The sequence below is a fragment of the Cupriavidus necator A5-1 genome (genome assembly GCF_000744095.1).
Classification (GTDB): domain Bacteria; phylum Pseudomonadota; class Gammaproteobacteria; order Burkholderiales; family Burkholderiaceae; genus Cupriavidus; species Cupriavidus necator_A.
In genome coordinates this window covers 1,988,977-2,104,319 of the sequence record NZ_JQLI01000008.1, presented here as the reverse complement: position 1 = coordinate 2,104,319, position 115,343 = coordinate 1,988,977, and the positions used below count along the sequence as shown (strand labels likewise).

94 protein-coding genes and 4 pseudogenes (2 of these 98 only partly in view) are annotated in these 115,343 nt (G+C 64.3%); 55 read left to right on the top strand and 43 right to left on the bottom strand.

Going from position 1 to position 115,343, the window contains the following annotated elements:
- Positions 1-130, bottom strand: partial view of a hypothetical protein gene (locus tag K307_RS33855; protein WP_042885387.1) — the 5' portion only. Its footprint begins 95 nt before the window's first position; only the first 130 of its 225 coding nucleotides appear in the window; the start codon lies at positions 128-130; its stop codon lies off the left edge, out of view.
- A 255-nt stretch (positions 131-385) separates the two neighbouring features.
- Here K307_RS33855 and K307_RS33850 point away from each other — a divergent pair, with 255 nt between their 5' ends.
- The 4 genes from K307_RS33850 to K307_RS33835 all read left to right on the top strand — a co-directional run bounded on the left by K307_RS33850 (position 386) and on the right by K307_RS33835 (position 7,206).
- Positions 386-1,399: a zinc-dependent alcohol dehydrogenase family protein gene (locus tag K307_RS33850; protein WP_042885386.1), complete on the top strand. Its 1,014-nt coding sequence runs from the start codon at positions 386-388 to the stop codon at positions 1,397-1,399.
- Between the two features lie 769 nt (positions 1,400-2,168).
- On the top strand, positions 2,169-5,453 hold the full coding sequence (locus K307_RS33845; protein ID WP_042885385.1) for an ATP-binding protein: 3,285 nt from the start codon (positions 2,169-2,171) through the stop codon (positions 5,451-5,453).
- Positions 5,454-5,573: 120 nt separating this feature from the next.
- Positions 5,574-6,959: an FAD-binding oxidoreductase gene (locus K307_RS33840; protein WP_042885384.1), complete on the top strand. Its 1,386-nt coding sequence runs from the start codon at positions 5,574-5,576 to the stop codon at positions 6,957-6,959.
- 79 nt (positions 6,960-7,038) lie between these two features.
- On the top strand, positions 7,039-7,206 hold the full coding sequence (locus K307_RS33835; protein WP_155301315.1) for a hypothetical protein: 168 nt from the start codon (positions 7,039-7,041) through the stop codon (positions 7,204-7,206).
- Between the two features lie 64 nt (positions 7,207-7,270).
- On the opposite strand, the gene K307_RS33830 is transcribed toward K307_RS33835, so the two are convergent.
- On the bottom strand, positions 7,271-8,212 hold the full coding sequence (locus tag K307_RS33830) for a hypothetical protein (protein ID WP_042885382.1): 942 nt from the start codon (positions 8,210-8,212) through the stop codon (positions 7,271-7,273).
- Positions 8,213-8,560: 348 nt separating this feature from the next.
- On the opposite strand from K307_RS33830, the pseudogene K307_RS46720 reads away from it, so the two are divergent.
- Positions 8,561-10,588 (top strand): annotated as a pseudogene (locus tag K307_RS46720) (AAA family ATPase); the annotation flags it as partial.
- Between the two features lie 439 nt (positions 10,589-11,027).
- Here K307_RS46720 and ltrA read toward each other — a convergent pair.
- Positions 11,028-12,335: a group II intron reverse transcriptase/maturase gene (gene ltrA / locus K307_RS33810; protein ID WP_042876603.1), complete on the bottom strand. Its 1,308-nt coding sequence runs from the start codon at positions 12,333-12,335 to the stop codon at positions 11,028-11,030.
- A 498-nt stretch (positions 12,336-12,833) separates the two neighbouring features.
- On the opposite strand from ltrA, the gene K307_RS33805 reads away from it, so the two are divergent.
- On the top strand, positions 12,834-14,549 hold the full coding sequence (locus K307_RS33805; protein WP_230626222.1) for an ATP-binding protein: 1,716 nt from the start codon (positions 12,834-12,836) through the stop codon (positions 14,547-14,549).
- Positions 14,550-15,009: 460 nt separating this feature from the next.
- Positions 15,010-15,228 (top strand): hypothetical protein, encoded by a 219-nt coding sequence (locus tag K307_RS33800; protein WP_042885378.1) that lies wholly within the window; start codon positions 15,010-15,012, stop codon positions 15,226-15,228.
- A 358-nt stretch (positions 15,229-15,586) separates the two neighbouring features.
- Here K307_RS33800 and K307_RS33795 read toward each other — a convergent pair whose 3' ends face one another.
- The 4 genes and pseudogenes from K307_RS33795 to K307_RS33780 form a co-directional block, all read right to left on the bottom strand.
- Positions 15,587-16,663: a lipocalin-like domain-containing protein gene (locus K307_RS33795; protein WP_042885377.1), complete on the bottom strand. Its 1,077-nt coding sequence runs from the start codon at positions 16,661-16,663 to the stop codon at positions 15,587-15,589.
- Positions 16,660-19,185, bottom strand: a complete 2,526-nt coding sequence (locus K307_RS33790; RefSeq protein WP_042885376.1) for an FtsX-like permease family protein — start codon at positions 19,183-19,185, stop codon at positions 16,660-16,662. Before K307_RS33790 ends, K307_RS33795 begins: the two co-directional genes overlap by 4 nt.
- A 5-nt stretch (positions 19,186-19,190) precedes the next feature.
- Positions 19,191-19,886, bottom strand: a complete 696-nt coding sequence (locus tag K307_RS33785; protein WP_042885375.1) for an ABC transporter ATP-binding protein — start codon at positions 19,884-19,886, stop codon at positions 19,191-19,193.
- A gap of 183 nt (positions 19,887-20,069) precedes the next feature.
- Positions 20,070-20,382, bottom strand: a pseudogene (locus K307_RS33780) (KfrA protein); the annotation flags it as partial.
- Between the two features lie 392 nt (positions 20,383-20,774).
- On the opposite strand from K307_RS33780, the gene K307_RS33775 reads away from it, so the two are divergent.
- The gene (locus K307_RS33775; RefSeq protein WP_042885371.1) at positions 20,775-21,050 is read left to right on the top strand and encodes a hypothetical protein; all 276 of its coding nucleotides are present in this window, start codon (positions 20,775-20,777) and stop codon (positions 21,048-21,050) included.
- Positions 21,051-21,430: 380 nt separating this feature from the next.
- On the opposite strand, the pseudogene K307_RS51230 reads toward K307_RS33775, so the two are convergent.
- The 3 genes and pseudogenes from K307_RS51230 to K307_RS33765 form a co-directional block, all read right to left on the bottom strand.
- A pseudogene (locus K307_RS51230) lies at positions 21,431-21,786 on the bottom strand (transposase); the annotation flags it as partial.
- Between the two features lie 76 nt (positions 21,787-21,862).
- Positions 21,863-22,300 (bottom strand): universal stress protein, encoded by a 438-nt coding sequence (locus K307_RS33770; protein ID WP_042885369.1) that lies wholly within the window; start codon positions 22,298-22,300, stop codon positions 21,863-21,865.
- Positions 22,301-22,601: 301 nt separating this feature from the next.
- Positions 22,602-24,344 (bottom strand): IS1634 family transposase, encoded by a 1,743-nt coding sequence (locus K307_RS33765; RefSeq protein WP_042885366.1) that lies wholly within the window; start codon positions 24,342-24,344, stop codon positions 22,602-22,604.
- A gap of 334 nt (positions 24,345-24,678) precedes the next feature.
- On the opposite strand from K307_RS33765, the gene K307_RS33760 reads away from it, so the two are divergent.
- A complete protein-coding gene (locus K307_RS33760; RefSeq protein ID WP_042885365.1) occupies positions 24,679-25,011 on the top strand; it encodes a DUF883 family protein in 333 nt (110 codons plus the stop codon).
- A 526-nt stretch (positions 25,012-25,537) separates the two neighbouring features.
- On the opposite strand, the gene K307_RS33755 is transcribed toward K307_RS33760, so the two are convergent.
- Together K307_RS33755 and K307_RS33750 are read right to left on the bottom strand one after the other, a co-directional pair.
- Positions 25,538-25,930, bottom strand: a complete 393-nt coding sequence (locus tag K307_RS33755) for a hypothetical protein (protein WP_042885363.1) — start codon at positions 25,928-25,930, stop codon at positions 25,538-25,540.
- A gap of 159 nt (positions 25,931-26,089) precedes the next feature.
- On the bottom strand, positions 26,090-29,524 hold the full coding sequence (locus K307_RS33750; protein WP_042885361.1) for an adenylate/guanylate cyclase domain-containing protein: 3,435 nt from the start codon (positions 29,522-29,524) through the stop codon (positions 26,090-26,092).
- A 530-nt stretch (positions 29,525-30,054) separates the two neighbouring features.
- On the opposite strand from K307_RS33750, the gene K307_RS33745 reads away from it, so the two are divergent.
- The 5 genes from K307_RS33745 to K307_RS33725 all read left to right on the top strand — a co-directional run bounded on the left by K307_RS33745 (position 30,055) and on the right by K307_RS33725 (position 34,581).
- On the top strand, positions 30,055-30,816 hold the full coding sequence (locus K307_RS33745; RefSeq protein WP_042885359.1) for an isochorismatase family protein: 762 nt from the start codon (positions 30,055-30,057) through the stop codon (positions 30,814-30,816).
- A gap of 393 nt (positions 30,817-31,209) precedes the next feature.
- A complete protein-coding gene (locus K307_RS33740; RefSeq protein WP_042885358.1) occupies positions 31,210-32,436 on the top strand; it encodes a molybdopterin-dependent oxidoreductase in 1,227 nt (408 codons plus the stop codon).
- A 9-nt stretch (positions 32,437-32,445) separates the two neighbouring features.
- Positions 32,446-32,724, top strand: coding sequence for a hypothetical protein (locus K307_RS33735; RefSeq protein ID WP_042885356.1), 279 nt, complete (start codon positions 32,446-32,448; stop codon positions 32,722-32,724).
- A gap of 510 nt (positions 32,725-33,234) precedes the next feature.
- Positions 33,235-34,044, top strand: a complete 810-nt coding sequence (locus tag K307_RS33730) for a DUF2092 domain-containing protein (RefSeq protein ID WP_042885354.1) — start codon at positions 33,235-33,237, stop codon at positions 34,042-34,044.
- A gap of 12 nt (positions 34,045-34,056) precedes the next feature.
- Positions 34,057-34,581, top strand: a complete 525-nt coding sequence (locus K307_RS33725) for a hypothetical protein (protein WP_042885352.1) — start codon at positions 34,057-34,059, stop codon at positions 34,579-34,581.
- 97 nt (positions 34,582-34,678) lie between these two features.
- Here K307_RS33725 and K307_RS33720 read toward each other — a convergent pair whose 3' ends face one another.
- Genes K307_RS33720 through K307_RS33710 form a run of 3 tightly spaced genes read right to left on the bottom strand, consistent with a single transcriptional unit; the run spans position 34,679 to position 37,097 of the window.
- Positions 34,679-35,377: an EthD family reductase gene (locus K307_RS33720; RefSeq protein ID WP_042885351.1), complete on the bottom strand. Its 699-nt coding sequence runs from the start codon at positions 35,375-35,377 to the stop codon at positions 34,679-34,681.
- A 26-nt stretch (positions 35,378-35,403) separates the two neighbouring features.
- Positions 35,404-36,342 carry a dihydroorotate dehydrogenase gene (locus K307_RS33715; RefSeq protein WP_042885349.1) on the bottom strand — a complete coding sequence of 313 codons (939 nt, stop codon included), beginning with the start codon at positions 36,340-36,342 and terminating at the stop codon, positions 35,404-35,406.
- Positions 36,336-37,097 (bottom strand): dihydroorotate dehydrogenase electron transfer subunit, encoded by a 762-nt coding sequence (locus K307_RS33710; RefSeq protein ID WP_230626220.1) that lies wholly within the window; start codon positions 37,095-37,097, stop codon positions 36,336-36,338. Before K307_RS33710 ends, K307_RS33715 begins: the two co-directional genes overlap by 7 nt.
- Before the next feature lie 339 nt (positions 37,098-37,436).
- Here K307_RS33710 and K307_RS33705 point away from each other — a divergent pair, with 339 nt between their 5' ends.
- Positions 37,437-38,087 (top strand): TetR/AcrR family transcriptional regulator, encoded by a 651-nt coding sequence (locus K307_RS33705; RefSeq protein ID WP_051975275.1) that lies wholly within the window; start codon positions 37,437-37,439, stop codon positions 38,085-38,087.
- Here the strand turns inward: K307_RS33705 and K307_RS33700 are convergent.
- The 10 genes from K307_RS33700 to K307_RS33655 form a co-directional block, all read right to left on the bottom strand.
- On the bottom strand, positions 38,084-39,178 hold the full coding sequence (locus K307_RS33700) for a porin (RefSeq protein ID WP_080745299.1): 1,095 nt from the start codon (positions 39,176-39,178) through the stop codon (positions 38,084-38,086). The genes K307_RS33705 and K307_RS33700 overlap by 4 nt on opposite strands.
- A gap of 105 nt (positions 39,179-39,283) precedes the next feature.
- Positions 39,284-40,198: a dioxygenase gene (locus K307_RS33695; RefSeq protein ID WP_042885342.1), complete on the bottom strand. Its 915-nt coding sequence runs from the start codon at positions 40,196-40,198 to the stop codon at positions 39,284-39,286.
- Between the two features lie 148 nt (positions 40,199-40,346).
- Positions 40,347-41,396, bottom strand: a complete 1,050-nt coding sequence (locus tag K307_RS33690) for an asparaginase (RefSeq protein WP_051975273.1) — start codon at positions 41,394-41,396, stop codon at positions 40,347-40,349.
- Positions 41,393-41,767: a non-heme iron oxygenase ferredoxin subunit gene (locus K307_RS33685; protein ID WP_051975272.1), complete on the bottom strand. Its 375-nt coding sequence runs from the start codon at positions 41,765-41,767 to the stop codon at positions 41,393-41,395. The genes K307_RS33690 and K307_RS33685 overlap by 4 nt, the downstream gene beginning before the upstream one ends.
- A gap of 21 nt (positions 41,768-41,788) precedes the next feature.
- Positions 41,789-42,355 (bottom strand): nuclear transport factor 2 family protein, encoded by a 567-nt coding sequence (locus K307_RS33680; RefSeq protein ID WP_042885340.1) that lies wholly within the window; start codon positions 42,353-42,355, stop codon positions 41,789-41,791.
- A complete protein-coding gene (locus tag K307_RS33675) occupies positions 42,352-43,587 on the bottom strand; it encodes an NAD(P)/FAD-dependent oxidoreductase (protein WP_042885339.1) in 1,236 nt (411 codons plus the stop codon). Before K307_RS33675 ends, K307_RS33680 begins: the two co-directional genes overlap by 4 nt.
- Positions 43,584-43,964, bottom strand: a complete 381-nt coding sequence (locus tag K307_RS33670; protein ID WP_042885338.1) for a cupin domain-containing protein — start codon at positions 43,962-43,964, stop codon at positions 43,584-43,586. Before K307_RS33670 ends, K307_RS33675 begins: the two co-directional genes overlap by 4 nt.
- Positions 43,961-44,377 (bottom strand): cupin domain-containing protein, encoded by a 417-nt coding sequence (locus tag K307_RS33665; RefSeq protein WP_042885337.1) that lies wholly within the window; start codon positions 44,375-44,377, stop codon positions 43,961-43,963. The genes K307_RS33670 and K307_RS33665 overlap by 4 nt, the downstream gene beginning before the upstream one ends.
- A gap of 25 nt (positions 44,378-44,402) precedes the next feature.
- The gene (locus K307_RS33660; RefSeq protein WP_042885336.1) at positions 44,403-44,789 is read right to left on the bottom strand and encodes a hypothetical protein; all 387 of its coding nucleotides are present in this window, start codon (positions 44,787-44,789) and stop codon (positions 44,403-44,405) included.
- A gap of 32 nt (positions 44,790-44,821) precedes the next feature.
- Positions 44,822-46,090, bottom strand: coding sequence for an aromatic ring-hydroxylating oxygenase subunit alpha (locus K307_RS33655; protein ID WP_042885335.1), 1,269 nt, complete (start codon positions 46,088-46,090; stop codon positions 44,822-44,824).
- A gap of 252 nt (positions 46,091-46,342) precedes the next feature.
- Here K307_RS33655 and K307_RS33650 point away from each other — a divergent pair, with 252 nt between their 5' ends.
- The 5 genes from K307_RS33650 (at position 46,343) to K307_RS33630 (ending at position 52,205) form a co-directional block, all read left to right on the top strand.
- Complete coding sequence (locus K307_RS33650; protein WP_042885333.1) at positions 46,343-46,996, top strand: TetR/AcrR family transcriptional regulator; 654 nt, start codon at positions 46,343-46,345, stop codon at positions 46,994-46,996.
- 456 nt (positions 46,997-47,452) lie between these two features.
- Entirely contained in the window at positions 47,453-48,775 is a 1,323-nt protein-coding gene (locus K307_RS33645; RefSeq protein ID WP_042885332.1) for an MFS transporter, read from the top strand.
- A gap of 70 nt (positions 48,776-48,845) precedes the next feature.
- Positions 48,846-49,571, top strand: coding sequence for an AroM family protein (locus tag K307_RS33640; RefSeq protein WP_042885330.1), 726 nt, complete (start codon positions 48,846-48,848; stop codon positions 49,569-49,571).
- A gap of 173 nt (positions 49,572-49,744) precedes the next feature.
- Positions 49,745-51,172: an amidase gene (locus tag K307_RS33635; RefSeq protein WP_042885329.1), complete on the top strand. Its 1,428-nt coding sequence runs from the start codon at positions 49,745-49,747 to the stop codon at positions 51,170-51,172.
- Between the two features lie 109 nt (positions 51,173-51,281).
- A complete protein-coding gene (locus tag K307_RS33630; RefSeq protein WP_230626218.1) occupies positions 51,282-52,205 on the top strand; it encodes a Bug family tripartite tricarboxylate transporter substrate binding protein in 924 nt (307 codons plus the stop codon).
- 48 nt (positions 52,206-52,253) lie between these two features.
- Here K307_RS33630 and K307_RS33625 read toward each other — a convergent pair whose 3' ends face one another.
- A complete protein-coding gene (locus K307_RS33625; protein WP_042885328.1) occupies positions 52,254-53,015 on the bottom strand; it encodes an NADPH-dependent F420 reductase in 762 nt (253 codons plus the stop codon).
- Positions 53,016-53,230: 215 nt separating this feature from the next.
- On the opposite strand from K307_RS33625, the gene K307_RS33620 reads away from it, so the two are divergent.
- The gene (locus K307_RS33620) at positions 53,231-55,552 is read left to right on the top strand and encodes a TonB-dependent receptor (protein WP_042885327.1); all 2,322 of its coding nucleotides are present in this window, start codon (positions 53,231-53,233) and stop codon (positions 55,550-55,552) included.
- A 36-nt stretch (positions 55,553-55,588) separates the two neighbouring features.
- Entirely contained in the window at positions 55,589-56,653 is a 1,065-nt protein-coding gene (locus K307_RS33615) for a beta-propeller fold lactonase family protein (RefSeq protein WP_042885326.1), read from the top strand.
- 11 nt (positions 56,654-56,664) lie between these two features.
- On the opposite strand, the gene K307_RS33610 is transcribed toward K307_RS33615, so the two are convergent.
- Positions 56,665-57,345: an ankyrin repeat domain-containing protein gene (locus K307_RS33610; protein WP_042885324.1), complete on the bottom strand. Its 681-nt coding sequence runs from the start codon at positions 57,343-57,345 to the stop codon at positions 56,665-56,667.
- A 353-nt stretch (positions 57,346-57,698) separates the two neighbouring features.
- Between K307_RS33610 and K307_RS33605 the strand changes: the two genes are divergently transcribed.
- From K307_RS33605 to K307_RS33575, 7 genes are all read left to right on the top strand, one after another.
- The gene (locus tag K307_RS33605; RefSeq protein WP_042885323.1) at positions 57,699-59,429 is read left to right on the top strand and encodes a pyrroloquinoline quinone-dependent dehydrogenase; all 1,731 of its coding nucleotides are present in this window, start codon (positions 57,699-57,701) and stop codon (positions 59,427-59,429) included.
- Positions 59,430-59,451: 22 nt separating this feature from the next.
- Entirely contained in the window at positions 59,452-60,078 is a 627-nt protein-coding gene (locus K307_RS33600) for a c-type cytochrome (RefSeq protein WP_042885322.1), read from the top strand.
- A 458-nt stretch (positions 60,079-60,536) separates the two neighbouring features.
- The gene (locus K307_RS33595) at positions 60,537-61,001 is read left to right on the top strand and encodes a tripartite tricarboxylate transporter TctB family protein (RefSeq protein ID WP_042885320.1); all 465 of its coding nucleotides are present in this window, start codon (positions 60,537-60,539) and stop codon (positions 60,999-61,001) included.
- Positions 61,002-61,014: 13 nt separating this feature from the next.
- Positions 61,015-62,517: a tripartite tricarboxylate transporter permease gene (locus K307_RS33590; RefSeq protein ID WP_042885318.1), complete on the top strand. Its 1,503-nt coding sequence runs from the start codon at positions 61,015-61,017 to the stop codon at positions 62,515-62,517.
- A gap of 196 nt (positions 62,518-62,713) precedes the next feature.
- Positions 62,714-63,046: a transcriptional regulator gene (locus K307_RS33585; RefSeq protein WP_051975477.1), complete on the top strand. Its 333-nt coding sequence runs from the start codon at positions 62,714-62,716 to the stop codon at positions 63,044-63,046.
- Positions 63,047-63,449: 403 nt separating this feature from the next.
- Positions 63,450-64,616, top strand: a complete 1,167-nt coding sequence (locus K307_RS33580; RefSeq protein WP_230626216.1) for a Bug family tripartite tricarboxylate transporter substrate binding protein — start codon at positions 63,450-63,452, stop codon at positions 64,614-64,616.
- Between the two features lie 118 nt (positions 64,617-64,734).
- Positions 64,735-66,756: an acetoacetate--CoA ligase gene (locus tag K307_RS33575; protein WP_042885315.1), complete on the top strand. Its 2,022-nt coding sequence runs from the start codon at positions 64,735-64,737 to the stop codon at positions 66,754-66,756.
- Between the two features lie 116 nt (positions 66,757-66,872).
- On the opposite strand, the gene K307_RS33570 is transcribed toward K307_RS33575, so the two are convergent.
- Together K307_RS33570 and K307_RS33565 are read right to left on the bottom strand one after the other, a co-directional pair.
- Positions 66,873-67,964 carry a 3-keto-5-aminohexanoate cleavage protein gene (locus tag K307_RS33570; RefSeq protein ID WP_051975271.1) on the bottom strand — a complete coding sequence of 364 codons (1,092 nt, stop codon included), beginning with the start codon at positions 67,962-67,964 and terminating at the stop codon, positions 66,873-66,875.
- A 24-nt stretch (positions 67,965-67,988) separates the two neighbouring features.
- A complete protein-coding gene (locus tag K307_RS33565) occupies positions 67,989-68,888 on the bottom strand; it encodes a TauD/TfdA dioxygenase family protein (protein ID WP_042887714.1) in 900 nt (299 codons plus the stop codon).
- A 196-nt stretch (positions 68,889-69,084) separates the two neighbouring features.
- Between K307_RS33565 and K307_RS33560 the strand changes: the two genes are divergently transcribed.
- From K307_RS33560 to K307_RS33540, 5 genes are all read left to right on the top strand, one after another.
- Positions 69,085-70,053, top strand: a complete 969-nt coding sequence (locus tag K307_RS33560; RefSeq protein ID WP_042885313.1) for a tripartite tricarboxylate transporter substrate binding protein — start codon at positions 69,085-69,087, stop codon at positions 70,051-70,053.
- Entirely contained in the window at positions 70,050-71,348 is a 1,299-nt protein-coding gene (locus K307_RS33555) for a 3-isopropylmalate dehydratase large subunit (RefSeq protein WP_080745298.1), read from the top strand. The genes K307_RS33560 and K307_RS33555 overlap by 4 nt, the downstream gene beginning before the upstream one ends.
- Entirely contained in the window at positions 71,345-71,875 is a 531-nt protein-coding gene (locus K307_RS33550; protein ID WP_042885309.1) for a 3-isopropylmalate dehydratase, read from the top strand. Before K307_RS33555 ends, K307_RS33550 begins: the two co-directional genes overlap by 4 nt.
- Positions 71,872-72,726 carry an isocitrate lyase/PEP mutase family protein gene (locus tag K307_RS33545; RefSeq protein ID WP_042885307.1) on the top strand — a complete coding sequence of 285 codons (855 nt, stop codon included), beginning with the start codon at positions 71,872-71,874 and terminating at the stop codon, positions 72,724-72,726. The genes K307_RS33550 and K307_RS33545 overlap by 4 nt, the downstream gene beginning before the upstream one ends.
- A gap of 98 nt (positions 72,727-72,824) precedes the next feature.
- Complete coding sequence (locus K307_RS33540; RefSeq protein ID WP_042885305.1) at positions 72,825-73,613, top strand: GntR family transcriptional regulator; 789 nt, start codon at positions 72,825-72,827, stop codon at positions 73,611-73,613.
- Between the two features lie 186 nt (positions 73,614-73,799).
- Here K307_RS33540 and K307_RS33535 read toward each other — a convergent pair whose 3' ends face one another.
- Complete coding sequence (locus K307_RS33535; RefSeq protein ID WP_042885303.1) at positions 73,800-74,681, bottom strand: LysR family transcriptional regulator; 882 nt, start codon at positions 74,679-74,681, stop codon at positions 73,800-73,802.
- Positions 74,682-74,782: 101 nt separating this feature from the next.
- Between K307_RS33535 and K307_RS33530 the strand changes: the two genes are divergently transcribed.
- From K307_RS33530 to K307_RS33520, 3 genes are read left to right on the top strand one after another with little or no spacing between them, the layout of a single operon-like run.
- Positions 74,783-76,219, top strand: coding sequence for an amidase (locus K307_RS33530; RefSeq protein ID WP_042885301.1), 1,437 nt, complete (start codon positions 74,783-74,785; stop codon positions 76,217-76,219).
- Positions 76,216-77,208, top strand: a complete 993-nt coding sequence (locus tag K307_RS33525) for a tripartite tricarboxylate transporter substrate-binding protein (RefSeq protein WP_051975270.1) — start codon at positions 76,216-76,218, stop codon at positions 77,206-77,208. Before K307_RS33530 ends, K307_RS33525 begins: the two co-directional genes overlap by 4 nt.
- A 47-nt stretch (positions 77,209-77,255) precedes the next feature.
- A complete protein-coding gene (locus K307_RS33520) occupies positions 77,256-78,053 on the top strand; it encodes a class II aldolase/adducin family protein (RefSeq protein WP_051975269.1) in 798 nt (265 codons plus the stop codon).
- Between the two features lie 30 nt (positions 78,054-78,083).
- Here K307_RS33520 and K307_RS33515 read toward each other — a convergent pair whose 3' ends face one another.
- The 5 genes from K307_RS33515 to betC form a co-directional block, all read right to left on the bottom strand.
- Positions 78,084-78,770, bottom strand: coding sequence for a GntR family transcriptional regulator (locus tag K307_RS33515; RefSeq protein WP_080745296.1), 687 nt, complete (start codon positions 78,768-78,770; stop codon positions 78,084-78,086).
- A gap of 163 nt (positions 78,771-78,933) precedes the next feature.
- On the bottom strand, positions 78,934-79,905 hold the full coding sequence (locus K307_RS33510; RefSeq protein ID WP_042885297.1) for a Bug family tripartite tricarboxylate transporter substrate binding protein: 972 nt from the start codon (positions 79,903-79,905) through the stop codon (positions 78,934-78,936).
- Positions 79,906-79,943: 38 nt separating this feature from the next.
- Positions 79,944-80,819 carry a 3-hydroxyisobutyrate dehydrogenase gene (mmsB, locus tag K307_RS33505; protein ID WP_042885295.1) on the bottom strand — a complete coding sequence of 292 codons (876 nt, stop codon included), beginning with the start codon at positions 80,817-80,819 and terminating at the stop codon, positions 79,944-79,946.
- Positions 80,820-80,843: 24 nt separating this feature from the next.
- Positions 80,844-82,343 carry an aldehyde dehydrogenase family protein gene (locus K307_RS33500; protein WP_042885293.1) on the bottom strand — a complete coding sequence of 500 codons (1,500 nt, stop codon included), beginning with the start codon at positions 82,341-82,343 and terminating at the stop codon, positions 80,844-80,846.
- Positions 82,344-82,356: 13 nt separating this feature from the next.
- Positions 82,357-83,880 carry a choline-sulfatase gene (betC, locus tag K307_RS33495; protein WP_042885291.1) on the bottom strand — a complete coding sequence of 508 codons (1,524 nt, stop codon included), beginning with the start codon at positions 83,878-83,880 and terminating at the stop codon, positions 82,357-82,359.
- Positions 83,881-83,962: 82 nt separating this feature from the next.
- Here betC and K307_RS33490 point away from each other — a divergent pair, with 82 nt between their 5' ends.
- Entirely contained in the window at positions 83,963-85,186 is a 1,224-nt protein-coding gene (locus tag K307_RS33490; protein ID WP_042885288.1) for a CaiB/BaiF CoA transferase family protein, read from the top strand.
- Positions 85,183-85,914, top strand: coding sequence for an enoyl-CoA hydratase/isomerase family protein (locus tag K307_RS33485; protein WP_042885286.1), 732 nt, complete (start codon positions 85,183-85,185; stop codon positions 85,912-85,914). The genes K307_RS33490 and K307_RS33485 overlap by 4 nt, the downstream gene beginning before the upstream one ends.
- A gap of 31 nt (positions 85,915-85,945) precedes the next feature.
- Here the strand turns inward: K307_RS33485 and K307_RS33480 are convergent, their stop codons facing one another.
- On the bottom strand, positions 85,946-86,746 hold the full coding sequence (locus K307_RS33480) for an IclR family transcriptional regulator (protein WP_042885284.1): 801 nt from the start codon (positions 86,744-86,746) through the stop codon (positions 85,946-85,948).
- A gap of 178 nt (positions 86,747-86,924) precedes the next feature.
- Here K307_RS33480 and K307_RS33475 point away from each other — a divergent pair, with 178 nt between their 5' ends.
- From K307_RS33475 to K307_RS33455, 5 genes are read left to right on the top strand one after another with little or no spacing between them, the layout of a single operon-like run.
- Positions 86,925-87,698 (top strand): ABC transporter substrate-binding protein, encoded by a 774-nt coding sequence (locus K307_RS33475; RefSeq protein ID WP_042885282.1) that lies wholly within the window; start codon positions 86,925-86,927, stop codon positions 87,696-87,698.
- A gap of 5 nt (positions 87,699-87,703) precedes the next feature.
- On the top strand, positions 87,704-88,375 hold the full coding sequence (locus K307_RS33470) for an amino acid ABC transporter permease (protein WP_042885281.1): 672 nt from the start codon (positions 87,704-87,706) through the stop codon (positions 88,373-88,375).
- The gene (locus K307_RS33465; protein ID WP_013956778.1) at positions 88,372-89,130 is read left to right on the top strand and encodes an amino acid ABC transporter ATP-binding protein; all 759 of its coding nucleotides are present in this window, start codon (positions 88,372-88,374) and stop codon (positions 89,128-89,130) included. Before K307_RS33470 ends, K307_RS33465 begins: the two co-directional genes overlap by 4 nt.
- Positions 89,127-90,440 carry an NAD(P)/FAD-dependent oxidoreductase gene (locus K307_RS33460; protein WP_042885279.1) on the top strand — a complete coding sequence of 438 codons (1,314 nt, stop codon included), beginning with the start codon at positions 89,127-89,129 and terminating at the stop codon, positions 90,438-90,440. The genes K307_RS33465 and K307_RS33460 overlap by 4 nt, the downstream gene beginning before the upstream one ends.
- Positions 90,441-90,473: 33 nt before the next feature.
- On the top strand, positions 90,474-91,694 hold the full coding sequence (locus K307_RS33455; RefSeq protein ID WP_051975268.1) for an NAD(P)/FAD-dependent oxidoreductase: 1,221 nt from the start codon (positions 90,474-90,476) through the stop codon (positions 91,692-91,694).
- 81 nt (positions 91,695-91,775) lie between these two features.
- Here K307_RS33455 and K307_RS33450 read toward each other — a convergent pair whose 3' ends face one another.
- Positions 91,776-92,048 carry a hypothetical protein gene (locus tag K307_RS33450; protein ID WP_042885278.1) on the bottom strand — a complete coding sequence of 91 codons (273 nt, stop codon included), beginning with the start codon at positions 92,046-92,048 and terminating at the stop codon, positions 91,776-91,778.
- A 166-nt stretch (positions 92,049-92,214) separates the two neighbouring features.
- Complete coding sequence (oxlT, locus tag K307_RS33445; RefSeq protein WP_042885276.1) at positions 92,215-93,537, bottom strand: oxalate/formate MFS antiporter; 1,323 nt, start codon at positions 93,535-93,537, stop codon at positions 92,215-92,217.
- 1,246 nt (positions 93,538-94,783) lie between these two features.
- Here oxlT and K307_RS33440 point away from each other — a divergent pair.
- Positions 94,784-95,686, top strand: a complete 903-nt coding sequence (locus K307_RS33440) for an acyltransferase (protein WP_042887708.1) — start codon at positions 94,784-94,786, stop codon at positions 95,684-95,686.
- A gap of 47 nt (positions 95,687-95,733) precedes the next feature.
- Here the strand turns inward: K307_RS33440 and K307_RS33435 are convergent, their stop codons facing one another.
- From K307_RS33435 to K307_RS33425, 3 genes are all read right to left on the bottom strand, one after another.
- Positions 95,734-97,578: an NAD(P)/FAD-dependent oxidoreductase gene (locus K307_RS33435; RefSeq protein ID WP_042885275.1), complete on the bottom strand. Its 1,845-nt coding sequence runs from the start codon at positions 97,576-97,578 to the stop codon at positions 95,734-95,736.
- Positions 97,579-97,603: 25 nt separating this feature from the next.
- The gene (locus tag K307_RS33430) at positions 97,604-98,854 is read right to left on the bottom strand and encodes a cytochrome c (RefSeq protein ID WP_042887706.1); all 1,251 of its coding nucleotides are present in this window, start codon (positions 98,852-98,854) and stop codon (positions 97,604-97,606) included.
- 142 nt (positions 98,855-98,996) lie between these two features.
- Positions 98,997-99,236, bottom strand: coding sequence for a DUF2970 domain-containing protein (locus K307_RS33425; RefSeq protein WP_051975267.1), 240 nt, complete (start codon positions 99,234-99,236; stop codon positions 98,997-98,999).
- Positions 99,237-99,393: 157 nt separating this feature from the next.
- On the opposite strand from K307_RS33425, the gene K307_RS33420 reads away from it, so the two are divergent.
- Entirely contained in the window at positions 99,394-100,812 is a 1,419-nt protein-coding gene (locus K307_RS33420) for a PLP-dependent aminotransferase family protein (RefSeq protein WP_042885274.1), read from the top strand.
- Here the strand turns inward: K307_RS33420 and K307_RS33415 are convergent.
- Positions 100,809-102,266: a glycine betaine ABC transporter substrate-binding protein gene (locus K307_RS33415; protein WP_230626382.1), complete on the bottom strand. Its 1,458-nt coding sequence runs from the start codon at positions 102,264-102,266 to the stop codon at positions 100,809-100,811. The two genes, K307_RS33420 and K307_RS33415, sit on opposite strands and share 4 nt — an antisense overlap.
- 236 nt (positions 102,267-102,502) lie before the next feature.
- Between K307_RS33415 and K307_RS33410 the strand changes: the two genes are divergently transcribed.
- The 4 genes and pseudogenes from K307_RS33410 to K307_RS33390 all read left to right on the top strand — a co-directional run bounded on the left by K307_RS33410 (position 102,503) and on the right by K307_RS33390 (position 107,877).
- Complete coding sequence (locus K307_RS33410; RefSeq protein WP_042885273.1) at positions 102,503-103,513, top strand: LysR family transcriptional regulator; 1,011 nt, start codon at positions 102,503-102,505, stop codon at positions 103,511-103,513.
- Positions 103,506-104,975 carry an FAD-dependent oxidoreductase gene (locus K307_RS33405; protein WP_042885271.1) on the top strand — a complete coding sequence of 490 codons (1,470 nt, stop codon included), beginning with the start codon at positions 103,506-103,508 and terminating at the stop codon, positions 104,973-104,975. Before K307_RS33410 ends, K307_RS33405 begins: the two co-directional genes overlap by 8 nt.
- A gap of 32 nt (positions 104,976-105,007) precedes the next feature.
- Positions 105,008-106,137 (top strand): annotated as a pseudogene (locus tag K307_RS51225) (CMD domain protein).
- 351 nt (positions 106,138-106,488) lie between these two features.
- Positions 106,489-107,877, top strand: a complete 1,389-nt coding sequence (locus tag K307_RS33390) for a hypothetical protein (RefSeq protein ID WP_042885268.1) — start codon at positions 106,489-106,491, stop codon at positions 107,875-107,877.
- 82 nt (positions 107,878-107,959) lie between these two features.
- Here K307_RS33390 and K307_RS33385 read toward each other — a convergent pair whose 3' ends face one another.
- Complete coding sequence (locus K307_RS33385) at positions 107,960-108,982, bottom strand: LysR family transcriptional regulator (protein ID WP_230626213.1); 1,023 nt, start codon at positions 108,980-108,982, stop codon at positions 107,960-107,962.
- Between the two features lie 120 nt (positions 108,983-109,102).
- On the opposite strand from K307_RS33385, the gene K307_RS33380 reads away from it, so the two are divergent.
- The 5 genes from K307_RS33380 to K307_RS33360 form a co-directional block, all read left to right on the top strand.
- The gene (locus tag K307_RS33380) at positions 109,103-110,527 is read left to right on the top strand and encodes an amidohydrolase (protein WP_042885266.1); all 1,425 of its coding nucleotides are present in this window, start codon (positions 109,103-109,105) and stop codon (positions 110,525-110,527) included.
- 51 nt (positions 110,528-110,578) lie between these two features.
- Positions 110,579-111,538 (top strand): Bug family tripartite tricarboxylate transporter substrate binding protein, encoded by a 960-nt coding sequence (locus tag K307_RS33375; RefSeq protein WP_042885265.1) that lies wholly within the window; start codon positions 110,579-110,581, stop codon positions 111,536-111,538.
- A 334-nt stretch (positions 111,539-111,872) separates the two neighbouring features.
- Positions 111,873-112,991, top strand: a complete 1,119-nt coding sequence (locus K307_RS33370) for a porin (RefSeq protein ID WP_042885264.1) — start codon at positions 111,873-111,875, stop codon at positions 112,989-112,991.
- A 59-nt stretch (positions 112,992-113,050) separates the two neighbouring features.
- Positions 113,051-114,673: an ATP-dependent acyl-CoA ligase gene (locus K307_RS33365; RefSeq protein ID WP_230626381.1), complete on the top strand. Its 1,623-nt coding sequence runs from the start codon at positions 113,051-113,053 to the stop codon at positions 114,671-114,673.
- A 79-nt stretch (positions 114,674-114,752) separates the two neighbouring features.
- Positions 114,753-115,343, top strand: partial view of a thiolase family protein gene (locus K307_RS33360; RefSeq protein WP_042885263.1) — the 5' portion only. 579 nt of this gene lie beyond the right edge of the window; only the first 591 of its 1,170 coding nucleotides appear in the window; its start codon is at positions 114,753-114,755; its stop codon lies beyond the right edge, outside the window.

The following is a 115,343-nucleotide window of genomic DNA, read 5'->3' as shown; positions in this document are numbered from 1 at the left end:
CCGCGCTCGCGTAGGACAAGCGCCCGGCAAGCCAGCAGAATCCGTCAGCGACAGCCCGGCCCAGGCGGCGACGGAAGCTGGCGCCACCTCCGGCGCACAGCATGGCGAGGCATTTTCTCACGTGGAACATGGTTGCAGTCTCCTTGGTTTGCGGCGTGCTCGACGCTGCTCGCTGACAGCACTCACCGTCGGCGCGACGCTTTCCACCATCATTACGAAAAATAATTCTTGTCGACACTCTTTATTTGCCGAAGTGACGCCCCGGTTGCCTGAACTTCCGCTCCATGCCGGACCGCTGCGCAACCAGTGCACTTATAGTCGACATTAATAATTTGGCAATGCTAAACTCGTTCCGCAGTGTTTTGTCGCCGACTAAGGGAATGCTATGACTGCAGCAAAAGCCGTTTACCTCGACCCACCGGCCGGTTTCGAGCGCATCGTCACCGGGGAAGCCACGGCCGCCCCCCCGGGACCGGGCGAGATCACCGTCCGCATACGTGCCAGTTCGCTCAACTATCATGACTACGCCGTCGTTTCCGGCCGTCGGGGCTTGACGGAAAGGCGCATTCCGATGGCGGACGGCGCCGGGGAAGTCACCGCCGTTGGCGCGGGCGTGAAGGCATTCGCGGTCGGTGACCATGTTGTCAGCACGTTCTTCCCGACGTGGCATGACGGAGAGCCGAGGTTGTGCGATTTCGCTACTGTCCCCGGGGATGGCGTCGACGGTTTTGCGCGGGAAACCGTGACGTTGCCTGAGGCCTGCTTCACGCACGCTCCGCACGGCTACAGCCACGCCGAGGCCGCGACGCTGACCACGGCCGGGCTGACAGCCTGGCGGGCATTGTTTGTCGATGGCGCCTTGAAGCCCGGAGGGACCGTGCTGGTCCTCGGCACCGGCGGCGTATCGGTCTTTGCCCTGCAATTTGCCAAAGCGGCCGGCGCGCGGGTGATCGCCACCTCATCCTCAGACGAGAAGCTTGGCAGGCTCCAGAAGCTTGGCGCAGATTGCCTGATCAACTATCACAAGACGACGCAGTGGGGCGAGACCGTACGCGAGATGACAGATGGCGCTGGCGTCGACCATGTTATCGAGGTTGGCGGCGCCGCGACCCTCGACCAATCGATGACGGCAGCCCGTGTCGGCGGACATATCGCCGTGATCGGCTCGCTGGGGAACCCGACCGGGCCGGTCACCGTCACCCAGCTGCTGCGCAAGCATCTGCGCCTGACCGGCCTGCTGGTGGGGAGCCGCCGACACCAGCTTGACATGGTGCGTGCCCTGAATGCCACTGGCATCCGCCCGGTCGTTGATCGGCACTTCCCGCTGGAAGCGATCGCTGACGCCTTTCGCTACCAGGAATTGAATGAGCACATCGGCAAGATCGTACTGGATATCTGACCAGCGGCTCCGAACCTCCGCGAAAGCGGAGTTTTCGGTTGTCAGGATGGCTTACTCAGGTGGCGATTGCTCCCTCCACTGGGCTCTCGATTCTTGCAAGCATGCCGCCTGGCGCAACGTTTTGGCCTCGTCCCGAGCGAGGTCTGCCCCATCGGCCCGGCGGAGGTGGCGCAAAAGCATTCATGCGTATCTAAACGGCAAGATGGGTCGTTGCTGCACATGCGACATCGCACTATTAGCGATTAATTGCATTTCTTCAATGACGTTCCGCGTCAGCAGATGTGGGGGCGGCGCCAGGCCGCAACTGCCCGGCCGCTAGGTCGGCCTGTAGCTCTTCGTGCGGACATTTTAACTTTGCCGGTGGGCTTCCCCTGCGCCACCCTGATCCCGAATCAGCCGCTTCCGGCCAGCATAACCGCCCTATCCAACACCCCGAAAAGCCTTCCCCCGCGCAAAAAGCACAGCCGTGCCGACATTTCTAAATAGCCAGCTGGTGTCAGGCACTCGCCGATGCCGGGCGCGCCATGCAGTTTCAATACCACCACACCGTGCCCCTACCTGGGAGCTCCGCGCTTTCGATGCAGATTGACGCGAGCGGTGCAAAAAAAGTCCAAACCAATCAAAAATTCAAGTTACGCTGAATTGTTGCCGCGATTCCGCAAGGCTTTGTTGCGCAATGCTTTTTACCGAGAGCGCGAGTATGTCAGACAGGCATCGCTGCGGTTGATCGCCGTGGTGCGCCACTTCCGGCTCAAACACGGAGATGCGGATGGGCTCCAGCACAGTTTCTCAGCATGCTCCTGAAGCTCGCTACTCTGTCCGGTTGTTCGGCGAGTTCCATCTCGACGGTGCTGACGCGCACATGCCCGATGCGAACTCCCCCCGATTACAGGCGCTGCTTGCCTACCTGATTCTGCGTCGGGGCGCGCCGCAGTCGCGCCAGCAACTTGCATTCCTGTTCTGGCCCGATTCCGGGCAAGCCCAGGCGCGCAATGCTCTGCGTCAACTCCTGTTTCAGCTGCGCAAGGCTTGGCCGCAGGCAGCCCGGCTCGTCCACGCCGATGCGCAAATGGTGCGATGGCTGCCCGATTCGGCGCTCGATCTCGATGTGGCCCAGTTTCAAACCGCCCTCGCCACCGCAGAGCAAGCTGCCAAGAACGGCGACGCCGCCGCCGAAGAGGAAATGCTGACGCATGCCGCGGAGTTGTATCGCGGCGACTTGTTAGCGAGTTGCCTCGATGAGTGGATAGGCCCGGAGCGCGATCATCTGCGCGAACAGTGCATCGCGGCGCTCGCCCGTCTCAGCGAGTTGAGTGAGCACAGACGCGACTACGCAGAGGCACTGAAGCACACGCAGCAATTGCAGCGGCTCGATCCATGCCGCGAACCTACCTATATGACGTTGATGCGTCTGCATGCGCTGAACCGCGATCAAGCGTCCGCGTTGCGCGCCTATCGATCCTGTGTTGAAACGTTCGAGCGCGAGTTAGGCGTCGTGCCGAGCAGCGCTCTGCGAGAGGCCTATGCGCGTCTCGCTGCCGAGGCTGCGCCAACGCAACTCCAACGCCCGCGGGACGCAACGCTGCCCCTGATTGGACGTCATCGTGAATGGCGACAGCTCCTCGAAGTGTGGCAGCGCACGCAACTTGGCGACAAGCAATTCACCCTGATCTCGGGCGAAGCCGGCATTGGCAAATCGCGCCTGGCACAGGAGTTGCTCGTATATATCGCCGGGCAGGGAATCACCGCCGCGCACTCGCGCGCCTACGCCGCCGAGGGACGGCTTGTGCTCGCGCCGGTCACCGACTGGCTGCGAAGCCCTGCGCTGCGCGAAGCGATAAGCCGGCTCGACAGACTATGGCTGACCGAAGTCGCCCGTCTGCTGCCTGAACTGCTAACGCAGCAACCCGGCTTGTCACCGCCCTCTCCGTTCACCGAATACTGGCAGCGCCAGCGCTTCTTCGAGGCGCTGGCACGAGCTTTCCTGGCGAAAGGCGGGCCGCTGTTGTTGTTGCTTGACGATCTGCAATGGTGCGACGCGGAGACGCTCGAATGGCTACGCTATCTGATGCGCTTCGACGGGGGCGCAAAGCTCCTGGTGGTCGCTACGGCGCGTCATGAAGAAATCATGCCATTGCACACCGTGAACCGGCTGCTTGACGCCTTGCGCCGCGACGACCAACTCATCGAGATATCACTGGGCGCCCTGGATGCCGCCGAAACCGCGAAGATCGCGGCCCAGATCATAGACCGACCGCTGGCCGATACGGAGGCCACACGGTTATTCCAGGAGAGCGAGGGCAATCCTTTGTTCACGGTCGAGATGATGCGCGCCCGCTCGGACATCGCGACGGCCGATGGAGCGCAGAGTGGGACAAGTTCGAAGTTGCCACCCAAGGTATATTCGATCATCTCGAACCGGCTGGCGCAACTCTCGCCCGCCGCAAGGGACATCGTCGGGCTAGCCGCGATCGTTGGACGCGCCTTCAACGCCGACGTGCTCGCCCAGGCGAGCGACTTGAGCGAGGACGCTCTCGCAAGCGCCTTGGACGAACTCTGGCAACGGCGCATTGTGCGCCAGCCCGACAGCGGGGGCATGGCCTTTGACTTCAGCCATGACAAGATCAGGGACGTGGCATACGCCGAGGTGAGCCCCCTGCTGCGCCGCCGCTTGCATCAGCGCGTGGCGCGGGCACTCGAGCAGGAACCAGGCGGCGATCTCGACGCTGTAAGCGCACAGATTGCTGCCCACTACGAGCAGGCGGGCCAGACCAGCCGGTCAGCCGCTTTCTATCGTCACGCGGCTGGCGTCGCGCAGAGTGTGTATGCCTATGACGATGCAATCGCGCTGCTGCAACGCGGGCTGTCACAAGCCAATCAGATCGTGGACCCACAAGAGCGCGCCAGGCAGTCGTTGGCATTGCAACTCGACCTTGCGCCACCCATCCGCATCTCCCGCGGCTGGGCGGCTCCCGAGCTGGAATCGCCGCTGCGAGGCGCCGTGGAACTCAGCAGATATGCAGGCGACGTCAGTCAACAGGCGCGCGCTCAGGTCAGCCTTGCATTCTTTCTTGAAGTGAGGGCGGAAATTGCGCAGGCACAGAGCCTGAGCGAGGAACTCCTTGCGGGGTTGGGCACGCTTGGCTCGGGTACCTACGCGGTGATGGCGTGGACCAACGTCATGGGGAGCCTGGTCCAGAAGGGAGATTGGGTGGCGGTGGAAGCTGCGTATCAACATGCGCACGACGCGTATGACGAGGCCCAGCACGCCGAGCATGTGTCGCTGATGGGCGGCAACTTCGGCGTATTGGCCGCGGCATGGTCGGCGCATGCATTCTGGTTCACGGGACTCGCCGACCAGGCAATGCAGCGTGGGCGCGAAGCACTGGCGATGGCGAATCGGGTGGCACACCCATTCTCCCAGGCGCTTGCGCTGGCCTATCTCGCCATGCAGCATGCCCTGCGACGCGAGCACGGTCTCACGCTTCACTACGCCAGACAGGCGCATGAGATCGCCGAACGGTACCACGTCGGGTATTACCTCGCCTGGGCCGACGTGCTGCTCGCATGGGCGAGCGCGAAACAGTCGCCCGGCTCCGAGGCTGTAGCGGGGATGCAGGCGGCCATCGACGGCTTTCTCGCCACGGGCGCACGCCTGCGGCTGACGCTGTATCGCGGGCTGCTTGCGGAATGTCTGGGCGACGTGGGTGAAACCGAGGCCGCGCTTGCAGCGCTCGATCGAGCGCTCGATGACGCCAGGCGCACAGGGGAGCACTGGCTGGACGCCGAACTGTATCGCCAGCGCGGCGAGCTGCTGTTGCACAACAGCGCCAACCTCGTCGAAGCCGAATCGTCGTTGCTCAGGGCGCTCGAGATCGCCACAAGCCAGGGAGCTCACTCACTCGAGTTGCGCGCCGCCCTGTCGCTGGCAAAGCTGCGACAGAGGCAGGGCCACGTCGACGCGCGTACTGCGCTCGAGCCGCCGCTCGCCCGATTCACCGAGGGCTTCGACCAGCCCGACATCGTCGAGGCGCGAGCGTTACTTGCGCGTTAGTTGCGGTTGGACCGCTCAGTCCGGCCGGGCAAGAAAATCTCACATCTAACGCCCGACCTAACGCTTTCCAGACGCTGCGATTGATACAACTACTGCATACCAACCGTGCAGGAGGCAGCCATGGAATCTTCGCTGAATGAGACCGTCGCAACCGCGCTCAAACCGCATTTTCGGGGCGAATTGATTCAACCTGGTGATGCGACCTACGACCAGGCGCGCAAGGTGTACAACGGAATGATCGACAAGCGCCCGGCGCTGATCGCGCGCTGCACCGACGTTGCAGACGTCATTGCGGCGGTGAACGCCGCGCGAGACGGGGGACTGATGTTGGCCGTGCGCGGAGGCGCACACAATGGCGCCGGGCTCGGCACATGCGATGGCGGACTGGTGATTGATCTGTCACCGATGAAAGGCGTGTTTGTCAATGCGAAGCGCAGGACGCTCCGCGTCGGCGGTGGCTGCACTTGGGGCGATGTGGATCATGCCGCAAGCCCCTATGGCCTGGCGACGCCCAGCGGATTCATCTCGACCACCGGCGTGGGCGGGCTGACGCTTGGCGGGGGCATTGGCTATCTCAGCCGAGCATTCGGTTTGACGATCGATAACCTGCTCAGTGCGGAGGTTGTGCTGGCCGACGGACGCTTGGTCAATGCCAGCGACGACGAAAACGCGGACCTGTTCTGGGCGCTGCGCGGCGGCGGTGGCAATTTCGGCGTGGTCACGTCGTTCGAGTTCAAGGCCCATCCCGTCGGCACGGTCTACGGCGGCCCGATGCTGTGGCCAATGGACAAGGCGCGCGAGTTGATGAAATGGTGGCGCGAGTTCATCTTGACCGCGCCGCAGGACATCAATGGCTGGTTCGGCTTCGTTACGGTTCCGCCCGCGCCGCCGTTCCCCGACGCTGTTCACCTGCAAAAGATGTGCGCCGTGGTGTGGTGCTACACCGGCCCGCTGGATGAAGCCGAAGCCCGCTTCCAGCCGATTCGCGACACCGTGCCGCCAGCAGTGGACTTTGCCGGGCCCATTCCATGGCCGGTCCTGCAGAGCCTCTTCGACGCGCTGTATCCGCCTGGCTTGCAGTGGTACTGGAAAGCCGACTTCGTGAGCGACCTGAGCGACAAGGCGATTGACCTGTACATCAAGTACGGGCAGCAGTTGCCGACGATGCATTCGACCATGCACCTGTATCCGATCAACGGCGCGGCGCATCGCGCAGGCCGAAACGACACCGCGTTCAGCTACCGCGATGCGAACTTCGCCAGCGTGATTGTCGGCGTGGATCCCGACCCGGCCAACAACGATCGCATGACTCAGTGGGCGAAGGACTATTGGCTGGCGCTGCACCCGTACGCGGCAGGCGGAGGCTACATCAACATGATGATGGACGAGGGTAATGACAACGTGAAGGCGGCCTATCGCGACAACTATGCGCGCCTGGCGGAGATCAAGCGGAAGTACGACCCGGCAAATCTGTTCCGCGTGAATCAGAACATCAGGCCCACTTGATACAGCGGATGGAGACATGCGGGGGAAATACCCCTTGCGGACCACTCCCCTTACCTATTGGAATCTGAAGGACATATTCATGAGCAAGTTCGTGTGCACGGGATTCGCGGCCTTGGTGCTCGCTTTCGCTGGTTGCGCTGGCACCGGGAGTGACGCGGATTGTTCCGGCGTCAAATCCATGGGTGCAATCGCCGGTACAGGTGATCGGGCAAACGAGGGGCAACGTTCGCTCTACCTGTTGCAATAGGGGGCGCGCGACGGGATACTTACCGGCCGCGAACGGGGAAGTTCGCAGCCGGCGCTGTCGCGCGCTAACTCATGATTGGTGCCATCGCAGTTTCGATTCGAGACACCTGCTTCCCGGTGATCATGCCGCTGAGAATCTGACTGAAGCGGGGTTCCTGCACTCCGGAAATGATGTATTGCCACCTGTATGCTGCAAGCAGGCTCATGCGCACAGATTCCCTGTCAGCCATCGGCAGCGATCGTCCGCAGATCATCGCAAAGTAATCAGCGTCCGCGCGAGCCTGTGTTTGCAGCATGCCGTCGACGGCGGCGATCAGTTCGATCAGATCGTTGACACCTGCGTCACGTTCTTCAGGCGAAAGCCTCGCATCTTCGCGTTGCCATTCGATTTCATCCAGAATCGCATGCTGTGATTCCTCGCGCCAGTGATAGAGAAAGACATCCTTCCATAGTTCAGACGAATTCGGGTCCCCGTCCATGCTGCCGCGATAGTGCGCGAGCACGAAGAGTTCGATGTGACAGGTTAGAGCGAGCACTGCCCATGTGGACTTCGCGAGTACGAACGACGCCACGCTGTTTGCTTCCGGCACAAACGTGTAGCCGGCTGGCATGCCTTCGGCGCACATGCGTTCGATGCGGCGAAACAGCTCCTGATGCTTGATTTCTTCATCAGTGAACCGGACGAGTGCCTCGAGCGCGCTTTGGTCGCCGAGGCGGTATGGGCCGCTCATCTCCAGTACCTTCGCTGCAATGAAGCGTTCGACGAGGCCAAACATGTTTGCGTAAGTGCGGCCCTGAATCTGACTGAGCAGGCGCTGCTCGTCGGGACCAAGAAAGGCGAGAGAATCGACCTTCGATAGCGCGTCCGGGAGAAATTTCTTCGTAAAATCGAAGCATCGGCCGCGAATCACGTCGCGGTCGATATCCCAGCGGACGCGCTTGGACGCAGCGATACACTTGGCGTAGCGGTTGGTGTTGAGCTTGTGCCCATCAGTCATGGTTTCCATTGAAACATCTCCTTCAATTGCGATTCACGCATACCTCACACGTCCCGTGGCCGCCGCGAGCGAGGAGGTCCTCTCGCCCCGCACGTGTTCGGAAGCCGGGCGACGGTTCTGAGGTTCTGAGGCTCTGGGGCGCGTGAGCTGCCGCCTGGCGTACTGTGCCGGTGCCGCCCGGGATGTCCCGGCCCCTCGAACGTGTCAGCCAGGTTGGGCGTACGGCATCGTCACGATCCAACTATCGTTGGCGGTCGTCATCGATCCGTGAACAGCGTGCGCGTCTGCGTAAAAACGCCGTCAAAAAAATGAGACTCATGAAGGACAGGCGGGCAGGCAGGCAGGCAGGCAGGCTGCATGGGATGCCTGAATGTCGTGCAGCGCGGAGTAAACTGTTTGAGGGCGACGCATCACCTCACGCACGACATGACCCGGCTCAAGATCGAAGTCCTCGGAGGCTTGCACATCCGGCTTGCTGGGCAGCATGTGCCGCTGGACTTTCCCACCAGGAAGAGCAAGGCCATCCTGGCCTACCTTGCCTTGTCGCCAGGCATGCTGCGCTCGCGAGAGCAACTGGCAAGCGTGTTCTGGGAGCGCAGCGCTGAAGAGCAGGCAAGAGCCAGTTTGCGGCAGACACTGTCGAGCTTGCGCCGGATTCTGCCGAACGCACCGCCATTGTTGAAAGCGGAGCCGGATGTCATATGGCTCGACGCACATCTCGTGGAAGTCGACGCGCTGCGATTCACGCACCTCGCGACTGAGCGGTCTCCCGATTCACTGGCAAAGGCTGTGGCGCTCTATCGGGGCGCGCTACTCGATGGTTTTGGCCTGCGTGAGGAGCCCTTCGAGCAGTGGATGATGGTCGAGCGTCGCTGGTTTCATGAGCGCGCTGTGGAAGTGTTCGCCGAACTCGTCAGCCATTATGAGCAGTCTGGCGAATTTGATCGTGCAATTGCGGCGGCAAGCAAAGTACTGGCTTTGGATCCATTACTCGAATGGGCCCATGCGGTGCTTATCAGGCTGTATGCGAGGACGGGACGCCGGGACGCTGCCGTTCGCCAGTATCAGGAATGCGTCCGTGTGCTCAATACCGAACTTGGCATTGCCCCCGCAGAGGGCACGCAACGTCTGGCAGCCCGAATCCAGGATTCAGGCGGAGATAGAGAGCCTGCAGGTCCAGTTGTCTCTGTCGGGGAGCCGGCTGAACAGTCCGGCAGCGCGTGGCGCGCTGAGTACGAAGCAGAAAATGCGACGGTATTGCCGGCGGAGCGTAAGCAGCTAAGTGTGCTCTGTGCGCGCGTGCGCGAGCCGATTAGCGACTTGGATCCCGAAATGGCGCTTGAGCGCGTCGACCCTGTGCTGAAAGCAATGGTCGACGCTGTTCAGCGATTTGGCGGCTTGGTCACCCAGTTCAGAAGTGATGGTGTGACGGCACTGTTTGGGGCGCCTGCCGCACACGAAGACCATGCGGTGCAAGCCTGTTATGCAGCCCTCGCGATGCGCGACCGCATTTCGGCGCTCATTGACCGGCCTCTGGACGTACGTATCGGCATACATTCTGGCGAGGCCGTGGTCCGGACGATTGGAAACGACCGGTCGCAGCACTATGACGCGCTTGGCTCTGTACCGCAGCTTGCAAATCAAATAGAGGCCGCGCTCTCTGCCGGAGAGATCGGCGTGAGCGCCGACACGGTGCGGTGTGCGGAAGGCTTCATCGAAGTCTCGGATCCTCGCGCGGGGCCGCTTCCTGGCGCGACGCCTCCCGTCGAAATTTTCATGCTGCGTACGAAGTCCGCGTTGCGTCTTCGCTGGAACGCTCGCACCGTACGCGGCCTCACACGTTTTGTCGGCCGCGACGCGGAGATGGCCAGTTTGCAGGGGATGCTCGAACGTGCCGGACGCAGCGCAGGCCAGGTATGCGCGATCGTAGGAGAACCGGGCGTGGGAAAGTCTCGCCTCGTGCACGAGTTTGTCAACTCGGAACAAGCGGCCGGATGGACAAAATTCGAAACCGGCACAACCTCACACGACACGAGCGCGATCTATCTTCCGCTCGCCAACCTGCTACGAACATGGTTCGGCATCGGCGAGCGCGACACCCTGGCCGAGGCAGCCGACAAGCTTCGTCGCGGCGTCAACGCGGTCGACCCGGCGCTCGCGTCGACGCGTCCCGCGCTGGCTGCATTGCTGGACTTGCCGCCCGACAATCCGCAATGGGAGATGGCGAGTTCGCCGCAAAGGCGCAAGCGCACGCTCGAAGCGGTTGCCACTCTTGTGATCCGCGCGAGTGAGCACCGTCCATTGATACTCGTTGTCGAGGATCTGCACTGGATCGATGACGGCACCCAGGCTGTGCTCGATCATCTCGTCGACTTCATCGGTGCGGCGCGCGTGTTGCTTCTCGTGACCCATCGACCCGAGTATCGGCACAAATGGTTTGGCAAGAGCTATTTTTCCCAACTGCACGTGGACAGTCTCGGCGCCGAAAGCGCGGAACTGCTGCTGCGGTCGCTGCTCGGCGACGATGGCGGGCTTTCCGCGCTTCGCCGGCGCCTGATCGAGCGCACGGGAGGCACGCCGCTTTTCCTGGAAGAGTCTGTTCGTGCGCTGGCAGATGCGGGCGCACTGGTCGGCCAGATGGGTGCCTACCAGATGGTTCGAGCCATCGACACGTTGTCGGGTAAAGGACTGGCGCGGTGCTCGGCTTGTCCGGCCCGTTTCCAGCCCCTCCCCATAAGAACTGCTCGTGAGGTTTTCCCTCAAGCAGCTCACCCAGTGAGATTCATCGCAAGGGTTATGAGTCCTATCGGTGTGGCGACCACTTTCACGCGAACCCCTCCGCGCCCGACAGCGGGCGCGTCTTCCAGTCCCAGAACAGTCCCAGGACTCCGTAGAGGTACTCGTTACTCCATCGTCGCCACCCGATGCTCGTCTTCTGGCGTCGCTTGCGCCGCGTTAGCAGGGTTCGAACCTTCATTTCCAGATAGTCGCGCACCTCGCTGAAGGCGCGACTGGCGTTGCCGACCCGGAAGTAGTTGACCCATCCCGCCACCGCAGCGTTGAGTTTCGCGACCAGTTTCACGGCCGGGGTCGAGCCTCCATGCCGGATGATGTCGCGGATCCTCGCCTTGATGGCTTGGCGAGCCTTCTTCTTGGGGGTCATCAGGACGAAGTACCCGTTCCCCGCTCGTTTGCGCACGCGACGCAGGTCGAATCCCAGAAACCCAAAGGCGTCCTCCTTCAATGTATCCACCACAATGGTTTTCTCCGTGTTCAACTCGACGCCTAGCGGCACGAGTTGTTCCCGCAAACGCTGCAGGGCACGTTCAGCCCAGCCGCGTTTGGTGTGGTGGCCACTGACGGTGATGACAATGTCGTCAGCAAACCGGTGATAGTTCACTGCCTCGTAAGGGCCCTGTGCCGTCTTGCGTCGAATCTCATCGAACATCCAGTCAATCTCATTCAAGTAGATGTTCGCAGCGAGTGGGCTAAATGGGCCACCTTGCGGTACCCCAACTTTGCCCGCTGCTTTGATAACCTGCTTGACCAAGTGCATGACCTGAGGATCCTGAATGCGCTTCGCGATCTTGCCCAACAGGGTTGAATGTTGAATTGTGTCAAAGTAGCGCGACAAATCCACATCAACCACCGTCGACATGCGCCGCAGCACACTGCGTCTGACTTCCGCCAGCGCGCGGTGTGGGGACCGCTTCGGTCGGAACCCGTAGGAGTTCGGGCAGAAGTCCGCCTCGAATACCGCTTCGAGGATCAGTTTCAGCGCCCCCTGCACCACGCGGTCGCGGATGCAAGGAACCTGGAGAACGCGGACCTTGCCATTGCTCTTCGGGATCTCTACCCTGCGGTTCGGCTTGGGTTCATACCTGCCTGTTTTGAGGTCTGCCTGAATCTCCGCAAGGAATACAGTACGTCCCGATGCCTCGATGTCTTCAAAACTCAGATCATCGATTCCCGGCGCACCGCCGTTCCTCTTGGCGATACGGTAGGCCTCGTCGAGGGTTTCACTCTTCGCAATATGTACGAAGAGCCCCCAGAAGCGATGAGTCTTGTCAGACTTCGCCTTGCGATATATCCGCCTTCTCAGTTCCTGCAGACTGCCGGATGCCTTTGTCATTTCATCCCTGCCTCACCTTGTTGGGCGGAGTACTCACCGGTCCGGGCCCTTCCCTCCGGGCGCGTTTTGCTGCACGCCCATCGACAGTACTACGACCCGATCCGTCACCCTGGCACCTATGCCCGCATTTCCCACTCGCGGTTATAGCGGACATCTCCTCGACGGGATTTCTCCGCCGGGTGCCGAGGGCTTCTCCAGTTTCCACGTTATCCTTCACACCATGTCGCCGCTGATACCCCGCCGGTGAGAGTTGCCGCATCGGACTCGTTTCGGACAACTCTTGCTGCTTTCGCGCGTTATCGACCGTCTCAGCCACCGGGTTTTCGTGTGACGAGGCTACATCTGCGTTCACTGCACGTTGCAACCTGGTGCGTTGCATACACTCCTTTCTGAGCATACTGTCGGAGGGCTCCGTCATCTTGCTTTCGCGCCATGACGCCTCCCAAGCTACGAGGCTTGAGTCTTTTGCCTCGGTCGGACTTACACCGACTGGATAACGTGTCCTTATCTGGACACACCGATATTCCATCGACCGTGCATGCGGTCCTTGCTTCGCGGATCGATCGCCTGTCCGTGCGGCAGAAGATCCTGCTGCAGATGGCGGCCGTGATCGGTCATGAGTTTCCGGTCGATCTTCTGCAGCCGATAGCCGATCTCGACCGCGAACAGGTGCTCGATCTGCTGGCTGATCTGCAGGCGGCTGAATTCGTCTATCAGACCCGGTTTTTGCCGCATCAGCAATACACCTTCAAGCACGCGCTCACGCATCGTGTCGCTTATGCAAGCGTACTCAAAGAGCGGCGACGCTCAGTGCACGTACAGCTTGTGGATGTCATCGAGCGACTTTACGCGCAACGTCTCGACGAGCATGTCGAACGCCTCGCGCATCACGCGCTTCTGGGCGAACTGTGGGACAAGGCTGTTCATTATCTGTACCAGTCCGCGGGCAAGGCGCTTCAGCGGTCCGCGTATCTGCAGGCGGTTGAGCACCTGAACAGAGGGCTCGAGATCATCCGGACGTTGCCTCGCACCCCTGCCCTGCTCAGGCACGAACTCGATTATCAAAAGGTCCTGGGCGTGACCATGATGGCGGCGAAGGGCTGGGCGGCGAAAGAAGTGCTTGACGCGTATACGCAGGCGAGGGCGCTCTGCGAGGAGCTTGGAGACCAGAGCGAACTGTTCACCGTGCTACGGGGCGAAGGACAGTATCGAATGATCCGTGGCGAGTCGGAAATCGCCCGCGAACTCGGCAACCGTTGCACAGCTCTGACGGCGGGTTCGCATGACCACGGGATGCAAATCGAGACGCATCATCTTTTCTGGACGAATAGTTTTTTCATGGGTGAATACGCTACTGCAGAGTTTCATAGCTCAAGAGGAATGGTCCTTTACGAGCGCGAGCGAGACCACGCGCTGACATTCAAATACTCTGGACATGATCCTGGTGTGTGCTGCCGATGCTTCACCGCGTTGGTGCAGTGCCTGCGCGGATACCCGGACAAATCGCTGTCGATTTGCGACGAGGCGCTGGAACTCGCGCAAGAACTTGGTCATCCACTGACGACGGCATTGGCATACTGGACGTGTAGCTTCGCGCATCTCCTGCGTGGCGAGCCGGAGCTGGCGAGACAGTGGGCGGCGCGGGAAATTGCAATTTGCGAGGAGTACTTGTTGCCCTTGCTGCTGTCGCAAGGGACGTTTCAGCTGGGTTGGGCGTTGGCGCAGCTGGGCGATCTCGACGAGGGCATAGAACGGATGCGGGAGGGCATTTCAGCAATCAGTGCAACGGGTGCCGAAATGGGGCTGCCGTACTTCAATGCGCTGCTTGGCGAAGCGCTTGGCCGCGCGGGCAAACCAGAGGCAGGGCTCGTCGAGATCGATCGGGCGCTCGCCGCTGTCAATCAGCACGGCGGACGCTTCCAGCTCTCGGAAATGCTGCGTCTGAAAGGCGAATTGCTCGCAGCTCAGTGCCCCGTGCGACGAGAAGAAGCACTCGCGTCCCTTCGCGAGGCGATCGCGGTTGCGCAAAGGCAGGGCGCCAGTTTTGTCGGGCTTCGGGCGGCGATCAGCCTTGCACGCCTGTTGGCAGCAACGGGTGACATTGAAAATGCATACGCCGTGCTGCAGCCCGCCTGCGAAAGCATGAGGGAAGGAAGTGAACTCACTGATATTCGCACGGCGCAAGCACTCCTGGCTGATCTGAAGAGTCTCTAGCGCAAGGGTGCTTGCCGCTGCGAGCGCGTTGATTCTTAAGGGGAAGCCACACAACGTGAGCGGCTGGTCCGCGGTCGTAGACCAAATCGCGGTAGGAATACCAGTTGCCCAGTACCCCCGCACAGATCCCGGCGTGCCCCATTCTGGCACCGGGCTCCTGCATTGGGGGACAGCGAAGGCAATTTGCCAGGGCTTGGTCCCAACACACATGCCGGTCGCGTTGCGATCTGGAGGGCAGCCCGAGTTGCAAGCCCTGTCGCGTTCGGTCGCCATCTTGACGGCCTCAGCCAGAATTTTTCCAGTTCAGGCCAGATTATTGTGGGTATTGAAACCGGTCATTGTGAGCGTAGGTGTTTACCTTTATGGGGGAAATCCCTAAGATGCGGTCTTCGGATGCTGCAGTGCAAGAAACACTGGACCAAAGGAATGGCATCCACCAGTTCGAAGAAAGAGGTGAGCCATGAATACCAATCGCCATGCCCTGATCGCTGTCGTCGCACTCGCTGCCGCCCTGTCGGCCGCTCCGGCGTTTGCAAAGAGCGGCAAATTCGACACTTACACTGACGGCGCGCGGTCTGGGAAGTACGATGTTTACACTGACGGCGCGAAAAGCGGCAAATTCGACACCTATACCGACGGCGCCAGGTACTACATTGCGTCTGACCGCGCCTCCCTCTAAGGGGCTGCAAGCTCTGGTCGGGGCGCCCTCCCCCCGAACCCGGTCCCCCCAGATTGGTCCACATGGGTCCTGGGGAGTGCTCCTTCAGGCGCCCTCTTCGCATCCCTTGGCGAAGTAGTTCGTCCGGATATGGGCTTCAGACTGCTGCCAAACCCCACCCTTTTCGAAGTGTGGGGTCTTTACTTTTCGGGTACCAGAACTTTCAGGCGGCCTAGACCGGAAGCCGTGTCGTATTCCAGATCTCGCTGGGAATACGGGGTGCCCGATACCCGTCGGGTCGCCGGTCGTCACCCGCCACTGGCTCCCGTAGAACGTGCCGGGCGGCGGGCTGCTCCATTTGCCCGGGCCGTGCCTCAAGTCAAAGATTGAGGCGCTGGAAATACCCGGTCAGTTCGAGGTAGCCCCGTCCGACCGCCTTGCCTCCCCGCAACGCCCTCACCGCGCCCTCCCAATAGACCGCGCCGGTGCTCGCGCGGCTATCGAGTTCCTGATCATCCATCAGCGGTACCAGTTCGAGCGTGAGATCGCCTGCGTTCAACCGCATGGCAACCGGATAGCTCGTGCCGGTACGAGGCGAGCGCCAACGGCGCGCCGGCATGAAATTGACCTCTTCGGGAGCCAGTAGCTGGACGCGACCGTCGCTGCCGCGCAGCGTGCCGCCTCCCCAGAACTTGCGCCCCGCCTTGTCCCGAATCTGGAAGGCCATCAACGCGCCGCCGTCATCCAGGTTGAGGCCGAGCCAGTCCCAGCCGACGGCCTCATCGGCCAGTAAGGTCGACGACCATTCGTGATCCAGCCAGGCGGTGCCGTGCACGGTTTCCTGCAGGCTGCGCCGCTCCAAGGTGCCGCTCACCTTGAGCCTCGGCTGGCTGTAGTAATAGCTCGCCTGGGCCGCCAGCGGGCCCTTGCGGCTGTATCCCCGTTCGCCCTGTAGCAGCAACCGTTGGGTTGGCTCCATTGTCAGATCGAGCGTGAAATCCCGCGCGGGAAATCTGGCTCGGTAGCGCCCCGTCGTCTCTCGGCGCAGCGACCAGTTGTCGATGTACACATCGGTATCGGCAGTATCGGCAAGCGCCAGGCCGAAGCCGCTGCGCGCCGCGCGCTGGTCGTGTTGGAGCCTGCCGGCCGCGGGATCGCTCAGTGCGACATTGGCGAACAGGAGTTGCTGCGGCGCGAAGCGGCTTGGGTTGGCCTGGTCAAACTGCGGGCGCGAGCGGAAGAACGTAACCTGAAAGCCGAGCGGCGCTCCTGCCTGCGTCTGCAGCCAGCCGGTGGCATACCACCATTCGGTGCGATAGTCGGGGTGCGCGCCATGGTCGCGCGGGAAGGCCAGGGTTCGGCCTGCGTCGACTGGCGGATAAGCGGGCGCTGCGCCCAGCACTGCGGCCGCCGCGCCGGAACCCGGCAACAACAGCAGGAATGAGCGCCTCTTCACCAATCCTCCTGCACCGCGCGCACGGCGCTGCGCCACATCGCCCGCCGCCCGCTCGCCAGGGCAGCCAGCGAGGCCGCCGCCACCACCGCGCTCGCCACCTGGGCCAGGAATGCCCAAGGCATATGCAAACTCATGGTCCAGTGGAACGACTGCGGGTTGACAATGTGAACCAGGATCACGGCGATGACCCATCCCAGCGCAAGACCGGCTACCACGCCAAGCAGAGCGAGTAACGCGCCCTCCAGTGCCAGCATCGCGCCGATCTGCCAACGCATGAAGCCGAGATGCCGCAGCATGCCGAATTCGCGCGCACGCGCCAAGGCCTGCGCGCTGAAACTGGCACCGATGCCGAACAGGCCTATCACGACCGCTATACCCTCCAGCAGGTAGGTCACTGCGAAGCTGCGGTCGAAGATTTTCAAGGTGATGGTGCGAATCTCGCCGGGCTCGGCGAAGGTAATGTATTCACCGCCGGCGACGCGCTGGCGCAGCCTCTCCTTGACCTGCGCCGGGCCGCTGCCCTGCTCCAGCCACAGGGCGACGTCAGTGACACGCCGCTCGTCCGTGAGCCGCCGATAATCGTCCTGGCTGATCACCACCGTACCAAACTGGCGTGCGTAGTCGCGCCACACGCCGCCTACCAGGAAGGCGACGGGCCGGCCCTGCAGCGGCAGCGTGATACGTTGCCCCGGGCGGAAGCCATAGAGGTCGACCATCGCCTCGCTGACCCATACCGCCGGCGGATCACCCGGCTGCGCCGCGACAGGCGCAGCCGTCAGCGGCAACCGTGCGCCCGGATTGCGCGGATCGATCGGCCTGGCAATGACCGTTACGGGGGGACGCTCGGGATCAAGCAGGATCTGGCTCGAACGTAGAAACTCGGCACGCGCAACGCCACGGACGCTGGCGATGGCCGCTTGGTCGTCAAGCGAGAAATACGCGCTATCGCCGCTTGACGAAGCACGCAAATAGAGGTCGGCCGGCAGGACATTGTGCAGCCAATCGTCCACCGAAATGCGGAAGCTTGACACCATAATCGCCATCGCGGCCATCAGGCTAAAGCTGGAGACAATGCCGGCCAGGGCGATGGCTGCGCGGCCCGGCGCGCCGGCTAGCTGGGTCAGGGCAAGCTGCGGCACAGGCTGTCGCGAAGGGGGCAGCAAGCCGAACACAAGATGCGCCAGCCGTGGCATCAGCAGGATGGCGCCCACCAACAGAAGCGCAATCGCCGCATAACCGAAGACCGGCAGATCCGCCACCGGCCGCAGTGGCGTCAACCCAAGCCCGGCTGCCATCGCAGCAAGCCCGGTCCACGGCGAGCGTAGCCGCTTGAGTGGTGCCTCTTCATCGCCCGCCTTAAGCGCCTGCGCCGGCCGCGCGCGGGCGGCCTCCCATGCCGGTGCGAGACTGCCGAGCACCGCCGCCGACAGGCCGAGCGCGAAGAAGATCAGCGCTGCCGGCGCGTCGAAGCGGACCTTGGGCTGTACACCTTCAAAGTAGCCACCGCCCAGATCGCCGCCCGCGTACCCGAGCACCGTGGCGGCGAGGACAAAGCCAAGCGCCAGGCCGAGCATCGCGCCGAGCGCGCCTTGAGCCGCGCCCTCCGCCAGCAGCAGTCGCAGCAGACCACCGCGTGTCACCCCCAGGGCGCGCAACAGGGCAAGCTGCGAGCGCCGCCGCAGTACCGATACAGCCTGCATCGTGAACACCAGGAAGGCGCCTGTGAACAACGCCACCAGCGCAAGCACGTTCAGGTTCACCCGATAGGCGCGCGACAGGTTGGAAGTTCGGCGCACGTTGTCCTGCGGCGAACCCGCCACCACCCCTGGCGGCAGCAGCGCGGCCAGCGCTTGCGCAAAGTTGTCGCTGTCCACTCCCGGCCTGAGCTTGAGGTCGATCCGCTGCAGCAGGCCAAGCCGGTCGAGGCGCCACTGCGCCGCACCGATATCCATCACGCCCAGGCGCAGGCCCTCGCCCGCCGCCGGCAGCGTGCCGGCAATACGCAGCGTAAGCGCGGTGAGCCCGACTTGCACGGTGAGCGGGTCCCCTGGCTTGAGATCGAGCCAGCTCAGCGCCGCCGGCGAAAGGAACACGGCATCGGGATCGAGAACGTCGAGCTTGCCCGCGCGCTCCTCGGCAGGCCGCCCGATCAGATTGGGTGCCACCGGCGCCGCCCGGAACACATCGATGCCAAACAGCGTCAGCGCACCGGTGCGCCCCGGCACCCGCGCATTGACCTCCACCACGGGGCTGGCCGCCGCCACCTCCGGCAGGCCCGCGATGCGCGGATAGAGCGATTCGTCGAAGCCCATGCGCGGCCCGCGGATCTCCAGATCGGCATTCCCCATCAAGGAGCGCACCGCCTGGGAAAACTCCGCCAGCGCAGCATGGTTGACCAGATGCACGCCATAGCCCATTGCCACACCGATGGCCACGGCAAGGATGCCTATGATGGCGCGTCCGGGATGGGCGCGCAATTCGCCCAGAAGTAGCGCAAGGCCGAGTGAGCGCGGTGTTCGCATGGCGCTTAGGCGGCCGCGCTCATCGGCGGCTGGGGCCCCAGCGGCGTCAATCCGCCTGGCGTCAATTGCAAGACGCGATCCGCCGTCGCCGCAGCCAGTGCCGAGTGCGTGACGATAATCGCGGCCGTGCCGTTTGCGTTGACCAGTTCGCGCAGCAGGCTTAGCACCCGCGCAGCCGTCTCGTGATCAAGGTTGCCGGTCGGCTCATCTGCCAGCAGCAGCATCGGCCGGTGTACCAGGGCACGCGCAATCGCCACCCGCTGCAGTTCCCCGCCGGAAAGCTCGCGCGGCAAACTGTCCTCGCGCCCCTCAAGCCCAACCGCAGCGAGCATCTCGGCAACGCGCGCCGACGCCTTTTCCCGCTCGAGGCCGTTCAACAGCAGAGGCAGCGCCACGTTCTGTGCCGCGCTCAAATTCGGCAGAACATGGAAGGCCTGGAACACGAACCCCAGCTTTCGCCGCCTCAGCAAGGTTGCGGCATCGTCGTCCAGCTTGCCCAGATCCTGTCCGTCGAACTGGATGCGGCCACTGTCGGGCCGATCCAGGCCGGCGATCAGGTGGAGCAGCGTTGACTTGCCCACGCCAGATTCACCCATGACGGCGACATATTCGCCAGCGTCCAGCGCAAGACTGACTCCGCGCAGAACCGTGCGCGGTCGGGCGCCGTTGTATGTCTTGGAGACGTCTGTAAGGGTCAGCACAATGTTGTCAACTTCGCAAGGCGCGCGTCCACGGCAAACCAATGACGGGAGAGCGGGCACAACCCATTCTGCCACCATTGAAGTGCATGGGCTTGTCGAAGAAGGCCGCTACAAGTCAGACGACGTCGGACGATTACCCGATATTGTGGCGCTTGGAGGTGTGGGTCAGCGACGGCGATCTGCTCGCGCGCGCTCCAGCTCCGCCGAGAATTGGGTACGCAGTTCGTCCAGCTGGCGCCGTGCTGCCTCCAACGCCGTCCCGCCCGCTTCCAGCCACGCCTGGGTGGCTGCATGGGCCTCTCGCTCTACAGCCAACGCCGTTTGGTTTTTCTCGAGTGTCTTCCCTGCCTCGGCCAGTTGCGCAGCGAGGGCTGCCGCCTTCTCGCGCGCGGCCGCGGTCGCCGCGCGCGCCGCCTCCCGCTCGGCCTCAGCCGCGCTTGCCTGATAGCGGGCTTCGGCAAGTGGCCAGCTCGGCGGCGGCCGCTTCACTGGCGGCGCAGGCCCTCGCCACTTCTGGCAAGCCATTCTTGTCCATAACGTAGCCCAGTGGTGATGGTCCAGCCACATTACTATTTCCTGGTGCTGGTTCGCTTCGCAGCCGATCAGGCTGGCCAGTTCGGCCGCCGAGAGGAAATCAGTCATTCCCGCTCTCCGATTCAGCATGCCTGGTGGGTTATCGCTAGTCCAGGACGCCCTAGAAATCGCAGCCGATCGGGGGTGCATTTCGACTGACGCAGCGGACCAGGCCCCGTTCCATCGCTTCTTTCGCTGCCTATTCTTCTGTTTGCGCGGCTCGCGCAAATGCGGCACATTTGCTTCCATAGCTGTCTGGGCGCCCATCCAGCTCGTTGCGGCGCCGTCGGCACATCGAAACTATTGGAGGTGACCATGGCTCGAAAGCTGTTCGATGAGCTGCCGCTCGATGAGCAGGAGGATTTCGAAGCGGCCTGCCAAAAGTACGAGTGGATCCCAGAGGACTTTGTCGTAGTCGCGGATGAGGGGAACCCTGCCGGGGGAGGGCCCGGCCAAATACCTCGAGTGGTGGTTGTCGAAGCCAAGGCCAGTGGAATCCGCCACGACTTCCAAGCCGGAAGCGGCACGTCGTGGACAGTGGATTTCGAGAAGGCGCTTGCGCGGAAGGCCTTTGGCGATCCCCCAGTCTAGTCTCATCGCATGCCGCACCGCCTTTCGCTTGGCTGCTGGTAGACAGCCGGTCGCCCGCCATCGCGACTTCTCGCCACACCGCAGGGCATGCGGACGCGAAGCCCGAGCCAGCCGGACTGGCATCAGGATTACACCCGCGGAATGTGCATGCAGCACGGTGTGTCGGATAGCAAGGTTCGCAAACAGGTCGCCAGCCTGAAGACGAAGATGAACTGTAATCGTGCCGTGGAACTGGTCAAGCTGGCGCTGCTTTCGCAACGCTAGACGCGGGGCGGCCCTGAAGCGGGCGTGCTCGCGCATGGCGGGCCGGACCCCAAGCCCCGGTGTGCAACAAAATCGGCCAGTAGCGGGCAGGCCAGCCACCTGGCCTAAGAACTAATTCAAAATGAAGTCCCGTCACGCTGAAGCGTGCGCCAGCAAATGAGGCAGCAGGCCGGCTCGAGGGGGGCTTCGAGACTGTCCGCGGGACGCTTGAAGCGGGTGCGCAGACGGCGGAACGCGTGCAGCCAGGCGTGGCTACGCTCTACCACCCAGCGGATCCTGCCGAGTCCGTTGCCGTGAGATTGACCACGCCGGCGATCGAAGTCGGGATGCCGCCAGCATGAAGCGCCGACGATACTTGTCGTGGTCGTAGGCGCGGCCGCGTGGGATCCGACCTGGCTTGCGCAAGGGACGGACGGCCTCGGCACCCCCAGATAGCGGGGATCGCTTCGATCAGCGGAAGAAGCTGGGTAACGGCACCACCTTCTGCTTGTACGCGTCATGCTCGCCCGAAATGCCGATGACACGACGTCGTGCACAGCCCGCTGCGACTAGCGGAACACCAGCACTGGGACCTTGCAGTGCGTCAGGACTTTCTGGGTTTCACTGCCGATCAGGAGGCCACGCACGCCGGCTTGGCCGTGCGATGCCATGACGATCAGGTCGCAGTTGCGTTCCTCGACAGTCCGGATGATCACCTCATAGGGGTGATCGTCCGTGACGCAGATCGTCTCGTATGCCACTGACGCATCCCTGGCCGCTCGGGCAATTACGCCCAGGTATTGCTCCGCATGCTGCTCGGCAAGCTGCGCGTAGCGCTCTGTTGCATCTTCGAGCATGTTGATCCGGTGGGTGAAAACACGATACTCCGGCAGAACATGCAATCCGGTGAGCTTGCCATGAAACTCTTTGGCGAGTCGCACCGCCATACGGGCCGCGTCTTCCGAGAGCGCCGACCCATCGGTTGGCACCAAGATATGTTGGAACATCGTTGCTCCTCAGTAAGCGTCCACGTCTCCCACCGTAAGCTGATGGAAGCGATCCTGAAAGATGGCCCGGGATTAGCAAGCAATTATGTGAAGCCTTCGCATATTCACGAGCCCAGGCTCCACCGGCTTCCGGCTTACCAGCCAAGGGTAGAGCGGTCGGCCGGGATTCGCAAATATGTGAAGCTTCAGATATCTGCGAATGGTGAGTAGCCCGGGGAGTTCCACCCCCTAGTCCGAACTTTGAGCTCGCGGCGCGCTAATGCTTTGATTTCTCACGGTTATATGCGCGCGAGCGAGTCGATTACTGGGTACAGGCGACGGGGCTGACGTTGAGCAGGCGGAAGGCCTTTTCTTGAACTGGGGTCGGCCGCGTGATCATGACGATCTTTGCCTGCGGGTTCAGGGGGGTGTGACAGACGTTGTACGCGAGCGTGGCCAGATCATCGAGCAACGTGCGGAAGCTGTGCACAGGCAAGCCGTCCTCGCCAAGCCTGGTGGCGTCCTTGGCTTTCGCCTGGTCCGAGCGTCGTGCCTTGGCCACTGGCGAAGGCCGGGCCGCACGCGCGAGCTCGACGTATTCATCGTCAAACAGCATCGGCTTTAACTTCTCGCGCATGTGCCACTCGATGTAGTAGGCAAGCATGCACAGAAAGACGTGAGCGCGCACGCGCGCTGCGTTCCAATGGAATACGGGACGCACCTGCAGATCGACCGTCTTGAGCGAACGGAAGGCCCGCTCCACCACCGCCAGACCCTTGTAGGCCGTCACGGCCGCCTCAGCCGGCAATTCCGTTGCCGGCAGGCTCGTACGCACCACGTAAAGGCCATCGAGTGCGGCCTCCTGCTGAATCTGTTCGGCCTTGCGCCCCCACGTGAAGCTCGAGTCGGTGATGTTCAACTCGAAGTGCTTGCCCATCCTGAAGTGATCGATGACGCGGCCTACGCGCAGGGCAATCTCCTCGGTGCCCTTGAGGCGATTGCGGGCACGCGTGGTCGCGTCGGTGATCTTCATCAACTCGGCTTCGGTGGCCTGCAGCAGCGCCTCGCGTTTGCGGCTGCGCTCCTCGGCCAGTAGCGGATTGCGACACACGATGAGCCGCTCGCCGGGGAACGCCTCGCTGGTCACCTCTAGCAGGTTGCGCTCATCGAATAGCGAGGGCTGGAAGGGGCCCTTCTCCCGGGCAAGTGCGGCCATCTGCGGCGCGCGCAGGCTGCTCACCCAGTCCAGGCCAGCCGGGCGCAATACCGTGTCGATGCGCGCCTGCGTGAGCATGCCCCGGTCGCCCACCCACGCGAGCTTCTCGATGCCATAGCGGTTCTTGAGCTTGTCCACCTGCGAGGCCACGGTAGCCGGATCGGCGGTGTTGCCGGCGAAGACTTCGACCGCCACCGGACAGCCCTCACGAGTGCAAACCAGACCGAACACGATCTGCGGGTCGTCGCGCTTGCCATCGCGACTGTAGCCGTGGGCGGCAAGCTCGCAGCAGCGTCCCGTCACCCACGTGGAAGTGAGGTCATAGAGCACCAGCGTACTGCCGCTCAGATGCTGCCTGGCAAGGCGCTTCTCGATGCCTTCCTGAGCTTCTCCTAGCCAGTCGAGCGCGGCATAGACCTGCTCGAGTTCGACGTCGCCCAACTTCAGCAGCCGCGACACCGAGTGGGTCGCGGTCTCGTCGCGCAACATGCGATGCGTGGCGAGCTTGGAAGCGGGTGACACCACCCGCGTCACCAGCAGTGCTATCACCACCGAGCGCAGCGCGGCCGGCGCTGAGGACAACCACTGCTCGGCGCCGCAGGCGCGCGCCGCGCCAAGCACGGCGGCCACGTGTCCGTGTGGCAGGCTGCGCTCGATCACGAAGGCCTCATCGGCGGACGACACCGCGACGCCACCGCGTAGCAGCACCTTCAAGCCTTCGATGACCTCGGCGGGCAGCGACGAGAGATTGGCGAGGGTGCGCTTCTTGACCGTGTTGCCGTCGCGATAGGACTCGCGCAGCAGGATGGCGGGGGGCGAGTTGCGGTTCGGGACGTGTTCGATATACATGAACACCTATTCAAGCATAAAGCCACCGAAACACAATAGATAAATACTAATTTACATGGCTACATAATAGCCTCAAAAAATAGCCGGAACCCACTGCTGATGCGGGTTCCGGCTATTCGAGAAGTCAAAGTTCGGCCTAGTCTCTTGCAGAACCGTACGTGAGACTCGCGCCTCAGACGGCTCCCGTTATCCAATCCAATCACGCGCCCCTTCCGGGCCACCTCGTAGTGGCTTTCTGCTTCTTATGCCGGGCTGTCAACCCAAGCCTATATTTGACACAGTGCCAGTCGTGCTGCGCGACGCACTGCGATGATTTCGCTAACAGGAGGGCAAGATGAACGACATCCAATCCAATTTCTCCATGCACAAGGACGCATTGACCCGTGACGTCGATGCGCTGATGACCGACGTGCAGGCGCTTCTTCATGATGTCAAAGCCGAAACCGGCGTAGGGACCAGCCTTGGGCGCCACGCACTCAAAGCCCGGCAGCGCGCGCTGCAGGACCGCCTCGTTGCGCTGCGCGAAGAGAGCCGCACCAGAGTCTCCGAGTGGGCGACAACGACCGATCGCTACGTCCATGAGCATCCGTGGCAAAGCATTGGTACCGTGGCCGCCATCGCGGCAACCACAGGCGCTATCGTCGCGCTGGCTGGCAGCCACCGTTAGGCATTCGTGACTGCGGCGCCGGCATGGCAATGACACGTGTAGTCGTGCATGGGCCACGTAGTATTTGCTATGCCGGCAAATGGACGGTCTGCCTGCGTGCGATCCCCTTGCTTTCGCACCTTGACAGCGACCGGCCACGCGGATGAACTGGTCGACCTGCTCGTTCAAGACCACGGCCTGAAGCTGTCGCAGCAGTTCTTGCGACTCGCGAATGAACAAGCCCAACCCGGATGCCGGCGCAACATCGGCTGCGTGCTCGATCACTCCGACGTGATCACCTTGGAGGGCTGTACACCCTCCCCTTCAATACATGTTTGGATCGAGATGCGCATGTGGGTCTCCGGTAGTCTTGGTAGACAATCGACCCTTTCCCTGACGGATTTTCCCCCTGCTTTTGGCCACTCCCGTATCCCGGCAGGAAGTGCAACGTCAATCTTGCCCCAGGTATTCAACGTATTCGCGCACGCTTGCTTCTTATGGGCGGGCAAGCCGTCAATGACAAGCTGCACTGGCTTGAGCCGGTCCCTCACTTGCCAGGCTCGCTACCTTCGTTTCCCGCTGTGCAGGCATCAAACACGGCCCGCACAACAGACAGAGGCATGGCCCCGAGAAGTGCGGCGGCCTCTGCCTGGCAGTCGCGTGTGGGGCCAACTGGCACACCAGGCTGCTTGATCGCCGGTGTCTTGCCGGGCTGGCTGCCCTCGTTCGTCGCGGAGCAGGCGCTTAGCAGGGCCAGCGCCGCGAGCACTTGCACGGGTCCGAGACGCAAATGGAACCATTTCGTTGCCCGCATCTTGCCGTGCCTCATCTTTACTGGGACCAGCCGCATTCGCCGGATGCAGATCACAATCTGTGGCAATACTATGCCCATGCCGAATTTGGTGTCGATAAGGATCTGCCTGATCGCGATGGTGGACATATCTACAAAGTGCCGTCGGCCCAGGGCGACTCAGGGCCACGCTGCCAGCGGGAACCCCTTTGTATCGGACACCTCACCAAGCGCCTGTGGGACCTGCCGCGATCCGAAAGGCCCGCCACTTGTCGTCGGCAGACGCCTCCACGAGCCTGGTCAGGCCGCTTACGTCAGGTCTTCCAACAGTACTTTGCCATCTTGCCAGTCAACGGTATCGAACCCCTCGGTGAATGTGTCATGAATACCTGCCAGGATCGAGCGCGCAGCATCCGTCTTGCCGCAGCGTTGCCATAACCGGGCCACGCTCAGCGCGCATTTCAGCTCGACTGACCTGGCTCCCTGGTCACGAGCCATGGCAATTGCCGCCTGAAAACATGCTTCGGCTTCCTTGGCCCTGGTGGACGAGCCGGCTTCGCCGTCAGACAACATCAGAATCAGCTCCCCCTTGAGCCGAAGCAGAATCGGCTCAGCGAACCGCTCTCCCGTGTTCTTCACCAGAGCCAACGCCTCACTCAGCACACGAAGCCCTGCCTTGGCTTGTCCTGCTTTTCCATAAGCGTTGGCGAGCAGTCCCAGAAGCGTCGGCCGACCCAATGCCGCTCCGGTGGCTTGGTGGGCGCTGAGGCCTTGGTGTATTTGCGCGATTCCCTCCTCATGACTACCCTGCTCGGCCAGCGCCCAGCCGCGCAGGATCGTTCCCCACCCCAGATAGAGTGGAAACCCCTGGTCGCTCGAAAGCGCGATGGCGGCGTCTGCATACTCCCGCGCCAGTTGCACTTCACGCCGGTACTGGTGCAATTCGGCCGCGAAGATCAGGCTCAAGGCAAGGCCGAAGGGATCAGAGGCCTCTCTGGCCAACGCCAGCGCTTCCTCGCTGCGCGCGCGGGACTGATCCGGCAAGCCCAGAAACCAAAGGGTCCAGCTCAACGTGCTCCGCATATGAACGGCGGGGTTCCGCGCATAACGCAGAAGTTTGCTATATGGTTGCCGATCGGGGCGGTGCAATGCCAGCGCCTGCTCCGTGTGGGTCCGGGCGATCCTGATCTCGCCCAGACGGAACACGGTGGCGCCGAGAATGCGGTGCGCCTCCGCGAGCTGTTCCGGATCTTGTGTATCCTGCGCGAGACCGAGCAGCCGCTCCGCCAAGGCGTGTGCCGTACTGAGTTGCGCACGCAATAGATAAAACGACCACAGTCCCAACTGCGCCGAGAAGATCTGTGGTGTTTCCCCGCCCTGTTCGCACAAGGCTAATGCACGCGTGTAGGTCTCCTCCACCTCTGGCGCACCATAGCCTCGTGCGGCCATCCACGCAGGACCGAGGGTCAGCAGCAAGGTGAGTTCCTCGCGTGCGCGTTCGGGGGTGTCAGCCACGGACTTAAGCAGTTCGAGGGCTGCACTGAGATGACGGATCGCCTCGAGCTGGGCTGAACGCTGCAAGGCCTGCTGGCCCGCCAGGTGCAGGTATTCGATGGCCTTCGGCACATTGCCACTCTTGCTGTAATGGTGAGCCAACTCGCTGCAATAGTCCTTCAGCCGGCTTGGAAACAGTGCCTCAATGGCCCGGGCCGTGCGTTCATGCAGCACACTGCGCTGACCGGTCAGCATGGAGTTAGCCGCCACCTCCTGGGTAAGCGCATGTTTGAACGCGTACTCCACTTCGGGGAATGCGGGACGCTCGTAAATGAAGTCGCCGGCCTGGAGGTTGCCCAGAAGCGGGCGCAGTCCCTCTTCCGGTAGCGCTGTGACATGCTCGATCAGACTTAAGGGAAACTCTTTGCCGATGATCGAGAGTGTCTGCAGCAAGTCCTTCTGGGCGATGGGAAGCCGGTCGATACGGGCGGCGAGCACGCCCTGCACGGTCGTCGGAATATGAAGTGACAAAGGGGCCTTCTCGATCCGGTAGCTGCCGGACTGGCCAAGCAAGACGTTCTCCTCGGCCAGCGTCTTGACAACTTCCTCCATAAAGAATGGGTTGCCCTCGGTCTTTGCCAGGATAAGCAGTTTCAGGGGCACGAGCGAGGGATGGTCTCCCAGCAGTGCCGTGAGCAGACCCTGTGCCTCCGCTTGTCCCAACGGCTCCAGATGCAATTGGGTGTAATAAAGCTTTCGGCCCCAGTCATGCGCGTATTCCGGGCGGTAGTTGACGAGCAGAAGCAACCTGGCGCCCGGCACATGCTCGATAAGGATATTGAGAAAGGCCTCGGTCTCACTGTCCAGCCATTGCAAGTCTTCGAACAAGACCATCAGCGGCTGATTCTGGCTCTCACGCACCAGTAGCCGTGCAATGGCTTCGAAGGTGCGCTGGCGCCGGATGGTGGAGTCCATCGTGGGCAGTGCCGAACCCGCTTCGCTGATACCGAGCAGGTAAAGCAGATAAGGCAGATGGTCCTCCAGCGTGCGATCCAGGGTCAGCAACCTGCCGGTGACTTTCTCGCGATACAGCCGTTCGTCATCCTGCGCGGTGATCTGAAAGTAGTTTCTCAACAGATCGATCAAAGGCAGATAGGGAAAGGCCTTGCCATGCGAAACCGAGAAGGTTTCGAGCACCATGCAGCCGCGCTGCGAGCGTGCCTTGAATTCATGGTACAGACGCGACTTGCCAACACCCGCCTCGCCCACCACCCCGACGATCTGCCCATGCCCCGCCTTGGCCGACTCCGACGCCTCATGCAAGCGCTCCAATTCGGCCTGCCGGCCGACAAACCGCGCCAGACCGCGATGCGCGGCCACTTGCAGGCGCGTGCGCAATGCGCCGAGGCCGAGCACCTCATAGACCGCAAGCGGCTCCCGAATGCCCTTTACGTGCGTGGTCCCGAGGCCCTTGAACTCGAAGTACCCCTCGGTCAGCTTATGGGTCGATTCGCTGACGAGGATCGACGACGGTGTCGCGACGCCTTCCATCCGGGAGGCAATATGGATCGTGTGCCCGACCGGGTCGTAGTCCGTGCGCAAGTCGTCCTTGCGGATCGAGCGTACCACCACTTCGCCGGTATGGACGCCGACCCGGATCTGCAGCGGGACACCCTGCTCCAGACGGACCCGGTCGCCATGGCGGCGCATCGTTTCCTGCATGCGCAGCGCTGCGTACAACGCCCGCAGGGGGTGGTCCTCGTGGGCAATCGGCGCGCCAAATAGCGCCAGGATGCCGTCGCCCAGGGATTTGGAAACGTATCCCTCGTAGTGATGCACGGCCTCCATCATCAGCGCTATCACGGGGTCGATCAGCCCGCGCGCTTCTTCGGGGTCGAGGTCCTGGATCAGGGCGGTCGAGCCGGCCATGTCCGCAAACAGTGCCGTAATGGTCTTGCGTTCGCCGGCAGCCTGTCCCCTGGCCTCCATCGCCGCCTGCTCGGCGAGAATGCGTTCGGCGAGATGGGGCGGCGTGTAAAGAACCGGTGCGGGAACAGCGGGCATTGACGCTGTTGCAGGAACTGGCGTTGCGGCCAGCTCCGTCAGGGGCACGCCGCAAGCACCACAGAACTTCGCCGTGGGGCTGGACTCATGGCCGCATTGCAGGCAGACCTGCGAAAGTCTTTGCCCGCACTCCTCGCAGAATCTTCCTTCCGCGGGGTTCTCAAACCCGCATTTTGTGCAGCGCATATCGCCCTCTGACAGCCTTCGCCTGCCACGAACTCATTAGAGGCGTAATGACCGCCCGTCGCAAGGGATAAGTTGCCGAAAATGCCGCTCACCAAACTGTTAGCGATAGGTGGAGTTTGAGGTTCTCAAGGATGCGATCCTGTGCAGGATACGCTCCTTTCCCCTTCAACTGGATAGCGTCCCTTTTTCACCTTCGGTATTCGCGGCTGCCAGTGCGGCAGGCCGCGATCTATCGAAGTACCATCTAAAAGCGAGCGCCGGTCATCGATTCATAGAATCGAGCCATGTCATCGAGTTGCGAGGTCGCGCTCATTTCGTTCACGGCCATCTCAAAGAAGCTGTGCACAAGATTGCCGATCATCACTGGCGCTCCGCAGCTAGCCGCCAAGTAGCCTTGAGGACTGGTGGAGGAATCCTAGAATACTCGCACGGCACTAATGCACGCACCGTAGCGCGATAGCGTTTCTGCTGGTCGCCGTGCCACATGTGCCCCAATTGGTTCAATCACACCGGACTCCAGGGAGAGCAACATGTCAGACCGCCCCGCAGATGTTGTCAGTTCCGTATCCAACGAGATTATTCCGCCGAAGGTTTCCGCTGACGACGCAAAGCGTGCGGGCCGCGTAGTTTATGACAAGCCGACGGCGGAAAACGCCCTGATGCTGTTCATCGACCACCAGATCGGTTTGATGGCCGGGCTGCGTGATTTCCCGTCGCTGTCCGCCATCAAGAGCAATGTGCTTGGCCTTGCGCTGGTTGCGAAGGCGATGAAACTGCCCGTTCTGATCTCCTCGTCAAACGCCCAATGGCAGAACGGCGATACGTTGCCCGAACTCAAGGAGATTTTCTCGGAGGAGCCGATCTATCGCCGGACCGGCATTATCAACTGCTATGAGGACCCTACCTTCCGGCAGGCATTTGAAGACCTGGTGGCGAAGACCGGCCGGCGGCACATCATCATCTCGGGCGTAACAATCGGTACCTGCTGCACTTTCCCGACGCTCTCGATGCTGCAAGACGGCTACAGCGTTTTCCCGGTGGTTGATGCCTGCGGCGCGTGGAACGCTTACGAGGCTCAGGCTGCGATGTCCCGCATGGCCAATGCAGGTGCCTCACTGGCATCGACGTTCGCCCTCGCATGCGAACTGCAGGCCGACTGGAAGCGCCCGACTGCGAATGACATGTTGGCGCCGTTTATTCAGAACCTGCCTGAATACGGCTTCGTGCTACAGAATTTCTGGAACAACGCAAACCAGCATGTCGTGCCAGATCCCTTCGGGATGGTCAAGTGACCAAATGTCAGTCAACATTGACGGCTGCCTGAAATCGAGCGCTTGAGCAGTGCGGCGAGGCGATGCACCCCAGCCATCGAAACGCACCGACGCCAAGTTCGAACTTCGTCGGCACGAAGGCGCCGGCGTAGCCCGCTGCATGGAACTCGGTGGTATAGAGCGCCGCGTGCCGCGGCCCTCGCGTTTTGGAGGAATATGCACCCATGTCAATCGCTCTGCAAAGGGGGCATACCTGCCAGGGGTCTCCGGTCGGTTTGGCGGGCTTCCCATTGCCCATGTCCTCGGAGCCGTTCGCAGATCGCTGCGCCGTCGCAATCGGCAAGGTTGCCACCTTGCTGGGCCAACGCTGATGCATGCACTAGAGTGATGGCAGGCAGACCGAGGAGAGGCAAGATGACGACACGAAGAGAGTTTCTCAGGTGTGGAGCTGGTGGTCTGCTGATGGCCGGACCATTGCTGCCGAGCCCACTTCGTGCGGCCATTGCAGGCATGCCCCCGGAACTCCCTGAAGGCGCACGGGATTCGGCGGTGCTAGAGGCGCTGCCGGGCAAGCTACCGCTGATCAAGCGCACCTACCGGCCGCCGAACTACGAGACACCGCTGTCATATTTCCGTGAAGCCGTCACCCCCAACAATGCTTTTTTCGTGCGCTATCACCTTGCGTCCATTCCGGAGATCAAGGCGGCCGACTGGCGTCTTCGGATCGGGGGAGAGGCAGCCGCAAGCCCGTTCGAACTAACGCTAGATCAGCTGAAGATGGAGTTTGAAGCTGTCGAGTTGGTGTCCGTCTGTCAGTGCTCCGGCAACCGCCGTGGCATGTTTCAGCCCCATGTGCCTGGGGTGGAATGGGGCCCCGGCGCAATGGGCAATGCGAAGTGGCGCGGCGTGCGGCTTAGGGATGTGCTGGCCAGAGCCGGGATCCGCAAGGAGGCCGTGGAGATTGCCTTCGATGGCGCCGATGTGCCCGTGGTAGCGCAAACGCCGGACTTCATCAAGAGCATACCGACATGGAAGGCAATGGAGGAGAGTACGCTGATCGCCTACGAAATGAATGGCACCCCCCTACCGCACTGGAACGGCTATCCGGCGCGCATCGTCGTGCCAGGCTGGACCGCCACCTACTGGGTCAAGCATGTCACCTCGATCAGCGTGTTGGCCAAGCCGCTGTCTGGCTTCTGGATGAACCCTGCCTATCGCATCCCAAAGGGCAAGTTTCCGCAGGTGGATCGGTTCGTCAGTCAGGAAACTGATACCAATATGCCGATCACCGAGATGGTCGTGAACTCGCTGCTGACTAGCCCGCTGCCAGGCGAGCGCATACGGCGGGGCGCGCTGCTGGAAGTGAAGGGGATCGCCTGGGATGGGGGCTATGGCATCCATAGCGTGGAGGTGTCGATCGACGGCGGGCGGAACTGGCAAGCGAGCGAGCTTGGGCCGGACCACGGGCGCTATGCCTTCCGGCCATTCAGCTTCCGGTTCACGCCTGCCAAGACCGGCGCACTTGCGGTCATGGCCAGGGCGACCAATCGCGCTGGTGCCACTCAGACTTTCGAGCTGATCCACAATCCGGCGGGATACCACCACAATGTAGTGCAGCGGATCGTGGTCGAGATCGTGTAAGGGGGCGCCATGAAAGCCATGCTGATCAGCTTCTTGCTACTGTCGGGCAATGTGTTGGCCGACGAGGCAAGCATCAAGCTCAAGGATGGAGCTGGCAAGGACCGGATCCTGGTCAACTGCGTCAGTTGCCACAGCCTCGACTACATCCCGATGAACTCGGTCTTCCTGGACCGTAACGGCTGGACCGCCACCGTGAACAAGATGGTCAAGGCATTTGGTGCACCTATCAAGGAGGAGGACATCCCTCCAATTGTGGACTACCTGGCGAGGTACTATGGCAAGGGATAAAGAGAAGCCTCACGTCGGCTTCGCATGGCATTCATGTCGAGCCAGTTCACCCGCTTGGACGACGCCAAAGAGAGCGACGTCACCTTGTGCTGGGCCACTCCACTCACTCGGTCTGTCGGCCAGCGCACTTCCTGCGCTCACCTTGAAAAAATTCGACAACCTTCGCTGGTGATCACCCGCGAACTCCTCTCTGAGATCTAACAGCCGCCATGGCAGCCCCGCTTCCGCGCGCGCGTTGCCAGACTTCCCCCTGTATGGGATCCATTTTTCCCGGATCGCTTCCGGTCATCGAAGAGTCTTAAGGTCTGCAAAAAAAGATTCACTTCGCTTCTCACGCCCTGCAATGGAACATAGTGGCGGGGCAGGTCGAGGTGTCAGCGACGCGTGGTGAGCCAGGCACATGGCTCCATCCTGTCGATGCCGACCAGATGCGGCAGATTCTTAGCCTTCGCCGCCGTGGCGGCGGATTCCTCCCCATTGTGTCGGCTTTCACGGTAATCGGAGGTCACTATGCCACGCATACCACTCTTGAGCTTGCTCGTTGTATCGCTCGCGGCCTGCAGTAGTTCGCCTCCAACGGCGCCCGGTTCCACCGCGCCGCCACAGATGGCGTCTGCCGCCCCTGCCCCTAGTGCTGCGCAACCGGATGCAAAGGCGGTCGACCAGGCAGCCGTCCAGGCGCTGAAGGACATGGGTGCCTACTTGCAGTCGCTGAAGCAGTTCGAGGTCTTCGTCGAACTGTCCGGAGAGAGGGTGCTGACAGACGGCCAGAAACTGCAGCACACAGCAACGGCGGATCTCGATGTCCAGCGACCAAACAAGCTGCGTGCCCAGATGCGCAGCGCACGCTCCCAGCGCGACCTGATCTACGACGGCAAGACGGTCACGCTTTATGTGCCGCAGCAGAAGTACTACTCGAAGGCAGGATTCACCGAAAATCTTGGCATTCTCGTGGCCCGGCTGAGGGACCGGTTCGGCGTCGAGATTCCGTCTGCTGACCTGTTCCTCTGGGGCACGCCTGACGCGCCGCTCGACAGATTGGAATCGGCAATGAATGCCGGCCAGGACATCATTGGCGGCGAACTCTGCGATCACTATGCCTTCCGCCAAGGTCAGATCGACTGGCAGATCTGGATCGCCAGCGGCGGCCGGCCGCTGCCGCGCAAGCTGGTCATTACCAATCGCGCCGACGAGGCCCGTCCGCAATCGGTCACGCTACTCAAGTGGAACGTGAATCCGAAGCTGAGGGATTCCCTGTTCGCGTTCACGCCACCCGCCGGCGCGCGGGAGGCAGAATTTGTTCCACTGAAGAACCAGTAAAGGAGCACCGCCATGAGAAACGCATTCGGCAAGCAGTTCGCGGTGCCCCTGGCCGTGCTCGTCTTCGGGGCTTCCGGCTTCGCGCCGACAGCTGAAGCTGCCCGCGAAGGCGGGAGAGCGGGCGGAGGCCATGCGGCTGGCGCACAAGCCGGCGGAGCCCGCGCTGGTGGCGGCGCAACAAGCCGCCAAGTGGACAACCAACGCGCGGATGCCCGTACCAACAACGTACGCAGTACCAGCGTCAACAGCGTCAATACCAGCAGGAACGTCAACGTCAATTCGAACCGGAACGTCAACGTGAACGTCGAAGGCGGTGGGTGCTGCAACGGTTGGGATAACGACTACCACCCGGTGGCAGCGGCTGCTGCGGTCACCGCCACAGTTGCTATGACCTCGGCAGTGGTGGGCTCCATGGTTCGCTCCGTTCCACCTAGCTGCGTTCCGGTCAACTATGGCGGAATGGTCTACCAGCAATGCGGCAGTACCTGGTACCAGGCGCAGGGATCGCAGTACATCGTGGTCAACCCGCCTTATTGACGGGGCCACCGCCGTCTATGGCATCGGCTCCATCGAGATCGGGCAGGCCCCGCTGAAGGGTAAGTCGTCGCATCCCTGTTTGCTCGCCTTCCCGGAATCAAGACGTGTAAGTGTACGTTGCCATCGGGAAGTGCACGTTGCTGCCATGGAATCGGGGGAAATTCTCGAAGTCCGCGCGCATGTCATGCCGAACAGGAGAATTCATCGCCGCGGTGATGGCAGCGGCGCTGTCGAAGGCCAGCTTGTTCCGCTGCATGTAGTGAACCCGCTTCCACGGCATCGCATCCACCCAGTCCACCCGCGTGAAGATCTCGATTTCGCGTACCCCCGGAAAGAAGCGCATGATTTGCGGATGGTGGGACAGATAGTAGTTCAGCCACGCATCGAAATCGTCGGCATGCCCGGGATAATGGACCAGGAAGCTGCACGGCACGTTGCCGGTGGGCGTCCGAACGACGGGATCCTCGACGGGAAACGGACGCCGGGCCATCACCTGTTGCGTGACCGTGCACCCTTGCAGGCGGGGCAGCGGAAGCCTCGCCACGGCCTGCAGGTGGCCATCCGTGGCGATGGCGGCTTCCAGCGCCGCCAGGGTGTCGAAATCCAGCTGCATCGCGAATGGCGGTGACGGGCCATCATCCGTGTAGTAGTCCTTCGCGCTCTCGGGCGTATAGAGTCGTGCGCGGCGCAACTGTGGTGTGCCCCTGACAATGTCGGCAACCCGCTGGAAATCCTCCGCCCCGATATGGGCAGCCGGATCGGTGCTCTCGAAAGTGACGAGATAGGAAAATTGCATGTATTGTCTCCTTCGTGCCGTGCCGCTCAGTGCCCTGCCCCGGCCGCAATGGCAGGCGCATCAAACAACTCCACAGCACCGATGAGGTCGCGCAGCCGCGCGATCCCCTTGCGCTCGCAATACGCCTCGATGCCGTCGATGACGTTGGGCATCGTTTGTGGAGAGAGGAAATTGGCTGTGCCCACCTGCACAGCAGTCGCGCCCGCGAGCAGGAACTCGATGGCGTCCTCCGCTGTCGTGATACCGCCGCATCCGATCACCGGAATCGACACCGCCTGCGCGCACTGATAGGCGATACGCAGCATGATCGGCTTCGTGGCCGGTCCTGTCAGGCCGCCCATCAGGTTGGCAACGCGGGGACGGCGCGTCTCCACATCGATCGCCATGGCCAGGATGGCATTGCTGACGACAAGCGCGTCCGCGCCGGCGGCCTGGGCCGCCAGTGCAACTTCCACGACGTTGCCCGCATTGGGTGTCATCTTGGGCCAGACCGGCAGATCGGAGGCGGCCTTCATTGCGCGAACCACCTGGAAGGTTGCATCGGGATCCATGCCGAAGGCCTGCCCGTCCTTCTTTAGGTTCGGACAGGACACATTGGCCTCGATCGCCGCCACGCCCGGTACGGACAGCTTGCGCGCGAGCCTGCCAAAGTCTTCCACCGTGTTCGCCGAGATACTGGCGACCAGCGGCGACTGGTATGGCCGATAGAAAGGCACCGTCTCGTTCAGGTAGTAGTCCCCGCCCTTGCTCGGGATACCGATGGAGAACAACGTCGCGTCCTTGAATTCCGCCACGCGAGGCGGCGGATTGCCTTCCCGCAAGTCGTCGGTGATCGTCTTGGTCACGATGGCGCCAAGCCGGTTCAGGTCGAACACATCGGCCAGGCCTTCGGCAAACGTGCCGGACGCCGGCATGACCGGATTCTGCAACCTGAGCGAGCCAATTTGCACACTGAGATCTACCACGATACCGTCTCCTGAAGGTCAAACACCGGGCCGTCCCAACAGACCCTGCGATAGGTGAGATCCTGCGTGTCCGCCTGCTTGCGGAACGGCCGGACGCAGGCAAAGCAGGCGCCCAATGCGCAGCCCATATGCTGCTCGAGAGCGATCTGTCCCGGGATCTCGAGATCGGCGGCAACCCGCTGGAGCAACTGCAGCAGACGGTTCGAGCCGCAAGTGGCCACGTAATCCAGCCTGCGCGTCGCGTGCGTGCTGCGCAGCAAGGCCTCGACATGCTCTACCTGGCTGGTGCCGTCCTCGTCCGTCACGATGAGCACGTTCGCGCCGGCCTCCCTGAGATAGTCCGCCGACATGACCAGCCCCGCAGACCTGACGCTCAGCACAGCGGTGACCGACACTCCCTGGCTGCGCGCCAGGTCTGCCAGCGGCGTCAAGGTCGCCAGTCCCACGCCACGGGCCAGCAGCAGGATGTGCCGGGCGCCGGCAGGCAAGGCGAACCCGCGGCCCACCGGTCCCAGCGCGTCCAGCGTATCTCCGGCACCCAACTGAGCAAGACCGCGCGTACCCAGGCCCTGGACCTTGTACAGGAACTCGACCGTCCCGTCGCCCGGCGACACCCTGTACAGGCTCATGGGCCTGCGCAGCAAGGCGGCACCGTGCTGGTCCGGCGGACAGGCCAAATGGAAGAACTGCCCTGGCAGCGCGCGCAACGCGACCTCGGGCGCTTCCACGACAAGATGCTTGTATTCGTCGTTCACCCACTGGTTGCTGACCACCCGGCAAAGATTCTCTGCCACCGCGAATTGCGGCGCTTGCGCACCATGCCGCGCCGACTGGCAGCACGGCGTTGCATCGACAACGTCTTCTAGCATCCTGCTTCCTCCTCCTCGCCACCTCGATGGCTCCGTCGCATCGAATAACGAATGTAATTCTATTTTTCGACATCTGGAAAGTCAAGGAAGGTTGTCATGTGGCTTGATTCGCGAGCCGGCCACGCAACCTTATGCGTCAATCAGCGCAATAACGAATATCGATGGCGTATCATGGTGCCAGTTGAGCTGGCCAGATTGGATGCCGGCAGACGGAGAGATCACGACATGCCACAAGTGAAGAAGGCGGAGAAGCGAGATGCCATCCTCGCGGCCGCATTCGGCCTGTTTTGCCGCAAGGGCTATACGGCAACGACCATGTCGGACATCGCGCGCGCCGCGGGCACGACGGTGGCCAACCTGTACGTCTATTTCGACGCCAAACTGCTGATCTTCTACGCGATCTACTCGCCGTGGCTACAAGAAAAGATACGGGCATTGCGGGAAGAGGTGGAGGCGCTTCCAACGCCCCGCCAGCGCCTGCGGCGGATCCTTGTCGGCCTTTGGGGCGACATCCCCTCCGCGGACCAGGCGTTCGCCAACGCGCTGATCGAAGCGCTCGCCAGCGCTCCCCGGGATACCCAGAAGCCGAATAACCTGCTGGATCAATGCGAAACGCTGGTGACCGAAATGATCCTGGACAGCCTTCCTCCGGAGCGGGCGCATCTGGCGGCGGACCGGCTTCTGGCGCACGTACTATGGATGGCCCACGACGGTTTTGCGATCAACAGCCGCATTGGCGATATCCGGGACCTGGAAGCGATCGCGACATTGATGACCGACCTGTTGCTGGGCACGGAGGCCCCGGCGGCATCCCATCCCCCGCCAGACGGACGCAAGGGGCCCGTCGATGCGGCCACCCGAAATCGCAGCGTCTAGAAGACGTGCTTGAGGCCGATCATTGTGCCGAACTGATTGCCGCCGGGTGCGGGACTGGCACCGGTTTGCCCGCCGCTGACCGAATTGGCAAGCTGCCCGCTATTGTCGATGAAGCCGGCGGTGGCGTACACCGACGTGCGCCTGGAGAAGGCGTAGCTGCCGCGCACTGCGTACAGCATGGCCTTGTTGTCGCTGTGGTGAAACCTCTGGTAATAGATCTGGCCGGCGAGGGTGAACGCTGGCGTGATGTCGTAGGCGGCGCCGGCATACCAGAGATCGCTGCGGGGGGTGGTGCTGGCATCGTTGTCGCGGCGCAGCCAACCCAGGCCCAGCTTGGCCCTGGCGAGAATCATGTAGCCATTGAGCGAAAGGCGATCGTCCGTGAAGCTGCTCCTGGTCAGGCCGCCGAACGCGCCGGGACCACCGCGCAGCGAATCGTAGGCCGCTGCAACGCCCCACCAGTCGGTGCTGTATTGCAGCAGTGCAGACCATTCCCGGCAGGCCCGCGGATCGGCTGCGTTCTCGCCAGCGCAATTGGCGCCCGAGGGACTCGGCCCGGCGTTGACCGTGTCACGGCCGAAGCTATAGGTTGCGCCCAACGTCAGGCCGCCAAACGTGCCCTTGTAGGAAATCGCGTTGTCGGCACGCGTATTGGGTATATAGCTATCCAGGGAAGCGGATCCGTAGACGTTCGGCCCAAGGATGTCCGGATCGAGCATGGCCCAGAACAGCATCGTGTACTGTCGGCCGAACGCAACCTGGCCCCAGTTGCCCGACAGGCCTGCCAGCGCTTGCCGGCCGAACAGGCGACCACCCTGGTTGGACACGCCGGAATCCGGAGCGAAGCCGGACTCCAGCACAAAGATGCTTTTCAGCCCACCGCCGAGGTCTTCGCTCCCCCGGAGGCCCCACCGAGACGGCACCGTACCTGTCAGACCTGGCATACGAACGACGCTACTCTTGGATGCGCCAATATTGTTCACGTATTCCACGCCGGTATCGAACACACCGTAAATCGTGACCGATTGCGCAGCGGCCATCCCTGGGGCCGCCAAAAGAGCAGCAAGTAACGTTCGCCCGTAGTTAGTCAATTTGCATTTCCCCGTTTCTCGGTTCTGCGGCCTAGGCTTTGCTACCAGAGGCCAAGGGCTGGCGGCGTGTGTGCCTGTCTCGAAATCGCCGCTGACAGGCGCGGATCATGCGGCCCTGTCATAGCGGCTGGCGGGCGTGGCTTCGTCCTCGCTCAGCGCGTCCTGCAAGCGGAAATCGAAGCGAACGCGGGTGAAGGGTCTATCCACGCCGAGCGACTCGTAGCCCGCTGCACTTTGCACGGGTTCCAGCGCAACCACCAGGCCATCCCGGGTGGCAAACGCAAAATCGTCGTCCAGGAACGTGTCGCCCGGAATATTGATCTGCGTGGTCAAGGCACGCTTGCCCGCACCGGAGACCAGGAAATGGACGTGGGCCGGGCGGTTCCCATGGCGGCCGAGCAGTGAAAACAGTTCCGAGACGGGGCTGTTCGGCGGAATGGCGTAGCCCGGCGGGAGAAAGCTGCGGAACCGGTAGGCGCCCTCGGCGTTGGTCTGGATGCGCCGGCGCAGGTTATAGTCCGGCTGGTCCGGGTCGAAATGAGAGTAACGGCCCAGCTCGTTGCAATGCCAGACATCGACCAGCGCGTTCGCGACAGGATTGCCGTGCACGTCGAGCACGCGGCCCTCCATTACCAGCGGCTGGCCCTTCCCTTCGTTGCCTTCATCGAGCTTCACCTCGTGCTGGTGCAGCGGCGCGCCGGCAATATAGAGCGGGCCTTCGATCGCGCGCGGCGTACCCAGCGCGCGCCGGGCTGCGCGGTCGGCCTCGTCCTCGCGGATATCGAGCAGCCGGTCGAAGCCCAGGCCGGCGGTGATGAGGCCGATCATGTCGGCCTGGCCCAACCGGGTCAGCCACTTTGTGGCGGCCCAGAATTCGTCGGGGTTCACGTCAAATTCGTCGATGGTCTGGAACAGGTCCCCGACAATGCGCGCGGTAATGGCGCGCACGCGTTCGTCGCCGGGTTCCACCTGGCGGGTATTCACCAGATCGAGCAGTTGATGGATATCGAGTTCGGACATCGCTGTCTCCTTTTCTGTGTTGTGGGGCAAGGCGGGTGGCCGAGATCCGGCCGTACACTCCGGACCGGTGCCGGATGCCGGCAACCAGCACGGTTTGTCTGTCGCCGGAAGATGGCGCGAACAGGCAGATATCGGTAGACGCCATCGATCAACTCTCCAGCAGCCACTGCTGCAACAGGACGGGGTCGCGGGTCTGCGTCAGTGCCAGCATCAGCAGGATGCGCAGCTTCTGCGGCGACAGATCGCCGCCGGCCAGTACGCCGGCGGCGCGCAGGAATGCCTGCGGCGGCACCATGCCGCGCGCTGCGCGGGTGGACTGGACCACGGTGGTACCGGCGCGCACGGCGTCGGCCAGGCCCTGCGCCTCCGCATTCGCCGGCCGGCCGGGCGGCAGGCCCCCGCTGACAAGGCCCGCACAGCCGGCAGCCACCAGCGCATCGATCGCGGTACGATCGGCGCCGGCATACGACATGACGATGTCTACCCGCGGCAATGCATCAATATTTGCCAGGTCCGGCGGCAGGAATACACGGCGCCGGACCGGCAACCTCCGCATCGTCACCGCGCCGCTGGCCTCGACGCGGCCGAGCGGGCCGAACGGCGGCGCCTCGAAGGCATTGAGATCGAAGCTGGCAGCCTTGGTGACGTCCCGGGCAGCGAAGATGTGCCCGTCCATCACGACAAGCACGCCGGCGCCGCGCGCCGCATCGGACTGCGCCACCGCGAGCGCCGCCCGCAGGTTGGCCGGCACATCGCTGCCCGCCGTGTTCGCGGGACGCTGTGCGCCCGTGATGACCACGGGCTGGTCGAGTGTGAGCGCCAGGTCGAGGAACCACGCCGTCTCTTCCAGCGTGGCGGTGCCGTGCGTGACCACAAAGCCGGCCAGGCCCGGATCGCGCCGCGCGGTTTCCCCGATCAGCCGGGCGAGCGCCAGCCAGTCCGCCGGCGTGATGCCGGTGCTGCCCAGCGCCCGGAACGGCACGGGCACCAGTTCGACCGCATCGGCCACGTCGCCAAGGTTGCCGAGATCATCAAGCAGCTTCGCAATCGGATGGACCACGCCGCTCTCGCTGTACTCGACCCAGTCGAAGCGGTGCCGGGCGTGCATCGCGAACGTACCGCCGGTGCCGATCACGGCAATGCGTGGCCGCACGGCATCGCGCCCGGGCATGGCAAGGTTGGAGGCCTCGGCGTTCATGCCTTCTCCGGCGCGGCGACATAGACCACGCCGGCTTCGACCTTCACGGCATGGCAACGGGCATCGCGGGTCAGCGGCGCGCACATGGCTCGCCCATTGCGCACATCGAACAGGCCGGCATGCAGCGGGCACTCGATGCCGTGCCCGTCCATTTCGCCGTCCGACAGCAGCGCGTTGCCGTGCGTGCAGATGTCGTCCAGGGCATAGACCGTCTCGTCGACATTGAACAGCCCGATGCGATGGCCGTCGACGTCCAGGCCATGGCAGTCGCCGGGGCCGAACAAGGCGCCGACTTCGCCGGCGCGATACCAGCGGATGATTTCCTCGCGCGCCTGTGGCTCGCGCACCGTTTCTGCTTCCTCGATCATCATGGTGTCTCCTCTCTCAGGAATTCAGGCGCGGGGTTCAGCGTGCCGCGCCTGGTCTGCCATCCTTGCGTCCAATGCCGCCAGGGTCGCCACCAGAGGCATGGGGCCCTGGCCCAGGGATGTCATGTGGATCCCGGCAAAGCGCATGCGGCAGCAGCGCCAGGCGCCATCGGCTTCGCGCCGGTAGTCTTCGTGCGTGGTGGCGGCCAGCAGGACCGCATCGCGGTTGTCTTCGCGCAGGGCCAGCTGCCACAGGCGCCAGACGCCTTGGGCGCGATCCTCGTCGATGTCGAGCTGCGGGCTGCCGTAGTAGTGCACGGCGAAACACCAGGGTGAGCGCTGGAACCAGTCGTGCAGCTGCGAGCGGCCCGCCAGTGAATCGCCGAATCCCCGCCCGCCTTCCCAGATGGCGTCGTCGGTGAAACACAGCGCCTGCTCCCAGGCCACCCGGCGCATGGTGTCTTCGGATACGCGCGTGTAGTCGGGCCGGTACTTGGCGTCCGCCAGCGCGGCATAGCGCGCTTTCAGGGCACGGATCGCCTCGGCGGCCTCCAGTCGCGCCAGCCGCTGTTCGATGGTGGGCCCGCTCATGACGCCAGCGCCTTGAGCGGGATCGCTGCGTCGGCGAGACGCCTACGCTCGACCGGCGTGCCGCTGCGCACCAGCGCTTCCAGGTGCTTGCGCTCGCGCCCGTTGTCGATCAGGACACCGCCAGCGACCTGCCCGCCGCGCAGCAGCAGCATGGTCGCGGGGGCTCCCGACGCGCCCTGGCGCACGACGATCTCGTCGGCGTCGCCGGGTTGGCCGACCACCTGGATGTTGTGCCCGAGCTGGTCGGTCCACATCCACGGGACTTCGATGTAAGGGTCGGTGCGCCCGAGCAGGAAGCCTGCCACCGCTTGCGCCTGGTTCTCGGCGTTGCGCCAGGTTTCCTGCCGCACGGCGCGCTGGTACAACGGGCTGTAGGTCAGCGCCACGTCTCCTGCCGCAAAGCACCACGGCGCGACTGGGCTGCGGCAATCGGCACCGACCGGAACCCCATGCTCGTTGGCGATCCCGGTGCCCGCGAGGAAATCCACCCCGCTGTCGATGCCCACCGCCGCCAGCACGACGTCCGCGGCCAGCGCCCAGGCTTCGCCGCCGCGCGCGACGTGAACCCGCAAGGCAGTGCCATCGCGCTCGATGCGGCTGACCTGTACGCCGGTCTCGATACGGGTGCCGTTGGCCGTGTGCAGGCCGTGCAGCCACTCCGAGGCCGCGGGCGGCAGGCAGCGCGCGAGGATGCGGTTGCCCGCCTCCAGCACCGTCACGTCCGCCCCGAGCGCCCTGGCGCTGGCGGCGACTTCCATACCGATTACGCCGGCCCCGACGATCGCCACGCGCCGGCCCGGCACCAGCGTCTCGCGCAATGCGAGGCTATCGTCGATGGTGCGCAAGGTGACGACGCCCGGCAGGTCGGCCCCGGGGATATTAAGCGTGCGCGCGCGGCCGCCGGTCGCGACGACCAGCCGGTCGAAGCCGATCGTGCTGCCGTCGCTCAGGCTAAGCAGCCGGGCCTCGGCGTCCAGCGCGCTGGCACGGCCGCGCACATGCGCTACCGCGTTGCCATCCGTCCAGAAGGCGGCGGGGCCGAGCACGAGCTCCGGTGCGGCGCGCTCGCCCTTGAGCAGCTCTTTCGACAATGCCGGGCGTTCATAGGGAGCGTGCGGTTCTTCACCAACGAGGGTAAGCCGCTGGTCATAGCCCAGCGCGCGCAAGTGCTGCGCGACGCGGCCGCCGGCATGCCCAGCGCCCACGATGACGATGTGTTCGAACGTGTTCATGCCGCGGCTCCAGCTTGCTCGCCCAGCGAGGTGCGGTTGATCACGCGATACAGGCGGCCGCTCCCGGCGTCGCAGGTCCACCGGCGGGGCTCCGCATTGGGAATAATGATCCCCTCCCCTTTCGACAGGCGATAGGACTCGCCTGCGGCTTCGATGGTGAAGGTGCCTTCCAGGACCGCAGCCACTTCCTCGCCCGCCTCGCCTGCCGCGGCGCTCAGCATTTCTCCCTGGCGCAGCACATGGATGGCGATGTCGAAGGCGTCGCCGCTGGTTGCATGGCACGCCGGTTCGGTGGGGGACGATTGACCCGCTGCCACGCGACGGCAAAGCGGCTGGGCGGTGCGTGCCTCGACGTCCGGATGTCCTTGCGCGCTCATGCCCGCTCTCCCCGGTCGGCCAGCGGGTAGTAAGGCACCGTATCCTCGGCGCCGTACTCCTTGCGGGCGGGTGTCACCACATTCAGCCGCATGCTGACGCCGGCGGGCTCGAAACGATTGCTGCCGTAGTGCATCAGCCCCGCCGGGATCAGCAACGCATCGCCCTGCTCCATGACGGTCTCGTGGTCGCCGGCTTCGCCCAGCCCTTCGAAGACGGAACAGGCACCCGAGAACTGCAGCGACGCTTCCTCGCCATGCTGGTGGGATTTCGCCGGCAGGTCCCTGCCGGCGGCTTCGACGAACTTGACGACGGCAACGCTGACCGTTTCGCCAAACATGTGTTTCATGTACAGGCCATCGGCGACCACTTCCTTCAGGTTGTTGTCGATGGCGAATACGCGGCATTTCGGCATGATGTGCTCCTCTGCGAGCGGCGGCTCAAAGCGCCGGGGACAACCTGAAGGCCTCGTCGGCCACGAAGCGGCGAGGATCGAAGCCATCGATCACCGCCTGCTGGCGATAGAACTCGATGGCCGGTGCCACCTCCGCCAGTGACAGCAGCAGGTTCATGAGCGCCTGGGCCTCCGCCGGCATTGCGCCGGGCTCGAAGGTGTCCAGGTACGCGGTGATCGCATCCAGCTCACCGAGCATGGTCTGCGCGAATGCCCTGATCTCTTCCATCGAGGCGCGGTGGCGCTGGATATTGCGCGCGGTTTCGGTCGGCAGGCTCCAGTGCGCGATCGGGTTCAGATGCGCAAAGCGCTCGGGCAAGGCCGCCGCGCGTTGCGTCTGCAGGCCGCCGATATTGATGATCTTTTCTTCCATGACTTCGCTCGCTAATGTACTGATATGCGGTCTTATTGCTCTGCGCCGACCAGGCGGTCGACCACGTGGGCGCCGTGGCGGACCAGGATTTCGCTGTCCTGCAGGATCATGTGCGTCTTGGCGCCGGTTTCCGCCGCTGCCTGCGTGCGTTCCAGCGTGCTCATGTCTTCCAGCAGTACGTCGCGCAGCGCGACCTTCATGTATTCGAGGAAGAAACGGCCACCGGCCGTGGTCATCTCGGGGTAGTACACGCGCCCCTCGAACAACATCTTGTTGTGCGCGATCGGGCGGAAGGTGTAGGCCTGGTAGTAGTTGGGCCGCAATGAGACGTAGAAGTCCGGGAAGATGACGTTGATGTCGAACAGCCAGTTCTTGCTCTGCGTCCAGTTGACGCCCTTCGGCAGGGCTTCGAGCGGAAACTCGTGCTTCGCGCTGCCCATGCCGGCACGCAATGCCGCTGCGGCGATCGGGCGCGATGCGGCGGACTCCGCCAGGGCCTCCGCCGCGGCGGCGCCACCGCTGGTCACGGCCTTCGGGTTGCCGTAGACCGACTTCTGGTTCCCCGCGAGCGACAGGCGCCGATGCACGTCCCCGCAGACGACATCGAGTGGCCGCATGCTGCCGCCATCGCTCTTGTCGATGGCGTCCGCGATGGAGTTGCCGTGGACGTAGGCAACGTGATAGGCCTCCTGAAAGGCATCGAGAGCGAGCTTCCAGTTGCAGTTGACGACGCTGGTCCACTGGAAGGCGCAGGTCAGCTTGTCGAACGGGTAGCCTTCCACGTCGCCATAGACCGGCTTCATGAACTCGGCCAGCGTCTGTGCCGGCCGGGCTTGCATATTGACGAAAATGAATCCCTGCCAGACGTCGCAAGACACCTGCGAGAGGCCATAGTCTTCACGCTGCATGTCGAAGAAGCAGCCCTCCTCCGGCACGCCGGTCAGGCGGCCGTCCAGGTCGTAGGCCCAGCCATGGAACTTGCAGAAGAACTTGCGCGTGTTGCCGCACTTTTCATAGACGACCTGGTTCAGGCGGTGCGCGCAGACGTTATGCATGGCACGGATCTCGCCCTGCTTGTTGCGCACGACGATGATCTCGGTGTCGCAGACAGCCAGTTCCTTGACGAAGTAGTCGCCCGGATTGGGAATCTCTTCCACGCGGCCAACCTGCAGCCAGGTCTTCTTGAAGATCTCGGCCTTTTCCCGCTCGTAGTACTCGGGAGAGACATAGGGCTCGACCGGTACCGGCCCTTTGCCGAGTTCCGGATAGCGGTCTGTGAAGAACGTCTGCTGCGATGTCATTGCGCATCTCCTCCTGGATGGGGACATCGGCGAAGGCTCGCCGTCGAATAATGAATGTCATTTTATTTTCGAGCGCAGAAAAGTCAAGCGACATCTTGATGCCGCCATTTGCCGCAGTCGCGAGGCGGTTTCGTCATCACTCGTGCCCCGTCTTGGTAAAATACCGAACCACGTTGGGGCATCGGTTGCATCCGCTGCACCAGGAACCGCGAATACGAAGACAGCCCGGGGCGGGCCGGAAGGGGAAGTGCAATGCCACAAGTCAAGAAACACGGGATGCGCGAGGCCATTCTCGCGGCCGCGTTCGATCTGTTCTGCCGCAAGGGCTACACGGCGACAACGATGTCGGAGATCGCGCGCGCGGCAGGCATGACCGTGGCCAACCTGTACGTGTACTTCGACTCCAAGCTGCTGATCTTCTATGAGATCTACACCCCGTGGCTGCTCGCCCGGGTGGACAGCCTGCGCGAGTCGGTACAGAAGTTTCCGACGCCCCGCACGCGCCTGCGGCGCATCATCGTCGGCCTGTGGGGCGACATTCCCGCAGCCGATCATTCCTTCGCCAACGCGATGATCGAGGCGCTCGCCAGTGCCCCGCAGGACACCCCCAAGCCGAACAACCTGCTGGAACAGTGCGAGATCGCGATCACCGACCTGATCCTGGAAAGCCTGCCGCCGGAGCGCGCGCACCTGGCGTCGAACCGCTTGCTGTCCCACATTCTGTGGATGGCCTACGACGGCTTTGCCATCAACAGCCGGATTGGAGATACACGCGACCTGGAGGCGATCGCCACGTTGATGACGGACATGATGCTGGGGCCGGAGGAAGCCACCGAACCCGCGCCCCGCAGCAAGGCGCGCGCATCACGCACCCGCAAGGAACCGGCAACCTCCGCAGCTTCCTGAGCGTGTGAAGGGGCCCATCAGGCCCCTTCTAATACCAAATGTCACTCGTCGGGTAACACGCCTGGCGTCCAGCGGTCGCAGCATACCGCTTCGCCGTTCGGCACCTGCCTCTCCTCCTGCGGCACTATCCTTCTTCTATATCGGCCGGCAACCGCTGGCATGGAAGGATGCAAGCCGCCCCCCCTGAAAACACCCCTATTGCCGAATGTCTGCTGCCGGCGCGCGCTTCGCCGGGCATCGCTCTTGCAAGCCGTGCGCGGAGCACGCCGCATGCAGCACCCGGACGTCAGGCCAACGTGATCGGAGTGTTTTTTTCCTGCCCATGACTAGGGTATGTCCCGATGCCCCATGCCTATTAGCGAATACTACTATTTATTCAGCCGCGCTCATAAAGGCCCGCTGTGAGCCTGCCGGCAGCCAACGCCCCCACCAAAGTCGCCCCCAGGAGCCTTCGCCATGCATGTTGCTGGTACTTCCGAAGCCGTCCGGTCCGTCCCCCAACGGACCACGTATCTCGTCCTGTTCCTCTGCTGGGCCGCCATCCTCTCCGAGGGTTACGACATCGGCGTGATGGGAACCATCGTCCCTGCGCTGATCACTGATCCACAGTGGAGGCTGACGCCTCTCGAACTCGGCCAGATGAGCAGCGCCGCACTGGTCGGCACCTTGTTCGGCGCCTATTTCATCAGCCCGCTCAGCGACCTGGCGGGCCGGAAAAAGCTCTTGATTGCTTGCGTGGCACTGTTCTCGTTGTCGATGCTGGCTGCGGTCTGGGCCCCGACTCCGGCCATGTTTGCCCTCGTGCGCGGCATTGGCGGACTTGGCCTGGGCGGTGTCATCGCGGTGGCGGCGGCACTCACGGTGGAGTACTCGCCGCCCGGGCGCCGCAACCTGAACTTCGCGCTGATGTATTCCGGGTACCCGATCGGCGCGGTGGTCTCGGCGCTGGCCGGCATGGCGTACATGGAGCAGTATGGATGGCGTGCCATCGTGGCCATCGGCGCCCTGCCGCTGCTGTTCATTCCGGTCCTGATGCTGTGGCTTCCGGAATCGCTGGACTTCCTCGTCGGCAAAGGCCGGCATCGGGAGGCTCAGGCGCTTGCCGGGCGTCTCGGCGTGGAGGCCCCCACCGCGCCGGTTGCGCACGACGACGCGCCACGCACATCGTTGAAGGACGTATTCGCCGAGATCTTCTCGCGCAAGAATGCGTTCGGGACGATCTGCCTGTGGGCCGCGCAGTTCATGGCAATCACGATGGTCTATGGCCTGGGCACGTGGCTGCCGCAGATCATGCGCAAGAGCGGCTACGACCTTGGCTCCAGCCTGTCCTTCTTCGCGGTCTTCAACATGGCCGCGGCCATTGGCGGCGTGATGATCGGACGGATCGCCGATTACTTCGGACCGCGCCAGACCATTGCTGTCAGCTTCCTGGTCGGCGCCGTGTCGATCTTCGCGCTCTCGCAGAAGAACGGGCTGCTGGTCAACTATGTCCTGGTCGCGCTCGCCGGCTTTGGCAGCATTGCCACGGCGCTGGTGCTGCTCGGCTACATCGCGAACTACTACGCACCGCATGCCCGCGCTTCGGCGACCGGCTGGGCTGTTGGCGTGGGCCGCTTCGGCGCCATGGCAGGTCCGGTGCTGGGCGGCTATATCGCAGGGCTGAACGCGAATCCGGTGTGGAATTTCGTGCTGTTCTCGACAGCCGCGGTACTGGCGGCGCTGGCGGTGTATATCACGCCGACGCCGGAGCACGTCAGGCACGCCCTGGGCAGGAAGTAACTCCCACAAACTGGCCGGCGTCGCGTCCGCACAAGACGGCGCCGGCCGCCACGCTCAACAGGACAGCAGCATGAGCCTTGGTTTTGGCTATCAGGCACGCATCGGGCACCTTTACCCGTCCGGCGGCCTGTGCGACTTCGAAGTACAACTGATGGCGCCAGCCGGCGTGCAGTTCGTCACCACGCGCATGCCGTTCTCGCGCACGTCCCTGGAGAGCGACAAGGCTGTCGTCGCCGATGTCGAATCCCACGCGGCGCTGCTAGCCACTGCCGGGGTGACCCTGATCGCCATGAACTGCACGGCGGCGAGCATGGCGGTGGGGGCGCAAGTCATCAACCAGCGCATCTTCGACGCCACAGGCATCCGCTCGGTGACCACCACCGACGCCATTCTCGCCGCCTTGCGCGCGGTCGGCGCGCGCCGCGTCGCGCTGATGACACCGTATCCCCACGAGGTGGTCGAGATGGAAATCGCCTTCCTGGCCCGGCACGGTATCGAGGTCGCCTGCGAGATCGCGGACCCCTGCTCCACCCCCATCCAGCAGGGCTCGTTTCCTGCCTCGCACTGGGCTGACCTGGCGGCGGAACTCGACACCGACCAGGCCGATGCGGTGCTGATCAGCTGCGCCGGCATACAGGTGAGCGGGGTCATCGAAGACATCGAGCGTGTGGGCAAGCCCGTCATCACCAGCAATCAGGCGCTGCTCTGGCACTGCTTGCGCACGCTCGGCCTGACCGATCGGCCGACAGGATTCGGCGGTCTGCTGGCTGGCAATTTCGACAAGGGAGCATTCTGAAGCCCGACCTCAGACTGATCGGGGACGCATCCGAGATTGACGCAAGCCGTTGACTGCACTACTGCGAAGGCCGTTCGGCTATTTTTCCCCGTCCCTTCGCCCGCCGCGCTAATATTCTAACTACCTCACAATGGCCGGCCATGTACCGGACCGCGCGCAAGGAGACGCAGCTCATGAGCGAAGCGCTTTGTTTTCTTTCCGCTGCAGAATTGCAGCTTCGCATCCGCCGCAAGGAAGTCTCGCCGGTGACGCTGACTGAAGCGGTGCTGGCTCGCGCAGAACGCTTGCAGCCGACATTGAACTGCTTTATCACGCTGTGCGCGGACGAAGCCATGGCGGCAGCTCGCACGGCCGAGCAGGATGTCATGGCGGGACGATCATTGGGCCTGCTGCATGGGATCCCGTTCACCGTCAAGGACATCGTCAATACGCGCGGCATACGGACAAGCTTCGGCGCACAGCCGATGCGCGAAAACGTGCCGGCAGAAGATGCCGTGTCGGTCGCCCGCTTGCGAGCCCAGGGCGCAATCCTGATCGGCAAGACCACCACGCCCGAGTTCGGATCGAAATGCCTGACGGATTCTCCGCTATTCGGCCGCACGCGCAATGCATGGCATCCGGACCGGACCAGCGGCGGGTCGAGTGGGGGCGCGGCGGTCGCGGTGGCCAGCGGCATCGCACCGCTGGCCGTGGCGACGGACGGCGGCGGCTCGACTCGCATACCGGCCGCGTGCAACGGGGTGGTGGGCATCAAGCAAAGCCAGGGCGTGATCCCGCATAGCCAGGCACAAGATCTCTTCGGCAACCAGACCTATGTCACGCCGACCACGCGAACCGTGGCCGATACCGGCTTGATGATGCAGGCCATGGCAGGCGAGCATGCTTGCGATCCGTGGTCGATCGGCGTGCCAGTGCCGGACTACATCGCCGCCGCGCAGCCGCAGGGCGATTTGCGTGGGCGGCGCGTGCTGTATTGCCTGGCGCCACCAGGGCGGCCGGTATCGGCGGATGTGGCGACGGCATTCGAGGCCAGCCTGGAACGCTTGCGCGCCTTGGGGGCGCAGCTGGAGCCGTTCTCCGGCGAGGGTTTCGACGTGGAGCCGATCTGGCGCGCCATCAACCATACGGTCTGGCGCACCCGCTTCGCACCCATCGTCGAGAAGCATGCCGATCTGCTGAGCCCCACCTTCGTGCGGCAGGTGGAATCCGCCGCCCATATTAGCGGTGTGGAGTACCAGCAGGCCATGTTCGAGCGCTCACAGCTTTTCCTGCGGGTGCAGGCGCTGTTGGCGCGTGCCGACCTGCTCGCCATGCCGACGCTGACACGAACCGCACTGCCGCTGGACCAGGACCTGTTCGGCCGGATCGAGATCGACGGACAGTCCTATGAAAATGTGCGGGCCCATTGGTTTCCATGGACCATGCCATTCAACATGACCGGACACCCGGCCATCAGCCTGCCCTGCGGCTTTGGCCAGGACGGCCTGCCCATCGGCTTGCAACTGGTCGGACAGTTCCGCCAGGACGCGGCGTTGCTGCGCGCAGCGGCGCTGTTCGAGTCCGCGCATGATTTCCGCGCGCAATGGCCAACCTTGCCCTGAGTACGGGCTTTTTTTTCCTCTCATTCCTGCTTTCGCTGACATGATGCCCACTCTCCGCCTTGCGCGAGGCCTGCTTGCCGTGACCGCGGTTGCCGCAGCCGCCGTAGCGATGTCCACCCCTGCCCGGGCAGCCGATGCCGAGCCGATGCACATCATCGTCGGCTATGCGCCAGGCGGCGCTGCCGACAGTCTGGCCCGGCTATACGCCGAGCAACTGCGCCAGGATGGCCACGGCACTGTGGTCGTGGAAAACCGCCCCGGCGCGTCGGCGCGGCTGGCGCTCGACTACGTGAAGCGGGCAAAGCCGGACGGCAAGACGGTATTCATCGGCCCGTCGCCACTGTTCACGATCTTCCCGCTGACCTACAAGAAGCTGGGCTACGATGCCGACAAGGATCTGATACCCGCCGCGGTGCTCACCGATGTTCCCACCGCCGTCGCAGCAGGCCCGCAGCAGCCCTACCGCAATATGAAGGAGTACGTCGACTGGGCAAAGCGCAACCCCGGCGGCGCCAGCCTGGGCCTGGCCACGATTGGCAGTGCGGGACACCTTGGCACGGTGGCACTGGGCAAGTCCGCAGGCATTTCGATCACGCCGGCTGCTTACCGCGGTGCGTCGCCGATGCTGGTGGATGTGATCAGCGGCAACGTGTCGATCGGCTGGGACGCAGTCGCCAGCATGATGCCGCTCTACAAAGGCGGCAAGCTGCAGTTTCTCGGGGTGAGCGGCACGCGGCGCGCCAAGGCTCTGCCGGACGTGCCGACCATGAAGGAACAGGGGTTCAGCCAGTATGACTATGCCACCAGCTGGTACGGTGTGTTTGTACCTGCGGGCACCCAGCCTGACGTGCTGGCCAAGGTCGAGAAGATGTTCCTCGCCGCCTCCGGCAACGCCGCAACGGCGACAAAGCTGGAAGCCCTCGGCCTCGAGGTCGTGGCACGATCCGGCCAGGAAGCGCGGCGACGCATCCAGGTTGAGCGGGCAGCGTGGAAACCGATCGTCGAGGCGACCGGCTTCGTAGCGGAAGACTGAGTCCGCAGCCGCCGCTGGCCCTGAGCCGGCAAGCAACCTTCCCGGCGGCTAATTCCCGCTCATCTTCCTGCGAAATTCTTCGGCAGTGCCAATCTGCCGGAACAGGGGCCCGCCCGGCGCGAACTTGTCCGCGCTGGCCAGCGGCCCCACCACTACCGGTTCAAACCCCGCATCGCGCACCAGTTGCGCCGCCACCTGCAGCGCCGCCTCGTCGTCGCCGGCGATCGGCACGGCAATCAGGTCACCGGTCCGGTGATGTTCATTGGCGAAATTGGTCGCCCCCATGAAATTGAACGCCCGCACCACGCGCGCGCCGCGCAGGTATTTCGCCGTGGTGATGCCAATGCCGTTTCGCTGGGCTTCATCGGCAATGGCGCCGTCGCGCTGGGCAATGGCATTGGTGGCATCCAGCACGATCTTGCCTGACCACGCCCCGGCATTCTCCTGGCTGAGTTGCGGCAAAGCGCCGTAAGGGGTGGCGAGGAACAGCACATCGGCGAAGGCGATTGCCTCCGCGACCGTGCCCGCCCGCGCCAGCGGGCCGAGGCCGTCGACCAGCGGCTTGAGCGATTCAGGATGCCGCGACGAGAACAGGACCGGGTGCCCCGCCTTGACCCAGAGCCCGCCGACGGTCCCGCCGATGCGCCCGGAGCCGATCACGCCGATGCGCGCCGGGCCCGCGTTCCCGGCCGCGGCCGTTCGCTGAGCGCAGGCGGTCAACGGCGGAAGGCTCAGCGTCAGGATGGCCAGCGCCCCGGCTCGCAGCATGCGGCGGCGTTCGGGATCGATGACAACTGCCGGCTCTTGCATCGCGCTCTCCTGGGATGACTGCTTGGCCCTGTGGCCGGTTCGCAAGGTCTCCTGCCGCACACTGGCCGCCCAAGAAACTCTAGGCGAAAAAATGGCTTACCGGGCAATCGCCCTTGGCACCGCCTGCGCGCTGGACTAGATTAGGTAGCATTTGCGCCACCCCAGGAAGTCTCCATCACAGCCGCCCGCGCGATGCGGCGCGAGAGGGGAACCCCATGGCCCACGCCCGACGCCGCACTCGCCCGTCCCGGCATGCGCCGGGCATGGTCGCCATTGCGCTGGCGGCGGCCGCGCCTGTCGCAGCGCAGCAGGCCAGCCAGCCTGACGCGGGCAGCCAGGCGGACCAGGTCCACAACCTGCAAGAGGTCACCGTCGTGGCCCCGACGCCGTTGCCCGGCTTCACCATCGAGCGCCAGGCATTTCCCGCCAACGTCCAGACTGCCACCGATGGCGACCTGGAACGTGCGAAATCCGCCAACCTCCCGTCCTTCCTGGCGGAGAACATGAACGGGATCGTGGTCAATGACACACAGGGCAATCCGTTCGCGCAGGACATCCTCTATCGCGGCTACCGGCTCTCGCCCACGCTGGGTTCTGCACAAGGGCTGTCGCTGTACCTCGACGGCGTGCGCCAGAACGCGGCACTGGGCGATGTCATCAACTGGGCCGGCATTCCGGAGGCCGCCATCAGCACGGTGACGCTGGTGCCCGGCAGCAACCCGCTCTACGGGCTCAACACGCTGGGCGGCGCGCTTGCGCTGGTCACCAAATCCGGCGAAACGCACCAGGGCGTGGAGGCCGACCTCAGCATCGGCAGCTACGGCCGCGCGCGGCTCGATGTCAGCGCGGGCAAGTCGCTGGGCGACGGCTGGCACGCTTACTTTGCCGGCACCGGCTGGCGCGAGGATGGCTGGCGCGACCGCGCCGACAGCGATCTCGGCAACCTCTTTTTCAAGCTGGGCCGCTCGACCAGCGCCACTCAATGGAGCCTCAGCCTGCTCGGCAGCAACAGCCGGCTGTCGGGCAATGGCCTGACACCGGGCAGCATCTACGGCCCCGACCGCCGCGCGATTTACACCGCGCCCGATGTCACGCGCGTGAAATCGCTGCAGCTGACGCTCAACGGTGCGCATCAGTTCAATGCGCAGGACCAGCTGCAGCTCACCGCCTACGTGCGCCGCACGCGCTCGCGCGCCAACAGCGGCGATATCCACGACGACTACCTCGACACCCTGCTCGGCTGCCAGGGCGACGCCGGCGCCGAAGGCTGCGAAGCGGACGACGCGCCCGCCAATGCCGTACTCAATTCTTCCACCCTGCGCGAGACCAGCTATGGCGTGTCGGCGCAGTGGTCGCACGATGGCGAGACGCACCGCTTCGCACTGGGCGCCGCGCTGGACCTGAACCATTCGCGTTACGCGCAGAGCACGCAGCTGGCCAGCTTCGACGCTGCGCGCACGGCGCTGGGTGATCCCAATGCACCGGTGGTCACCAACGCCTCGCTGGACGGCCGCGACAGCACCGTGGGGCTGTACGCAACCGACACCATCCGCCTGCTTCCCCACACCTTCCTGACGCTGGCCGCCCGCTGGAACGACGGCCGCCGGCATACGGTGCTGGGCGCGCCCACGCAATCGGACGAGCGCTTCACGTTCTCGCGGCTCAACCCGTCGGTGGGGGCATCGCACCTGCTGTTCGACAGCCTGACGATCTTCGGCTCCGCCTCGCAAGGCACGCGCATGCCCACGGCGATCGAGCTGGGTTGCGCGGACCCGGCCAACGCCTGCCAGTTGCCGACCGGCCTGCAGGCCGATCCCTTCCTGCGCCAGGTGGTCACGCGCACCGTGGAACTAGGTGGACGCTGGCAGCCGGCTGACACCACTGAGCTGACCCTGGCGCTCTACCGCAGCAACAACACCGACGACATCATCTTCCAGCGCTCGCCGTTCAGTCCGCTGGGGTATTTCTCGAACTTCCCGAAGACACGCAACCAGGGCCTTGAGCTCGGCTTGCGGCAGCGGCTGGGCCGGCTGGCGCTGCGCGCCGGCTACAGCTACACGCAAGCGACCTACCAGGCGGACGGCCAGTTGCAGACCCCCTTCGCCGCGCCGGTGGTGGTGCATCCGGGCACACGCATGGCAGGGATCCCGCTGCACAGCTTCAGGCTCGGGGCAGACTGGCGCGCGACCGCGACCGTCAGCGTAGGGGGCGACGTGATCGTATCGTCCTCGCGTCCGGTCGCGGGCAACGAGGATGGCGCGCTCAGCGCGCAAGACCCGAGCCTCGCCCGCACTGCCGGCTACCTGCTGCTAAACCTGCGCGCCAGCTGGCAGTTCGCGCCGCGCTGGCAGCTCTATGGGCGCATCGACAACCTGTTCGACCGCCGCTACGAGTCCTACGGACAGGTGGGCTACAACCTGTTCCCGGGCGGCACGCTGCTGCAACCGGGCGCGGCGGTACCCATTGAGCGCTTTGTCGCACCCGGCGCGCCCCGGCTGTTCCTGGTCGGCGTGCGCTATGAGTGGGACGGACGCTGAGTGGGCCGCCAACCATCCAGGCAACGAGGAGACTCCATGCCTTCGCATCATCCCTGCCGTACGCGGCACCTGCTGGCCGCTGCCATATTGGCGCTAGTGTGCCCGGTTGCGGCCAACGCGGCGCAGGCCTACGTATCGACCGAAGGCGGCGGCATTGCCGTCATCGACCTGGACCGGCTCGAAACCGTGGCCACCCTCCCGGCCGGGGGCAAGGGGCCGCGCGGACTGGGCGTGACCGCCGATGGCAAATACCTGCTGGCGGCCAACAAGGACACGGGCGACCTGTCGGTGATCGACATTGCCACCGGCCAGCTGGTTCGACGCGTGCCGATCGGACAGAACCCGGAGTTCGTGCGCGTGGCCGGGAACCAGGCCTTCGTCACCTACGAACCGGGCGAGCGCTCCGGCCCGCCCGGCGCCGCGCCGCCACCCTCCGCAACGGGCAAAGGCGATGCCGACAAGCCCCTGCCGGCGGAAATCGCCGTGATCGACCTGAAGGACTGGCGCGTGAGCCGGACGATCCGTTGCGGGCTGGAAACCGAAGGCATCGAGTTCTCGCGCGATGGCAAGCTGATGCTGGTCACCAACGAAGGCGACGACACCGTCACGGTCTATGAGAAAGCCAGCGGCAGGCAAGTGAAGCTGCTGCCGATGCCGGCTGGCTCGCGCCCGCGCGGGATCAAGGCGAGCCCGGACGGTAACCGCTACGTGGTGACGCTGGAATCGGCCAATGCCTTCGTCGTGCTCGACGCCACGGACTTCCGCGTGCAGCGCACCGTGCCGACGCGCACCGGTCCCTACGGGGTGGCGTTCGATCGCGCCGGCGCGCGGCTGTTCGTCGCCGCAGCGCGCGCCGATACCCTGCAGGTGTTCGATGCGCAGACCTTCGCGTCGCTGGCCGACATCGCGGTCGGCAAGCGCTGCTGGCATTTCAGCTTCACGCCGGACGATGCGCGGCTGCTGGTGGCCTGCGGGCGCTCCAATGCGGTCTATGTCTTCGACGCACGCACCTACCAGCCGGTGCGGCAGTTCGACGGACTGCCGCTAGCCTGGGGCATCGTGACCTATCCGAAGAGCGTGGGTTCGATCGATTCGCCGTGAGCGCAGCGGCGCTACTTCACCGGCGCTGCCGCGGTCTGGCCGCCCGCCAGGGTAGCCATTACGTTCTTCGCGCCTGCCTGCTCGGCAATCTCGCGCGCAGTCAGCCCGCGATCATCGCGCAACGAGGCATCGGCGCCACGCGAGAGCAGCAGCTGCACGACCTCACTCTTGTCGTAGCCGGCCGCCCACATCAGTGCCGTCAGGCCATGGGCATAGCGCGCGTTGATATCGACGCCGGCATCGAGCAGCTGCTTCACCACCACCGTGCGACCCTCTCCCGCTGCGTAGATCATGGCGGTCTTGCTGACGCGGTCGGTGGCGTTCAGCTCGGCATGACGCGCCAGCAGCATCGCGGTGATCTCCTGGTAGCCACCAAAAGCAGCCGCCATCAGCGGCGTCACGCCTTGCAGGTTCGGCTGGCTGACATTGGCACCGTGTTCGACCAGCGCGCGCGCCATGCTGGTCACGCCGCGCTTGGAGGCAGTCAGCAACGGCGTGTCGCCGATACGGTTGCGCGAGTCCACCGCAGCGCCCTGTTCCAGCGCACCGCGCACGCCGGCCTCGTCCCCGGCGCGCGCCGAAGCCAGCAAGCGCGCGTTCACGCTGATGTCGCCTTGCGCAGGTGCCTTGCCTGCGAGCAGGCAGAGCGCGCACAGGCACGCCACTGAAATCCTCCGCAGATCACGATTCATTTCCGGGCCCTCCGATGACAACCGTTGCGACGCGTTGCGCAAGACGGGTACCGCAATGCAAGGCCGTTCCCGGCCTCCTCTGCCGACCCGCCCGCTAAGTCTGGTGCGCGCGAAGCACAAATTCAAGCCGCCTTTTCATGCTGCAATGCACCGATTCAGCGGTGCCCTTGCGGCGTGCAAACCGCGCCTCGTGTGCTGGTTGTTTTGCTTGGGTTCTTGCCTATACTGCACTTCACCTCGGGCCACTTCGACGCGCGGCAGGACCTGCTTTGCGTCGCAACGATGCGCATCGGCTTGTGCGTTTCGCTCACCCAAGCGGCCAGGTCGACAAGAATCGAACAAGGAGCACCCCCATGCTCTCACTCCCTCGCCTCTCCAAGCACGCCCTCCCCCTGCTCTTCCTTGCCTCCACTGCTTCTGCCGCGCTCGGCGCCGAGGAAATCCAGCGCGGTGCGACTACGCCCGGTGCGCCGATGTCCGGTGCACTGCGGCCGGTCACGCAAGCTCAGCTCGATGCCGCGGGCACCAACGGCAACGACTGGCTGCACTCCAACGGCTCGTACGTGCAGACGCGCTACTACCCGGCTGCGCAGATCAACACGAAAAACGTCGCCAGGCTGAGGCCCGCTTTCGTATTCCAGACAGCAGTGATGGAGTCAATGGAGACTGCGCCGATCGTCGTCAACGGGGTCATGTTCCTGACCACTTCCTACAACCACGTCTATGCCATCGACGCGGTGACGGGCAAGGAGTTCTGGCACTACAAGCACAAGATGGGACCGATCACCACGTTCTGCTGCGGACCTAACAACCGTGGCGTGGCGATCAGTGGCGATCGTCTCTACATGGGCACGCTCGACGCCAAGCTGGTCGCGCTCGATGCAAAGACCGGCAAGCTGCTGTGGGAAACACAGATCGCGGACCCGGAACTGGGCTACTCCGAGACCATGGCGCCGGTGGTCGTCGACGACAAGATCCTGATCGGCACCAATGGCGGCGAGTACGGCATCCGCGGCTTCGTCAAGGCGTACAGCGCCACCGACGGCAAGCTGCTGTGGACCTTCCACACCATCCCCGAGAAGGGCCATGAAGGTGTTTGGGCCACCAAGGACGCTACGGGGCGCGACATGAAGCGCGACATCGCCGCAGAGAAGAAGTTGCTGGCCGACAAGGGGGGCGACTTCTACAAGACACTTGGTGGCGGCGTGTGGATGGCCCCGGCCGTCGACCGTGCCAACAAGCTGGCGATCTTCCTGGTGGGCAATCCGTCGCCGGACCTGTACGGCGCGATCCGCCCCGGAGACAACCTGTACACAGATTCGCTGGTCGCGGTCGACCTGAACACCGGCGCCTACAAGTGGCACTCGCAATATATCGCCCATGACGTGTGGGACCTGGATGCAGCCAGCCCGGCGATCCTGGTCGACGTGCGCGATGAAAAAGGCCAGATGATCCCGGGCGTCATCCACGGCGGCAAGACCGGGCACGTCTATGTGCATGACCGCCGCGACGGCCGCCTGATCCGCTATTCGCAGGCGATGATCCCGCAGGAGAACATGTGGGCCCTGCCCACCCCGCAAGGCGCGCGCATGCTGCCGGGCGCAAACGGCGGCGTGGAATGGTCGCCGATGGCGTTCAGCCCCAAGACGCGGCTTGCCTATGCCGCCAACCTGCATCAGCCGATGACCTACCAGGTGGAAGACGTCCCCTATCCGGGCGGCAAGCTGTGGCTGGGCGGCGCCTTCAAGGTCATCCCGGGCGAGCAGCAATGGGGCAAGCTGTCGGCGGTCAATATCGATAGCGGCAAGGTGGCGTGGGACTACAAGACCGAGCAGCCGCTGATCGGTGGCGTGCTGGCTACAGCCGGCGGACTCGTCTTCACTGGCGAAGGCAATGGCGTGTTCAAGGCGTTTGATGCGGCCAACGGCAAGATGCTGTGGCAGTTCCAGTGCGGGGCCGGCGTCAATTCACCGCCAGTGTCCTACACCGTCGGCGGCAAGCAGTACATCGCCGTGGCGGCCGGCGGCAACACCCAGCTGGACTTCAAGCGCGGCAACAGCATCTTTGTCTTTGCGTTGCCATAGGTTCGGGGACAGCGAGCCGAGCATGCCGGGCACCCCGATCCGTCCGCGCCGCCATCCCTCTGCGCGGCACGCCGTGGTGCCCGCCGTTGTAACTGCCCTGCTGGCCCTGTTGGCCGCAAGCGGCAATGCCCGCGCCGATGCGGCCGCCGGGCAAGCCAAGGCACAGGTATGCGTTGCCTGTCACGGTCCGCAGGGCAATTCCACCAATCCTGCACATCCGCAACTGGCGGGACAGACTGCGCGCTACCTCTACCTGCAGTTACGTGACTTCAAGGAAGGACGGCGCAGCGACCCCGCCATGTCGCCGATGGCCACGCCGTTGTCAAAAGAGGACATGCTGGACCTGTCCGATTACTTTGCCGCGCAGAAGCCGATGGCATCGACCTACAAGGTCGATGCAGCGCGTGTCGCGGCCGGACGCAGCAAGTCGCAGGAAGTGCTCTGCACCATGTGCCACCTCGGCGGATTTGCCGGGCAGAACGAAATGCCGCGGGTAGCCGGGCAGCACTACGCGTATATCGTCAAACAGCTTGAGGATTTCCGGGCGAGGCGTCGTACGAATGACGCGGGGAATATGACCAGCGTATCGCGCAATCTGAGTGATGACGATATCAGGAATCTCGCCAACTACATTACCGGCCTGAATTGATCTGCCAGTGAGTTGCGGCCGCTGGTGACGGCCGGGGGCTTCGCCGGACTGGCCAGCGTCATTGGCGACCTGTCCCTCGAGTCAGGCCCGATGGCCGGATGGCTCACCGCGACCATCGACGAAGGCGATTACCCCTGCACGTAGAGGATGGGGTAGCCACCGTTTCCGGCAGTAGGCGGCCACCCAAGCCGCCAAGTCATGGTGTTGCTCTTGATCGGCTCCCCGGCCACGGCAGGGCCGCTTCGCATCTAGTACACCAAATCGAACAGGTGGCACTCATCCGGGGCAACCTGGCTCCCCGGTGGCACTTCACTCGGTGAATACCCGCAAGACCATACAAATGAAAGGTGGTTGAAAGTTCAGCTTTCTACCGTTGGACGTTCCAATGCGTCCGCCCGTAGTAGCGGCCGGCACGCCGGGGGCAGCGCTGGAGCACGATAATTATCAAGAGGAGAATCATGTTTCACATACGAAGCCAAAAGGACTTCGCCTCCGGCCTGCTGTTTATCCTGGTCGGATTCGGCTTTTCCTGGGTTGCACGCGGCTACTCCATGGGAACCGCCGCAAAAATGGGACCGGGGTATTTCCCGTTCTGGCTGGGCATCGTGCTCGCCCTGCTGGGCGTGCTGGTGCTGTGGGGTTCGCTGTCGTCCAGGATGGAACAAGACAGCCTGGCCCGCTGGGACATCAAGACACTGCTGTGGATCCTCGGTTCGGTGGTGCTGTTCGGCCTGCTGCTCAAGCCGCTGGGCATGGTGCTGTCGGTGCTGGTGCTGGTGCTGGTGTCGTCGATGGCCAGCCACGAGTTCAGCTGGAAGGGCGCGATCCTGAACTCGATCATCCTGGTGCTGATCAGCCTGGGCGCGTTCGTGTACGGCATCAACCTGCAGATGCCGGTGTGGCCGGCTTTCCTAGCAAGCTAAGGAGCCCGCCAACATGGAACTACTCGCCAACCTGGGTCTGGGCTTCTCCACCGCCCTGACCTTCCAGAACCTCTTTTATGCCTTCCTGGGCTGCGTGCTGGGTACGCTCATCGGCGTACTGCCGGGCCTGGGGCCGCTGGCCACCATCGCCATGCTGCTGCCGGTGACCTACACGCTGCCGCCGGTGGCCGCGCTGATCATGCTGGCCGGTATCTACTACGGCGCCCAGTACGGCGGCTCCACCACCGCCATCCTGGTGAACCTGCCTGGTGAATCGTCCTCGGTGGTGACAACCATCGATGGCTACCAGATGGCAAGACGAGGGCGAGCGGGGGTGGCGCTGGCGACAGCGGGCCTGGGCTCGTTCTTCGCCGGCTGCGTGGCCACCCTGATCCTCGCCGCGTTTGCCGCGCCGCTGTCGGAACTGGCGTTCAAGTTCGGCCCCGCCGAGTACTTCTCGCTGATGGTGCTGGGCCTGATCGGCGCCGTGGTGCTGGCTTCGGGTTCGCTGGTCAAGGCGATCGCCATGATCGTGCTGGGCCTGCTGCTGGGCCTGGTGGGTACCGACGTGAACTCGGGCGCCGCCCGCTTCTCGTTCGACGTGCCGGAACTGACCGACGGCCTGAACTTCGTCTCGGTGGCAATGGGTGTGTTCGGCTTTGCTGAAATCATCGCCAACCTGGAGCAGAAGGAACACCGCGAGACCTTCACCGACCACATCACCAACCTGTTCCCGACCAAGGCCGACTTCAAGCGCATGATCCCCGCCGTGCTGCGTGGCACTCTGCTGGGTTCGGCGCTGGGCATCCTGCCGGGCGGTGGTGCGGCGCTGGCTTCGTTCGCAGCCTACTCGCTGGAAAAGAAAACCTCCAAGTACGCGCATGAGTTCGGCAAGGGTGCCATCGAAGGCGTGGCGGGTCCGGAATCGGCCAACAACGCCGCGGCGCAGACTTCGTTCATCCCGCTGCTGACGCTGGGCATCCCGCCCAATGCGGTGATGGCGCTGATGGTCGGTGCGATGACCATCCACAATATCCAGCCCGGCCCGCAGGTGATGACCAGCAACCCGGCGTTGTTCTGGGGCCTGATCGCCTCGATGTGGATCGGCAACCTGATGCTGATCGTGCTCAACCTTCCGCTAATCGGTATCTGGGTGAAGCTGCTGAAGGTGCCCTACCGTTACCTGTACCCGGCCATCCTGGTGTTCTGCTGCATCGGCGTGTACTCGGTCCAGAACACCACCTTCGACGTGTTCCAGACCGCGGCCTTCGGCGTGATCGGCTACCTGTTCATCAAGCTGCGCTGCGAACCTGCGCCGCTGCTGCTGGGTTTCGTGCTGGGGCCAATGATGGAAGAGAACTTCCGCCGCTCGCTGCTGCTCTCGCGTGGTGACTTCAGCGTGTTCGTGACGCGCCCGCTGTCGCTCGGACTGCTGATCGCCGCCGCGGTGCTGGTGCTGGTCGTGGCGATGCCGACGATCAAGTCCAAGCGCGAGGAGGCGTTTCAGGAGGAATAGCGCTCTGTTGTGCCGGTTTTCCCCCAGCCGGCACAAGATGCTTTCTTGGGGCCGCGGCCCCTTTTCTCTGAACGATAGCGTTCGGTCCCGGCAAGTCTCCCGGCAACTGGAGGGTGCGGATCGAGACCGAACCGGAACGGCATATGCGGGCAGCCCGTCATCTGTCCGGCCAATGCGGGAGGGTCTCAAACACTGCATGAAACCCCCGACGCTCAAGCGTGTCCTGTCGCGCTTGTATATTCTCAGAATCGTCCAGGCCAGCCCGGCGACCGTCATGACGTTGGTGGATCGCCTGCGCGAGCGGGGCCTTGATGAAAACATTCGATCATTGCGCCCCATCCTGCGTAGCCTCATGCTGGCGCGTGCCATCACCGCCCAGCTCGTGGAGGGCAGTGGGCGAGTCTACTGCATCACTGACGAAGGACGAGAGGAACTCGAAGCCTATCTGTCCCACCTTAACATCCTGCAAATGGATGGCCGGCAAACTGAAACACAAAGCGACGATTCCCGCTTGAACGACGGCGAATAGACGAAGCGACGTGGCCGCGCGACTCCCTGACGACTTTCACCGCACAAGAAGTATTGCTGATTTCGTGAAATGCTCATCGTCGTCCCCCTGCCGATCCTGACTTCCCGATTCATCAACGCCTCGGTCGGGTGAACTGGCTACGCCACGCCAGCTTCGGCAGCTTCGAGGATCTGTTTCTGCATGCCAAAGCGCTTGCCTCGATGAAGGCGGAATTGCGTGGCGCAATCTTCGTCCCCTTTCGACGCTTCGGCGGCGGGTCCTCCGGTCTTCCTCCTGCACGACCCGGCCGCCGACGCCCTGCAAAAGGCAGGCACGTCGGCAGAGCCACATGAACAGCCGAGTGCGGTTTCGTCCTCGCCCGCGCCGCTAGCCAACCTAGGGTTTTCCACCTCCATTTTTCGGCATGCGCAAGCTTGCGCGCGCAACCTCCGCGCCCTACATTACGTCAATATATTTACGCATTAATCAAGTTGATGCGATGACACGCCGCTACTTACAAAGAGTTGAGAACGTGGAAAATGGAAATATGATGCGTAACTTACACAACAAGGCAAAGGTCGTGACCGGTCGCAGCATCGGCACAGCAACCTGGCGCGCGTTGCGCCACACCCTTGCCGGCGCGGCCGCCATCCTGACCCTTTCGGCCGTGAGCGGCCCCTTGCGGGCGCAGCCGGCCCCCTGGCCGGCCAAGCCGGTGCGCCTGGTCGTCGGTTTCGCCCCCGGCGGCGGCACCGACGTGATGGCCCGGGTCGTCGCGCAAAGCCTGTCCGAGGCCCTGGGCACGACCGTCATCGTCGACAACAGACCCGGCGCCAGCGGCAACATGGCTGGCAGCGAGGTGGTCAGGGCCGCGCCCGACGGCTACACCCTGATGGTGGCGCCAACCTCGGTCGAGACCGCCAACCCGTCGCTTTTCAAGGCTAACTTCCACCCGGCCAGGGACCTGACGCCGGTGGGCAGCATCGGCGTTACCGCGATGTACGTCGTGGCCAGGCCGGGCATCACGGTCAAGAATGCCAAGGAACTGGTGGACTTCGCCAAAGCCAACCCGGGCAAGCTGTCCTACGCCTCGTCGGGCGCGGGCACGCCTCCGCACCTGGCGGCTGAGCTCTTCAAGATGCGCACCGGCATCTTCGCCACCCACATTCCCTATCGCGGCTCGGCCCCGGCCCTTCAGGACGTGATGGCCAGCCAGGCCGACTTCGTCTTCGACCCCGGCATCGCTTTCCAGCACATCCGCGCGGGCAAGGTGAAGCTGCTGGGCGTGGCCAGTGCGAAGCGCTCGCCCTTCTTCCCGGAAGTGCCGACACTGGCCGAACAAGGCATCCAGGGGGCCGAGCTCGACATCTGGTTCGGCGTGTGGGCGCCGAACGGCACGCCGCCGGAGATCCTCACCCGGCTCAACCGCGAGTTGGCAAAGGTGCTGGCGCGACCGGCGCTCAGGCAGCGCTTTGCCGACCTCGGCGCGGAGCCGGCTGCGCTGGACCAGGCCGCCTTCCGCAAGCTCCTCAGCGAAGAAGGACGCTTGCTGACGACACTGATCAGGAGCCAGAAGATCGCCGTGGACTGACCAGCCCGCAGCACAAGCACCGTCGTCGAAACGTTGTCCTTGTCGAGCCTGATGGTCGCAACGGCACGGTAACGCGAAACAGGCCGCCTCAAATCCAAACCTCCATTTGCCACCCGCCATGCAGAACGACACACCTACCCGATCGACCGAAGTCCTCTGGACGCCTGGCCCGGAACAATTGCAGTCGAGCCGTCTCGTGCAGTACCAGCGCTGGCTCGCACAGGAACAAGGGTTCATCAGCCGCGATTACGCCGACTTGTGGCGCTGGTCGATCGAGGACATCGAGCGGTTCTGGCAATCGATCTGGAGCTTCTTCGATGTACAGGCCGACGGGAGCCGCGAGCCGGCGTTGGGCTCCCGCACCATGCCGGGGGCGGACTGGTTCCCCAATGCCCGCCTGAACCTTGCCGAGCATGTCTTCCGTAATGCCACACCGGAACAGCCGGCGGTCATCGCCCGCAGTGAAGACGTGCCATTGCAACGCATATCGTGGGCGGAACTGGAGCGATCGACCGCCGCACTGGCAGCCACCTTGCGCGGTTGGGGTGTCCGACCCGGTGACCGGGTCGCAAGCTACATGCCGAACCGTCCCGAAACCCTGATCGCCTTCCTGGCCTGCGCCAGTATCGGTGCGGTCTGGTCGAGTTGTGCGCCGGACATGGGCGCTTCGGTGGTGCTGGACCGCCTGCGCCAGATCGAGCCCAAGGTGCTCGTCGCCATCGACAGCTATAGCTACAACGGCAAGCAGCACGACAGATCCAAGGTGGTAGACGAGTTGTTGACCGAGTTGTCCAGTGTCGAGCATGTCGTGCAGGTGCCAGGTCCGCTCGGGCACGAGCGGGCAGTCGGCTGGCGCGACCACGCGCACTGGGCGTCCGTTGTTGCCACCGAGGCCGCTCCTCGTTATGAGCGTCTTTCTTTCAGCCACCCACTGTGGATCTTGTACTCGTCGGGAACCACCGGGTTGCCAAAGGCAATGGTGCATGGACACGGCGGCATTCTGCTGACGCATCTGAAGGAAATGGGTCTGCAAAACGACCTCCGGCCTGGTGACCGTTTGCTTTTTTTGGGGAGTACGGGCTGGACCGTCTGGAACTTGCTGGTAGGCGCCCTGGTCACCGGCGCCTCGATCGTGCTCTATGACGGACACCCGTCCTGGCCAGATGACAACACGTTATGGCGTTTCATGGACGAGCAAGAGGTGGCCGTATTTGGCACGGGTGCAGCGGTACTCCTCGGTCATAAAAAAAACGGCTTGCGGCCACGAGACTTTGCACCGCTCAAGAAGTTGCGCACCATCCTTTCGACCGGATCGCCGTTGCCGATCGACGCGTTTGAGTGGATCTATCGGGACGTGAAGCCCGACGTCTGGCTCGCATCGGTCAGTGGCGGTACCGACGTCGCTTCCTGCTTCGTTGGATGTGCCCCGACGCTGCCGGTGCACGCGGGTGAAATCCAGTGCCCTGAGTTGGGCGTCGCGGCCTATGCATTCAATGAGGCGGGACAAGCGGTCGTCGATGAGGTGGGCGAACTCGTGATCACCCAGCCGATGCCTTCCATGCCGCTCTATTTCTGGAACGACCCCGACGGAAGCCGTTATCGCGATAGTTACTTCGACATGTACCCGAATGTGTGGCGCCAAGGCGATTGGATCCGCTTCACTTCCTACGGCAGTTCGGTCATTTACGGCCGCTCGGACAGCACCATCAATCGCTTCGGCATCCGTATCGGGACCGCTGAAATCTACCGCGTGGTCGAAGCGCTGGATGAGGTGCGCGACAGCCTCGTGATCGATCTGGAGTACCTTGGGCGACCTTCCTTCATGCCTCTGTTCGTGGTTTTGCAGCCCGGGGTTGAACTTGACGACGCGCTGAGCGAACGCCTCAGGCAGCAGATCCGCACCACGGCTTCGGGCCGGCATGTGCCGGACGCGCTTGTCCAGGTAAGCGAGATTCCGAGAACCCTCAGCGGGAAGAAAATGGAAGTCCCCGTGCGCAAGCTGCTACTGGGTGCCGATCCAACCAAGGTCGCCAACCCGGACACCATGCAAAATCCGCGCAGCCTGGACTTCTTTATCGAGTACGCGAAGACGCTCGAGAACGCTCCGCTTGGACTGAGGGAGAGGTGCGATCCTTCCTGAGCCCCAAGCCGATCTGGCTATGCTGCCACAACACGACAGGTGTGTAGCCAGATCGGAATTCCCTACGCCTGGGCGCTGAGTACAGTGCGGGCGATGGGGTGGGTACTGCGGCGTGCCTAAGCGGCCCGACGAGCCAGAGGCCGCGCATCACTGCCAGCGTGCTGTGTAAAGCCGACCTGGCCCGGTCTGCGGTTTGGCGCGAAGCCGTTCTCAGCCAGCGCCTCATCGGCGCTGCCGTAGAACGTGCCGATCTTGTAGATTTCCCGAGCTTTACTCGCATTGGCAACATCGCGGCCAACGTCACGCGAGATTCGAACTAGCTGCTCGATCTGCTCGACAGTGCCCATCTTGCGGTCCCGTCGCGGGGTCCAGATGTTGTCCTCGATACCGCAACGCACGTGCAGGCCCATTGCGATCGCCATCATATTGAGGGGCAGCACGTTGAGCATCGAGGTTTCCAGCGTCAGAACCGAACCATTCAGGCAGGCACGCACGAAATTCGCCAGGTTGTAGATGTTGGGGGCTTCGAAGCCTCCGCCGATGGCCACCCAGGTCAAGATCAGGGGCACATTGCAGCTACCCCTGCGCATCATGCGCTCCACCGTTTCCAGTTGAGCGATGTTCGCGAGCTGGAAGTGTGTCTGGACGCCCGTGCTGCAGAGGCGGCGGATGTGCTCTTCCACCCATTCCGGCCCGGCGGGAATGGTCATCTCGCGGTAGGCGCGATAGTTCGCCGGATCGGCCAGCGAGGTTCCGGCAACGTCGGCCGCGCACATCTGCTCGACCACGTTCATCTGGTTGGTGTTGATAGCGATCGTTACCTGGTCCGGCGTCGGCTTCAGTTCGGCCAGCATGTGGCGGGGATCGTCCGAGAGCCACTTGGCAACATCACCTTCATTCTCCGGCACAAACGAGATCGAACCGCCTACCTGCAGGATCATGTCCGGCACGCGTGCACGAATGCCGGCGAGCAGTTCGTTGAATTTGGACAGGCGCTTCGAGCCCTTCCCATCCTCTTCACGCACATGCACGTGCAGCACGGTGGCGCCGGCGTTGTAGCAGTCGACAGCCTTCTGGATCTGTTCCTCCATCGTCACCACGATGTCTTCCGGAAAATCGGAGGGCATCCATTCCGGACCATAAGGGGCTGCGGTAATGACCAGCTTTTGCTGATTCTCGGGGAACAACGAACCGTCGATGAAATCCATGTCTCTTTCCTTGGGATAACGGGTTCAGGCAACTACTGGCTGGCGTGCTTGCGCCTTGGCCTCACCTTCGCCAATGCCAAACGGCTTGTCGCCGATGATGCCGGCGCGCTCCATCTTGCGGTGGCATGGCGCGTAGTCCATCACGGCGTAATGCTGGGTGCTGCGGTTGTCCCAGATCGCCATGTTGTTGGCCTTCCAGCACCAACGCACCTGGTACTCGGGAATGAGGACCTGGGTCACCAGGTAACGCAGCAAGTCGGCAGCACCCAGGTTGGCATCCTGGCCGTAACGCACGTTTGCCGGCGTATGGAAGTTGGTGAAATGTGTGGTGAAGGCGTTGACGAAGAGGATGTTCTCGCCGGTTTCCGGGTGAATCCGCACCACAGGATGCTCGGCATCCGGGTATTGCGCCTTCAGTGCCAGGCGCTTTTCGATCGGCATGGCCGCGCCGAAGCTCGCTTCGATACTGTGTCGTGCGCGCAAGCCGGAAACTTGCGCTTTCACATACGCTGGCAAGTTCTCGTAAGCAAGCGCCATGTTCGCCCACATGGAATCGCCCCCCACGCCGGGACTTTCAACACAGCGCAGCACGCACCCCATTGGAGGTGCCTCGCGCCAGGTCGCATCGCTGTGCCAGGCATTCTCGTATCGGTCCATCGGCTGGTCAGGCCTCTTGTAGATCTGCACCAGGCCGGGGTGTTCCGGATGGCTGCCGGCTACAGGGTGATCTTCCAGCTTGCCAAACCGCTCTGCAAACGCAACATGCTCGGCACGGGAAATGTCCTGGTCACGCAGGAACAGGAACTTGTGCTGGAGCAGCGCGGCACGGATCTCGTTGAACAGCCCGTCATCATGGATGGCATCGGCAAGGCTCACGCCGGTTAGCTCGGCGCCAATGCTGGCGGTCAATTGCTCGATGCGCATCATTCAGCCTCCTGACACGCCATGAATGAATCGGGCATTGCGACGTCAGGAAGAAAGCGGGCCAAATGACGTCACGTTGGCTGCACCGCCGAACTGGTCCCATCGATAGGACCACCCGGTTCCATTGAGTAGCGCGGCGACGAGGCATAGAGTCCCACTGACTCCTTCGGGAGAAGAAACAGCCGTGGAGACAGACATGCCGTTCAGCAGAAGAAAGATTCTCGCCAGCACTGCGCTGGCCGCCCTGGCCGTGCTGGCCCCCGTGGCGCGGGCCGCAGCGGACAAGCCAATCACAATCGTGGTCGGCAGCCCCGCCGGCGGCACCACCGATGCACTGGCGCGCCTGATCGCCCGTTCGATGGGCGAGACGCTGCAGCGTACCGTTGTCGTCGACAACAAGCCCGGCGCCGGCGGCAACATCGCCGCGCAATTCGTGGCGCGCAGCACCCCGGACGGCAGCACGCTGCTAATGAGCTTTACCGGCCATACCATCAACGCGTCGCTTTACAGGAACCTGCCGTTCGACGCGGTCAAGGACTTCACGCCGATCTCGATGGTCGCGCGCGTGCCGAGCGTGCTGGTGGCCCGCAAGAACGTGCCGTTCGACACCACCGCGGGCCTGATCGACTACGCGAAGCGCAATCCGGGCAAGCTTAACTTCGCCATCGGTGCGCAGGGGTCGTCGCTGCACCTGGCCAGCGAGCAGTTCAAGCTGCAGACCGGCACCGACATCCTCAACATCCCCTACAAGGGCACGAACCCCGCACTGACCGACCTGCTCGGCGGCACTGTGGACCTGATGTTCGCCAGCACCGTCAACGTGCTGCCACATGCCAGGACCGGCGCACTCAAGATCCTCGGCGTCAGCAGCAAGGAGCCGTTGCCACAGTTCCAGGGCGTTCCGGCCGTCGGCAGCACCGTGAAGGGGTTCGAGTCGTCGGCATGGTTTGGCCTTTTCGGCCCCGCCAGGCTGCCGCAGGCGGTCACCGACCAGCTCTATCGTGCCGTGAAGATCGCCGTGGAAGATCCCGCCTACAAGCAGCGGATGGAAACCGAGGCCGCCACCGCGGTGAGCATGACGCCGCAGGCGTTCGCGCAGTTCGTGCGCAAGGATATCCAGCACTGGGCGAAGGTCATCCAGGCGTCGGGCACGCGGGTGGAATGATGGCGCAGAACCTGGCAAAGACGCCGGCACAGACACTGGCGCAGAAGCTGCTGGCCCGCGCGGCCGGCCGTGGCCAGGTCACGCCGGGCGAGATCATCAATTGTCGCGTGGACCTGGCCATGATGCACGACTCGGGCGGCCCACGCCGTGTGCAGCCGCTGCTGGAGAAAATCGGCGCAAAGGTCTGGGACCCGGCCAAGGTCGTGGTGGTCACGGACCACTACGTCCCAGCACATGACCCCGACAGCCGCAAGATCGTCCAGATCGCGCGCGACTGGGTCAGGGACGCAGGCGTGGCGCGCCTGCACGACATGGAGGGCATCTGCCACGTGGTGGTGCCGCAAAAAGGCTACCTGCATCCCGGGATGTTCGCCGTGGGCGGCGACAGCCATTCGTCGACCGGCGGCGCGTTCGGCGCCTACATGTTCGGCATCGGCGCCACCGAGATGCTCGGCGTGCTGGTGACCGGCGAGATCTGGGTGCGGGTGCCGCAGACCATTCGCATGCAATGGCATGGCCAGCTGCGCGCCGGCGTGTCGGCCAAGGACATGATGCTGCGACTGTGCACGCAGTTCGGCATGGACGGCGGCCAGTACCAGGCCGTGGAGTACACGGGCGCCGCGGTGTCGGCATTGTCGATGCAGGAGCGGATGACGCTGTCGAACATGACTGCCGAGTTGGGCGCGCAGGTCGGACTGGTCCCTCCTGACCCAGTCACACGCGACTGGCTGCTGACCGCGGGCGTCGACCCAGCGTCCATCGATATCGATACCTGGCAGTCCGATGCCGACGCCGCCTGCCTCGCCACGCACGACTTCGACGCCGCGTCGCTGGCGCCGCAGGTGTCGCGGCCCGGTACGCCTGCCGATGCCGGCGACGTCGATACCCTCGGCAACGTGGCGGTCGATATCGCCTATATCGGCGCCTGCACTGGCGCCAAGCTCGAAGACCTGCGCATGGCGGCCGAGGTGCTGCGCGGCCAGCGCGTGGCACGCAATACCCGGCTGCTGGTGGCGCCGGCGAGCGCCGCCGACCAGGCGCAAGCCGCGCAGGAAGGCACGCTCGGCGCACTGCTGGACGCCGGGGCCGAACTGCTGCCAAACGCGTGCGGCGCCTGCGCCGGATACGGCGAACACCGCTTTGGCGAAGACACCGTGGTGATCAGCGCCACGGCACGCAATTTCAAGGGGCGCATGGGCGCCGCATCGTCGCAGGTCTACCTGGGCTCGCCCTACACGGTGGCCGCGTCGGCGATTGCGGGCCGTATCGCCGATCCACGGGAGAGGCTGGCGTGAATCAACGTGCTGCGCCGTATACCGGTCGCGCCTGGGTATTCGGCGACGACATTAATACCGACCTGCTCGCGCCAGGGGCCTACATGAAGTTCGGCATCGACGAGATCGCCCGCCATTGCATGGAACAGGTCGATCCCACCTTCGCCACCGCGGTGCAGCCCGGCGACATCGTGTTCGGCGGGCGCAACTTCGGCGCGGGATCCTCGCGCGAGCAGGCCGTGGAGGTGCTGCGCCATCTCGGCGTTGCCGCCGTCGTGGCGCCCTCGTTCGCAGGCCTGTTTTATCGCAATGGCTTCAACCTGGGCCTGCCGCTGCTAACGTGCCCCGCGCTGCAGCGGATCGCCCCCGGCCGGCGCGTCGGCTGCGACATCGGCACAGCGCAGGTCATCGTCGAAGACCATTCGCCGCTACAATGCGAGCCGATTCCGCCACACCTGGTGGCTATGATCCGCGACGGCGGACTTGTGCCGCACCTGATGCGCAAGATCGCGACAGGCCAACTCACCGTGAACGAAACCACATCATGACGCTGAAGCAACGCCTGCAACAACCCGGCATCGTTACCGCACCGGGCGTCTACGACGCCTTTTCGGCCCTGCTGGTCGAACAGGCCGGATTCCAGGCCGCCTACCTGTCGGGCGCCAGCCTCGCCTATACGCGCTTCGGTCGGCCGGACATCGGCTTCCTGTCGCTCGACGACGTGGCGTCCGTCACCCGCAATATCCGTGAACGCGTGGCGCTGCCGTTGATCGTCGATGCCGATACCGGCTTCGGCAACGCGCTCAACGTGATGCAGACCGTGCGCGTGCTGGAGCGCGCCGGGGCATCGGCAATCCAGCTCGAAGACCAGGCGATGCCGAAGCGCTGCGGGCACCTCGACGGCAAGTCAGTGATTGCCGCAACCGAGATGGCCGGCAAGATTCGGGCAGCCTGCGACGCGCGCCGTGATGCGAACACGCTGGTCATCGCGCGCACCGACGCCGTTGCCGTGGAGGGTATGGAGGCGGCGCTCGAACGCGCCGAGCGCTATGCCGAGGCCGGCGCCGACGTTCTGTTTGTGGAAGCACTGCGCAGCCGCGATGACATGACCGCCGCCATCGCGCGGCTGGGCAGCCGCGCGCCGCTGCTGGCCAATATGGTCGAAGGCGGCAAGACGCCCGTGCTGCCCGCGCCAGAGCTGGAGGAAATCGGCTTCCGCATCGTGATCTTCCCCGGCGGGACCGTGCGGGCCCTGAGCTTCGCGCTGCGTGACTACCTGCAAAGCCTGGCCTCGCACGGCACCACCACGCCGTACCTGGATCGGATGCTGTCATTCCAGGCGCTCAACGAGATGATCGGCACGCCGCAGATGCTGGCGCTGGGCAAGCGATACGAATAGGTCGCCTGAACTCGGCACCAGGAGCACTTGTCGCAGCGGCGCCGAGGGCGTACCGTGGCGGCATGGCAGCACAGGGCCGCAGGCCGCCCCACCCGCCCATGCCACTCGACGCCAATCCCAACTTGCCCCGCTTCCAGCAGGTCCGCCTGATCCTGCGAGACCGCATCCGGAGCGGCTTCTACGAAACGGGGATGCCCTTGCCCGGGGAGCGGCAACTTGCCGAAGAATTCGGCGTGGCGCGCGTGACGGTGCGCTCGGCGCTGGCGCGATTGCAGGAGGAGGGCCTGGTCGCCCGGCTGCGGGGCAAGGGCACGGTACCGACCTTCCGGCACGATGCACCGGCCGCCGCCGTGCGCAGCGGACTGCTCGACAACATCGTCAGTGTCAGCATGCGCACGCGCGTGACCGTGCTCGAATGGAAGCGAATGCCGGCGCCGCCGGCCGTCAGTGCGGCGCTGAGCCTGCCGCCCGGGGCGCCCGTGCTCAAGGTGGTGCGCGTGCGCAAGTTCAAGGCGCAGCCGATTGCCTATACCGAAGTGTTCGTTCCCGGCGAGCTGGCCGGCGCGCTCGATCGCCATACTTTGCAGGACACCCCAATGCTCGTGGCGCTGGAGCGGCATGGGGTGGAAGTTGTCTCTGCCGACCAGACCCTCGGTGCTGCCGTGGCCGACCTCGACGTGGCGCGTATCCTGCGCATCGCCCCTGGCGTGCCGCTGTTGCGTGTGTCGCGCGTCGTCTCGGACCGGCATGGCAGGCCCGTACAGTTCCTGGTCGGCCTCTATCACCCGGAGCGTTACACGTACCAGATGCGCTTGTCGCGCGTGGGCGCGTCAACGCGCGTGTGGATCGATGCCGATTCTTCCAATGCGACCGAGCCGGGCGCCTGACCCCAGGCCAGGACAGGCTTCGGTAGCGTAGTCCGCTTCGGCGCTGCGCCCGAGCAGCGTTTCAGGGAGCCTCGTCGCCAGCGCCCCGATCACACCGGCCACTGTCGGCGCGGAGATCTAAGCCAAAGGGACGCCGGCCACGCGCGATTAGTGGTCGATCCGACGTTAACCGCCGATGCATAGCCGTCATCGGAGTGCGTGCCGCGCCGCCGCGATGAACGGCTCGATGAAAGGACTTTCCAGATCGCGGCGTCGGCAGACGGCCACCTCGAACCCCTCTGTGACCTCCTTGAACTTCCGGAACACTACACCCGGAGGCCGGCCGACTTCCGCGCACTCCGGCACGATCGCATACCCCTCACCTGCGAGCACCAGCGCCAGTGCTGCGTGAACCGTCTCCACCCGTTCGACGATTTGCATGGTGACCTGATGGCGCCGCAGCAGAGCGGCAACCATCGAAGTGTCTGTGCCCTCTTTCAGTGTGGGCAGCGCAATCAGTCTCTGCCCCTGCAGCCGTGCCACCGGTACCGACGAAAGCCGTGCGAGCGGTGCACGTGCAGGCAAGGCCAGCCGCAGCGGTTGCATGCCCACGATCGTCGTGGACAGGTCAGGCCGCTGAATCGGTGGCATACACAAACCCAGTGTGACCTTGTGATCGACGATTTGCGCTTCATACGTCGCGGTGCTCATCTCGACGAACTGCAGTTCGACGTCCGGGAGTGTGCGGCGCAACTGCGGCACGAGCTTCGGCAGTACAGCGTAGCCGAGCGAAAACATGTAGCCGACAGACAGCCGCCCACGCCGCCCGGACGCTACGGCGCGTGCCGCCTCGAACCCCTCGTTAGCCAACGCCAGGGCTTCGCGCGCGCGTGCGAAGAGCGCGCTGCCCGCGTCGGTCAGTCGCATTCCGGTGGATTCGCGCACAAAGAGCGCCGTGCCGAGTTGTGCCTCGAGGTTGCGAATCTGGACGGACAGCGGCGGTTGCGCCATATGCAGGCGCTCGGCGGCCTTGCCCACGCTGTGGGCCTCCGCCACAGCAACGAAATAACGCAGGCTCTTAAGGTCCATGGGTCATACGATTCCGATATGGCCTGATTGTGAACGAGTATTGGACCGGGTGGGGAGGTGCGTGTCAACTTTGGGGCCGGAATCTCCCGAGGGTCTCTCCGATGAATGAGGAACTTTGCTTTTTGCCAGCTGTGCGGCTTCGCGAAGCGATAATTGCCCGCGAGGTTTCCCCGGTCGAAGTGACGCGCGCCGTACTGGACCGCGCCGCCCGGCTTCAATCGACACTCAACTGCTTCATCACGCTTTGCCCGGACGAGGCCATGCGCGAGGCACGCGCCGCAGAGCAAGCGATCATGCGCGGCGACCCTGCGGGATTGCTGCACGGCATTCCTTACGCCTGCAAGGACCTGGTGAACACGCGGGGCGTGCGTACCACCTTCGGCTCGCTGCTGTTCGCGGACAACATTCCGACCGAGGATGCGGTGGCCGTCGCCCGACTACGCCGCGAGGGCGCCATCCTCATAGGAAAAACGACCACATCGGAGTTCGGGGCGAAGTGCCTCACCGATGCGCCGCTGTTTGGACGCACCCGCAACGCCTGGCACCCTGACCGCACCAGCGGTGGTTCCAGCGGCGGCGCGGCGGTGGCAGTAGCGACTGGCCTCGCCCCGATCGGCATCGCAACGGATGGCGGCGGCTCCACCCGCATTCCGGCGGCCTGCAATGGCGTCGTAGGCCTGAAGCAAAGCCTCGGCCTGGTTCCGCATTCTCAGGTGGAGGATGCCTTCGGCAACCTCACCTACGTCACCCCGATCTCGCGCACGGTGGCCGACACTGCCTTGATGCTCCAGGCAATGTCCGGCGAAGACGAATCAGACCCGTGGTCTGCCGGTGTGCGCGCCAGCGATAACCTCGGTGCAACGCGCTCTGTCACTGACCTGCGGCGCAAGCGGATCCTGTTCGCAAGCGTGCCGGCAGGCCGACCGCTCGCGGCGGATGTGGCCGCGTGTTTCGCGTCTGCGCTGGAGCGGTTGCAGGACCTGGGTGCGGAGCTCGAAGAAATGCCTGGCTCGGGCTTCAACATCGAGCCACTCTGGCGCACCATCAACCACACTGTATGGCGAGCGCGCTTTGGTCAGATGGCTCGGGAGCAGCCAGACCGGCTCAGCCCTTCGCTGCTGCAACAGCTGGCCCTTGCCAATGACTACAGCGCGGTCGACTACCAGCGGGCCAACTTCGAACGCACCCGGCTGTTCCGGCACCTGCAGGGGCTGCTTCGTGACCACGACTTCATCGCCGTTCCCACCATTGCGCGCACTGCGCTGCCGATTGACCAGGATCTGTTCGGGCAGATAGAGATCGACGGCCGGCTGTACGACGAGGTGCGCTCCAACTGGTTCCCCTGGACCATGCCGTTCAACCTGACCGGCCATCCCGCCATCACCCTGCCCTGCGGCTTTGGCCGTGACGGACTGCCCATCGGATTGCAACTGGTGGGTCGCCTGCGCGGGGAGTCCGACCTTCTCGGCGCGGCTGCGCTGTTCGAGGCTTCTCAGGATCTCTTGTCCCGCTGGCCAGATTTGGAGGTGCCAAGATGAAATCGATCCGCCATTTGCTTGCGGTGGGCTCGGTGGCCGCCCTGGCCGCCCTGGCAGCGAGCCCGGCCTGCGCGCAAGCCTCTGCAACGAACGCACCGCCCTTGCGGCTTGTTGTCGGCTTCCCGCCCGGGGGGGCGCTGGACACCCTCGCGCGCGCGCTGGCAGACCAACTGCGCCTGGCAGGCATGGGCACGGTGATCGTGGAAAACAGGCCGGGCGCATCGACGCGCATCTCCATCGACGCCGTGAAACGGTCGCAGCCGGACGGCCGGACTGTGCTGCTTTCATCGAATGCGCCGTTAGTCATCTTCCCGATGACCTACCGACGGCTTGACTATGACGTCGATCGCGACTTCATTGCCGTGGCTCAGCTTGCAGAAGTTCCCACGGTGATATCGGCGGGCGCGGATCGTCCCTACAAGAGGCTGCGGGAATACGTGAGCTGGGTCCGTGCGAACCCTTCACAGGGCAGTATCGGCCTCACCTCGCTGGGCGGGACCCTGCATTTCGCCATCCTCGGCATGGGGCGGACGGTAGGCGTACCGCTCAGGCCGGTGGCCTACAAAGGCGGCGCGCCGCTCGTGACGGACCTCGTGGGCGGGCACGTTCCGTTAGCCACCGACGCCCTGGCCAGCCAGCTGGAGCTCTATCGCGCAGGAAAGATTCGCATTCTGGCCGTGTCTGGCACCCATCGAAACGCGGCCCTCCCCGATGTGCCGACCGTGCGCGAGGAAGGCATCGACGCCTTCGATCATGCGAATGCGTCATACAGCGCCTTTGTGCCTGCGGGGACGCCCCCGGAGGTGGTGCAACGATTGGAGCGGGCGTTCGTTGCCGCCATGCAGAAATCGCAGATGAAAGTCTTGTTGTCGCGTGTCGGCCTGGAAGCGACTGGTCTGCCTGGCGCGACCGTGACCCGCTCGCTGCACGCCGAGCGCGAGTTCTGGCGCCCGCTCGTCCAGGCATCGGGATTCCGCAACGAGGACTGAGCAGGCGTTGAGCAGACCACCAATAGAAATGGTAAGGAGACAAAGGCATGAAAATCGACACCGAGCAGCTTTCTTCCCCCGCAATGCCCGAGGGCATGGATCCGGTCGAATGGCGGCTGCGCTGCGACCTCGCCGCGTGCTATCAGCTCACCGACCTTTACGGAATGTCCGACCTCGCCTCGACGCACATCTCAGTCCTGCTGCCCGGGCCCGAACACCATTTCCTGGTCAACCCGCTGGGCACGCTTTTCGACGAGATGACGGCTTCGGCCCTGCTCAAGGTGGACCTGGCCGGCCGCGTCGTGGAGGGCGATCCGTCGCTGCTCAACCCCGCCGGCTTCATCATCCACAGCGCCATCCACATGTCGCAGTCTGATCTGCTATGCGTCATGCACAGCCACACGCGCGCCAACAACGCTGTCGCGATGCAGGCCATGGGGCTGCGGCCTCTGAGCCAGAAGGCCTGCGTCATGCTGGACTTTCTCGGCTACCACGACTATGAGGGCGCGGCGCTCGATGAGGACGAACGGCAGCGACTGGTGCGCGACCTCGGCCCGGAAGGTCGCGTTCTGATCCTGCGCAACCACGGTGCGCTCACGGTTGGCCGCAGCGTGGGAGAGGCGTTCTGCTGGATGCTGCGCCTGGAGACGGCGTGTCAGTACCAAATCGATGGCCAGGCCGCTGGCGTGCCCCTCCACGCATTGTCCGAGGCCACCATCCGGCATACCCGCGCCCAGGGGCGCAAGATGCTCGGTACTGGCGGCTTCCTGGAGGTTGGCAAGGTGGAATGGCCTGGCCTCTTGCGCAAGCTCGAGCGGGAGCGCGGCACCTCGTACCGCACTTGAGAGCCTGCCCTGGCGGCTGCAGCCTGCGGCCTAGAAGATCGAGAAGGTAATCGACTTCGCAACCGCCTCACGGATGTGCCGGATGCGCTCGCGGTTCAGCTGCTCCGCCGCAGCGCCATCGCCGCGACCGATGGCATCCAGCAACTTCTCGTGTTCCTCGATCGCGGCTTCCATGCGGCCCGGCAGCATGGCGGTTCGATTGCCCATCAGGCGCAACTGATTCTCAATGGCGAGGACGTACTCAGCCAGCGTGTCACTGCGGCAGCATTCGACGAGCACACGGCGAAACGCCAGCGCGTGGTCGAGATAGCCGGCGACATCTCCCTTCTTCGCGCTGGCAGTCAGTTGCTGGAACAACTTCTTCAGCTTCTGCTGGTGCACGGCATCCATATGCCGCGTCGCCAGACGTGCCACCAGGCCCTCGAGCACCTCGCGGATGTCCAGGAGTTCAAGCACATCTTCCGGAGTCAGCTGCCTCACCGTGACACCGACGAAAGGCGTCCGGGTGACGAGCCGCTCGGTCTCGAGCTGGCGGATAGCCTCCCGGATGGGCGTGCGGCTCACCTCGAATTCCGCTGCAAGATCCTGCTCCGTCAGTTTTGCGCCTGGCCGCAGGTCTCCGCGCAGGATGGCGGAGCGAATCCGCTCGCAGACCTGCTCCACGGACAGCGGTTGTGAATCCCGTTTTCTCAATGCGCTCGATTTTGCTGTGCTCATTTAGACAGTATACAGAAGATGCGACGGGCTTCAACGGACAGGCAGGTACCCGGCAGCCATGACTGGCACCTGCCGCCCGATGAGGTGAAGGCCCTGCGGACCTGCGCTGCGGGCGCCCGCGTGTCGCGAGCGAGCGTGGCAGAGCCGACAGCAATTCATGACATCACTCCAGGCGGGCGCCGGACGCCTTGACGACGGCCGCCCACCGCCCCATTTCGCCGCGCAGGAAGGTCCTGAATTCCGCCGCGGTGCTGCTGCGGGGGCGGCCGCCCAGGGCGGCGATCCGCTGGGACAGTTCGGGAGACTGGACGATCCTGGCGAGCTCTGCGCTCACTTTGTCCACGACAGGTTTCGGGGTGCCGGCGGGCGCGAGCAGACCCACCCACGGGACCACGTCGAAGTCTTCCATGCCCAGGCCGCTCTCGGCGACTGTCGGTACGGACGGCACTGCGGCCAGGCGCTCCCGCGAACTCACCGCAATCGCACGCACCTTGCCGCTGGCGAGGTAGGGCTGCGCGCCCGCAAAGGCATCGAAGGCAACCTGCACCTCACCTGCGGCAAGGTCGGTCAGCGCCTTGGCGGAACCGGCATAGGGGACGTGCGTCATTTCCATGCCGGTGCGCCGCAGGAGCTCCGACATCGCAAGATGGGACACCGAACCGTTGCCGGGGGAGCCATAGTTGACCTTTCCCGCGTTCGCCTTCGCGTAGGCAATCAGCTCCTTCAGAGAGTGAATGGGGAGCGCGCTATTGACCATCAGCAGGAGCGGCGCATCGTAGACCAGGCCGATCGGCTCGAAATCCCTGGCCGTGTCGTAACGCAGGTTCCGATACAGCGAAGGATTGCCAGCCAGAGCCGCCGAGGCCGACAGCGTCATCACGCTGCCGTCCGCGGGCATGCGCGCAACCGCTCCCAGAGCCAGGCTGCCGGACTGCCCCGGCATATTCTCCACGATCAGCAACCGCCCGATCGCCGGACCGAGGCGGTTGGCCAGGATCCGGGCGACCACGTCGACAGACTGGCCCGAGGGGTAACCCACAATCAATTTACCTGTTTCCTTCTGCGCGAAGGCTGCGCCGCTGACGAACAGAACAGCAACAACAGCCAGCTGGAAGACGCGTCGGACGATTGCCATGGTTGGTCTCCTTGCTTCTGGATTTAGCTGCGGGCAGCTTATGCGCCGAGCATCTTGATGACGGAGGAAAAATCGAGCCGGCCACGCCCGGCGGCGCAATGCATCGCGTAGACCGAGGCGGCCGCCGCGCCCAGCAATGCCGGCGACTGGCTGGCAACTGCAGCCTGCTCCGCCAGCCGCAAGTCCTTCAACATCAGCTCGGAAGCAAAACCGCCTTCGTACCCGCGATTGGCCGGCGCGGACGCCACCAGGCCGGGCTCGGGCGCATAGCTCGTGAGCGCCCAGCATTGGCCGGAAGACGTCGAGGCAATCTCGTGGAACCTCCGTGGATCCAGCCCCAGCCGCTTGGCCAGATGCAGGGCCTCGGAGACGGCCACCATGGAAATGCCTGCCAGCATGTTGTTGCAGATCTTCGCCGCCTGGCCGGCGCCCGCCGCGCCTGCATGGAAGATGTTCTTGCCCATCGCGCGCAGCAGTTCGAGGGCACGCGCGAAGGCTGATTCAGTGCCTCCGACCATGAACGTGAGCGTCCCGGCCGCCGCGCCGCTTACGCCGCCGGAAACGGGAGCGTCAAGCGTGACAATCCCCTTCTTGTGCAGCGTTTCGTGGAAGACAGCGCAGGACGCGACATCGATCGTCGAGCAATCGATCACAAGCGCTCCGGGCGCGAGCGGCAAGGTGTCTGCCGTGAGCACGTCCAGCACGTGCCGACCGCTGGGCAGCATGGTGATGACGACCTCCGCCCTGGATACCGTTTCTTCGACCGAAGCCCGCGGCCCGAGGCCCGCATCCAAGGCGCGCGCCATCGAGCTCGCGCTGAGATCGAAGCAGCGAACTTCATGCCCTGCCTCCTTCAGTCGGCACGCCATGGGAAATCCCATATTGCCCAACCCGATGAAACCGATCGCAGCCATTCTTGTCTCCTCGTAACGAGCGTTTTAGTTCATGTTGAAGATCACTGTCTTCTTGTGCGTGAAGTGGTCCAGCATTGCCTCCAACGACGCCTCGCGGCCAAGGCCGGATTGCTTCACACCCCCGTAGGACAAGCCAGGCTGGACCACGATGTTCTGATTCACCTGCACAAAGCCAGCCTGCAGGCGCCGGGTGGCATCCAGCGCGGTCTTCAGGTTCTGTGTCCAGATGGTTGCAGCCAGTCCATAGTCGCTGTCGTTGGCTTGCGCCACCGCTTCTTCGTAACTTGAGAAGCGGATCACGCACGTCACGGGCCCGAAGATTTCTTCGCGCGCCAGCCGGGATGTGTTGTCCAGGCCGGTAAAGATGACCGGCCTGACGAACAGGCCTTCCCGAAGGGACTCGTCTGCAGGCAACTGGGAGCATTCGAGCGCCCGGGAATGCGGCTCGGCCCGACCGCTTTCGATGTAACCGAGGACCTTGTCGAGCTGGGCGCGCGAGATGACCGTGCCGATGTCCGTCGCTTCATCCAGCGGGTCACCCATTCTCAGCGCGTCAACCCGCGCCTTGAGCAAGGCGACGAATTCTTCGTGTACCTTCTCGTGCACGAAAATGCGGCTGGCGGCCGTGCAGCTCTGTCCCTGGCGGGTGAAGCGCATGCCGCTCACCGCGCCGGCGACGGCCTTCTCGATGTCGGCGTCGTCCATCACGATCATCGGGCTCTTTCCGCCGAGTTCCAGCGTGACGGGGATGAGCTTCTCTCCGGCCGTGCGCGCCACAATTCTTCCGGTTTCGACGGAGCCGGTGAACGTCACCTTGCCGACCGCGGGGTGCGCGACCAGGGGCGCCCCGCATTCGGGGCCGAAGCCCGAGACGATGTTCAGCACCCCGGCGGGCAGCGCCTGGTTGAGGATCTGGCAGAGCCGCAAAACCGCCAGCGGCGCCTCTTCGGCCGATTTCACGACGACCGTGTTGCCGGCCACCAGCGCCGGGGCGATCTTCAGCGCCATCAGCATCATGGGGGCATTCCAGGGAATGATGACGCCCACCACCCCGATCGGTTCGCGCTGCGTCAGTGTCAGCATATCCGGGCTGAACGGCACGGTTTCGCCCTTGAGTTCCGAAGCCAGGCCGCCGTAGAACTGCAAGGCGTCGGCAACGACGGAGGCTTCGACCCGGCTCTCGGTGCGCAGTGCCTTGCCGGTCTCGAGCGCCACCAGCCGACCCAGCTCCTCCACGTGCTCGGCAATCAGGCGCGAGCAGTCGGCCAGCAGCGCGCCACGCTTGCGCGCCGGCATCGCGGCCCACGCGGGCTGCGCCCGTGCCGCCGCACTCGCTGCGCGTTCGACGTCGCTTGCGTCGCTTTGCGCCGCATGCCCGATCTCGCGTCCGGTGGCAGGGTTGACTACCGGGAACGTATTTCCTGAACGGGCTCCCACCAACTCGCCGCCGATCAGGTTGTAGCCACTTATCGCGCGAGCCAGACGATGCGGATCGATGTCCGCAGTGAGCTTGTTCTGAGTCATCATCGACCTCCTTTCACTTGGCGACGGGCGCCACGGCCGGCCAGCGCTTCTTTACCTTGATCACGCGCGCGCTGCCCCGGCGTACAAACCGGCGTGTGTCGTCCGTGGCCGCCTGGTAGTCCCAGGTGGGCTGAATGCCCTCTGGCAGCGAGTTGATGAACTTGCGGCGCGCCTGGCTGGCAAGCACCTGCTGCGTGATTGCCTCGGGATCCCACCGGGAGAGCACGCGTGCCTTGAGCTCGGCAAGCACCTGTGGCTGCTCTTGCGCGATGTTCACCAGTTCGTTCGGGTCGGTCTCCATGTCGAAAAGCAGGTCTGGATGCCCATGGGTGTACACGTACTTGTATCGGCCACGTCGCAGCATGCAGCATGGACCAGTGACGCCCTCGGCGGTGTACTCGACGAACGCTTCCGCCTCGCCGTTGTCATCGCCCGTTGCGACCAGCGGCACGAGGCTGCGTCCGTCGATCGGCTCGACCCAGGCCGGCGTTTTGCCACCCATCGCAAGATCCAGCAAGGTGGGCAGCAGGTCCACGTGAGAAACCGGCTCTGCGATTCGCCGGGGTTCGTGCTTGCGCGGGTCGTAGACGAGCAGCGGAACCTTGGCCGACCAGTCGAAGAACACCCGCTTGAACCACATGCCGCGTTCGCCCAGCATGTCACCGTGATCGGAAGTGAACACGACAATGGTGTTGTCCTCGAAGCCCGCGCGCTTGAGCGTCTCCAGCAGGCGGCCTACCTTGTCGTCGACGTAGCTCACCATCGCATAGTAGGCGTGGCGCGCACGCCGCACCTGTTCGTCGGTCGCCCCTTGCTTGTCCAGCCCGTGGGAATACTGCACCCACTGGCTGAGCTTGTCGCGCGCTTGCATCGGCATGTCGCCGACGACAGGCAGGTTGATCTCCTCCGGCGAGTAACGATCCAGGTACTCGGGAAGGATGTGATACGGCGGATGGGGGTGCGTATAGGAAACGCACATGAAAAACGGCTGCTCATCTTCCCTCGCGAGGTCGTACAGACGCTGGATCGCCTTCGCCTCGACCTCCTCGTCGTAATCGAGTTGCAGGCTGCGGAAGCAAGAGCCGCTCTCGTCCACGGTGCTCAGGTTGTGCCCAGGTGAATAGAAGCTGAACTCGCCCTCCGCCCAGTCCGCTGCCCAGCCGAAGTCCGCCGGGTAGATGTCGGTGGTAAGGCGCTCCTCGAAGCCGTGCTTCTGGTCAGGGCCCACAAAGTGCATCTTCCCGCTGAGGATGGTCTTGTAGCCCTGCTGTGCGAGGTAATACGGCAGCGTGGGGGTGGCAGCCTGGAACTCGCACGCGTTGTCGAACGCGCCGATGCGCGTGGCGAACTGGCCTGCAAGCAGCGAGAACCTGGCAGGCGCGCACAAGGGGAAGTTGCAGTAGGCGTTCTCAAAGACTGCGGACCGTTCGGCGAGCGCCTGGAGGTGAGGCGCCTTCACGACGGTGTTGCCGTGGAAGGGCAAAACCGGCGCCGAGAGTTGGTCGGCCATGACGAAAAGAATGTTGGGCTTGCGCATGAGTCTCCTTTTTTGCACAACGGTTGCATTTCCGTTGTATGCAATATAGAGTGAGGCATGCGATCTTACAAGGGGAGAAAGCATGACCGACCCAACATCCTTGCCGCTTTCGGGGATTCGTGTCCTGGACCTCACCAGGGCGCTTGCGGGCCCCTTCTGCACCATGGTCCTGGGCGACCTGGGCGCCGACGTGATCAAGGTCGAGCCCGCGGGCGGGGACATGATCCGCCACTGGGGGCCTTTCGACCGCGGCACCAGCGCCTACTACCTGAGCGGCAACCGCAACAAGCGCGGGATCGCCGTCAACTTCCGCGATCCTCGCGCGCTTGACCTGCTGCGCGATCTCGCCGGCCAGTACGACGTGATCGTGGAGAACTTTCGTGCCGGCGCCATGGAATCCATGGGTCTCGGGTACGAGACGCTTGCCGAAGCGAACCCGCGGCTCATCTATGCGAGCGTCACCGGCTTCGGCCGTACGGGACCAGCGAGTCAACGTCCCGGGTTCGACCAGATTGCCCAGGGGTACTCCGGACTCATGAGCGTGACGGGCATGCCGGAATCGGGACCGGTCAGGGTGGGTGTGGCGATCGGCGACCAGACTGCCGGGATGTGGTGTGCCATCGGCATCCTTGCTGCCGTAGCGCAGCGCCATGCAACCGGGCGCGGTCGCCTGGTGGAGACATCACTGCTGGCAGGACTCGTCGGACTCATGAGCGTCCAGGCCCAGCGTTACCTGAGCCTGGGGGAGATTCCCAGCCTTGCCGGGAATACGCACCCTGTGATTGCGCCGTATGGCGTGTTCCAGACCGCGGATGGGCCATTGAACATCGCACCGGCGACAGCCGAGATGTGGAGGCGCCTCTGCGAGGTGCTTGGACTCCAGGACCTGATCGATGATCCGCGCTACGCGACGAATGCGGCGCGAATCGAGCGGCGCGCCGAACTCAAGGAGGTGATCGAGGCCAGGTTGAAGGCGCACAGCCGCAACGAGTGGACGCAACGACTGCTGGCGGCAGATATTCCGGCTGGCCCGATCTACAACGTCGCGGATGTCTTCGCTGACGAACAGGTCATCCACTCCCGGCTTGTGGAGCAAGTCCAGCACGCAGAGCTGGGTTGCATCCGGCAAGTCGGCAGCCCGATCGCCTTCGACAGCCGCCATGGTGAGTCCATTCGCCGCGCGCCGCCCTTGCTCGGCGAGCACACGTTTGACGTCCTGCGGGAGCATGGATTCCTCACGTCTGACCTGGAAGCCCTGGCGCGCGAAGGCACCATCCTGCAACACGGCCACGACCCCAAGCCATGACATCCGCAAAGCCTACCCTCGAAATCGCCGGCGGGACGGCGACGATCACACTTCGGCGCCCTTCCGAGCACAATCGGCTTGACCCCGACGATATCGGAGTCCTGCTGCGGCTCGTGGAACAAGTGAGGTGCGACCCGAGCTTGCGGCTGCTCGTGCTGACGGGCGAAGGCGAGAAGACCTTCTGTTCGGGCTATACGCTGAGCCAGATCGGCACCCGCCTGGACCGGTCGCTCGAAGACATGATCGACGCCCTGGAAACCCTCGAGCTCCCAACGTTATGCGCGATGAACGGCAGCGCCTACGGCGGTGGCACGGACCTCGCGTTGGCCTGCGATTTCCGCATCGGCGTGCACGGATGCAAGCTGTTCATGCCCGCCGCGAAGTTCGGGCTGCATTACTACCCAGGGGGTCTGCGGCGCTTCGTTACGCGCCTGGGCTCGCCGGCAGCCAAGAAAATCTTCCTGACTTCCAGGACGCTCGAAAGCGAGGAATTGCTCCGGATCGGCTTTCTCACTGACCTTGTTCGCCGCGAGGACCTCCCCGCTGCCATCGACATGTACGCAGAGCATATTCGGCGTTGCGACCCGGCCGCTGTTCGTTCCATGAAGCGGCACATCGATGCGATTGCCGGCGGCGAATGGAACGAAAGCATCGGCAGATCGGCCTATGAAGCCTCCCTGCGCTCGGAAGAGACTGTGCGACGCCTTGCCGAGCTCGCGGCCAGGTAGACGTCCAGTCCTGTCCGCACCTGCAGGAGGCTCAGCCCAGCGCACGCACGGAACTGCTGATGGCACGCGCGCACTGCAGCAACGGCGGCGCCAGCCTGGCCTGCGCCTCTTCCAACGACCAGCGGCCGGTGGGCGCCACTACATGGATGGCACCCAGCGGCCGTCCGTTGCCGCCGATCACCGGCGCGGCAATCGTCATGTCCCCGAGAAACAGTTCCTCGCTATTTACCGCATAGCCCCGCTGGCGCGCTTCACGCAGCGTCGCCACGATTTCCGCGACATCCGTGCGTGTATGCGGCGTGTGCGCGACGCGTTCCGAGCGCTCGATCAGCGTCAGCGCCTCGCCTTCCGGCAAGGCGCTCAGGTAGGCGCGGCCGGAGCCGGTGCAGTACATGGGGATGCGGCTGCCGATCGGCATGTGCACCGGCACGAACTGGGCGCTGACAAAGCGTGCGACGTACACCATGTCCGCCTGGTCCGGCTCCGTCAGGCAGGTGGTTTCCGTCGTCAGCTTGGTCAGTTCCGACAGGAATGGATTGGCCACGTCGATCAGCGGATCGGCGGCGAGGTAATTGAATCCGATCCGCATCACCCGCGGCGTCAACTGGTAGCGCCGGGTCTTGGGATGTTTGCGCAGGTAGCCCAGGTGCTCCAGCGTGAAGACCATGCGCTGGGCGGAACTCTTGTTAATGCCAGCCGCCTCGGCAACCTCGCCGATGGTCATGGTGCGCCGGACGGCGCTGAAGGCGGCCAGCACGGCCAGCCCTTTTTCCAGCGACTGGTTGAACAGCAGGCTGGCCGCTTCTTCGACCGGGGGATGTGAGTCTGGCATCACTGTGGATCTCAGGGTTGGTGTCAGAAGAATCGCATATCGATTCGTATGAAGCAACTAGTGGTTTTTATCTATTACGAATTGATCGATGCGGATCGAATATTGGCATGCAGGTTGCGTAAACCGCGAAACGCGCACCTTGGCGCGCCCCCTGACCCCCCAAGCTAGGAGTGTTCCCATGTCTATCGCCACCATTTCCCGCCGCGCTGCACTGGTTCTGTGCGTGGCCGGCACCCTTTCGACCGCTTCATTCGCCTGGGCCCAGGGAGGTGCACCAACCTACAACGTGGGCGCGACGGCCACAGGCGTGCCGTTTACCTTCCTCGATGTGAAGACCAACAGCATCCAGGGCATGATGGTCGACACGGTGACCGCCGTGGGCAAGGCTGGCGGCTTCAACGTCAATGTGCAGCAAACCGTGTTCGCGGCACTGATTCCTTCGCTGACTTCCAGCAAGATCGACATCATCTCGGCGGCGATGCTCAAGACGCCCGCGCGGCAGCAAGTGGTGGATTTCAGCGAGCCGGTCTATTCCTACGGCGAGGGGCTGGTCGTCAAGAGCGAGGACAACAAGGCCTACACCACGCTGGATGAGCTAAAGGGCGAGATCGTCGGCGCGCAGGTCGGCACGGTGTTCCTCGACATGCTCAACAAGAAGGGCATCTTCAAGGAAGTGCGCAGCTACGACTCGATTGCGGACATGACGCGCGACCTGGCGCTTGGCCGCATCAAGGCAGGCCTGGGGGACCAGCCACTGATCGCCTACCAGTTGCGCCAGCACACGTTCCCTGGCGTCAAGCTCGCCACGAGCTACAAGCCGGTCAATGTGGGCGACGTCTGCCTGGTGGTCCGCAAGGGTGACACCGAAACGCTGGCAAAGCTCAACAAGGCCATCGCGCAGATCAAGGCCGACGGCACGCTGGCGAAGATCGTGCAGAAATGGGGGCTGTAACCGGCATGGACGGCGCAACGTTCCTCAACCACGCGCGCGAGTTCCTGCCGATCCTGCTTCAGGGCGCGGTGATCACGGTACAGGTGACCGTGCTGTCGTTCCTGCTCAGCAGTGTTATCGGGCTGGGGCTGGCGCTGATGAAGCTGTCTCCCGTCAGGGTGCTGTCCAACGGGGCGGCGGCGGCGATCAATGTGATCCGCGGCCTGCCGATCATCGTCCAGCTTTTCTATATCTACTTCGTGCTGCCGGATGCGGGTATCCAACTCACCGCCTTCCAGGCGGGCGTGATCGGGCTTGGCATCGCCTACTCTGCCTACCAGGCCGAGAACTTCCGCGCCGGCATCGAGGCCGTCGATCCCGGCCAGCGCGAGGCGGCGCAGGCGATGGGCATGCGCGGACCGCTCATCATGCGCCGCGTGATCCTGCCGCAGGCGTTCCGCATCGCGCTGCCGCCCTATGGCAATACGCTGGTGATGATGCTCAAGGACTCGTCGCTCGTTTCCACCATCACCGTGGCGGAGATGACGCGCGCGGGCCAGTTGATCGCTTCGTCGACGTTCCAGAACATGACGGTCTACACGCTGGTGGCCCTGCTCTACCTGCTGATGAGCCTGCCGCTCGTCTATGGCCTGCGCCGCCTGGAGCAGCGCTTCGGTGCCGGAAGGAAGAAACCATGATCGACATCCAGAACCTGCAGAAGCACTTCGGCGATCACCACGTGCTGCGCGGCGTGGGCCTGCATGTCAGCAAAGGCGAGGTGGTCTGCCTGATTGGCCCGTCCGGCTCCGGCAAATCCACCGTCCTGCGTTGCATCAACGGGCTGGAATCGTATGACGGCGGCGAGATCCGCGCGTTCGGGGAGCGCGTGGACCGGGACAGCAAGGACATCCATCGGCTGCGCAGCCGCATGGGCATGGTGTTCCAGCGCTTCAACCTGTTTCCGCATCGCACTGTGCTGGAGAACGTGATGGAAGGCCCGGTCTACGTGAGAGGCGAGAGCCGCGACAAAGCCCGCGCCGATGCGATGAGCCTGCTCGACAAGGTCGGGCTGGCGGCAAAGGCACAGGCGCACCCGGCGCAACTCTCCGGCGGCCAGCAGCAGCGCGTGGCGATCGCCCGCGCGCTGGCGATGAAGCCCGAAGCCATGTTGTTCGACGAGCCGACCTCGGCGCTGGACCCTGAACTGGTCGGCGACGTGCTCGAGGTCATGCGCGACCTCGCGCGCGAAGGCATGACGATGATCGTGGTCACGCATGAGATGGGCTTTGCGCGGGAGGTAGCCGACCGCGTCTGCTTCCTGCACAGCGGCACCATCGTCGAAGAAGGCCCGGCCGCGCAGGTACTGGGCGCGCCCCGCCAGCCGCGCACCCAGGACTTCCTGCGCCGCGTGCTGCACAAGCCGGCCGAGGCAACGGGAGACCTCGCGCTATGACGCCCACCCAGTTCGCGCCGGGGCAGCCAGGCTGCCCCGCCCCGCTGCCGCCGTCGCTGTGGGCCGCCACCGCCCCGCCCGCCCCCGCCACGCCACCGTTGCGGGACTCGCGGACGGTCGATGTGCTCGTGATCGGCGGCGGCTACACCGGACTGTCGACAGCATTGCACCTTGCCGAGGCCGGCGCCCAGGTGTGCGTGGTCGAAGCCAATGAGCCCGGCTGGGGCGCATCGGGGCGCAACGGCGGGCAGGTCAATCCCACGCTGAAGCACGATCCGGACGAGCTGGTGCGGATGCTTGGCGGCGCGCGCGCCGAACCCCTGATCGACGCCGTCTCATGCTCCGCCGACCTGGTGTTCGACCTGATCGCCCGCCACGGCATTGACTGCCAGCCGGTGCGCAGCGGCTGGCTGCAGCTCTCCTACTCGCCCAAGGCCGTGCCGGCCATGCACGCACGGGCGCGCCAGTGGCAACGTCGTGGGGCGCCTGTCGAGATGCTCGACCAGGCGGAAGTGGCACGGCGTGTCGGGACGCAGGCGTTCGCAGGCGGCTGGCTCGATGGCCGCGCGGGTGCCATCCAGCCGCTGGCCTACGCGCGCGGACTGGTCCGGGCAGCGCAGCACGCGGGAGCCGCCATCCATGGCGGCAGTGGCGTCACGGCGCTGGTGCGGCAAGGTGCGAAGTGGGTGGCGAACCTTGCGACGGGCGCGACCGTCACTGCCGACCGCGTGGTGATTGCCACCAACGGCTATACCGGTCCGCTCTGGCCCGGCCTGCAGCAGACGCTGCTCAGCGCCAACAGCTTTATCGTGGCCACGCGCCCGCTCGAAGGCGAGAATGCCCGGGCCATCCTTGCGCGCGGTGAGACCGCATCGACATCGCAACGCCTGCTGCTTTACTTCCGCAAGGACCACGCCGGGCGGCTGCTGATGGGAGGCCGCGGTTTTTTTGCCGATCCACGCCAGCCGCAGGACTTTGCGCATCTGGAGCGTTCGCTGGCGCTGCTGTTCCCTCAGTTGGGGCCGCTGGAATATGAGTACCGCTGGGCCGGCCGCATCGCCGTCACCCGCGACTTCATGCCGCATATCCACGAGCCGGCCCCCGGCGTGACGATGGCGGTGGGGTGCAACGGACGGGGCATCGCGCTGTGCACGAGCTTCGGCAAGCATCTGGCGGCCAGGCTGACGGCGAATGGCGCACCATTCCCCTACCCGGTTTCGCCGCTGGCGCCGATTCCGCTGCATGGCCTGCAGCGCTTCTATATCGCCGCCGGGGTCGCCTGGTACAGTTTGCTCGACAAGTTTGGCTGATCGCACTGTCCACCCAGAGCTATTGCCGCCCCCATGCACGCTGAAAGCCCCCGTTCCCTCGCTCCCTCCACCATCGCCGTCATTGGCGCCGGCATCGTCGGCTGCTGCATCGCGCTCGAACTGCAGAAACGTGGCGCGTCCGTGCTGCTGATCGATCGCGATCAGCCTGGGCAGGGCTGCAGCTACGGCAACTCCGGCGCAATCAGTACCAGTTCCGTCGCGCCGCTTGCCATGCCCGGCGTGCTCGCCTCGCTGCCGAAGATGTTGCTGGACCCGGAGAGCCCGTTGCGGCTGTCGCTTGCCTACCTGCCGGCCGCGCTACCCTGGCTGGCGAGGTTTGTCATGTCCGCGTCGCCGCGCGGCGTGGAGGATGCAGCGCAGCGGCTGGCCGCGCTCCATCACGGCGCGATCGAGCGCCATGAGGCATTGACGAGGGAAGTTGGCGTGCCCGGGCTGCTGCTGCGGCGCGGGCATCTTCACCTCTATCCCGACGCCGCCGCGCTGGCGGCCGATGCCCAGGGCTGGGCGATGCGCGAGCGTTTCGGTTTCCAATGCGAGCGGCTGGACCGGGCCGGCATCGAAGCCCTGGAGCCGCGCGTCGGCAGGCGCTACCAGGCGGGTGTCTCCATGGCCGACCAGGCAACCATCCGCAACCCGTTGCGGTATGTGCAGGCCATCGCCAGCACCTTTGCCGCTCGCGGCGGCCAGGTCATCCGCGATGAAATCCGCCGGCTCGCTCCGGTTTCCGACGGCTGGGTCCTGCATGGCACCGGCGGAACCTTCCATGCGGACCGGGCGGTCGTGGCCACGGGCGCCTGGAGCCGGCGCGTGCTGGATCCGCTGGGCGTGCGCCTCAGGCTGGAGAGCCAGCGTGGATACCACGTTCAGTTCGCGGGCGCAGGCGACGTGGTGTCGCGAACGGTGGTGCTTGCCGACCGGAAAATCTTCGTCACGCCGATGGAAGGCGGGCTGCGGGTGGGCGGCACGGTGGAGATTGCCGGCCTGAAGCGCCCGCCCAATATGCACCGCGCCGCGATCCTGGAACGGGTGGCGCGCGAGACGTTCCCGGAATTGGCTTCCACGCCAGCGGCTTACTGGATGGGTCACCGGCCATGCATGCCGGATTCCGTGCCCGTGATCGGCCCGGCCCCGGGGCGGCCGGGCCTGTGGCTTGCGGTCGGGCACGGCCATCTTGGCCTGACCGATTCGGTCAATACCGCCTGGCAAATTGCCGATCAAATGGGCGCGGCATGAGGCGCGGCGCCGCCCTCCCCGTCGGCGCATTCCTTGGGTCCTGCCGATTTTGCCGGCTCGCGCCGCGCCGCTGCGGCATCGCTAGCCTTCCCCAAACTCCTGCCTACCGCGCGGTGCCTGCGGGCACTGCGCGTCCAGCGACTCCCGATACTTCACGCAGCCCCGCATGAACTGCGGCCAGTCGGGAACGATCGGCACCTGGCTGCTCGTGTCCGGCAGCAACGCCCACAGATCCGGGTGATGCCAGCACAGATCATGGCCGGAAGCATCCCGGTGCCGGCGTATGCCGGCCCGCAGTTTGCGCACTTCCTCGGCGAGCTGTTCCCGGCTCATCGCATTGAGGTCGTCGTCCATAGCCTGCTCCTGCCAGTCGTTTCGGAGAATCCGGATTCGCGGAATCCGGCGCATGTCGTCAACCGGTCAGGCTGTACGCCGTACGTCCCGATACTACTCCCGCATGCACGCAAGAAAGCGGGCTCCCGAAGGAGCCCGCCGGCTTGTTTCCGAAAGTTTGAGCGGGTCAGGCAGGTACCTGCGTGCCAGCCGCCGCCGTCTCCTTCGAGAAGAGGCTCCTGGACGTCGCGACGTGATTCGCAAGCACCGGCCGCAGCACCATGATCGCCAGGAAGGCTGCGGTCAGGTCCATGCCTGCCACGGTGTAGAGGACCGTCGACCAGGTACCGGTCGCCTCCATCATCAGGTTGCCGATCGGAACGAACAGTGCACCGATACCCTTGGCGGTGTAGAGCACGCCGTAGATCTTGCCGATGTGCTTGGTACCGAAGGCGTCGCCGGCCAGGGCCGAGAACAGCGAGTAGACTTCGCCCCAGGCCAGGAACACCACCCCTGACAGGATCAGGAACGCATACGGGTTGCTGCCGAAGTAGCCGAGCGCAATGATGCCGATCCCTTCCAGCGTAAAGGCGATGACCATGGTCTTCTCGCGACCGATATTGTCCGAGATCCAGCCGAACAGCGGACGCGAGATGCCGTTCATGATGCGGTCGAGCATCAGCGCCAGGGGCAAGGCGGCCATCACGAAGAAGTGCAGGTCGACCTTGAATTCCTTGACGCCGAGGTCCTTGGCGATGACGCCGAGCTGGGCAACGGCCATCATGCCGCCGGTGACCACCAGGATGAACATCACCAGCATCAGCCAGAACAGCTTGGTGCACATCGCTTCCTTGAGCGTGTAGTCACGCGTGGCCTGGACCAGCTTCTGCGACGCCTTCACCTCATGCGCCTTGGGCGAGCGCAGGAACCACGCGGCGATAAACGCGAGCGAGCCTTGCAGCAGCCCGAAGAACAGGAAGGTGTGCTGGAAGCCCTGCGACTCGATCATGGCCGCGATCGGCAGGATCGTCGCTGCGGAGCCCGCGCCATAACCGCCTGCGGTCAGGCCAACCGCGAGGCCGCGCCGGTCCGGGAACCACTTGAGCGCGTTGTTGATGCAGGTCGCATAGATCGAGCCGACGCCGAGACCGCCGACGGCAGCGCCGACATAGAAGCCCATCAGGGTGGTGGCCTGCGAGTTGATGCACCACGCGGCGCCGATGAACAGCGCACCGAAGGCGACCATCAGGCGCGGGCCGAACTTGTCGATGAAGTAGCCCTCGATCGGCGCGAGCCAGGTCTGGACCAGCACGAACACCGTGAAGGCGATCTGGATGCTGGCGCGCGACCAGCCATAGGATTCCTGGATCTCCGGGACGAATAAGGTCCAGGCGTATTGAATATTGGCGGTGGCGATCATGCAAACCACGCCAACGAGCAGCTGGGTCCACCGGGCGGCTTCGGGGACCTGGGGAGTGGGGCGAAATGCCGCTGCCGAGGGATTACTCATGGCGCGCTCCTTGAATCGTCTGATTTTGCTGATCCGAGAGTGCGGACGGGTATGCGGACGCGCTGCGCCCCAGCTTGGATATGGCTGCTGGCATTTTATGTCTCCTGGTCATTGGCATTTGTTGCCTTTTAATGCGACGCCGGGCTGGCGTCTCCGCCCTCACCTGCCTCTAAGAAATAAGAGTGGCGATGGGATACACAGTATGTGATATATCAAGTAAGTCAAGTTAAAGGCATGGCAGGGTTTTCACCAGATTTATGACCGAACCAGATGGGAATCGGAGATTCACATTGGCTTCGTGTCATTCCCCACGCCAAAGCCGCCACCAGCTTGGGCTGGCGGGCGAAGATCCCAGGCTTACCCCCGGTTCCCGCATATATTTCTGTAATAGATGAGTATTCCCGCTGAATCGACAGGAAAAAGGCGTAGGATTCAACTGGAGCCGAATCGCAGGGTTTTCCCCCACTCGATTCATGAGCGAAATAAATATGCGCCCCATGGAAATGGCATCATTATTCCGGCCAAAAAAAAGCCCGCGGATAAGCTCCACGGGCTGAGTCATGCTGCGGGACATCGGCCGCAGCATGTACTGCATGTTATAGGCGAGTCTTCAATGTAAATAAATAGAAACAAGCCCTCAGCGTGCGGCTGCCATCATTACATTTTCGTAATGATGGCAGCTGGTTCTCTCATTACATTTTTGTAATGCGGACAAACGGATCCCATCATTACATTTTTGTAATGGACAGGCATTTACGGCAGGCTTCGTTTCATTGCGGGGCTTCGTTATGTCACGGGATGACGTAATCGGAGCACGTATTCCGGAATTGCCGCGCGCAAAGGCATCCGTTCCGGCGCGAGCGTCGGTCTCGTGCCGGTCATGATGTGCCCGATGATTCTTGACGCGGCGATCTCGTACAATCGTTGCCGTAGTGGAAAGTGCATTGCGCGCCCGCTCCCGGCCGTTTTCCGCAGCCGGGACCGGTTACCCACGTGAGTCCGCCTGTTGACCGATTTCTTGCGAGATTCCTTCTGATGACGCTCGGGCTGCTGAACGGGAACCGGGGCCTCCGCAGGCTCCGCCCAACACCGCCCGCCTTGACCATGCGCAAGCCCTGTTCCAATCTCGGCCCGCAAACTCGCACCCATGAACACCATTCCTTCCTCGCCCTCCCGCGCCCCCGGTACCCCTGAACCGAAGATCGATGAACCGCCCGTGGCCTTGCGCCGGCGCCGCCGGGCTTTCCTGCCGAGTGGCCGCCTGGCCTGGATCACCGGCGTCGTGAGCTGGACGCTGCTGATCGCCAGCACCTTGTTCTGGTGCGCACTGCTGTTCCCGCTGGCGTTGCTGAAGCTGGCGCTGCCGTTCGCGGCGGTCCGGCGGCGCATCGATCCGCTGCTGAACGGGATCGCCACCGCATGGATTTCCGGCAATGCCGGCTGGTTTGCGTGGATCCAGCGCGGGCCCTGGGATGTCCAGGGCCATGACGGGCTGCGCTATGCCGACTGGTACCTGGTGAACTGCAACCACCAGTCGTGGGCCGATATCTTCGTGCTGCAGCGCTCGCTGAACCGGCGCATTCCGCTGCTGAAGTTTTTCCTGAAGCACCAGCTTATCTATGTGCCGGTGATCGGCCTGGCGTGGTGGGCGCTGGATTTTCCGTTCATGAAGCGCCATGGCAAGGCGCAGCTGCGGCGCAATCCCGCGATGCGGCGGCAGGACCAGGAAACCGCGCGGCGCGCGTGCGCGAAGTTCTCACTGGTGCCGACCAGCGTGATGGTGTTTGCCGAAGGGACCCGCTTTACCGAGGCCAAGCGCGAGGCGCAGGCGTCGCCGTATCGCCACCTGCTCAAGCCCAAGGCCGGCGGGCTGGCGGTGGCGCTGAATGCGATGGGGAGCAAGTTCCGCTCGATGATCGACGTCACCATCGCTTACCCGGAAGGTGCGCCGAGCTTCTGGGATCTCGCCTGCGGGCGCGCCGGCCCGGTGCTAGTGCGCATGCGGCAATTGCCGGTGCCGCCGTCTTTCTGCGAGGCCGATTACGGCAGCGACAAGGCCTTCCGGACCGAATTCCATCACTGGCTGGCACAGCAGTGGGAAGCCAAGGACGCCGAGATCGAGGCGCTGGTCGCCCCGCGCGCTGACTGACCGCTCCCGCCGGCGCAGCGCGAACGCCCTGCGCCGGCAGCCATTGCCTACCCGGGCAACCGGGTCACTGCCCGTTTCCCCTGCCCGATCGCTGCCGTCACCGACGGGCTGCCGGCATTGTCGCTGTTCGCGATGCTGATATTGCCCACCCCAGCCAGGCCGGGCCACACCGCATCGGGCGCGACGTTCTCGCCCGCCAGGCTGTCCGGCATGTAGCTGTAGCCGTGCGCCCAGCGGTTGACGGTGATGCCGCGGATCACTTCCCTGGAAGCAAAGCCGGCATGCCCGAGCATGCGGTCGAGCTGCGCGCGGATCTCGCGCTCGAGCGTGTCGAACGGCGTGCCGAGCAGCAAAGCGCGGCCGGCGCGGAAGCGATCGCGCGCGCGCATGCCGCTGTCGGGTACGGTAGGCACGTAGAGCATGTGCAGCACCGCCGGGTCGGAGGGCTGGTCGCCCGCCGGAGGTTCCAGCCACAGGTCGGTATAGGCCATGGCCGGTGCGTGGATGCGGCGCGTGCGCAGCCCGGCAAAGGCCTGCCAGTGGTCCAGCGCCACCTTGGTGTAGACCAGCGGCGCCTTGGCTTCGTCGTGCAGCACGGCCTTCTGCGCCGCCGGCAGCGACGGCAGCAGGTACGGGATCATCATGTTGTAGCCGGCCAGCACCACATGGCGCGCCTCGATGCGATGCAGGTCGCCGCGGAAGCCGTAGGTCACCCGCGTGATATTGCCGTCGGGCTCGACCGCGATCGCGGTGCTGTTCAGGCGCAGGCGCACCGGCGCGCCGTCGCGGTCCAGCCGGCTGTAGTCGAACGCGGCCGTGGCCACGTCGGCCGGCCTGGCGAGCGACGCCACGCCCGGGATCAGTTTCTGCACCAGCAGCCGCGCCAGCGAGGCGTTGCCGTCCGGGAACCACAGGCGCGACGCCGGCGACTTGCCGAGCCGCGCATTGCCCGCCGGCGCGGGCATGTTGGCGCCGGCCGGAAGCCCGATCGCGATCGCATCGGTGACGGAAATGCCATCGGCATCGAGCGCATAGGCATCGCTGCTGCGGCTGCGCAGGAAGCGCTGGCCGGCCAGGCCGATGCCGGCCTTGTCACGCAGGAAGGTGCTGTAGCGCAGCGTGCGCAATGCGGTGGCGCGCTCGGTCGCGGACAGGCCCGGCAGGTAGTCGGTGGTGCCGGCCGCCAGCCGCGCCAGCGCGGCACGGTCTGCGTCGGGCAGTGGCGTGCTGTCGAGAAAACGCTTCAGCGCCGCAGCCTCGGGACGATCCGGCCGCTGCCCGCTGCGCGCATCGATCAGCTCGCCGAAGGGATCGCCCACCACCCACTGGTCGCGGCCAAAATGCTCGGCATCGAAGAACACGGCGCGGCCCATGCCGAGCGCGGCATACGGGTCCGCGGGCGGCGTGACGGGCGGGCGCGCGGCGTCGAGCCCGATCCCCGCCAGCAGTTCGCGCACCGCGGCGTCGGTGGCGGCACTGGGCGGCATCTCCGCGCTGCCGCCATAGGTCACCAGCCGCTTGCCGCGCACCGTGAACTCATTGCGCTTGGCATGGCCGCCGAAGTCGTCGTGGTTGTCCAGGATCAGGATGCGGCGGTTGGCGCCGAAGCGGCGCCGGTAGAACCACGCCGCGGCCAGCCCGCTGAGGCCGCCGCCGACCACCACCAGGTCGTAGGCTTCGCGCGCCAGTACCACGGGATATTTGGCGCCCTCGCGCGCCAGGCTGTGGGCCAGCGTATAGGTGCCCGCGTGGTTGCCGCGCAGCCCGGTCAGCGCCGGCGGATACACCGCCCCACCCCCGGCCTGCTGCGCGTGCAGCAGCTGCACGGGGGCGAGCCCGGCGGCGATGGTCAGGGCGGTGCCGTTGAGGAAGTCTCTGCGCGTGATCGTCATCGGGTGCTCATCGAAAGGCTTCGGCTCAGCGCTGCCCGGCGAGCGCCTTGCGCCGCGCCGCCACCTCGGCTTCCCGCACCGGCCCGGCGCGGTTGCCCCAGCCGCCGCGGATAAAGGTCAGCACGTTGGCCAGTTCCTGGTCGTCCAGGGTCCAGCCATAGCCGGGCATATGGTAGTCCGCCGGCGCGGTGCTCACGCGCGCGGTTACGGCGCCGTCGAGCAAAAGATTCATCAGCGAGGCGGGGTCCGGGTCAGCCACGGTCGGGTTGCCGGCCAGCGGCGGGAACACGCGCGCGAAGCCCTTGCCGTCGGCGCCGTGACACGGCATGCAGAACACCGCGTACTGGCGCGCGCCGGCCTGGTCGAAGCGGCCCTGGTGCAGCTGCTGCGCGGTGGCGGAATCGGGCCGGAACGGCTTGTCCTCGCCGCGTGCGCCGGGGATCGACTTGAGGTAGGCGGCCACGGCATCGAGGTCGGCCGGGCTCATGTACTGCGTGGCGGTGGAGATCACCGTAGACATCGGCCCGAACGAGGTCGCGTGGCCATTGCGCCCGGTGCGCAGGAACTCGGCGATATCGGCGCGCGACCACGCGCCCAGGCCGGTGAGCTGGTCGCCGGTCAGGTTGGTGGCGGACCAGCCTTCCACGCTGGCGCCGGCCAGGAAGCGGCGGCTGCGCTCGTCCAGCCCCTTCTCGGCAAAGAGCGGGCCGCGCGGCGTGTGGCAGGCGCCGCAGTGGGCCACCGCCTGCACCAGGTAGGCGCCGCGGTTCCAGGCCTCGCCGCGTGCCGGGTCGGTGCGGACCGGGTCGTCGTCGAGGAACAGCACGTTCCACACGGACAGCAGCCCGCGCATGCTGAATGGCCAGCGCATCTCAGGCGCCGGGTTGCGCTGCGCGACCGGTGCCACCTCGGCGCGCAGGTAGGCGTAGAGCGCCGCCACGTCTTCGGCGCGCATGCGTGCGTACGACGGGTACGGCATGGCCGGGTACAGCCGCTTGCCGTCCCGCGCCACGCCCTTGCGCAGCGCGCGGTCGAATTCGGGCAGCGTGTAGGCGCCGATGCCGCTGGCCGCATCCGGCGTGATATTGGTCGAGTGGATGGTGCCGACCTCGGTGCGGAGCGGCAGCCCGCCGGCGAACGGCTTGCCGCCTTCGCGCGTATGGCAGGCGGCGCAGTTGGCGATGCGGGCGAGGTAGCGGCCGCGCTCGATCTGCTGCGCGTCGGCGCCGGTGGCGGCCAGCGCCAGGCGCGGCGCGGACAGCAGCGGCACCAGCATGGCCAGCGCCAGCCACAGCCAGGGCAGCAGGTGCGCCGGCAACGATGCGGCGGCGCGATGCCGCCCGGTGGGGCGAAACATGGGGACGGTCAGCTTGTTATCGAGTGGCGTTGTTTATCCATGCTGGCACAAACCCGGCCAATCAGGCCAGTGCAATCGCGGGGGTAATGGCGAAAGTATCGGCAGACACCTGCGCTGCCGCGCTGGACACGGCCCAGTTGGCCAGCAGCACCAAGCATGCCACCAACACGGCGGCCACCGCCGCGCCGGTCAGGATCAGCGGCACTGGGCGCAGGTTCTCCAGGTCGCGCTGGTGCTCCTGGCCCTTGCGCAGGCCGAAAAAACCCCACAGCACGGTTCGCAACAGCCTTAACTGACTCATGGCAGCTCCCTGGATAACGCCTGTGGATACAAGAGCGGATTATGCGCCGCCCGCGCCACCCATAACAGCACCAGATACTGGAAAAATTTACGTATCAGTTTGCCCGAGCAGGCGATAATTGGATTGGCCCCACCTCGTCCCCCTGCCCGCCCCCCCCATGAAACGGTACGAAACCCTCGCCGAAACCCTGGCCGCCGATATCCGCAACGGCAGCCTGCCGCCGGGCACGCGCCTGCCGTCGATCCGCAAGACCGTGGCGCAGTACGGCGTCAGCCCTTCCACCGCGTTCCAGGCCTACTACCGGCTGGAGGAACGCGGGCTGGTGCGGGCGCGCGAACGCTCCGGCTACTACGTGGCGGGTCCGGCACGGCGCGAGCTGCCGCAGCCGCAGGCGCGGCCCTCGCGCCAGGTGTCGACACAGGTGGATATCTCCAAGCTGGTGTTCTCGGTGCTGGAAGGCGCGCGCGACCGCAAGCTGGTGCAGTTCGGGTCGGCCTTCCCCTCGCCCGAGTTGTTTCCGTGGGAGCGGCTGGGCAAGTCGCTGGGGCGCGCGGGCCGCGCGCTCGACCCGTGGCATTCGGTCAACGACCTGCCGCCGGGCAATACCGCGCTGCGCCGGCAGATCGCGCTGCGCTACCTCGGCGCCGGCGCGCCGCAGCCGGCCGAGGACTTGGTCGTCACCAACGGCGCGCTCGAGGCGCTGAACCTGTGCCTGATGGCCGTGACCCAGCCCGGCGACGTGGTGGCAATCGAATCGCCCGGCTTCTACGCCTCGCTGCAGGCGCTGGAGCGGCTGCGCCTGAAGGCCGTGGAGATCCCGGTCGACCCGGCCGAGGGCATCGACCTGGGCGCGCTGGACACGGCGCTGTCGCGGCATCCGGTCAAGGCGTGCTGGTTCATGCCCCAGTTCCAGAATCCGCTGGGCGCCAGCATGTCGGAAGACAAGAAGAAGGCGCTGGTGGCACTGCTGGCGCGGCACCAGGTGCCCCTGATCGAAGACGATGTCTATGGCGAGCTTTACTTCGGCAACCGCTGTCCGTTGCCGGCCAAGGCCTTCGACACGCAGGGACTGGTGATGCATTGCAGCTCGTTCTCGAAGACGCTGGCGCCCGGCTTCCGCATCGGCTGGGTGGCGCCGGGCCGCTTCGGCGAGGCAATCCAGCGGCTCAAGCTGATGACCACGCTGTCGGCCGGTGTGCCCACGCAGGTGGCGCTGGCCGAGTACCTGCAGCACGGCGGCTACGACAAGCACCTGCGCAAGCTGCGCCACGTGCTGGAGATGCAGCAGGGGCTGATGATCGATGCAATCGGCCAGCATTTCCCGGAAGACGTGCGCGTGTCGCGGCCGGAGGGCGGCTACTTCCTGTGGGTCGAGTTCGCGGCGGGATTCGACGCGCTGGCGTTGCACCATGCCGCGCTGGAGGCCGGCATCGGTATTGCGCCGGGGCCGATCTTCTCGGCGCGGCAGGGGTATCGCAACTGCATCCGGCTCAACTACGGGCACTTGTGGAGCGACGAGGCAGAGGCCGCCGTCGCCACTCTCGGCCGGCTGATAGCACAGCAAGGGCAAGGCTAGCGCGCGTCGCGATGGCGGCGCAGCGCCCATTCGAGCGTCTCGAATCCCGCCTGCACCACCAGCGCCAGCACCGCGGCCGGGATCGCGCCGGCCAGCAGCAGCGTGGCGTCGTTGAGCGCCAGGCCGGTGGCGATGCGCTCGCCGAAGCCGCCCGCGCCAACAAAGGCCGCGATCGTCGCCGTGCCCACGCTGATGATGGCCGCGGTCTTGACGCCAGCCAGCAGCACCGGCAGCGCCAGCGGCAGTTCCACGTAGCGCAGCACCTGGCCGCCGCGCAGGCCCAGCGCGCGCGCCGCATCGCGCATGCCCTGCGGTACCTGTTCCAGCCCGGTGCTGGTATTGCGCACGATCGGCAGCAAGGCATAGAGAAACAGTGCCACCATGGCCGGCCACACGCCGATGCGGCCCAGCAGCGGGATCAGCATCGCCAGCAGCGCCAGCGACGGCACGGTCTGCAGCACGCTGACCGCGCCCAGTACCACTTGCCCGGTGCGGCGCCGTCTCGCCGCAACTATGCCCAGCGGCACGCCGACCAGCGTGGCCGCACCGACCGCGCCCGCCACCAGGCCGACATGGCGCCGGGCGAGGCGCGTGGTGTCCGGGCCGAACAGCGCGGACCACAGCCGGCTGCGCGGCGCGTCATTGCCGTTCGCTGCGTCCTGCGCCTGTGTGCCAGTGAGAAACGCGCGCGCAATCGCATCGAACGGCTGGCCGTCGATCTCGGCGGCCGCATTCATGGCGATCATGTCGTCGGCGCCGACGCGGCCAGCTAGCCGCTGCAGCGCCTGCCACGCCTGCGGGAAGCGTTGCGGCAGGTCCAGCCGGTACACCACCACCGCGTCGTAGCGCGGAAAGTAATGCCGGTCGTCCGCCAGCACGCGCAGCTTGTATTTGCGGATCTTGGCGTCGGTGGAATAGATGTCGATCGCATCGACCTGCCCTGCTGCCAGCGCTTCATAGGCGACGCCGTGGTCCAGCCCGACCGGGCGCTGCGGCAGGCCGTAGCGGCTGGCCAGTCCGGGCCAGCCATCGGCGCGGCCGAGGAATTCATGCGACAGGCCGAGCCTGAGCTGCGGCTGCGCGGCCAGGTCGCTGAGCCGGTGCAGGCTGCCGGGGGCCCGGCTGTCGGAGACGGCAAGCGCGTAGGTGTTCTCGAAGCCTAGCGGGATCGCCGCGCCCAGTCCCATTGGCGCCAGGGCCTTCTGGATGGCGTCGAGCCCGGCGCCGGGGGACAGCTTCAGGATTTCTGCGGCGAGCGTGCCGGTGTAGTCGGGATACAGGTCGATGCTGCCGGCCTTCAGCGCTGCGAACACGATCGCGGTGTTGCCCAGGCCCGGCTGGTGCTGGGCGGTGCCGGGCGGGCCGGCTGCCTGCGTCAGCAGTTCGCCAAGGATGTAGGACTCGGTAAAGCGCTTGGAGCCAACGCGCAGGCCATCCGCCGCGTGCGCAGGCATGGCGCCGGCGAGTGCTGCAGCGAGCACCCAGAGCCAGCCATGCAACAAGGCCCGTCCTGATCTTCCGATACCCCGACTGCCGCGGATCCAAGCCAAATCGTCTGTCCCGGTGGTGAGCCGGTGTGCGCCCGGCCTCGCTACATCATAGCTGCCACATGCCTTTATCCCGAAATAGTATTTGCTAACCGCATGATGAAGGCATCAGAATCCGGATTACGCATACAGCAACCTCCACCATGGAAATCCGGCAACTGGAAGCCTTCGCCGCAGTCGTGACCACTGGCAGCGTCACCGCCGCCGGGCGGCTGCTCGGCCGTTCGCAACCGGCGATCACGCGGCTGATCCAGGAACTGGAGGCCGAACTGGGCTTTGCGCTGTTCACCCGCAGCGGCCCGCGCGTGAGCCCGACCGAGCAGGGCTTCCTGCTCTATGACGAGGTCGAGCAGACGCTGGCCGGCATGCAGCAGATCCGCACGCGGGCCGCGGCACTGGCCCGCGGTGAAGGCCGCCCTTTGCGGATAGCCGCCACGCCGGCGCTTGCCGCCGGGCTGCTGCCGCCCGCGCTGGCGCTCGCCTTCGAACGCGGGCTGTGCACGCCCGAACGCGTCGAGGTGCAGAGCGTGTCGCCGGAACAGGTAGTGCACGCGGTGCTGACCGGCGCCGCCGAGATCGGCCTGAACAGCCTGCCGCTGGAGCACCGCGGCGTGACCGTGCACTGGATCGGCCAGTCTGCCTGTGTGGCGGCTGTCCGCAACGACGATCCCCTCGCCGCGCAGGCGTCCATCGCCCTGCACGACTGTGGCGCGCGCCGCATCGTCACCATGCAGAACCCCTACCGCCTGCGCCGGCGCGTGGACCGCGCGCTGGCCGGTGCCGGCGTGCCCGCGGCGGGCGTGATCGACACCAACACCTCGATCAGCGCGCTGACGCTGGTGCGCGCCGGGCTCGGCATCGCGGTGCTGGAGCCCGTGACCGCGCGCGGCCTGCCGCTGGCCGATATCGCCGTGCGGCCGATCGATGTCGATATTCCCTTCTACTTCGGCGTGATCACACCGCAGGCGCGCCCCGCCAGCACCGCGGTGCTGGGCCTGGTGCAGGCGGTGGCGGACGCCGCTGCGGCACTGCTGCCCGACCTGTTGCGGCGCGAGCCCGCCGAACACGGTGCGCTGCTGCAATCGCTCTATGGCGACGCCAGCGCCGACGCCGAAACGCTCTCACAAGATGCTGGACCTTCAAGCTATGACTGACCAACCCGCTCCCACCCTTGCCGGCCTGGCCGCGCTCGAAGCGCGCCTGCGCCAGGACCTGTCCTGGCTGGAACTGCCGGCCAAGGCCTGGACCATGCCGCGCACCCACGACGGGCACGACGTGCTCGACGTCGCCATCATCGGCGGCGGCATGGCGGGGCTGGCGGCCTGCGCCACGCTGACGCAACTGGGCATCCGCGTGCGCGCCTTCGACCGCGCCCCGCCAGGCTTCGAAGGCCCGTGGGCCACCACCGCGCGCATGGAGACGCTGCGCTCGCCCAAGCAGCTCACCGGCCCCGCGCTGGGCCTGCCGGCGCTGACCTTCCGCGCGTGGTTCGAAGCGCAGTTCGGCGAGGCCGCGTGGCAGGCGCTGGACAAGATCCCGCGGCTGCAGTGGATGGACTACCTGCGCTGGTACCGGCAGGTGCTGGCGCTGGATATCCGCAATGACCACCGCGTCGACCAGATCGTGCCGCGCGCCGACGGGCTGGTGGCGCTGTCGATGCAGACCCCGGACGGCCCGCAGACCGTGCTGGCGCGCCGCGCGGTGCTGGCCACCGGCCGCGACGGCCTGGGCGGCGCCTACGTGCCGCCGGTGGCCGACCAGCTGCCGCGCCACCTGTGGGCGCATTCGTCCGACGAGATGCATTACGCCACGCTGCGCGGCAAGCGCGTGGGCGTGGTGGGTGCCGGTGCCTCGGCGATGGACAGCGCCGCCACCGCCCTGGAAGCCGGTGCCGCCAGCGTCGAAATGCTGGTGCGCCGCCAGGACATCCCCCGCGTCAACAAGAGCAAGGGCGCCGGCAACCCGGGCCTGACGCACGGCCATTTCGGGCTGCCCGATGCTTGGAAATGGCGGCTGCGCCATTACATCAACACGCAGCAGGTGCCGCCCCCACGCGGCAGCACGCTGCGCGTGTCGCGCCATGCCAATGCGTACTTCAACCTGGGTGCCAGGCTGGAATCGATCGACGCGCAAGGCGACGTGCTGCAGGTACAGACGTCGCAGGGCACGTTCGAGCTGGATTTCCTGATCTTCTCGACGGGCTTCCGCATCGCGCTGGATACGCGGCCGGAGTTTGCTGCCTTCGCCCCGCATATCCGCTACTGGCGCGACCGCTACACGCCGCCGCATGGACAGGAGGACCGCGAGCTGTCCGACTCGCCCGACCTCGGCGAAGCCCTTGAATTCCGGGAGAAGACCCCTGGCGCCTGCCCGGGCCTCACGCGCATCCACTGCTTCTGCTATCCGGCAGCGCTGTCGCACGGCACCGTGTCGGGCGATATCCCGGCGATCAGCGATGGTGCGCGCCGGCTCGGCCAGGGCATTGCCGCGCTGCTGTACCAGGAAGACGTCGAACTGCACTATGCCGCGCTGCAGGACTTTGCCGAGCCCGAAGTCTTTGGCGACGAATGGACGCCGGCCCCGCCACCGGCGCAGCGCACCACCGCCAAGGTTTGAACCTGACACCCGACCTGAACGAAGAGAATCCGATGACCCAGCCCCCCGCGAACGCGGTCGACCTGATCGACCAGCTCACCGGCCTTGCGCCGGGCAGCGCCACGTACGCGCTGCGCCACCAGCGCGACAAGGTCGTGGCCGCCACGCAAGGCAGCTATGACGCGCTGTTCGACCCCGCCCTGCCCGGCCTGTCGCTGGCAGAGCGCCTGCTGGTCGCGTTGTACGCGGCGCGCCTGACGCCGTCGCCGGCGCTGGCGGCACACTACCGCGCGCGGCTCGAACAGAGCGGAGCCGATGCCGGCCACATCCGCATCGCAGCCGAAGGCCAGCCGCAAGACGTTACCGATGCGCGCCTGCGCGCCATGCTGGCCTTCACGCGCACGCTGATCGAAAAGCCCGTCGAAGGCGACCAGGCCGCGCTGCAGGCCCTGCCCGCCGCGGGCCTGGGCACGCCAGCCGTGGTCACGCTGGCGCAACTGATCGCCTTCCTGTCGTACCAGGTGCGGCTGGTCGCCGGCCTGGAGGCGCTGAAATCCCTGAACGACACCGCCGCCGGAGCCCAGGCATGAGCGAGAACATCAAATCCCACGGTTTCACCAACGAAGTGCTGGACTGGAAAGCCTGGCTCGATGTGGTCGAACTCGACCAGGCCACGCCCGAGCAGATCGCCGTGCTCGAAGAAAGCCACCCCAAGGCCAAGGTCCAGGACTACTACCGCTTCCTGGTGCACCAGCCCGAGATCCTGCGCCAGCGCTCCACCGCCTTCAACGCCATCATGTATGCCCCCGGCGGCATGCCACGCGCCGAGCGCGAGCTGGCGACCACGGTGGTATCGCGCATCAACGGCTGCGTCTATTGCGCGTCGGTCCATGCGCAGCGATTCGAGCAGCTGGCCAAGCGCAATGACGTCATCCGGGAGGTGTTCGAAGACCCGCGCACCGCCGGCACCACGGCGCGCGAGCAGGCGATCGCCCGGTTCTCGATCGAACTGACGGAGCGGCCGACCGAGGTCACTGCCGAGCAGCTCAAGCCGCTGCGCGAGGCGGGCGTGACGGATGTGGAGATCCTGGATCTGATCCACTCGGTTGCGATTTTTGCGTGGGCGAACCGGCTGATGCTGAATCTGGGGGAGCCGGTGTTTCCGCGGGAGGCAGGGGAATAAGCAGTTGGCAGGGCTACAGTCAAGCTGCGCTCCGGTTATGCTGTTGCCTTCATGAGGATTTCCCTTCTGGCGCGATGATTGCAGGCATCGGGGAAGATTTCTCATTGTGAGAGTCGTCCTCGTTTCCTTTGTCAGGATGCGGCAGTGTCGCCTATGCTGTCCCATGCGGCAGGTGCAAATCTGCGCAACTCTCAGAGAGAGAGTTCAAAAAAAGAAGGGGGAAGTCCCCAAAGCGGACCGCGCCATGAAGGATGCGCGTTCCGCGCGATCGGCTCTGCCAGAGTCACGGGTAAGACTATCGCACGCGGGGCGTTTGCAGGCTCGTGGGCGGGGATACCCCGCTGACAAAACATGACAAATGCTTTCCTGTTTAGCAGACCCTTCACGTTTCTCGCCTGCCCGGGCATGTCGGAAGTCCGGGACGGCGTCGAGGCACTGGAAGCGCTCCCCGGGCATTTGTTCTGGCTGGAGAACGAGGACTTCATCCGCCGGGCCCACGTGCCGGATTTCGTCGAACAGAGCCGCGCCGCACTCGAGGCGGTGATGCCCGGCGGCGTGGCGCTGGTCGATTCGATGCAGGACGAGATCCGGCGCAATACCCAGCTTGTGCCAGCGTTGCAGCGCCTGGCCCCGGAGGCGGCCGCGGCCGCCCACTCCTATTGCTATTGGCGCTACTCGGCAGATGTGCTCGGGCGGTCGCAGGGCATTCCGGGCAGCGCCATCGAGCGCCAGTTTGACCGGACGGTGGCACCTCGCGACGGCGCGCACAAGCTGCAATGGATCTGTCCATGCTGCGACGGGCCGGCGCATTACCGGGTCGATGGACTGCTCGCGATGCAGCGGCCGGTGCGGCAAGGCGGCTTTTCAGTCGAATGCGCGCACTGCGGGCATCAGGAGCGCTTGTACGCCGGATTCCTGCATGCCGGCCGCCTGGAATGCCGCTGTGCGGTCTGCACGAGTTTTGTGCAGCGGCTGGCGGGCCAACTGGACCGGCCCGCACGCAAGCTGTGTGCAAGTCTGGATGACTATGCATGGATGCATGCGGTGGATACCGCCGCGGAAATCCGCGAACTCACGGAAGCGTCCTTGCCGTTGCTGGCACGCGGCGACAGGCCATCGGACAACGCGCTGGCTTTCGCATTAGCCGTCCAGTCGGACGGGAATCGCCCCATTCCTGACATTCTCGGCCAGTTGGACCCGACCCTCGAAGGCAGGCTCGACAAGAATCCAAGAACCTGGGCACTACTGTGCGAATTGCTGCACCAAGGCGTGCTCGACAGCGAATGTGCGATCTACGATCAGGACGGACGCCAGCGCGTGGCGCTTGAGATTTCGTTACTCGAAGAGGATCACGCCACCGACGGGGGCACTGCGCAGGACTATCTCATTACCCTCCTGAAGGGTTACCAGCCCTCACAGCGCGACACCTTCGTCAACTGGCTGAAGGCGCTGAAGCGGCTGCGGCTTTGCACCGCGAGGTTCAATGCCGCCGTCGACGTATCCTGGAAGCCCAACCTGGAGCATTGCCGCATCCTGACTGCCAGATGGCCGGATGGCAAGGCAGCACCCGGTCCACACACCGCCCTGCCGCCGATCGCGCCAAGCGCACGCCGCCCCGAGCGGCCGGTGTACCTGGATGCGGAACTGGAGGCCGTGCAGCTGCTGAAATCCCTGGGTTATATCGTGCTCAGTCCCGAGGAAATCCGCGGGCAACAAGACCGCGTGGAGAACATTTACTGAGCAGCGGCCAAGGCGAAGCGAACCCTTAAGCAAGCCGCTTGTCCGCCCGGGCGACTGCCTGCTCCGTGCGTGGCCCTTCATGTCATTTCGACTCGCCATCATCGAGCAGACACTCAATCGCGCGAAAGAAGCGTCGTTTGGCGGGATCCGTCGAGTTCGCTGACTCCCGTATCACGGCCATGGTCGCGTCGATAAAACACTTGGCCGCCGCGCCCAATGGCACTGCACGCCGATGCGTGATGCTGATCCTGGCATCTGGCAGCGCATCCCTGATCGGCAACACGCAAAGCCCGTCTTTTGCCAACAATAATTCCGCCAATGGCCAGGGCATGAGGCTGAGAAAGTCCGTGCTGGCGATCAGGTTCGTGGCGATCACGCTTGAGTGCGAGATATGGATCCGGGGAGCGTAACGGCTGCAATAGTCGCTGAATGCGCTCTCGACCACGCCATCGGATTCCCCCGCGAAATCACGATTCAGAATCCAGGTGGCCCCTTTAAGGTCCTGTAGCGTCCGGCACTCAGCCAGTGGATGGCCAGCTCGCGCCACCACGGCGTATCCGGTCGAGAAGAGTGGCAGTTGGGCAAACTCCTCCGACTGGGGCAAGTACATTCGCCCTATCGAGAGATCCAGCGTGCCATCGCGAAGCTTTGGCACCGTTACGGTAAGCAGGCTCTCGAAGAACTCGAGCCGGGTGTCCGGCATCTGCAGCTGGAAGCGGCCGGCGATTTCGCCAAGCAAGGTCATGCCCAGCCAGGCCGGGATACCAACCGCCAGGGTCCCTTTCCGCTTTCCGGCAAAGACATCCATTTCCTGCCGGGCGCGCGCCAGCACACCCACAGTGAGACGCGCATGTTCCAGCAGGACTTGCCCGGCCTGGGTCAAGGTGATGCCCGTCGTCTCGCGAATGATCAAGGTCACCCCGACTTCGTCTTCCAGTTCACGGACCGCTTTGGTGATGGCGGCCGGTGAGTGGGAGGTGGCCCTGGCGGCATTCCGGATGCTTCCGCTGTCGGCGATCGCCACAAGTGCGCGGAGTTGATGAAGCTTCATTTCCAGCAAAAAAGTGGGTTGAGAGCCAGGGCAACCAATGGTGAACGGCGACACAAATAGCTGCCTACCGAACCCCCGCCCGACCAAATAAGCTTTGCCCGGTGATATGGCATCGCCCAAGGATGCACCCCCTTCGAGCCGTGGCATGCGCCGCGTAGATCACCTGGAACATATATGAAGCATATAGCAAGTGTCGTGGACCTCGTCGAAGCGAAGCAGGATCGATACATCTCCCTGGCCAACGAAATATGGTCGCTGGCCGAAATGCGCTATGCGGAGTTTCGCTCAGCCGAGTTGCACGCCTCGCTAATCGAGGAGGCGGGCTTCAAGGTCAATCGCGGCGTGGCAAACATGCCAACTGCCTTCGTCGCCGAAGCCGGCTCCGGAGGACCCGTGATCGGCTTTCTCGGGGAGTACGATGCACTTGCCGGATTGAGTCAGGAAAGCGGCGCGCTCACCTGCATGCCCGCCGCGGGGGCGGCCACGAGTAACGGCCATGGCTGCGGCCACCATCTGCTCGGATCCGCGGCGCATCTGGCGGCGGTGGTCGCACGGGACTATTTTGCAGCAAACAACATCGACGCCACGGTCCGCTTCTACGGGTGCCCGGCCGAGGAGGCAGCCGCCGGCAAGACCTTCATGGCCCGCGACGGCCTGTTCGATGACCTGGACGTGGCCCTGAGCTGGCACCCCTCCGTCGCCAACTCCGTGTTCATGAATGCCACCCTGGCCAATGTGCAGGCCTACTTCCGCTTCCACGGAAAATCGTCCCATGCGGCATTGGCCCCGCACCTCGGGCGAAGTGCGCTGGACGCAGCGGAACTGATGAACATCGGGGTCAATTATCTCCGCGAGCACATGCCTGATGAGGCGCGAGTGCATTTTGCCTACATCAACTCGGGAGGAGTGTCCACCAATGTCATCCCCGTCCTCGCCGAGGTTCTTTACACCATCCGTGCGCCGCGCAGCGAAGAAGCGATCGATCTCTTCAAACGCGTCAAGGATATTGCCGCAGGTGCCGCATTGATGACGGGCACGCGTCTGGAAATCATCTTCGACAAGGCCTGCTCGAACATCCTCCACAATGACACGCTCGACGCGATCATGGATCGCAACATGCGGGCGATTGGCGGGCTGGAAGTCAATGCAAGCGAAACCGACTTTGCAGCCAAAATACAGAACACCGTGAATGCGGATGACCTGGCCAACAGTTCGCGTCATTTTGCCGCCGCCTTGCGCGACCCAAGGCCAATCATTACCGAAGTCCTTCCCTATCACCCCGACGTCAAGCGCCCCGTCACCGGGTCGACGGATGTCGGCGATGTCAGCTGGGTCGTTCCGACAACACAATGCCTGACCGCCTGCTATGCGTGGGGAACTGGCTTTCATTCATGGCAAATGGTGGCCCAGGGCAAGCTGTCCCTTGCCCACAAGGGCATGCTGCTGGCAGCGAAAACGTTGGCCGCCACGGCGATCGATCTTGCCGGAACGCCTGACACCTTGCGCGCAGCCAGGCAGGAACTAGAACGCAAGAGAGGCCAGCGTCCCTATGAGTGCCCGATCCCGCCCGAGGTCATGCCTCCCCCCGCACGCGGCTAGTCCAGCCAGTGAACGCAAGCCGAGACTTTCTGATCATTTCACGAGAAGCCGATGAAGCTCAAGACGATTCTTAACACCATCGCAATGCTGGGAATTTGTTCATTTTGTGGCATTGCGCAAGCACAAGGTGCATATCCGGCAAAGCCCATCTCGCTCGTCGTGGGGTATCCCCCGGGGGGCTCTTCCGATGCTGCCGCCAGAGCGCTGGCGCAAGCCCTTTCCACCTCGCTTGGGGCAACTGTTGTTGTCGAGAATATCGGTGGCGCGACGGGCGCGATTGCGGCGCAAAAGGTGGCACGCGCCGCACCGGACGGCTACACGCTGCTGCTTGGTTCCACGAACGAGCTGGTCGCGACCAAGTTGTTCAATCCGCAGCAAGCGTATGACGGGTCAAAGGACTTCACCTATATCGGCGTAGTGGAGCACCAGGGTGCGATGATCCTGGCCTCGCCGAAAAGTGGCATCCGAACTACCGACGACCTCCTCAAGCGCATGAAGAGCGCGCCTGGGGCGCTGAGTTATGGCACCTCGGGTATCGGCTCGATGCTGCACTATGCGATGGAGTCCCTGATGCAAAGAACCAGTACCCGCATGACCCACGTTCCTTATCGTGGCGTCGCGCCATTGGGCACTGATCTCGCGGGGAACAACCTCGAGGTCGGCGTGATGGGAATTGCATCGGCGAAGGCTCTGATTGATGCGGGTAAGGTCGTACCCATCGCGGTGACGACAAAAGAGAGATCCGCCAAATTCCCGAACGTCCCTGCGATAGCCGAACACCCCTTGCTGAAGGGCTACGATGTGACGGGCTGGTTTGTTCTCGCCGGCCCGAAGAACCTCCCTGCTCCCGTGGTGGTGAAGCTGAAGTCGACGCTGCAAAGCGCGCTACACAGCCCGCAGTTCCGTCGGCACCTTGACGATGCGATCGGCGTTCCTGCGCGTGACGACGAAGACGCCCTCGAGCTGATCAAGATGGAGACGCAGCGGTACAAGTCTATTGTCAGCAACTGAGGCCACCGATCAGCTGTCTCGAATAACGATGCGATCCAGGTTACCCGAATAGCGGAAGCGAGCCCCTATTTCGCTATTGCAGGCCAAGATTCGTTCCCGGGTTTCCGGGACGAATGCGACTCTCTTGCCGGTTGTGATCCGCAGCGGTGCATTGCTGCAGACAGTCGTCGAAGCGAGTTCGCGCCTTCACAAATTCCCGACTCTCCGAGACATTCCACCGCCACCGGCCGCGTGGAACTCACAACTCAGCCATTCGTAGATTAAGCAGCTGCACGCCGGGCGCGATGTGGTCGCGGCCTGCTCAAGATTCAGATAATAAAAACCGGAGGAAGATGTGTCCTTGATCAAGCAGATACCCAGATATCTGGCTGCATTTCCAGTTTGCTTCGCAACTGCCGTATCTGCGGCAGAATCTTTCCAGATCCTGAAACCCGATCCGATGCCGGGTTCGGGCGGACTCAGTCTCTATGGTGTCGCCGATGCCGGCATCCAGTATTCGCGTGCGGGGAGTAATCGCCTGCTGCAGTCAGAGAGCGGCGCAGGCGCGACCTCGCGCTTCGGGCTGCTTGGTGTTGAACACCTGGGTAACGGGCTGTCCGTGTCTTTCAACCTGGAGAGCGCGCTCAAGCTGAAGAATGGGAGCGCGGGCGGTACCACCGCCGAGGGTGAATCCAGTCTTTTCAATCGGGAAGCCAACATTTCGCTGATTTCCACGCAGTGGGGGAGAATCAAGCTCGGACGCCAGTATCCAACCGAGCTTTCGATCGCGATCGATCCGTTCCTGGGCGTTGGAGCCTTCTCGCCCCTGGCATCGCTGGTCAGCCTGAGTTCCGATCTGGGAAAGGGTGCCACCATCGGCGATTCCCGCATCAGCGACGCCATTTCCTACTCCACACCGATCCTCGGCGGCTTCCAGTTTGAATATCTGCATGCGCCTCGCGGCGTGACCACGCCAGGATATCCAAAATCCAGCTTCCACGGCGCTCAACTTGAGTACGCAAGTGGCCCGCTCTACCTCGGGATGTTTTATAACATCATCAATACGGATCCCACCGCGACCGTGTCCTCGGTGAGGAACAGGTGGTTGGGTGCCGGCGGGATGTATTCCTTCCCTGGCGGCACCAATGCCACTTACGAGTTCAACATGACGAACCCTGACCGCGCCGGATACTTCATTGCGACCAGTCATATGGTCGGTCTCAGCGTTCCAACGGGGCCCGGTGTCATCAAGTTCTCCGCGGTCTATCGCAACGTGGCGGGCAAGGCCAGTGGTGACTCGCTCGCGATCGGGCTGGGCTACGACTACAACATGTCGAAGACCACGGCTCTGTATGCCCGCCTCGGCTATGTGCTGAACCAGAAAAACGCGATCGGCTCGCTCGCCGGGGTTGCCTTGAGTCAGCCTGGCGACGATGTCAGCATCGTTGCGACGGGTATCCGCATGCGCTTCTGATGCTGCGCCAGGTTGCCAATCAAAGCTGTAAAAAATCAATAGTGTTCGCGCAGATGAGAATGCAGATTAAATCTACAGATGTTTCACTCGATTCCATACCCGATGTCGCGACGGGGTACACATTGCCTACCCTGCTGGCGGCACGGGCGGCGCGTAACGGCGATGGGCCCCTCTTCTCGGATCGCACGACGCAGTGGACAGGCATCGACGCCTGTACGATTGCGGCGCGGCGGGCAGGCAGTCTTGCCGACCAGGGGATCACGCGCGGCGACCGCGTGGCTTTGTTTTGTTCCAACCGCGTCGAATTCATGGAGATCGTGCTCGGCTGCGCCTGGCTGGGCGCGGTCGTGGTACCGATCAACACCGCCTCACGGGGTCTGCAGCTCGAACACATTCTGCGGAATTGCGGTGCGCGGCTGCTGGTAGCGGAATCCCATCTGGTCGGGGCAGTCACGGCGCTGGACGCCCCTGGTCTCGCGCTCGAACGGATCTGGTTGATCGGCGACGTGTCGGCCGAAACTCCACTGCCGTCGCAGTGGGAAGCCATACCAATGCCGCCGCTCGGCACCGCAGTCCGTCCTGCTGCGCTAACGGATGGTGACCCACTGGCCATCCTGTACACCTCGGGCACTTCCGGGCTGTCGAAGGGCGTGATTTGCCCGCACGCCCAGTTCTATTGGTGGGCCCACTATACGGGGCGTCATCTCGGTGTGACGTCAGGGGATGTCCTTTACACCTGCCTGCCGCTGTTCCATACGAATGCGCTGAACAGCTTCTATCAGGCATTGATCCATGACGCCAATTTGGTGGCGGACCGTCGGTTTTCCGCCAGCCGTTTCTTCGATAGCCTGGTAGAAACGCGCGCCACGGTGACCTTCGTGCTCGGCGCCATGGTTCCGATTCTGCTGGGGCGCCCGATTGCGACGGCCGAGCGCGCCCATACCGTACGCATTGCGCTGGCGCCCGGCGTGCCAGGGAAATTTCAGGAAGACTTCACGGCGCGGTCCGGCATTCGTCTATTGGATGGCTATGGATCCACCGAAACCAATTTCGCGATTGGCGGCGACATTCAGCAGCAACGCCCAGGCTATATGGGCCAGGTGGTCGCCGGGTTCGAGGCGCGCGTGGTGAATGACAGCGATCAGCAGGTACCGGACGGCGAGCCGGGCGAACTGATTCTGCGCGCCGAGGAACCGTTCGCGTTCGCCGCCGGATATTTCGGCATGCCGGAAAAGACGGTAGACGCGTGGCGCAACCTTTGGTTTCACACGGGGGACCGCGTGGTGCGCGAAGCGGATGGTTATTTCCGATTCGTGGACCGGCAAAAGGACGCCATTCGCCGCCGCGGCGAGAACATTTCGTCGTACGAGGTGGAGCAGGTCATTCTCAGTCATCCGGCGGTCGAGACTGCCGCGGTATTTGCAGTGCACTCCGCGCTGGCGGAAGATGAGGTCATGGCGATGGTCGTACTGCGCCCTGATGCGCAACTCGATCCGATGGCGTTGATCCAGTTCTGTGAACCGCGGTTACCCTATTTTGCAGTGCCGAGGTATCTGGAGTTCACGCCTGACCTGCCAAAGACCGAAAACGGCAAGATTCAAAAATACAAATTGCGTGAGCGCGGCGTAACCGGGCAGACCTGGGATCTGGATGCTTCAGGATACCGGCTCAAGCGCTCATGAATTCGGTCGGTGGGAATGCGCTCGAATCGTATGAGCGCGATGGACGACCTACCAGACAGCGACGCAAGAAACTCATCGAATGACGATTAGCGATTTTGACAACGTGGTGCTGGCCGCCGGCGTGGAGGTGCCATACCGCCGCCAGGCACCGGAGCAGAGCACCGCAGACCTGCTGGCGCAGGCGTTCAGTGCCGCGCTCGTCCAGTCAGGATTCACCTCGAGCGAGGTTGACGGGCTCGGCGTGGCGTCATTCACACTGGCTCCCGATCATGCGATCGATATGGCCTGGCGGCTTGGCCTCAGTCCCCGGTGGTCAATGGACGACTGCCATGGTGGCGCCAGCGCCATCAATCTGTTGCAGCACGCCGTGCGGGCGATACAGTGCGGTGACGCCTCGGTGATCGTGCTGCTCAGCGGCGATCGCTTTACGCCGGCCGACTTCAAGCAACTGATCGAGCACTACAACCTGACAACCAGAACGTATCTGAGGCCTCTCGAACACGGGGGGCCGAATAGCCTGTTCGCCATGCTGACCCAACGGCATGCGCGTCATCACGGCTTGACGAGGCACGACTACGGCGCCTTGTGCGTGGCGCAGCGCGCCTGGGCAGCGCGTAATCCAGGCGCGGTATATCGCACGCCGCTGACGCTCGACGAATACCTTTCGGCG

Excerpts from the sequence above, each read along its gene's own strand:
- K307_RS33850 (WP_042885386.1), top strand. The coding sequence starts at position 386 with ATGACTGCAGCAAAAGCCGTTTACCTCGACCCACCGGCCGGTTTCGAG.
- K307_RS33845 (WP_042885385.1), top strand. The coding sequence starts at position 2,169 with ATGGGCTCCAGCACAGTTTCTCAGCATGCTCCTGAAGCTCGCTACTCT.
- K307_RS33840 (WP_042885384.1), top strand. The coding sequence starts at position 5,574 with ATGGAATCTTCGCTGAATGAGACCGTCGCAACCGCGCTCAAACCGCAT.
- K307_RS33835 (WP_155301315.1), top strand. The coding sequence starts at position 7,039 with ATGAGCAAGTTCGTGTGCACGGGATTCGCGGCCTTGGTGCTCGCTTTC.
- K307_RS33830 (WP_042885382.1), bottom strand. The coding sequence starts at position 8,212 with ATGGAAACCATGACTGATGGGCACAAGCTCAACACCAACCGCTACGCC.
- ltrA (WP_042876603.1), bottom strand. The coding sequence starts at position 12,335 with ATGACAAAGGCATCCGGCAGTCTGCAGGAACTGAGAAGGCGGATATAT.
- K307_RS33800 (WP_042885378.1), top strand. The coding sequence starts at position 15,010 with ATGAATACCAATCGCCATGCCCTGATCGCTGTCGTCGCACTCGCTGCC.
- K307_RS33790 (WP_042885376.1), bottom strand. The coding sequence starts at position 19,185 with ATGCGAACACCGCGCTCACTCGGCCTTGCGCTACTTCTGGGCGAATTG.
- K307_RS33775 (WP_042885371.1), top strand. The coding sequence starts at position 20,775 with ATGGCTCGAAAGCTGTTCGATGAGCTGCCGCTCGATGAGCAGGAGGAT.
- K307_RS33770 (WP_042885369.1), bottom strand. The coding sequence starts at position 22,300 with ATGTTCCAACATATCTTGGTGCCAACCGATGGGTCGGCGCTCTCGGAA.
- K307_RS33765 (WP_042885366.1), bottom strand. The coding sequence starts at position 24,344 with ATGTATATCGAACACGTCCCGAACCGCAACTCGCCCCCCGCCATCCTG.
- K307_RS33760 (WP_042885365.1), top strand. The coding sequence starts at position 24,679 with ATGAACGACATCCAATCCAATTTCTCCATGCACAAGGACGCATTGACC.
- K307_RS33755 (WP_042885363.1), bottom strand. The coding sequence starts at position 25,930 with ATGTCCACCATCGCGATCAGGCAGATCCTTATCGACACCAAATTCGGC.
- K307_RS33750 (WP_042885361.1), bottom strand. The coding sequence starts at position 29,524 with ATGCGCTGCACAAAATGCGGGTTTGAGAACCCCGCGGAAGGAAGATTC.
- K307_RS33745 (WP_042885359.1), top strand. The coding sequence starts at position 30,055 with ATGTCAGACCGCCCCGCAGATGTTGTCAGTTCCGTATCCAACGAGATT.
- K307_RS33740 (WP_042885358.1), top strand. The coding sequence starts at position 31,210 with ATGACGACACGAAGAGAGTTTCTCAGGTGTGGAGCTGGTGGTCTGCTG.
- K307_RS33735 (WP_042885356.1), top strand. The coding sequence starts at position 32,446 with ATGAAAGCCATGCTGATCAGCTTCTTGCTACTGTCGGGCAATGTGTTG.
- K307_RS33730 (WP_042885354.1), top strand. The coding sequence starts at position 33,235 with ATGCCACGCATACCACTCTTGAGCTTGCTCGTTGTATCGCTCGCGGCC.
- K307_RS33725 (WP_042885352.1), top strand. The coding sequence starts at position 34,057 with ATGAGAAACGCATTCGGCAAGCAGTTCGCGGTGCCCCTGGCCGTGCTC.
- K307_RS33720 (WP_042885351.1), bottom strand. The coding sequence starts at position 35,377 with ATGCAATTTTCCTATCTCGTCACTTTCGAGAGCACCGATCCGGCTGCC.
- K307_RS33705 (WP_051975275.1), top strand. The coding sequence starts at position 37,437 with ATGCCACAAGTGAAGAAGGCGGAGAAGCGAGATGCCATCCTCGCGGCC.
- K307_RS33695 (WP_042885342.1), bottom strand. The coding sequence starts at position 40,198 with ATGTCCGAACTCGATATCCATCAACTGCTCGATCTGGTGAATACCCGC.
- K307_RS33690 (WP_051975273.1), bottom strand. The coding sequence starts at position 41,396 with ATGAACGCCGAGGCCTCCAACCTTGCCATGCCCGGGCGCGATGCCGTG.
- K307_RS33685 (WP_051975272.1), bottom strand. The coding sequence starts at position 41,767 with ATGATGATCGAGGAAGCAGAAACGGTGCGCGAGCCACAGGCGCGCGAG.
- K307_RS33680 (WP_042885340.1), bottom strand. The coding sequence starts at position 42,355 with ATGAGCGGGCCCACCATCGAACAGCGGCTGGCGCGACTGGAGGCCGCC.
- K307_RS33675 (WP_042885339.1), bottom strand. The coding sequence starts at position 43,587 with ATGAACACGTTCGAACACATCGTCATCGTGGGCGCTGGGCATGCCGGC.
- K307_RS33670 (WP_042885338.1), bottom strand. The coding sequence starts at position 43,964 with ATGAGCGCGCAAGGACATCCGGACGTCGAGGCACGCACCGCCCAGCCG.
- K307_RS33665 (WP_042885337.1), bottom strand. The coding sequence starts at position 44,377 with ATGCCGAAATGCCGCGTATTCGCCATCGACAACAACCTGAAGGAAGTG.
- K307_RS33660 (WP_042885336.1), bottom strand. The coding sequence starts at position 44,789 with ATGGAAGAAAAGATCATCAATATCGGCGGCCTGCAGACGCAACGCGCG.
- K307_RS33655 (WP_042885335.1), bottom strand. The coding sequence starts at position 46,090 with ATGACATCGCAGCAGACGTTCTTCACAGACCGCTATCCGGAACTCGGC.
- K307_RS33650 (WP_042885333.1), top strand. The coding sequence starts at position 46,343 with ATGCCACAAGTCAAGAAACACGGGATGCGCGAGGCCATTCTCGCGGCC.
- K307_RS33645 (WP_042885332.1), top strand. The coding sequence starts at position 47,453 with ATGCATGTTGCTGGTACTTCCGAAGCCGTCCGGTCCGTCCCCCAACGG.
- K307_RS33640 (WP_042885330.1), top strand. The coding sequence starts at position 48,846 with ATGAGCCTTGGTTTTGGCTATCAGGCACGCATCGGGCACCTTTACCCG.
- K307_RS33635 (WP_042885329.1), top strand. The coding sequence starts at position 49,745 with ATGAGCGAAGCGCTTTGTTTTCTTTCCGCTGCAGAATTGCAGCTTCGC.
- K307_RS33630 (WP_230626218.1), top strand. The coding sequence starts at position 51,282 with ATGTCCACCCCTGCCCGGGCAGCCGATGCCGAGCCGATGCACATCATC.
- K307_RS33625 (WP_042885328.1), bottom strand. The coding sequence starts at position 53,015 with ATGCAAGAGCCGGCAGTTGTCATCGATCCCGAACGCCGCCGCATGCTG.
- K307_RS33620 (WP_042885327.1), top strand. The coding sequence starts at position 53,231 with ATGGCCCACGCCCGACGCCGCACTCGCCCGTCCCGGCATGCGCCGGGC.
- K307_RS33615 (WP_042885326.1), top strand. The coding sequence starts at position 55,589 with ATGCCTTCGCATCATCCCTGCCGTACGCGGCACCTGCTGGCCGCTGCC.
- K307_RS33610 (WP_042885324.1), bottom strand. The coding sequence starts at position 57,345 with ATGAATCGTGATCTGCGGAGGATTTCAGTGGCGTGCCTGTGCGCGCTC.
- K307_RS33605 (WP_042885323.1), top strand. The coding sequence starts at position 57,699 with ATGCTCTCACTCCCTCGCCTCTCCAAGCACGCCCTCCCCCTGCTCTTC.
- K307_RS33600 (WP_042885322.1), top strand. The coding sequence starts at position 59,452 with ATGCCGGGCACCCCGATCCGTCCGCGCCGCCATCCCTCTGCGCGGCAC.
- K307_RS33595 (WP_042885320.1), top strand. The coding sequence starts at position 60,537 with ATGTTTCACATACGAAGCCAAAAGGACTTCGCCTCCGGCCTGCTGTTT.
- K307_RS33590 (WP_042885318.1), top strand. The coding sequence starts at position 61,015 with ATGGAACTACTCGCCAACCTGGGTCTGGGCTTCTCCACCGCCCTGACC.
- K307_RS33585 (WP_051975477.1), top strand. The coding sequence starts at position 62,714 with ATGAAACCCCCGACGCTCAAGCGTGTCCTGTCGCGCTTGTATATTCTC.
- K307_RS33580 (WP_230626216.1), top strand. The coding sequence starts at position 63,450 with ATGCGCAAGCTTGCGCGCGCAACCTCCGCGCCCTACATTACGTCAATA.
- K307_RS33575 (WP_042885315.1), top strand. The coding sequence starts at position 64,735 with ATGCAGAACGACACACCTACCCGATCGACCGAAGTCCTCTGGACGCCT.
- K307_RS33570 (WP_051975271.1), bottom strand. The coding sequence starts at position 67,964 with ATGGATTTCATCGACGGTTCGTTGTTCCCCGAGAATCAGCAAAAGCTG.
- K307_RS33565 (WP_042887714.1), bottom strand. The coding sequence starts at position 68,888 with ATGCGCATCGAGCAATTGACCGCCAGCATTGGCGCCGAGCTAACCGGC.
- K307_RS33560 (WP_042885313.1), top strand. The coding sequence starts at position 69,085 with ATGCCGTTCAGCAGAAGAAAGATTCTCGCCAGCACTGCGCTGGCCGCC.
- K307_RS33555 (WP_080745298.1), top strand. The coding sequence starts at position 70,050 with ATGATGGCGCAGAACCTGGCAAAGACGCCGGCACAGACACTGGCGCAG.
- K307_RS33545 (WP_042885307.1), top strand. The coding sequence starts at position 71,872 with ATGACGCTGAAGCAACGCCTGCAACAACCCGGCATCGTTACCGCACCG.
- K307_RS33540 (WP_042885305.1), top strand. The coding sequence starts at position 72,825 with ATGCCACTCGACGCCAATCCCAACTTGCCCCGCTTCCAGCAGGTCCGC.
- K307_RS33535 (WP_042885303.1), bottom strand. The coding sequence starts at position 74,681 with ATGGACCTTAAGAGCCTGCGTTATTTCGTTGCTGTGGCGGAGGCCCAC.
- K307_RS33530 (WP_042885301.1), top strand. The coding sequence starts at position 74,783 with ATGAATGAGGAACTTTGCTTTTTGCCAGCTGTGCGGCTTCGCGAAGCG.
- K307_RS33525 (WP_051975270.1), top strand. The coding sequence starts at position 76,216 with ATGAAATCGATCCGCCATTTGCTTGCGGTGGGCTCGGTGGCCGCCCTG.
- K307_RS33520 (WP_051975269.1), top strand. The coding sequence starts at position 77,256 with ATGAAAATCGACACCGAGCAGCTTTCTTCCCCCGCAATGCCCGAGGGC.
- K307_RS33515 (WP_080745296.1), bottom strand. The coding sequence starts at position 78,770 with ATGAGCACAGCAAAATCGAGCGCATTGAGAAAACGGGATTCACAACCG.
- K307_RS33510 (WP_042885297.1), bottom strand. The coding sequence starts at position 79,905 with ATGGCAATCGTCCGACGCGTCTTCCAGCTGGCTGTTGTTGCTGTTCTG.
- mmsB (WP_042885295.1), bottom strand. The coding sequence starts at position 80,819 with ATGGCTGCGATCGGTTTCATCGGGTTGGGCAATATGGGATTTCCCATG.
- K307_RS33500 (WP_042885293.1), bottom strand. The coding sequence starts at position 82,343 with ATGACTCAGAACAAGCTCACTGCGGACATCGATCCGCATCGTCTGGCT.
- betC (WP_042885291.1), bottom strand. The coding sequence starts at position 83,880 with ATGCGCAAGCCCAACATTCTTTTCGTCATGGCCGACCAACTCTCGGCG.
- K307_RS33490 (WP_042885288.1), top strand. The coding sequence starts at position 83,963 with ATGACCGACCCAACATCCTTGCCGCTTTCGGGGATTCGTGTCCTGGAC.
- K307_RS33485 (WP_042885286.1), top strand. The coding sequence starts at position 85,183 with ATGACATCCGCAAAGCCTACCCTCGAAATCGCCGGCGGGACGGCGACG.
- K307_RS33480 (WP_042885284.1), bottom strand. The coding sequence starts at position 86,746 with ATGCCAGACTCACATCCCCCGGTCGAAGAAGCGGCCAGCCTGCTGTTC.
- K307_RS33475 (WP_042885282.1), top strand. The coding sequence starts at position 86,925 with ATGTCTATCGCCACCATTTCCCGCCGCGCTGCACTGGTTCTGTGCGTG.
- K307_RS33470 (WP_042885281.1), top strand. The coding sequence starts at position 87,704 with ATGGACGGCGCAACGTTCCTCAACCACGCGCGCGAGTTCCTGCCGATC.
- K307_RS33465 (WP_013956778.1), top strand. The coding sequence starts at position 88,372 with ATGATCGACATCCAGAACCTGCAGAAGCACTTCGGCGATCACCACGTG.
- K307_RS33460 (WP_042885279.1), top strand. The coding sequence starts at position 89,127 with ATGACGCCCACCCAGTTCGCGCCGGGGCAGCCAGGCTGCCCCGCCCCG.
- K307_RS33455 (WP_051975268.1), top strand. The coding sequence starts at position 90,474 with ATGCACGCTGAAAGCCCCCGTTCCCTCGCTCCCTCCACCATCGCCGTC.
- K307_RS33450 (WP_042885278.1), bottom strand. The coding sequence starts at position 92,048 with ATGGACGACGACCTCAATGCGATGAGCCGGGAACAGCTCGCCGAGGAA.
- oxlT (WP_042885276.1), bottom strand. The coding sequence starts at position 93,537 with ATGAGTAATCCCTCGGCAGCGGCATTTCGCCCCACTCCCCAGGTCCCC.
- K307_RS33435 (WP_042885275.1), bottom strand. The coding sequence starts at position 97,578 with ATGACGATCACGCGCAGAGACTTCCTCAACGGCACCGCCCTGACCATC.
- K307_RS33430 (WP_042887706.1), bottom strand. The coding sequence starts at position 98,854 with ATGCTGGTGCCGCTGCTGTCCGCGCCGCGCCTGGCGCTGGCCGCCACC.
- K307_RS33425 (WP_051975267.1), bottom strand. The coding sequence starts at position 99,236 with ATGAGTCAGTTAAGGCTGTTGCGAACCGTGCTGTGGGGTTTTTTCGGC.
- K307_RS33420 (WP_042885274.1), top strand. The coding sequence starts at position 99,394 with ATGAAACGGTACGAAACCCTCGCCGAAACCCTGGCCGCCGATATCCGC.
- K307_RS33415 (WP_230626382.1), bottom strand. The coding sequence starts at position 102,266 with ATGCCTGCGCACGCGGCGGATGGCCTGCGCGTTGGCTCCAAGCGCTTT.
- K307_RS33410 (WP_042885273.1), top strand. The coding sequence starts at position 102,503 with ATGGAAATCCGGCAACTGGAAGCCTTCGCCGCAGTCGTGACCACTGGC.
- K307_RS33405 (WP_042885271.1), top strand. The coding sequence starts at position 103,506 with ATGACTGACCAACCCGCTCCCACCCTTGCCGGCCTGGCCGCGCTCGAA.
- K307_RS33390 (WP_042885268.1), top strand. The coding sequence starts at position 106,489 with ATGACAAATGCTTTCCTGTTTAGCAGACCCTTCACGTTTCTCGCCTGC.
- K307_RS33380 (WP_042885266.1), top strand. The coding sequence starts at position 109,103 with ATGAAGCATATAGCAAGTGTCGTGGACCTCGTCGAAGCGAAGCAGGAT.
- K307_RS33375 (WP_042885265.1), top strand. The coding sequence starts at position 110,579 with ATGAAGCTCAAGACGATTCTTAACACCATCGCAATGCTGGGAATTTGT.
- K307_RS33365 (WP_230626381.1), top strand. The coding sequence starts at position 113,051 with ATGCAGATTAAATCTACAGATGTTTCACTCGATTCCATACCCGATGTC.